The sequence below is a fragment of the Polynucleobacter brandtiae genome, assembly GCF_002797575.1.
GTDB classification, from domain to species: Bacteria; Pseudomonadota; Gammaproteobacteria; order Burkholderiales; family Burkholderiaceae; genus Polynucleobacter; species Polynucleobacter brandtiae.
In genome coordinates, this window is record NZ_PGTX01000006.1 from 1 (window position 1) to 107,121 (window position 107,121).

Sequence of the window (107,121 nt, forward strand, 5' to 3'; positions counted from 1 at the left end):
GCTTGTGCCAATGGTCAAAAGCTCAAGTGCTTAACCTTGATCGATGAGTTCACCAAGGAGAGTTTGTATATTGATGTAGCCGGCTCAATTAAAGGTAAGCGAGTGGTGCAGATATTAGAAGAAGTGATTGCAAAGCGGGGTTACCCTAAAGTTCTACGAAGTGACAACGGCCCGGAGTTTATTAGTACTATCTTGTTGGAATGGGCTGTAGCCAAAGGTCTACATAACCTACATATTGAACCAGGCAAGCCTTGGCAAAACGGTACTAACGAGAGCTTTAATGGCAAGTTCCGAGATGAATGTTTAGCTTTGAACTGGTTTTACAGCAGGCAGCATGCCAAGGTGATTATTGAAACTTGGCGTAAGCAAATGACCAAAGGAAATCCCTTTAGGGACAATTTAATCAGACCGCACTCCAGTTTGGATTATCAAACCCCGCTAGAGTTCGTATCTGAATGGCGCAATAACTTAAACCCTGGAGCCCATGTTTCTAAATGAAAATGGTCCGAAGAAACCAGACAGGTCAGAGACTTGTTAACTAGGTAGAAACGGAAAATGGTAGATTTCAATTCAGCATTACAAGCGAGTAGTTACTGCACAATTGCTAGCTTAACTTCAGATTAGGGTTTGGGCGACCTGAATAAATTTAATCCTGGCTGTTTGGTGTCCGGTCGAACCGACACCATTTGATCAGTTCTGCTAAGTCATTTTATAAAATTATAATTAGCCTTTAATATCTAGTTCAGGCCACAGTGACAATAAGAATAAAATTAATTTAAGTAATGATGTTTCTTATAGCATTGCATCTATGCATTTATCGATAAGACTGATATACCGATGGTTTGCCGTTTAATGCAATCAAGAGCACATCGTATGGATCTTTTCTACCCTTATATTCGGGGCTATCCATGCCTGGAGAGCCTACTGGCATTGCTGGAACTGTAAGTCCAATAGCCTTGGGCTTTTCTGACAACAGCCGCTTAATTTCTTTTGCTGGCACATGTCCTTCAATCGCATAGCCGCCAATCAAAGCGGTATGACAAGAACCAAACTGAATGGGCATGCCTAACTTCTTTCTGATTTCATCGTTGCCATCTGTGTGCACTTTAATCACAAAACCATTTACCTCCATGTAATTAGCCCAATCCTGACAACAGCCACAAGTGGGGCTCTTCCACATCTCAACCACTTGCTTTTGGGGTACAGCAAAACTCCACGCAGGCAGTAAAGCTAAACCAAGGCAAAGAACTCTTCGTTGCGTATTTAATACTTGATATTTTTGAATCATGACTTTCTCCAGGCTGAAAGCGTCCCTAGGGGCAGCTTTGTATATTTCTTTAAGATTATTCACTACCTTCGTTAATTAAATTAGTGATGTATAACTTTCCGTTGTTTTTCGTTGCAGTAAATTTAATTTTATCGCCAGGCTTTACACCTTGAGTTATTGATTTATTTTTTGCAATATAGACCATGGTCATGGGCGGCATATCCAGGCTTTTAATCACCTCATGACGAATAGTTATTTGATTCGTTTCTAAATTCACTTTTTTTACCTGACCATTTGTATATTCATTAGTGGCTTGCTGTTGATCATGTGCCATATTTCCGTGACCCATTTCGGCCATTCCGTGAGACTGCATGTTACTTTGCGCAAAAGAAGTACTTGATAAAACAATTAATGCTGTGATTACAACGTGATGCATCCGTTTCATAAAATTTCCCTTTTAAGTTAATGACCAGAATGGCCGGTAGGTTTGATAATTTTTACTTCTACATCTTTTTTTGAACTAGTAATTTTTGCGCTAATTGATTTAGCATTAGGCTCTTGCACCGCCTTTGGTAATGGCCCTGTATATGCTGATGCCACAGTTCCTGCTGGATGCTTATACCAACCTGGATCTTGATAGTCACCTGGCTTTTGATCTTTACGAACCTTTAAAACACTGAACATACCACCCATCTCAACCGATCCAAATGGGCCAGTCCCGGTCATCATGGGAGCTGTATTGTCAGGGATGGGCATTTCCATATCAGTCATATCTGCCATACCTCTTTCGCCCATCACCATATAGTCAGGAATCAGATTGTTAATTTTTTTACTAATACCCGTATGGTCAACACCAATCATGGTCGGAACATCATGCCCCATTGCATTCATGGTGTGATGGCTTTTATGGCAGTGAAATGCCCAATCACCTTCTTCGTTTGCTATAAATTCAATCTGACGCATTTGTCCTACTGCTATATCGGTTGTCACCTCAGGCCAACGTGCAGATTTTGGTACTGCACCACCATCAGTTCCCGTTACATGAAATTCATGACCATGAAGGTGAATAGGGTGATTTGTCATAGTCAGATTGCCCACTCTTATTCTGACCTTATCATCAAGCGCTACATTTAAAGAATCAATTCCAGGGTAAATTCGACTATTCCAGCTCCACAAGTTGAAATCAAGCATGGTCATTATTTTGGGTGTGTAACTACCTGGATCAATGTTGTAAGCGCTCAATAGAAAGCAAAAATCACGATTAACATCATCAATTAAGGGATTTTTGTCTTTGGGATGAGTAATCCACATACCCATCATTCCCATTGCCATTTGAGCCATTTCATCTGCATGCGGGTGATACATAAAGGTTCCTGGACGACGTGCAATAAATTCATACATATACGTTTTGCCAGGCTGAATACCTGTTTGAGTAAGTCCAGTAACCCCATCCATCCCGTTGGGTAATCTTTGTCCATGCCAATGTACTGATGTGTGCTCTGGCAGCTTGTTCGTGACAAATATTCTGACTCGATCCCCTTCAACTACTTCAATCGTGGGCCCTGGAGATTGCCCGTTATAGCCCCATAGGTGAGCTTTGAACCCACTCGTCATCTCTCTCACAATAGGCTCTGCTACTAAATGAAACTCCTTAACACCATCATTCATCCTCCAAGGAAGCGTCCATCCATTGAGAGTGACTACTGGGTTATAAGGGCGGCCAGTACTAGGAGTTAAGGGCGGCATAGTATTTGCATTACTTTGAGTAATCACTTCGGGAAGACCCGATAATGAATATCGCCCTACTGCTGCAACAGCTACAGCACCTCCAGCAATTCCGGCATATTTAAAAAAATCTCTTCGTGAGCTCATATCTTTTTCCTTATTAGTGTCCAGCGGGGCTTGCCATTACTGCACTTGCACCATTACTTAGAACTTGAAGTGATGTAGGCCTACCAATCAATGATGATTGCAAGGCAGCATCTGCTAGCCAAAATTGCTGTTGAGCATCAATCGCTCCAATGACTGTAGAAACTTGATCTCTTGCATCAGCAAGTAATTCAAAAACCCCAATAATCATGCCGTTGTAACGCAGTTGGCTTTCTTCTGCGATTGCTTTGCGAACAGGCACTACCTCATTACGATAATGTTGAGATACATCATATGAGGTTCGATAAGCAGAATATGTCTGCCTCAGATTTGAGCTTGCATTACGAGTCACAGCCTCTAGTCTATTAAAAGCTGCTAAGGTTTGGGCATTCATAGCATCACGGCTCATATTGCCCCAATCAAAAATAGGCAACCGAATTGCAATTTGATAACCTTGTCTAGGTACGCTTTCACCTGTTGATGAATTAAATCTAGTACCCCTATTAATCGCTAACTCAATATCAGTAAAACTAGTGATTAAATTCAGCCCTTGAGCTTTTGCTGCAGCCTCTAAGGTAGCTTGCGCTAGTCGTATATCTAAACGCTCAACACCTGCTTTTTCTGCAACCCATTCAGTACCCAGTGGTGTTTTAGGGAGTGCCGGTAGTCGATTAGGTAGCTTTAGTTCACTTGCTTGAGACTGACTTAATCCAAGAGCCCGAACCAATTCTTCTTGACGCACAACAGCCACTTGCTTTGTATTGGCAAGCTGGGTTGCAGAATCGGCATAAAAAGCTTGCTGTCTTGCTCTTGTGATTTTATTAAAGTTACCAACAGCTTCCATACGCTTTGCAAGCTCTGCAGCTACTTCTGCGCTACTAAACACTTGCTCGGCATACTTTAATGTCTCCTTAGCAGCTACTGCTCTTACCCAAGACTGGCGCACTAAAGTCACCTGATCAATAATTTCAGAAGTTAAACGAATTTGTGCCTGCTCAATACGTTTATCAGCAACATCTTTTCTTTGAGGCAAGGTAATCAGATCTAGTAACCCAAATACAAACCAACGACTAAACTCAACCTCTGGGCTCGCAACCATTCTTTCAAATACAAAGTATGGATTTGACATACGTCCAGCCTGTGCTGCAGATGCAGCCTCAGACCAGTTTTGTGCAATCAGCGCCTGAACAGCTGGGCTATTAATTAATGCTAGCTGAACTGCTTCACTTTGAGTTAAATTTTTGGATAATAAATCTTGTGCCCTTTGATTTAGTACTTGACGCTCTTGTACTGTTTTAGCTAAAACTACTTGTCCTTTGGTAAATTGACTAGACTCGTCGTTAGTTTTTTTTAAGACTTCATCAATGTTAACGCTAGCACATCCTGAAAGTACGCTTAAAAGCAAGACAGCAATAAAGCGATACTTTTTTTCAAATGGAATGATCATCATTTGACCCTTTCAAGACTTTTACTACTGTTTTGTATTGGTTCCTGAGCCTCTAGTTTTGTAGACTCTCTAGCATAGGCTCGCCATCCACCAATATTCTCAACAACAGCATTTGCCTGATTCCAAGGAGTTATCTTTTGCTCAAGATAGCTTTGATAACCATTAAATGCAGAACTATATTGAGGCGGATTAATCGGTAAGGTCTTAGTGGAACTTGCTTGTAAATCATTTTGAGACCATGCAAATGGAATACCCTCTAAAGCAATTGCTAACAAGATTAGGCTGATTCGCCGTACGCCATAAATCGTAATCATTATTTCTCCAAAAAAAGTAATCCCTGCGTCCGATAAGAAAGCTCAAATTAAATAATTGTTAAAAGATTTAGGGAAGCTATAAAAGCAAAAAATGCCTCTACTCAATAGATTTTTAAGCTCGCTAGATAAAGCCATTTTTGAGAACTGTTTAGTCTCGCCACATGCTTTAGCTTGATCGATAGAGCAAACAATGTTGTAGCAATGACCCAAGTATGATTTTTTTCATACAAAACTCCTAATTTTCTTTATGTAAATTCAATAAGTCCAAATTTCGGACGGACTACTAGATTAAATTTAAGAAACGGGTGGTTTTGCGAGTTGCTGTGAAGGGGCTGACTCTTTTAAGAGAGACATTCCGAAAGGAGCGCCGTTGGGGATAATTCCAAGACTATGAGAGTCTGGCTGATGAGGAATTGCAGCGATACATAAATCACATCCAGCATGACTTTTATTCGAATGACTGGACTGGACATTCTCATCTGTGTGGGCTAATTGATAACTGGAAGAGTGGCTTGATACATGACCCAAATCAGTCATAGCCATCTTTTGTTTAGCGCTATTCTCGAGACCGGCAATAGGCATCACAGCCGCATGAATCAGGCTGGAGAGTAAACTAAAGCAGATGAGAAGGCATAAACGACGCATATTTGTATATTAAGCCTAATTCCATAACCATGCATTACATCGGATAAATTAGCTCAAATGCCGTTTTAAACGACATTACTGAATCAGAGTTACTCTGGATTAATACTTAGATGGTTTCAATGGCGTAGGATACCCCCACCCCACCTACAGTCGGGTCAAACCGACACTTCAAGATCACCCCCACTAACGGATCCGGCTTGATCACAGCTTAAGCCAATCAATTTGGCTATACATTTGGTTTGGAGAGTTTGGTCTGCCCAGCACGATTCGAACGTGCGACCTACGCCTTAGAAGAAATCAGTGCTGCTCAAGTGCCTATGCGAATCAGTAGTTTAGGGGCTTAAATTGAGCAGCGTGTAAAAAACCGTATAACTGAGCCAACAAAGTTAACGTATCCAGTTTTGGGTTCTTCCTAAAAGTGGAATGCCAATATACCCTCTTACTTTCAATATTTTTCCATCATCTGTAGACAATCTCACTTTATAAACCTCCCCATCATCGGGATCCACAATTTCTCCGCCGGACCATTGCCCAGGCTTATCCTTTTTAAGGCCCTTTAAAATGGTCATGCCAATAATTGGCTTGCCCTTGAGATCACCCTTACAGAGTGTGCAATGGGTTTGAAGCATCTCCCCCGGCGTAGTAATCAATTCTGTAACAGTCCCAATCAACTCGCCATTTCTCTCTACAATCAAGATTCGAGAGCTAGGTAGATTTGATTTTTCGTCAATCGTTACCCAAGATCCAAGAGTCATGTCTTGGGCCAGAACATTTGACGAAAGAATTAGGGCACTAAAAGCGCTTATGGCAAGGGCTTTACTGATATGCTGGTTCATCTATTTTTCCTGTGTTGTTCGCAACATCATACCTTTACAGAAAATCACATTCATGACACTCAAAAAGCTGAGACTTGCAACGCGAAAAAGACTGGCTCAGTTGCCTCTTATTTTTTTACTACTTGTTTTTCCCATGCTCTCAAATGCAATGACGCTCGAGGGCTTGGATGAATCTACCACCCTTCCTAATCGCATTGTGGGTGATATTGGTGGCGCCGTCTACTCAACTAACTTAAATATTGGTAGTTACGGGCCGCAAACAGCCGTCTTACCCTATGGGTTTTTTGACTACAAACGGCTTGCTGTCAGAATTGATCAAATCGCCTTTAAAACAATTAAGTTAGGTGCTGGGCATTTGGAAATTGTTGGAAAAGTAGATCCCGATACCTACAAGGTCAAATCTGTTATCAATGGACAAACTATTAATAAAGGCTACCAAGCGCCGATAGGACTAGGAACTTTTCAAGAGACTGATATGGGTATTTTTATGCTGAACCTTTATCATGATTTTGGAAAATCGAGAGGTAACCTCTTAGAGTTCAATTACTTTGGTGAGGTTGAGTTGATTGATCAAATCAAAATCTATCCTCAGCTGGGTATTGAGCAACAATCATCTAGCTACGCTAACTACTACTATGGAATCACTAGCGAGGAAGCCCTGCAAACCGGATACCAAGCCTTTAATGCTAAAACCTCAACAAACCCTTTAGCTGGTTTTTTATTGGAAATACCAGTAGTAGATGATTGGTACCTCAATTTGTATGGCAAGCGCAAGTGGCTAGGAAATGGCGTTGGCAATAGCCCTGTATTAACGAAATCGTTTCAAGATACGGTTTTTGTTGGGCTTGCTTATCGGTTCAAGTAGTTAGCATTAATCAGATAGCCGCGCTCGAATCATTAATTGCTTGGCTTCGTCAGAATATATTTGACTACTTTTTTTCTGTTGAAAAATTTGATCAATAAATTCTACCGTCTCGTTAACTACAATCTCACGCTCATTATCCAAAGTGATGATGTGATAAGAATTTCCCAACCAAATGATCCTGACAGTATCTGAAGCTACTTCTTGTTTTATTAACTCAATCGTTTGTGGACTAACAACGTCATCGTCAATAGAACCAATGAGCAATAACTTAGACTTAATTTCACGTAGGATACTCTTTGTAAAATCTATTAATCTTAGTCCTTGATAAAGATGTTTTGCAGTCAATACAGAAGCCCCTACTTCTGATATTTCTTGCTCTGCTACTTGCCTTGCTACTCTTCGTCGCACCTCAAGATTGCGAAGACCGAAGGGCTCTGATTCTTTATAGTTCCAGCCTTTAATTCCTAGTGTAAATATCAGATGAAGTAGAGGGTAATACCAGGGGATCGTCCAGCCGTCATAAGCTAAAACTGGGGCGAGCGCAACTACTCCAGCACACTTTTGATTTTCACCCTGATACGCCAAGGCTAGCGTAGCGCCCATACTTAAACCAATCAGAGCGATACTTTGATGGTCTTGGGCAAGCAGTTCCACAGCCCCATCCAATTGGATTAACCACTCTTCATAATCGCTGATTCCAGTACCCGCAATGTATCCCTCAATCTTGGGATAGTAGATAGAATGTCCGAGCTCTACTAACTTTCGTGGAATAGAACCCAATTCAAGAGGAGTGCCTTGTAGGCCCGGCAATAAGATGACTGCGCAACCGCTTTTGCCATGAATATACTGATTGCTCAAGAGTTGATTTGCATCTGACATTTATGCTCCTATAATTCAAAATACTAACATTTATCGAGATGCATCAATGCTAATTAAAAATTCACGCGCCTGGTGTAATAGTTCACCCAAAGTGTATTTAGTTGCGTTACTTGGTGTACTGGCAGCTTTTTATATTCGATATAGTCTTCAACTACTTTTGCAGGGCTCATTTCCCATTTTATTTTTTTTGTTCAACACAACAATTATTTGCTACTACTTTGGCTTTCGACCGGCCGTTCTTACTATGGCCATATCAATTCCATTAGCTTTTTATTTTTTTATCCCTCCGTTCAACTCTTTCGATATTGAAGATCCAGTAGACCTGCTTTCGATTCTGATCTATATATCCTTATTTGTCCTTGTCATCTATTTGATTGAAAAGTTACAACGCGAACGCTATAGGGCGCTATTAATAGCTAAGGTATGTGAATCACGCATGGATATCATGGCTAAGCTAAGTAAGAAAAGTAGGGATAAATAAGACTACATTAGCACTATCAATCTTTAAAAACCTTTACTTACAAACTAAGCCCCCACCTCATCTGTAGTCGGGTAAAACCGACACCCTGTGATCAAGCCCAACTTATATTGAGACCCAATCACAGTTAAACCAATGATTACAAAGCTTATTCAATTCGAAGATCTGACCTTCCCAGCACGATTCGAACGTGCGACCTACGCCTTAGAAGGGCGTAAGTTAATGAGGCGCGCGTATTAAACAAAACTGTTGGGCGTACTTTGAATGAGCAAAATACTATGTATAGCCTCTCCCCAAGTAAAGGGGCCTATTTAGGGGGTGGGGGTACCGTGGGGTCTAGATTCCTAGAAATCAACAGGGGGTACCCCAGTAACACTGTTACATTAACCTTATGGATTTTGATAGCTCAGACAATAGTGATGCCAAATACGCTGGCACGATAAAAACTCAGACCTTTAAGCAGTTCCAGCTAGAGCAGCTCATAAAGGACGGCACAGTGATGCCAGCATCTAAGCTAGCAGAAGCTAAGGATCTTGAACTCAAGCGTATAAGAGAGTTTGAGGAGGCTGCGGTAGATGAAGCGCGGCATCAAAGAACGGCAACGCCAGCACCAGAAGACAAGATAGCTAACCTGCCTCTAACTCGGGAAAGGGATGAGGAATAGGGGCTGTGTGGGGAAATTTGTGGTGAAAAGGCAGAAAAGGACCCGAAGGCCCTTTATCTACTTGACAACTTGGCGGAAGAGGCGGGATTCGAACCCGCGGTAGGCTATAAACCTACGCACGCTTTCCAGGCGTGTGACTTAAACCGCTCATCCACCCTTCCGAAGTCTGCAAGTATACGATTATTGAAGTTTGAGAAAGGGTTTCCTGGATAAATATACTTATAGAGGCTGCTTTAGCTGATCCAAAATGGCAGGGTTCTCCAGTGTGGATGTGTCTTGTGTCACCTCTTCACCCTTAGCAATAACACGCAATAAACGACGCATGATCTTGCCCGAGCGTGTTTTAGGTAGGTTATCGCCAAAACGAATATCTTTCGGCTTTGCAATCGGGCCAATTTCTTTACCAACCCAATTACGTAAATCAAGCGCTAACTTTTTCGCCTCATCACCTGTGGGGCGGCCGCCTTTGAGCACAACAAAAGCGCAAATCGCCTCACCCGTTAATTCATCTGGGCGTCCTACTACTGCAGCCTCAGCAACTAATGGATTGGCGACTAAGCAAGATTCGATTTCCATCGTACCCATGCGGTGTCCAGAAACATTTAAGACATCGTCAATACGGCCTGTGATCGTAAAATAGGCATTGTCTTTGTTTCGAATAGCGCCATCACCCGCAAGATATAAAGTCCCACCCAATTCTTCAGGGAAATAAGACTTCACGAAACGATCAGGGTCATTCCAAATCGTGCGGATCATCGAAGGCCATGGACGTTTTACTACCAAAATACCGCCATGGCCATTTGGCACGTCGTGACCTACTTCATCCACAATCGCTGCCATGATTCCCGGTAAAGGTAAGGTGCATGAACCCGGAACCATTGGTGTTGCGCCCGGCAATGGTGAAATCATATGACCACCAGTTTCGGTTTGCCAGAACGTGTCAGCAATCGGGCAGCGTGAGCCACCCACATTTTCGTAATACCACATCCATGCCTCTGGATTAATTGGCTCTCCTACTGAGCCTAGCAGGCGCAGTGAGGATAAGTCATAGCTCTTAGGGTGCACTGCTACATCATTACTAGAGGCTTTAATCAGCGAGCGAATAGCGGTTGGAGCAGTGTAGAAAATAGTCGCTTTATGTTTTTGAATCATGTCCCAAAAACGGCCTGCATTAGGGAATGTTGGCACACCTTCAAAGACAATCTCTGTAGCGCCTACAGCTAAAGGACCATATGTAATATAGGAGTGACCAGTGACCCAGCCAATATCAGCAGTGCACCAGAACACGTCATCATGCTTAATATCAAAGGTCCATTTCATTGTGAGAATAGCCCACAATAAGTAGCCGCCCGTAGAGTGCTGCACGCCTTTTGGTTTACCGGTAGAGCCGGATGTATACAAAATAAATAGTGGGTGTTCAGCACTAACCCACTCTGGCTCACAGACCGCAGATTCATTAGCGACAACTTCATGCATCCAAGAATCACGCCCTGCTGTCATTGGAATATTGCCGCCCGTGCGCTGATAAACAATGACGTTCTTTACTTTTTCACAATCGCCCAAGGCAATCGCTTCATCCACAATCACTTTAAGTGGCAATGCTTTACCGCCACGCAATTGCTCATCAGCAGTAATAACAGCTACCGCACCAACGTCCACAATACGTTCTTGCAATGATTTTGCAGAGAAGCCACCGAACACTACAGAGTGAATTGCACCAATACGAGCACATGCTTGCATTGCCACAACACCCTCAATGGACATCGACATATAAATGATTACGCGATCGCCCGACTGAATGCCCATTTTGCGAAGTGCGTTTGCCATCTTAGAAACGCGATCCAATAAATCTTGGTAAGTCACATTACTGACGGTGCCATCGTCCGCTTCAAAAATAATGGCTTTTTTATCGCCAAGGCCTTTTTCAACATTGAGGTCTAGGCAGTTGTATGAAGCATTGGTTAGACCATCTTCAAACCATTTGTAAAAAGGTGCTGTAGATTCATCTAAAACCGTTGTGAATGGCTTCTTCCAAAAAATATGTTCATTGGCAAGACGCGCCCAGAAGCCGTCATAATCTGTCTCTGCCTCAGCACATAGCTGGTGATAAGCATCCATCCCAGAGATAGCAGCCCCTTTTATAAAGTCTGCTGGTGGGTGAAATACGCGGTTTTCTTGCAATAATTGCTCCATGCGTTACAGCCCTCAAATAAATAATGAATCGTCTTTTTCCACGAAAATAACGCAGAATTAGGGAAATACGTTCCCAACTACTAATAAGATAAGTGAAAACACGTAGCTTTTGCTCTATGGCAAACCCTTAAAATAAGAAAAACTTTACAAAATAAGCCCATCACTATGACCAATATCAAACAAAACGACCTCATTCAGAGCGTTGCCGATGCATTTCAGTTCATCTCTTATTACCATCCTAAGGATTTCATCTCGGCTTTGGGTAAAGCATATGAGCTAGAACAAGGTGCTGCAGCCAAAGATGCTATTGCTCAAATCCTGACCAATAGTCGCATGTGCGCAGAAGGACATCGCCCCATGTGCCAAGACACCGGTATTGCTGTGGTGTTTCTCAAAATTGGCATGAACGTTCAATGGAGTGACGCCACGATGAGCGTTTCCGACATGGTGAACGAAGGTGTTCGCCGTGCTTATATGAATCCTGAAAATCCACTACGCGCCTCAGTACTGGAAGATCCCGCCGGAAAGCGCCGCAATACCGGTGACAATACCCCCGCCGTGATCCATTATGAGATTGTTCCGGGCGATGATGTCGAGGTCATTTGTGCAGCCAAGGGTGGCGGCTCTGAAAATAAAGCCAAGATGGTCATGCTTAATCCCTCTGACTCCATCGTAGATTGGGTAGTGAAAACTGTACCTACAATGGGTGCGGGCTGGTGTCCTCCTGGCATTCTAGGTATTGGTATTGGGGGCACCCCAGAGAAAGCCATGTTGATGGCTAAAGAATCTTTAATGGGCCCTGTAGATATACAAGAATTAATTACTCGCGGCCCTAAAAATCGCGTTGAAGAGCTCCGCTTAGAAATTTTTGAAAAGGTAAATCAACTGGGCATTGGCGCTCAAGGTTTAGGTGGCCTCACAACGGTGTTAGATGTCAAAATTCTGGACTATCCAACCCATGCCGCCTCATTACCTGTGGCCATGATTCCGAACTGCGCAGCCACCCGTCATATCCATTTTCACCTGCATGGTGATGGGCCTGCCAAGTTAGAGATTCCCTCATTAGCAGACTGGCCAGATGTGACTTGGACGCCGGATACTCAAAAATCAAAGCGAGTGAACTTAGATACCCTTACCGCCACAGAAGTGGCCAGCTGGAAAGCAGGCGAAACATTGCTCTTAAACGGCAAAATCTTAACGGGTCGTGATGCAGCACATAAGCGTATTCAGGACATGCTAGCCAAAGGTGAAGCACTCCCAGTCAGCTTTAAGGATAGAGTGATCTACTACGTTGGCCCAGTTGATCCTGTAGGCAACGAAGCTGTCGGTCCAGCGGGCCCAACGACATCGACTCGCATGGATAAATTTACCGAGATGATGCTCTCTCAGACCGGCCTGATCTCGATGATCGGAAAAGCAGAACGTGGACCGGTTGCTATTGAGGCAATCAAAAAACACCAATCTGCTTACCTGATGGCTGTTGGAGGCGCTGCCTACTTAGTATCCAAGGCAATTCAAACAGCGAAGGTCGTTGGCTTTGCTGATTTAGGCATGGAAGCGATTTATGAATTCGATGTCAAAGATATGCCCGTGACAGTGGCGGTCAGCTCTGCTGGCATCTCAATGCATGATATCGGCCCCAAAGAATGGCAAGCGAAGATCGGCAATATCCCGGTCACAATTATTTAAAGCGCAGTTTATTTTTTGGCACTCATTGGGGTTTTTGATTCTGGCGTAGGCGGCCTATCCATTTTGGATGAGGCCCTACTCAGGTTGCCTGAGCATAGCTATATTTATTTAGCCGACTCGCTCTATGCGCCTTATGGAGAAAAAACCAGCGCTTGGATTGCTTCTCGCAGCATGGCACTTTGTCAACACTTAGCTGCACTGGGGTGTGATGTGATTGTTGTTGCCTGTAATACCGCAACGGCACAAGCGATTGCCGATATTCGCTCTAAACTCACGGATACTCCCATCATCGGGGTGGAGCCTGGCATTAAACCGGCAGCGATGCAGTCTTTCAATGGAATCGTAGGGGTCCTAGCTACCGAAGCAACCCTTAATAGTGATAAGTTCAATGCACTGCTGGCAACATTGCCCGAGCACTGCCGCTTTATTAAACAATCCGGGGCTGGCTTAGTCCCCTTAATAGAGGCTGGACAGGCCGATAGCGTAGAAACCATTGCACTGCTGGCTGAGCACCTCAAACCCATTCAGTCGGCGGGTGCCGACACACTGGTTCTGGGGTGCACTCACTACCCTTTTTTAAAAAGGGTGATTCGTCAATTACTCGGGGACACAATCACTTTAGTTGACACTAGTGAAGCGGTAGTCAAGCAACTCAAAAGGCAGATAGATTTACTATTACCCCCTTCACTGCAGCTGATGAATGATGGTAGTACCCAGCATGGCACTGTTGACTTCATTAGCAGTAAAGATGAGGCTGTCCTGCTATCGATGGCAAAAGATTTAATGGCCACGGATTTGACGGTGCATGTGGTCTCCACTGAACATTTGGGCGAGCTTGCATGAGTCCTTTTTTCCAAAAAATAGACGCCTTCCTGCCGTTTAATAAAACAGATCGCATCATTATTGGTTTGGTAATTCTGCTACATGCGTTGTTATTTGCTGATCTCATTCGGCTACCCTCCCATGATCATCGCGATGATCAGAATGACACTAGAGTGATGGCCAATCTCGTTAGCCCAGAAGCCGCTCAACCACCCCAACCTACGCCACCCCAAGCTGCGCCGCCTCCACCCAAGCCAAAGCAAGAGCAAAAGAAAAAAGTGGTGGATGAAAAGTCCACGCAAGCACAAACACCGCCACAACCTCAGGAACAGAAGGCTAACCCAACAACCCCGCAAACATCCAAAAGCGAGTCCCCAACACCCAATGCAGCGGTTGCCCCTGCTACTAATGCAGGATCTAGTGGTACGCCTATTCAGACTGACATTGGTAAACTAGTTGTGGCATATCAGCCAGATGCCGATGCTTACTACCCCTCATTTTCTAAGCGCTCAGGTGAACAAGGGGAGGTCGTAGTCAGGTTGATTATTGATGAGGGAGGTAATGTTGAAGATGTTGCCCTATTGCGTTCTAGTTCATTCCCGCGCCTAGATCGTGCGGCAACTGAAATTGGTCGACGTTATCGTTTTAAGCCATTTATAGTCAATGGTGCAGCTGCCAGAATTTCTACTAACCTGTTAATTAAATTTAATTTAAAGAATTAATCATTATGAATACACCATTTGGCTTAGCAAATCTTTGGCTCGAAGGCGATGCCATTACTCGCTTTGTAGCGATCGCACTACTGACCAGCTCTATTGTTACCTGGGTAATCTTGTTGTCACGCTTTTGGGCTGTACGCAGCCTACAGAAATTGAAACCTGAGCTAGAGCAATTTTGGCGCGCCACATCGTATGAACAAGGTCTTGAGGCATTGACTAACCATGCAGCCAATCCTTACTATCAAATAGCCAAAGCAGCTAGCGCCGCCTCTGCGCACCACCAAAGTCAAGCAAGCAATCATCGCGAGCTGTTGCAGACATTGAACTACTCTGAATGGATGGCACGAAGCCTTAAAAATAGTATTGATGGCGTTACCGCAGGATTCCAAAAGGGATTGACCTTTTTAGGCTCTACCGGAGCAACCGCACCATTTGTCGGCCTATTCGGTACGGTTTGGGGCATCTATCACGCATTAATTGCGATTAGCAGCTCTGGTAGCGCTCAAATTGATCAAGTAGCTGGGCCGATTGGTGAGGCCCTCATCATGACTGCTCTGGGCTTAGCGGTGGCGATTCCTGCAGTGCTGGGATTCAATGCGCTCAATCGTGCCAATAAATTACTGGGCGCTGAACTTAATCGCTTTGGAAATGATTTGCTAGCCTATTTTGTGACTGGCGCCCGCATGAAGTCTGGAGAATAACGATGTCATTCAATTTGCAGAATGATCAGAGCGAAGATAGTCTAATAGCTGAAATCAACATGACCCCGATGGTGGATGTCATGTTGGTGCTGCTGATCATCTTTATGATTACCTTGCCAGTCATCCAGCAGGCAGTCAAAGTGGAGTTACCAAAAGCCAACAGCGTGCGTAATGAAGTAAAGCCGGAGTCTGTTCAATTGACGATTAACGCTCAAGGACAAATCTTTTGGAATAGCGCTCCAATTGATTTAAAAACATTTGATGGGTATGCAGAAAAAGCAGCGCAAAAAGAACCGCAACCAGAAATTAATTTGCGCGCAGATAAGTCGGTCAAATACGAGTATGTTGCACAAGTACTAGCCGCCTCACGACGTGCGGGGCTTACCAAGCTGGGATTTGTAACTGAACCGAATTAAGTATGCTGCTGCCACCCCATTAGGGGGCAGATCGTTTCATCACAGCACATTGCTCTTGATAGGTCTGAGTACCATTACCCAAAGTGGCCGATAAGATTCCCCCTTGAATCGTTTCCGTTTTGATTAGACGCCCCGTCAAAAGATGAACATTAATGAATGTGCTTACCAAACCAGGGCCGTATTGCACTCCGTCATAACGCTCAGGTAAAAAGTCAGCCTGTATAGAAATTAAGGCGGCGTCCTTACTCATCACTACTGACCTCACGACTTGACCCCCCATCTCATCAGTACGGTCTAAGTCGCGGCCATCCACAAACACTTTAGCCTTCTGATTTTTAGTGGCAGGATCTATTCTGAATTCATAAGTTTCGGTGTACTGCTGCTCAGCCCGCACACAAGTAAAAACTAGGGGCTCGACTGCTTGTGCAAGTGACGACTTCACAAAAAGGGAAGTCGCTAAGAGGAGAATCGATAAATAGGATCTGATCATCATTCATGGCTATTTTTAAGATAATTAACGAGAGCCTACTAAGGCTCGAGACTGCAATCGAAAATGATGACCTAATTATAGTTTGGCAATAAAAATAATCATGGGTATTACCAAATCAAATTGGAGGGGTGCCAATGCGGCTGTGAATTCTTGGTACTATAAAATAAACCTTGTTGGTATTTTCTAGTTTCACAACGACTCAACTCTTGCTTGAAAGTTTAAATTATGCAGCGCATTATGCTTCGTGCCAAATTACATCGCGTTACTGTCACCGAGGCAGATTTAGAGTACGAAGGCTCATGTGGTATTGATGAGGATCTGATGCAAGCCGCTGACATGAAAGAATTCGAGAAAATTGAACTTTATAATATTAATAATGGTGAGCGCTTTTCAACTTACATCATTAAGGCTAAGCGCGGCTCCGGAATTATTTCACTCAATGGCGCAGCCGCTCGCAAAGCACACGTTGGTGATTTGCTCATCATCTGCACTTATGGCCCGATGAGTGAAGCTGATGCACTTACCCACATTCCAAAGGTAGTTCTAATCGACCCCAACAATCGCATTAAAGAAATCAAGAAAATCGGTATATAAACTCAAAGCTGCTAGAAAAGGCCTAAAGAAGAGCTTGAGGAGATTGATCGCTGAAAGCTAAAAGATCTGCCGATTAATAAACTGCTTCGTGATCCCCGACGTGAATGAGAGCGACTTCACTTTTCGTAATAATCATTTCAATTGTGATTCGGTATTTTAGGTTGATGGAGATCCCTTGCGAGCCATCCAACCTACCAATCAATACATCAAGGCGTAATGATGGGTGATTGGGGTTGAGCTTTGATAATTCCAATGTTTTAGCGTACTGAAAGTAAGTAATCTATGAAGTTATCTGGTTTTTTCCGCCGGTTTAGAAACCCGATGGTGTATTTGGTGCCCGAGGCCGGAATCGAACCGGCACGCCCCTTTCGGAAAGCGACAGATTTTAAATCTGTTGTGTCTACCGATTTCACCACTCGGGCTCGTGCGAGCAATGAAGTCGCACTCAATAAAACAAGACAATAGAAATTTTAGCACGAGGGGCACTCTGCAACCAAGAACCTGATCGAAGCCCTGCTTTTGCGGCACTTAGAGCAAACCCATTACACTGTCCTGATGAAATTTCTGCGCTCCGCTTTAGGCTTTAAACCCCTCATTCAAGGGTGTGCCTGGACTGTATCTGCATGCCTCGTAGTCATAGTCATCGTCGGGGTGGCTTATCTTGTTTCAGCCAAAACAAGCCTCTCTGGCGCACGCACAATCAACAGTTTGGGCGACGGGGTAGTCATTACCTTTGACGCCAGCGATATCCCGCATATTCAAGCGAAAACCTCTGCAGATGCACTTTTTGCACTGGGGTATCTCCATGCTAGCGAACGATCTTGGCAGATGGAAATCAATCGTCGATTAGCCAGTGGTCGCCTTTCTGAAATTCTAGGCAAAGAAACTGTTTCCATCGACCGCTTTATTCGCACACTGGGAATAAAGCACGCTGCTGAGAAACAATTTGATCGTTATCCGATCGCTGCAAAGCGATTACTGCAATCATATGCAGATGGCGTCAACACCGGCAACGCTCACTTAGGCTGGGCCCTACCGCTAGAGTATTTTTTAACTGGTAGTAAGCCCGGTCACTGGTCCCCAAGCGATAGTGTGGCCTGGATGCTCATGATGGCACTGGATCTGGGTGGCAATTGGGATAAAGAATTGCAACGACTGGAGTTATCTCAATTTTTAACGACCAAGCAAGTATGGGAAGTTCTACCGCCATACACGCCTGGCAACCCCGTAAGTAACGTGGATTTTGCCAAGATGTATCGTGACAACAAGGTATTTAATCAAAATCCACAAGTTAGAAATCAAAAATCGAATTCGCTGCCATCCACAGAGCTCTCCATCAACCGAGTGCCTGGTGGGCAAGAGGGTATTGGCTCTAACAATTGGGCACTGAATGGCAGGCTCACTGTATCCGGTAAGCCCTTGCTTGCAAATGACCCTCACCTTGGCCTATCCGCTCCTGCAATCTGGTATGTCGCGCATTTAGAGGCTCCCGGCCTGAATGTTATCGGCGCTACCCTGCCAGGTATTCCGGCTGTTGTCTTAGGTAGAACAGATAAATTTGCCTGGAGCTTTACTAATACCGGTCCCGATGTACAAGACCTCTATATCGAACAACTCGATCCAAAAAATCCAGGGGTCTATCGTGGGCCAGAGGGTTTGCTGGCCTTTAAGGTCCGTCAAGAAATCATTGACATCAAAGGTGCCGAACCCTTACGTTTTGTTGTTAAAGAAACGAGTCATGGTCCGATTATTTCTGAGTCGTATGAGCGAGCGAAACGGGTAATAGACACCGATCGCTTTGCCTTAGCCTTACGCTGGACTGCGCTCGATGTTGAAAACCAATCCGTTGTCGGCTTACTAGAAATGAATCAGGCAGCCGATCTAACCACCTTTAAGCAAGCGCTACGCAAAAACTATGCCCCGATGCAAAACGTTGTGATGGCCGATCTTGATGGCAATATTAGTTATCAAGCGGCAGGCGTTACCCCTAAGCGAACATTACATCAAGGACTTTACGGAGTGGCTCCTGCCCTGGGCTGGGAAAAGCAATACGATTGGACTGCTTACGTACCCTTTGATCAACTACCCAGCAGTAATAACCCAGACTCAGGCTGGATTGCCACGGCCAACCAACAGGTTCTGGCTAGTAACGATTCAAATCCCTTAACGGGTGACTGGGAACACCCTACTCGCTACGACAGAATTGTTGACCTTATTAAAGACAAATCAGTTCATGATTTAGATTCGATGAAAGCAATGCAGGCCGATACGCTTTCTTTAGGAGCTACACCCTTGCTTGATTTATTTAAATCGTCTCAATCAAAATATCTTTTAGGGCAACAGGCTTTACAGCTCAGTAAAGACTTTAATGGCGACATGCGAGTCGACAGTGCCAGCGCACTGATTTTTAATGCTTGGGCAGATCAACTCACGCGTAAATTATTTTCTCGATTAGGCTACCTCTTTACAGAGACATATGGCACTCGAAGCTATAGAGCCCCACTAATGATCCAGCTACAAAACCCCAATAGCCCATGGTGCGACGACCCAACAACAGCCTCGGTTGAGTCTTGTGCTGAAGCTTCTAATACGGCATTTGACCTAGCAGTAGAGCAACTCAGTAAGCAGTTTGGTAGCGACCCCCAAAAGTGGGCATGGGGCAATGCGCATATTGCCGTATCAGAACATCGTCCGTTTAGTAAAGTTCCACTCCTGGGCAGCCTGTTTAATCTTAGCCAATCATTCCCCGGTGATAGCTTCACCGTTAATGTGGGTCGGCTAGAGCTACTTAAGAGTCAAAACGCCTTTGAAACTAAACAAGCTCCCAGTCTGCGGACCTTGTACGATCTATCCGATTTAGAAAAATCCCTGTTTATCTATCAAACGGGTCAATCAGGTTGGGTGCAAAACAAGCTATATCGAAATATGAGCACGCTGTGGGCTAAAAATGAGTATCTTCCACTACAAATGAAGCCCGAAAAAGTGGGCCGTCAGCTAGAGCTCAATACCAAGTAAACTAGACTTCATTAAGCTTAGTATTAACCATTCTTTATTTTGCTTTGGCTCTTATTTTATAAAAACTGATCATGAAAAAAATATACGCACTCTTTCTATTTAGCTCCCTTTGCCTTTTACCAATCGCCAACAGTATGGCGGCCTGGAAAGAGTTAGGAGCAAATGAGTTGATGGTAGTCTACGTGGACCTAGATACGATCAACGATCAAGGTGAGAAAGCCCAGATTATGTCAATGCTTGATTTTAAGAAGCCCGGCATGAATCCAAAAACAAAACAAGCTGTCAGCTCAATCATTGGCCTCAATGAATATAATTGCCCCGCTATCAGTTATCGCCCTATCGAATTTAAAGAGTTTTCTGGGAATAAAGGTTCGGGCAAAGTGGTCTCGGATAATAAAACCCCCAATAGTGAATTTGAGCCAGTAGTCAGTGAATCTTGGACGGCCGGAGTGTTCAACGTTGTTTGTCAACGCAAATAGGCTTTTATTCATCAACGCGCGGTTGATCGCCCCTCTGGGCTCTATTGCAGGCTATGTTGTGGGCTGTGTTGCGGCTGTTAACCTCACAGGGTGTGCAGCACCCCTACTGGCCTTTAGTAGTGCCGGGAGTGCGGCAGCTAGCTCCGCAGGAACTGCTGCAGTAACGGTCGCTGTAGCCAACCCTAGTACTGCAGCGAGCGTGATATCTACCGCCACTACGGGTAAATCACCCTTGGAGCATGCGGCTTCGGTCGCTACTAAGCAAGATTGTAATTTTTTAAATGCTTTAGGGCCAAAACCCATCTGTAGCGATATCCGCACTCCTGCCGTGAACGATAAGAGCGAGCTCTACCAAGGGCCCGCAGATTTAATCAGACCCTAGGCAGGCAGACTAAAATTAATCCTTTAGCATTACTAGCTTCAGCATTACTAACTTTACTCATAAATCATGTCCACAGAAAACTACTATCTCACACTAACTTGCCCCAATCAGCCCGGCATTGTTGCTGCAGTGTCTACCTATATTTTTGAATTAGGTGGCGATATCGAAGAGGCGCAACAATTTGACGATAAGGCCTCTAAGCAATTTTTTATGCGAGTGAGCTTTAGTTGTGATGCCGATGCCACAACGCTCAAGACAGGATTTTTGGCAATTGCTCAGCGCTTTAGCCTTACTTGGGATCTTCGCGCTGTAAAAGAACTCAAACGTGTCTTGATCATGGCATCCAAGCTAGATCATTGCTTAGTAGACTTACTCTATCGTTGGCGCATTGGCGAATTACCCATGATTATTTGTGGCATTGTTTCCAACCACCCTCGCGAAGTGTATGCCAGCATTGATTTTGCTGATATTCCGTTTTATCACTTACCGGTTACGCCCGAGACAAAAGCGGCTCAAGAAACGAAATTATTGGATATTGTTCGCGACTCCAAAGTAGATATGGTGATCTTGGCACGCTATATGCAAATTCTGTCCGACCATCTCTCCACCCAATTATCGGGACGCTGTATTAACGTTCACCACTCTTTTTTGCCCAGCTTTAAGGGGGCTAAACCCTATCATCAAGCGCATGCTCGCGGCATCAAGTTAATTGGAGCAACAGCACACTTTGTTACGAGCGATTTGGATGAGGGTCCAATCATTGAGCAAGACGTAACACGAGTAACGCATGGTGATAGCCCAGAGGATTTAGTACGTAAGGGGCGTGATTTGGAGCGCACGGTGTTATCCCGCGCCCTGCGTTACTACTTGCATGATCGTGTTCTGATTAACGGCGCTACTTCGGTGGTCTTTTCAGACTAGAGTGTGCTTAGGGTCTGACCCCAGGAGTCTCTAGGGTCATGCCTCTTGCACGCCACATCAGGTATAGCTCTAATTGCGCCATTTCGGTAGAGCCATACTCAAACTGCTTGGCTCTTACGCCGCTCATACAGTTGCGTAAGCGTCTTTGCAAAGATCCCATGGTTTGCCATTCAATTCTGTAGATAGGATAAGCAGTGGGATGTCCTTGCGGAATCAGACTACCGCCTAACTTTAAGCCTGCACGATCTTGATGGCATTGGGCGCAGGACAAGTTCAATTGACCCATTCTTTCATTAAAGAAGGCTTTGCCCTGAAGCAAATCTGGCTTATTTTGCACGTTCTCTTTAACAGCAATCGGCATACCTTTAGACTGGCTTGCAACAAAGGTAGTTAACGCCAATAAATCTTTACTCTCGTAAGCTAAGGTAGCACTCTCCTGTTTATCTGCTCGGCAGCGATTAATCTGCCCCTCTAGTGTCTGAAGCTTACCTTGAATAATTTTCGGGTATTGCGTGGCTACGCCCTTCATACTGAGCCCAGATTCGCCATGACAGGAAGCGCAGGCAACGTCTTTTTTACCGGCCTTGTGCTTCCACAAGCTATGGCCATCGATCACCCAAAACAAGGCAGGATTTAAATTGGAATCATCTTGCATCGCCTGGTTTTCAGGCGTCATGAGCTGATAACTTGATTGCCTGGTTTCTTTGGTTGGCTCTTTAGTTAGCTCAACTGCAACAGCATTCACAGGGGAAGCGATTGACAACCCAAGCGAACAAGCTAAAAACCAATACCTGAAAACGCGTATTTTCACAATACCGTAATTTGTGCTTGATTCGTTGCTTCGTAGCCGTTATCTCCAACCCACTTAAACTCCAGCTTGCCAGAAGCTACCGCCACCGTAGTAAAAATTATCAGGGGATTTGCACCAATGCCTTGGTAAAAGTCAGCCCTGAAGACTTCCTCACCGTTATATTGGCAAGTAAATAATCGGATGATATCGCGAGGAATTAGCTTACCTTCCTCAGTGTATCGAAAGCCTGTTTCCATATCATGCTGAGCGATGGCACGGATTTCAATGATGGCATTTTTCTTTGCCTGACTGGGCATCGTAATGACTGTTCGAGATGTCTTACTCATATCATCTCCGTACAAGCAGATAGGGTCACCAAAGTATCAGCGTGGCCACGCCAAAAACTTCCATCACTCATTTGCGCAATCGCCCAAACCCGTTGCGAATCCGCTAGTCTGACTCGGGTAGTAAGCTCAGCGCGCCCAGATCGTGGCGTGAAAAAAGCACTAAAAATATTGGGCAGCGGATTACCTTCGGCAATCACATGCACTGCTTTGACATAATTATTGGGCGTCATAGGGCTCTCAATATTGACCTTTAACACGACCAAATTCCCATTCTCGACCAATGGCGGAATGACTAACTTTACACGTCCATCCTGAACCCGATTACCGCCTACAATTTCCGCGATTGCCTGCATTGCCTGCGGCGTATCTGCAAGAGCCAGGGATGAGCTGAAATAGCTTGAGATGCCCAACGTGCCCAACGTACCCAGTGCCGACAAAAACCATCGACGCCCTCCATTCGGTGAGGGGAGATTATGCAGATAACGAGTCATTGAATTTTCCAGCCTCCCATTAGTATTGGTTTTATTGTGCACCAGGTTTTGCGTTCATGCCCACTAAAAAAGCGACTACATCTTCGATCTCTTGGGCACTTAAGATCGGCTGATTGACAAACTTTGGTGCAACGCGATTCAAATCCTCGGTGCGGTAATAGGCTGGCATGATTGTCCCTGGGCTAAACCTGGAGGAATCAACAATCCGAGCACGCAATTGCGCAGCACTATATTTCCCCACACTCACACCTAATTCTGGTGCTAGGTTTCCCTGAAAACGCTCTTCCGGAAAAGGGCCGTTGTGGCACAAGAGGCACAAACCCGTTTGGCGACTGACCACGATTGCTCGCCCTCTGCTTGCATCACCCGGTGAGGAAGTCAGGGGACTCACAATGGAATCCCCCTCCCAAGTTTGAGACTGAACTGCATCAGGCAACAAACAAATGAATAGCCCTAGCGTTACCCCTGCTAGCACTCCCCTCATCCCGCCTGACCCTTGCACCAATCTTTTTAGATTAAACCAGCTTCATGCCACTATTTTTCAAGGGCACATCTCGCAAACGTTTACCGGTAGCACGATAAATCGCATTCAATACTGCAGGTGCTGCAACTGCAATCGTTGGCTCACCTACGCCGCCCCACTCCTTACCGCCACCTTGAATAATGATGGTTTCTACTGTTGGCATTTGATACAGACGAATCGAATTAAAGGTATCAAAGTTTTTCTGAACAACAGCACCTTTATCAATCGTAATTTCTTCCTCAAAAAGCGCCGACAAACCAAAGACAAATGAGCCAGATACTTGGCGCTCTACCTGAGCAGGATTGACTACATAACCTGGATCAGTAGCAGCCACGATACGATGAATCTTCACCTCATTACCATTCGTAACGGATAGCTCACAAGCGGCCGCTACATAACTGCCGAAGGAGCGCATCTGTGCAAGACCACGAAAAACACCAGGCTTAGCCGGCTTCGTCCAACCAATACCATCGGCAACAGCATTAAGAACTGCTACAGCACGTGGGTAGTTTTCCATATGTTTACGACGGAACTCAACAGCGTCCATACCGGTCGCTTCTGCCATCTCATCCATAAATGTTTCTAAGAAGATCGCATTTTGGTTCACATTGACACCCCGCCAGAATCCTGGAGGGACATGCGTATTGCGCATGGCGTGGTCAATCATTAAATTTGGGAAGCTATAGGTAATGCCATGCTCGCCCTTTTCATCTAAACCCTGAAAGGCAACTGGGTCTTTACCTTTGTTCGCCGCCACTACTGCAGGACGTACTGCTGCCAAGATCGATTGACCTGATAAACGCATATTGAGGCCAGTAATATTTTTCTGATCATCAATCGATGCTGTCATTTTGCACATCCCTACCGGGTGATAGCGCCCTTGCGTCATATCCTCTTCGCGCGTCCAGATCAACTTAATGGGGGTACCTGGCATCTGCTTAGCAATATTGACCGCTTGCGTTGTATAGTCCTGAAAAGCGCCTCGGCGACCAAAACCACCGCCCAGGTTCACCTTGTACACATTGCATTTTTCAGCTGGTAAGCCAGAGGCAGCGATGACTGCGGCTAAGGAAGCCTCAGCATCTTGAGTCGGCACCCATGCTTCGCAACCCTCTGCAGTCCACTTCGCAGTAGCCGTTTGTGGCTCAAGCGTAGCGTGGTTTAAGAAAGGATAAAAATAGGTCGCTTCAATCGTTTTGGATGCCTTGGCAAGCGCTTCTTTTGCATTTCCATTTGAGTTACCCACAAAAGCATCGTTCGCAGTAAGCCCTTCTACCATCGCCTTTTTGATAGAGGCGCTAGAGACATCGCCATTGGCCCCGTTATCCCAGTTAACCTTAACCGCATCTAAGCCCATTTTGGCCTGCCAGAAAGTATCAGCAATAACAGCTACTGCTGAGTCACCGACTTGAACAACCTTCTTGACACCCTTCATGCTGCTAGCTTTAGCGGCATCATAGCTTTTCACTTTACCCCCAAAGACAGGAGATTCATGAATCGTCGCTACCAACATTCCCGGTAACTTCAAGTCAATGGCATAAATTTGCTTGCCGGTCACCTTATCCGATGTGCCATCAATTCGATTCACTGACTTGCCAATCAAAGTCCATTCTTTTGGATCTTTTAAGGCAATCTCTTTTGGTACTTCTAATTGAGATGCGGCAACGGACACCTTACCAAACGTAGTTTTACGACCCGATGGTGTATGGGTAATCACACTATCTTTTGCAACACACTCAGAAGCTGGAACACCCCACTGATTAGCGGCAGCTTGGATCAGCATCATACGAGCTGCTGCACCACCCTTACGCACATATTGCTCAGAAGTACGAATACCGCGACTACCACCGGTTGAGTAACTACCCCAAGCCTGCTTACGCTTGAGACTCTCGCCTGGCGATGGATAGTCGTAACCGACTTTTTTCCAATCGCACTGTAATTCCTCTGCGACCATTTGAGCTAAACCGGTAATCGTTCCTTGACCCATCTCTGAACGTACGATCCGAACAGTGACATCATCATTGGGCTGTACTACTACCCAAACACCGATCTCTGGCGTAGTTAACGGCGTCATCGCACTCGTGCCAGATCCTTCGGCCGCATTGGCAGCAGACATCAGTGATAAGTCAAAGCCGATTGCTAAGCCAGCACCAAGGGCGCTAGCACCAACCACGAAATGACGGCGAGATAAATCGAGGGCATCGGGTGCCGCTGTGAATGTAGTTTTGGATGAAGTTGTATTTTTAGTCATGATCGCTCCTTATGCCTTGCTCACAGCATGAATTGCATCACGCACTTGTTGAAAGGTTCCGCAACGGCAGATGTTAGTAACAGCTGCATCAATTTGCGCGTCTGTTGGCTTGGGGGTGGTACGCAATAGAGCAGTTGTTGCCATCACCATGCCAGACTGGCAATAACCACACTGAGGAACTTGATTGTCAACCCAGGCTTTTTGCACTTTAGAGAGTTGGCCATTCTTTTCTAAGCTCTCAATCGTTTCGATCTTTTTACCTTCAGCAACACTCACTGGAATAGAGCAACTGCGAATCGCTGCGCCATCAAAAAGGACTGTACAGGCACCACATTGGCCAACACCGCAGCCATACTTTGTGCCCGTTAAACCAACTTGTTCACGGATCACCCAGAGCAAGGGCGTGCTGGGATCCACATCAACTTTATATTTTTTACCATTAATATTTAAATCCGCCATCTGTGCTCTCCTCGGTCTTTTGATCTGGACGCCCTATCCAATGAATAAAGCGCTTACTTTTAATATGGTTATATTACCCAAAAAAGTTTACATTGCTATGCAGCAATCAGGGCTGGGCGTTAATATCGAGGCATGATCTCCGGCCTAGTACAAATCCTCCTTTTCCAAAGCTTGGGTGAACTCCTCTCCAAGTTTGTACTCCCCACCTTGCCAGGCCCGGTTATTGGCTTAGTTCTACTGATTATTTGGCTGGTGTTACGCAAAGGGGTTAACGCAGAGTTAGCGATGGTGGCAGATGGTTTTAGCCAATACTTTGGATTATTGTTTGTCCCAGCGGCAGTAGGTGTCGTGTTATTTTTGCCGCAACTTAAGGCCAATGCCTTAGCCATTGTGAGTGCCTTAGTGGGTAGCGTCATTTTGACCATCGCTACCAGCGCTGTCACAGTACGCTTTTTGAGCTCCAAAAGTGAGGGGGCGGACTGATGAGCGAAAAACATTCCATCGTGGAGATTTGGGTTTACTTGTCGGGCAGCCCCTTATTTGCGCTCTTTATTACTTTGGCAGCGTATCAATTAGGACTATGGATCTATAAAAGAACAAAGCAAAATCCGTTGGCTAATCCAGTAGCCATCGCCATCATTCTTGTAGCTAGCTTAATTCAGTTTGTAGAGATGCCCTACTCAACTTACTTTGAAGGGGCTCAATTTATTCACTTTTTATTGGGATCAGCGACCGTCTCGTTGGCGATCCCAATTTACAGAGGATTAAGTAGCCTGAAAAATCGCTCATTACCTTTACTGGCCTCACTAGTCGCCGGTGGATTAGTCTCTATTTTTAGCGCCATTAGCATCGCCACCATGCTGGGCGCTGACGCTAGCATTACCGGGGCAATGTACCCCAAATCCGTTACTGCTCCCATTGCCATGGGTATCGCCGAAAGAATTGGGGTTTCTCCAACCTTAACCGCGATCTTTGCGGTCACTACAGGCATTCTGGGTGCGATCTTAGCGCCCTTTATTCTGAATGCTTTGGGAATGAAGGCTTGGTGGCAACGCGGCTTTGCGATTGGCATTGGGGCACATGGCATTGGCACCTCTCGCGCTTTTAGTATTCACCCAGAGGCGGGTGGCTATGCTAGCCTCGCGATGGGTATGAATGGCATCATTAGTGCGGTTGCGATTCCGATCATTTATCACTTATTCAATTAAAGGCTGATGCTCCTGGAATCTTTTTTATCCTTAATTTGGTGAACCTCGTCATTTTTCCGCCCCAAAAATGTGCATTGACGCCCTAAACCATTCCCATGTAAGGGGTGGGGGAGATAATTAGAGGTTAAGCTTATTAAAAATGACCTTTCACCTTCTGGAACCTCTAGACCCACTGGACCTTAAATGACTATGCGTACTAACTTCGCCACACTGCTTCTTAAATTGCTCATGCTACTGGGGCTCTCTCATACTGCATTAGCCGCAGATTCTGATTGGCCTAAAAAACCGATTGTGGCAATACTGACATTTCCTGCGGGCGGCTCTACTGATGTATTTGCCAGAAGTATTGGGGCACCCTTAGGTGAAGCGCTCGGCCAAGCGATCGTCATTGAAAATAAACCTGGCGCTGGCGGCATGATTGCAATGCAAGCAGCAGCAAAAGCCAGCCCCGATGGCTACACGCTGTTGTTTAGCGCATTGACAAATCAAAGCATCTCTCAAGCTCTATTCAAAAATCCGCCTGCCGATCTTCGCAAGGATTTTGTACCTGTCGCATTAGTTGGCTCCATTCCTCACCTGATTGTTGTTAATCCATCGGTGCCTGCAAAAAATATTACCGAGCTCACAGCTTTTATTAAATCTAAAAAGGGAGACTTTAATTTCGCCTCTCAGGGCAATGGCAGCCTTTCCCATCTAGAGTCTGTTCTGTTCATGCAGCGCATCGGCGCAACGGGTACGCATATTCCTTACAAAGGCAGCAGCTTTGCCTTGCCCGATCTGATTGCAGGCAATACCTTGATGATGTTTGATAGTGTGACTGCATCTCTGCCGCATATTCAGAGTGGTAAGTTACGCCCGATCGCCATTGCCGCGCCCGATCGCTCGCCATTGATGCCGAATGTACCTACGATGGGCCAAGATGGAATGAAAAGCTTTGATGTAGAGAATCTCTATGCAGTATTTGCGCCCAAAGGCACACCGCCCGCGGTTATCGCCAGACTGGAAAGAGAAATTCGGAAAATTTTGACGAATCCTGATTTCAAATCCAAATTGGCGAGTCAAGGCATTCATCCGCAATTTGCAAATGCAAATCGCCTAGCCGAAATTACCGTAACGGAACATGATAAGTGGGAGAAAATTGTGAAGGCTGCCAACATTAAAGTTGATTGAAACAGCTGACCACCAGCATGCCTAAACTACCACTAGCAATGTCTTCAGATCGGATACACACTTTATGTTAATTTCTCCCCCATTTGGTGGTGCTCGCGCGCCCGTTCTTGCTAAAAATGCGGTTGCTAGCTCACAACCTTTGGCGACTCAAGCGGGCATTGAAGCACTGCAACAGGGTGGCAATGCCGTTGATGCTGCCTTAGCAACCGCCATTACCTTAACCGTGGTTGAACCCACGATGAATGGTTTGGGTGGCGATGGCTTCGCATTAATTTGGGATGGCCACAAACTCCATGGCCTTAATGCCTCAGGGCGTGCACCGGCAGCCTGGACACCGGAATTCTTTGCTGGCAAAACCGCCATGGATCTCATTGGCTGGAATACGGTAACGGTGCCTGGCATGGTTGCCGGCTGGATCGCACTCTCTCGTCAATTTGGTAAGTTGCCTTTTGCACAACTTTTTAAGCGGGCAATCGATTACGCAGAGAATGGTTTTCCAGTATCGCCAGTAATAGCGCGGCAATGGCGTGAAGCAATCCCCACTCTCAAGATGCAACCAGGCTTTACTGAATCTTTTTTAATCGCTGGCAAGTCCCCGGCTGCCGGACACATCTGGCGCTTCCCCGCTCAAGCAAACACTTTACGAAAAATTGCCGAGTCCGAAGGAGAATCTTTTTATCGCGGAGAATTAGCGCAAAGTATGGTCGACTTTGCCCAAAGTACGGGCGGCTGTTTTACGATGGCTGACTTTGCCGCTAATAAACCAGAGTGGGTAGAACCTTTAGCTTTTGACTACGGCGATTACACGCTTCATGAAATCCCACCCAATGGCTCAGGCATCGCCGCCCAAATAGCGCTCGGTATTTTGCAGGCTGCCAATGCTCAGCAGTATCCAGCTAACTCTGCTCAGCGCATTCACTTGCAGGTGGAAGCAATGCGAATGGCTTTTGCAGATGCCTACGCCCACGTATCCGATGCCAGTTCAATGAGGGTGCCTAGCAGCGCCTTACTGAATCAATCCTACTTGGCTGGCCGTGCTGCTTTAATCGATCATCAGCATGCAGGTACTTACAGTGCAGGTGATCCTCATGCCGGCGGCACCGTTTACCTATGCGCCGCTGATGAATCAGGCATGATGATTTCCTATATCCAGTCCAACTTTAAGGGCTTTGGCTCGGGTGTTGTCGCTCCTGGCGGTATTGCTTTTCATAACCGCGGCATGAGCTTTAGCCTGGTGGATGGTCATCCCAATCAAGTAGCACCCGGCAAGCGCCCTTTTCATACGATCCTTCCGGCATTTTTAACTAAGGGCAAGGAGCAAGATCTCCAACCTACGATGGCATTTGGTGTCATGGGGGGCAATATGCAACCCCAAGGACATATTCAATTTGTCATGCGCTTTATCGATGAACATCTCAATCCCCAAGCTTGTTCAGATGCACCACGCTGGAGAATTGATGATCTAGGTCATCTCACTGTAGAGGCATCAATGCCAACAGCTATTGTTGAAGGACTCAAGGTATTGGGGCATGAGGTCACTGTGATGCCTGCCGATAGCCTAGACTTTGGTAGTGCCCAAGCCATTGCTTTGCTGGGTGAAGAAACCAAAGATGCCTACATTGCCGGTAGCGATCATCGTAGGGATGGATTGGCAGCGGGGTTTTAGAGTGCCTTATTGGTGCCCAAAGATTGTTTGCAAAATAGTCAAACTTGCATAAAGAGTTTTGGGAGGAAGTTTCCCTAGCTTTTTCACTAACCTAGACTTATCAATTGTTCGAATCTGATCAAACAGAACTAGCCCTTTTTCTCCCGCATGCGTAAATGAAATTCGGAAATCAGCTTCCTTAGCCCTAGTGGTCATAGGTGCTACCAAGATAGTTCTTAAATTATTGTTCAGTTCAGGCGGAGAAATAACTAAGCAGGGTCTTGTCTTTTTGATCTCACTACCCTGCGTAGGGTCTAATTTGATTAGCCAAATATCCCCTTGATAAATGATGCTCTTTACCAAATCCAATCCTTGTCTTCATCATTATTAAAGTCACCCAATACCAGCTGGTCATCTCCGACTTCCGTGATTGCTTTTGCCTGTTCTGCCCAACCCTCACGAGAGCTCTTCTTTGGTTTACTTAAAATAAGTGTGCCATCCTCAACAACTAGATCGACTTCCTCATTAAAGCCCACTTGCTCAAGAATAACCTTAGGAATAACCACTCCACGAGAGTTCCCTATTTGTCGGATTTGAAGATGTAGCTGCTTTTTCATGGTATTAACAATGTTATAACGATACAAAAGTTCTGTCAAGCAATCTTTGCTTATCGACTACCTAAACAATACTGTCACCAAATTGTTTCACCATCTCGGGGGTGACAATCCTCCCATCGACACGAATTGGTAACAACAATATTCCATTGCGAGTAACATTTTTTTGAGAAAGAGATGCCAAATCTTGACTCACTAGACCAGATGCAGCGCTCTCCATGCTCTGCTGCTTTTTTAGTGAGCTCTTTTTTGCTTTAACAAGCATGTTTTCATCGATCTTCAATGTCGTCCTCATTGCATTCTAAGAAAAAGTATTGCGCCCAATCAATACGTACTAGCTCGGCAAACAGTTCAGATAAAACCGCTTCACTTCTTGATCACAGCTAACATCTTTAGCTTGGATGGGTCTCTCAAGGGTGATGCCTTCGATAGAAGTGCAACGACTCAAGGCAACATAAACCTGTCCCGATGCAAATGCCCCAGAGGAGAGATCGACCTTGATTCTATCAAGGGTTTTTCCTTGGCTTTTATGAATCGTTACCGCCCACGCCAGCATTAAGGGGATTTGCACAAAGGTACCCACAATATTGGGAGAGATCCTGCCAGACATCATGTCATGGTCATAGCGATAAGATTCCCATTGGTGGCCTTTGACTTCTACGGTATTGGCATATGGGCCGTTTTGTACCACCACTTTGACGGTATTGGGGAGTAACTCTCGAACGATCCCAATCGTGCCGTTGACCCATTTCTTGGGAAAGTTGGGGTCCGTTGCAGTGAACATTACCTTAGCCCCCACTTTCAAATTGAGGCGATTAGGGGACGGTAGATTGCGCTCATCCACACTAAATTTACCAGTGATACTGCCAGCATAGATCTTGGGCTCGGTTGTTAGTGCACGTAACCCGGCACCATTAATTTGATCTGCCCGTGCATTCGTTGTTGTCAGTGTGATGGTTTGCTCATCGATCGCCGCAGCATTGGTAAAGCATTGGTGATTGAGGGTATCTAAGGCCTCTTCAATATTCTCATTAATCCGAATTTGATTTAAGAGTCCCGCGAAATGGACATCTTTCTGACGGAAGATTTTCGAGAGCTCCACCATCGTGACATCTTGACGATGCAATACCATAGCGCAAAAGAAATAAGGCCCCTCATAACCTCGCTCTGCCAGCACCTGCATATCGGCATTCGATACCACTGGGGGCAACTGAAACAAGTCTCCCACAAACATCACTTGTATACCGCCAAAAGGCTGATTTTTATGTGGGCCATTCGCTCGCAGAAATAAATCCATCGCATCGACTACATCGGTTCTTACCATGGAGATCTCATCAATGATGAGTAGGCGAATATCTTTATAAAGCCGCTTATCTTTGAGTGGCTTGATATCTTCCTCAGGAAAGATCAAGCGCGGCGGCAGTCGAAAGAAAGAATGAATCGTGACACCCTTCACTTGCAGTGCTGCCACTCCCGTGGGGGCAACTACGACTACGTTACCGGAGATATGCTCACGCAGATAGCCAATTAAGGTCGTTTTACCAGTACCGGCTTTTCCGCTGACGAAGATGAAGGGGTCATGACGTTCGATGGCATCAATTACGGCCTGGTATTCAGGGGTGATTTCGATTTCAGAAGATTCAATAGCGGAGTTTGTCATCCCCCCATTGTCACACGCCATCCCCATGCAAGTTATCGTATAAATGAGCCCGATCAATACTGACTTTTTTAGAGCGAGGTTAGGATTCTGGTTTTAAATCCTCTGGTTTTTGGGGGTTACAGAGGGAGGTCAACTACATAGAAATTCTACTTTTAAATCCACCAAGGTTGACCTAGGGGGGTTACCCAAGGGTTAATTAATAATATTTAGATTTACAAGGGCTGCGCCACTTCATACGCGCGCGAGCATTTCTGCATAAGCTTTAGAAAGCCCCTCCTCTAGACCGGTTTGAGCCTGCCAGCCTAGATTATTGAGTCTAGAGCTATCCATCCATTTTCGAGGCGACCCATCGGGCTTAATTGGATCAAAGCTGATTTTGCCTTGATACCCCGTTGCTTTTGCGACCGCAGTGGCTAGCTCGGTAATAGTGACATCACTGCCAAAGCCCACATTAATATGGCTTTGCATCGGCTCAGTCTGCTGGTCGTAAATTACCTTCTCTAAGTCCATCACAAAAATAGAGGCTGCAGCCATATCGTCCACATACAAAAACTCTCTTTTGGGGGTGCCTGTCCCCCAAATCACCACTTCTGCTGCCTTACTTTCCTTCGCTTCATGAAAGCGCCTAATCAGCGCCGGAATGACATGGCTATTTTCTGGGTGGTAATTATCTCCAGGGCCATACAGGTTGGTGGGCATCACTGAGCGATAGTCAACGCCATGGCTTTGACCATACTGGCGGTTATAACTCTCACACATCTTGATACCGGCAATCTTGGCAATGGCATAGGGCTCATTGGTGGACTCTAACTTACCTGTTAAAAGCGCATCTTCGCTCATCGGCTGGGGGGCTAATTTTGGATAGATGCAACTAGACCCTAAAAAGAGGAGTCTTTTAACGCCGTTCACAAAAGCTTGATGAATGACATTGTTTTGCACCATCAAGTTCTCGTAAATGAAGTGGGCTGGGTAGGTGTTGTTCGCATGAATACCCCCCACTTTGGCTGCCGCTAAATAGACTTGCTCAGGTTTTTCAGTTTCAAAGAATGTTTTGACTGCTGCTTGATTGGTTAAATCAAGTTCTGCATGCGTTTTAGTAACAATATTGCTAAAACCCTTGGCTTGCAGGTTGCGCACAATGGCCGAGCCCACCATACCGCGATGGCCTGCGACGTAGATTTTTGCCTGAAGATCTGAAGGAGATGGCATGATACTTGCTTACCTTTCCGTACCCATAGCCACGCTATAGCCATGCTTTTGCAAGATAGCATGTTGCTTGGCTTTTTCTAAATCATTAGCCACCATCTCCACGATCATTTGATCGAGGGTAATTTCAGGAACCCAACCGAGTTTTACCTTCGCCTTGGTAGGATCGCCCAAGAGGGTTTCGACTTCAGTAGGACGGTAGTAACGTGGATCAATCTGCACAATCACATCCCCAACTTTCAAGGCTGGCGCAGCATCGCCTTCAATGGCTGCTACGATGGCTTTTTCATTTTCAGCAGATCCTTCAAAACGAAGGGTGATGCCCAGTTGCTTCGCACTACGGGTAATAAATTCGCGTACCGTGAACTGCACACCGGTGGCAATCACAAAGTCCTCAGGCTGGTCTTGTTGCAGCATAAGCCATTGCATCCGCACGTAGTCTTTAGCATGACCCCAATCGCGCAGCGCATCGATATTACCCATGAAAAGGCACTGTTCAATTCCTTGCGCAATATTGGCTAGGCCTCGGGTCACCTTACGCGTTACGAAAGTTTCGCCACGGCGCTTAGACTCATGATTAAAAAGAATGCCGTTACACGCATAGATGCCATAGGCTTCGCGGTAGTTCACGGTAATCCAGTAGGCGTACATCTTGGCAACAGCATACGGGCTTCTTGGGTAGAAAGGCGTCGTTTCTTTTTGCGGAATTTCTTGTACTAGGCCATAGAGCTCAGAAGTCGACGCTTGATAAAAACGGGTCTTCTTTTCTAAACCTAAAATACGGATGGCTTCCAACATACGAAGTGGGCCCATGGCGTCGACATCAGCCGTGTACTCAGGAGACTCAAACGAGACAGCTACATGAGACTGGGCGCCTAAGTTGTAAATCTCATCAGGCTGACACTCTTGAATAATGCGCACGAGATTGCTCGTATCGGTTAAATCACCATAGTGCAAGATCAGATCAGGATGATTGACATGGGGATCTTGGTAGAGGTGATCAATGCGATCAGTATTAAAAGAGGAAGCGCGGCGTTTAATACCGTGCACCTTATAGCCTTTTTCTAATAAAAACTCAGCTAAGTAAGAACCATCTTGGCCGGTAATACCTGTAATCAGGGCAACTTTTTTTGTTGTATTCATAGGATGTCAGTGGATGTATTGGAGTGTATTGGGGTGTGTTGAACTGTGAGTTTAGTTTTGGTGTTGACGTTATTTCTAGAGTCTAGCTACGGCCATAGGTATCTTCAAAACGCACAATATCGTCTTCACCCAAATAACTGCCCGATTGCACTTCAATGATTTCTAGGGGAACTACTCCGGGGTTTGCCAGGCGATGGGTTTGACCTTGGGGAATGTAGGTTGACTGGTTCTCAGTGAGTATCAGCACTTGATCGCCATTGGTAATTTGGGCAGTGCCTCTGACCACAATCCAGTGCTCTGCTCTATGGTGATGCATCTGTAAAGACAGACTAGCTCCCGGTTTTACCTGAATGCGTTTCACTTTAAATCGCTCACCCTCATCCACACTGTCATACCAACCCCAGGGGCGAGCGACTTTACGATGAAGATTCTTTTCTTCGCGCTGCTGGGCTTCTAGTTGATTGACGATGTGTTTGACATCTTGGCTTGTGGCTCGATTAGCTACCAAGACGGCATCGGCCGTTTCAATAATGACCAGATTGTCGACTCCGACTGCAGTGACTAAACGGGTACTGGCATGCACTAGAGAATTGTTAGTATTGGTCAGCAAGGTATCGCCAGAAGTGACATTGCCCTGACCATCTCGCTGGCCTACCTGCCACACTGCATCCCAAGCACCTAAGTCATTCCAGCCGGCATCCAGTTCGATCATCTGAATCGGAAATTTTGAACCGGGGCACTTTTCTATCACCGCATAGTCAATCGACTCACTGGGAATAGATTCAAATAAGGCTTTATCTGGGCGCACAAAAGAAGTGCTCCCCGATGTATCAGTAGTTTTGGCATCCCAGGCCGCTTGGGTAGCTGTTGCAATGTCGGAACGAAACTCGGTAAGGGCCGCTAACCAAACACTGGCCTTGAGTACAAACATACCACTGTTCCACAGGTAGTTGCCATCCTCTAAATAAGCCTGTGCGGTCTTTGCATCAGGTTTTTCTACAAATTTCTCTACTCGATATTCACCTTGCGAGCCTGGAACTCCTGATCGCTTGATATAGCCATAGCCTGTCTCTGGGCTACTTGGAGTAATGCCTAAAATAGCAATGGCGCCAGTACTCGCTACCGCAATAGCCTGTTGCAAGGCACTTGTAAAAGCGGGTGCATTTTGAATGGTTTGATCGGCCGGGGTGATTACTAAGATGGGGTCTGCATCGACTGTTTTAGAACTGGTAGCATCAGAACTGAGAGCATCTTGTGCATACAAAGCAGCCAAGGTCAAAGCGGGGGCGGTATTACGGCCGACTGGCTCGAGCAAGAGACTAGCGGTAATGCTGCTCAGTTCTCGTAATTGATCGAGTGCTAAAAAGCGATGCTCTTCATTGGTCACTACCAAAGTAGAGCCTAAATGAATGGCTTTATCTTGACCATTTTGACTATCTCGATGCAAGGTATTGATACGTTCAACAGCTTGCTGAAAAAGACTAGTCGTGCCAGAAAGGACTAAAAATTGCTTAGGGAACCCTGCTCTTGAAAGAGGCCATAAACGGGTGCCCGATCCGCCGCAAAGAATGACTGGAATAACAGTGATCATAAGCTCTTCTAAAGTACTGTGAATATCGTTATAAATGTCAATAAATGTGCCCTAATCATACGGGATTTGTAGATCACACTGCCCAGCATTTCTCATCGAGAAAGACTAAATTAGCTCTAGTGCTTTTAGAATACCCTCTGATATCGATCTAAAGTCGAATATTCCATAAAAGGATGACTAGTCAAAAGACATCCCCCAAGATAATGCTATTTGAAGTGCGTTAGTACTAAATTAGCTTCTGCGTGAACATCATGGTGTCCGACTGCAGGAAGTCCAGATCAACCGATGATTTGAGGTCTTAATGGACTTTAGGACTGTCTGCAACACAACGAAATCCAATATAGACCACAGCAATATCACCTGACTTTGACTCGGTATCGGATTCTTGCTGTCTATCTGGACCGTACCACCAAGAAGCGCCTCTAGTCATGTATCCGCCATTGTGCTCTGTTGAAGTCCACTCCCAAACATTGCCACCCATGTCATACAAACCATTGACGCCTGGTTTAGTAGTGCCTGCCAAAACATGTCCGGTGCCGCGATTTAATGCGCCCGTAGGAGCAAGTCCTTTGTAATCACCACAACCACTTAAACAATGGGACACCAGCGGTGAACTGCCGCCTGGATAGGGGTAACGCTGCCCCTTGATAAATCCAGTAGGCGGATGATTTCTTTGCTCTAAAAATGCCGCATTTGTCCATTCAGCATCAGTAGGTAAGCGCTTGTTATAAAAGTGACAAATCGATTCTGCTTCTTTCCTATTGAGATGTACTGCAGGCTCCTGATCCATTGCGGTAATGCCATAAGGCGCACGCCAAGACCAGCCTGCTTTTTTAACAAAGCCACCCTCATAACTTAAGCCACCGCCATTTTTTTCCGCTTGACTAACAAATCCCGTAGCGTTAGCAACCGTTTTAGTATCCGCAACCGTCATCTCCGTTTGATCCCAAATGACATCACCAACTTTAATGGTGGGAATGGTGGAAGCGATAGAGGCGGTAGAAGCAGGCGCACTATTTGTCGCAGCAGCGATGGCTGAAGAGGCCGCTACGGCTGCTGGACGCAGCATAAAGTAGAGCGCGATAACTGAGAGCAACACACCAAAAACAACAGATAAAATATCAACTTTTTTCATGCTGATTGCTTTTTAAGTAAAGGCGCTAAGAGAGCGCTAGAAAACATAAGGGAGCTTATGTAGGTATTTTGTGGATATACGGTGGGGCGAACGACGGGGCTCGAACCCGCGACAACCAGAATCACAATCTGGGACTCTACCAACTGAGCTACGTCCGCCACAGTAGAGTCGATATTATAGCTTTGAGGCCAAAACTCTGTCAAAAAATGCCCATGCAATCTATTTAAGTCGGTCCCAACTCAAAAGCCGCCCAATCCCCGAGGGTCAAACTTGCATCTAGGAAGAAATCTCCAATAGCTGCCCTGCTCTGCACTTTAGCCAAAGCATGATGATCTGAGAGACGCTGGCGCCAATATCGAGAGCCCGCACGACCATGCGCCAAGCCCAAAATATGGCGTGTAAATGCACCAATGTAGAATGGCTTTTCTTTAGCACGGCACTCATCAAACCAGGCCTGAACTTGCCCTACCAAGCCGACCTGAATACGATGCCATTCCGTTTCACTAAATAAATATCCCGCAGCCTCACCATTGCTGGCCAATAAATCATCCCAGCCCAATAGCATTGCAGGGAAATGATAAGCTGCCCTACCCACCATAAAGCCATCGAAGTGGTCCCAATGGCCGGCAATCTGCTCATTTGTTTCCAAACCGCCATTGAGCAGAACCTGAATATGCGGAAACTGCTTTTGTGCGTCGAGTCGTAATTGAGCGGCAACTTCATAACGTAGTGGTGGCTTCGTCCGATTCTCTTTTGGCGATAAGCCCTTAAGTACTGCATTGCGCGCATGAATGGTTACCTGACTCGCTCCTGCATCAGCAACTGCCAAGATGAAGTTCAGTGCAAATTGATAATCGACTTCAGAATTTTCGGCATCCATACTATCTAAGCCAAGACGGTGCTTTACCGAAATAGGAATATCAACTGCGCTTTTCATCGCTCTTACACAGTCCGCCACCAACGCTGGCTCTGCCATCAAACAAGCGCCAAAGGCGCCTCGTTGTACTCGCTCTGATGGGCAGCCACAGTTAAGATCAACTTCGTTGTAACCCCACTGCTGCGCTAGTACTGCTGCTTGAGCCAACTCACTGGGATCGCTACCGCCTAACTGCAAAACCACTGGGTGTTGATCATGAGAATAATCTAAGTGCCGCGGCACATCACCATGAATCAATGCGCCCGTAGTCACCATCTCTGTGTAGAGAGTCGCGTCTTTCGTCAGCGTGCGATGAAATGAGCGGCAGTGACGATCTGTCCACTCCATCATCGGGGCGACGGCTAATCTTTTAGACTTTGTTTTTTCTATATGGTCGATTTTGCTATCTTTATTTTGTAAGCATCAGCAGTAAATAAGTAAAAATTCATTGTTATTTTTTTTCTGCTTCATCTCTTCATTATTTTATTCGTTATTTTATTTGTCTTTTTTTAAATTCTTACAAACTGATGAAAACCACCGCCAGAGCATTACTTAAAGTAAGGCCTAGTAAGTTATTTCCGCAAGTTAGAGACCCTTAAAGACCCAACTGGCTAGTGAGCCCAGACGAACTAATTGCAAACTTACTTCATCTGGTTTTCTATAGATTAGAACAACATCAGGCTTGATATGACAATCTCGATGATCCTTCCAATCACCTGAGAGTGGGTGATCAAAGTATTTCTGGGGTAGCTTCTTATCTGCCATTAGCAACTTGAAGACAGCATTGAGATCTTCAGCCAAGGTTTTCTTGTGAATACCTTTAGCTTCTCTTTTATAGTCGCATTTAAACTGCCCTGTATATTCAATCGTCCGCATTCAAATCAGCCATTAAGTCATTAATAGAAGCGAAGGATTTAAGTTTTCCTTTTCTCGCTTCTTTCATGGCTGCAATGGTTTCTTCGTTTGGGATGAGTGGTTCAAAAGGTAAAGCCTTCTCTTTAGCTACTTTGGTCATCAAAATCCGAAAGGCATCAGACGGAGTAAGGCCCATAGCCGCCAATACAGCAGTGGCCTCCTCTTTAATGCCCCCATTAATTCTGGCCCGTACTACGGCATTTGCAGTCATGATTTTACCCTTTTATATCTTGTGAGCTACATTGTAGCTCAATTCTCACCCGACCAACCCTTTAGAATCGGGTAGGTTCCGAACACATGCTTTACGTCCAAAAAGCTACTGAAAAAACCGCTTTTGTTATTGGCTAGTATTTAGTGAATCAAAAATCCTGAACTAAATGCAACCTTGATGATGACCAATCGACTATCAATGACTTCATGTACCAAGCGAAAGCCAGTTGCCCTTAGCTTAATCTTATAAAAACCCCCAAGTTCACTATAAAGCCTTGCCGATTCCACATGCGGCATCAGCAAGCGTCGCTCTAGCTGTTTTTTAAATTACTCTTTAATTGACCCATTTAGCTTATCCCACTCTTTTGCAGCTAATGCATAGAACTCAAGCTTATAGGTCTTCAACGTTCACCGAATGGTTTTTCCGCCACGCCGTTTTTGAATTACCTTCAAGAGCGCCAGATCGTCTACTGCATCCAATAGCTTTTCATAGGCTTTGACTGATAGCAAGTAAGCTTCAGGCTTATTGTGATTCAGCACCGCTACAGCATTACCTCCCGCAATTCTGCAATACAAATCGAGAAGATTTAATGTCAGCTTGAGATTGTCCAAGGGTTGATCACTTCCAGCCCTATAAATTCAAAATCTCGGGTGTTACGAGTGACCAGTTTTAATCCATGATGGATTGCAGTTGCTGCCAGCAAACTATCAATCGCTGGAGTAGGGCGCCCCACCTGCGCCATTAAACGCCCCCACCGATCGGCGACGTTAAGATCTACAGTCAATACGCGCCCAATGAAAAAAGCTGGTAAATCAACCCCAAGCCAATCGAGCAGCGCAAATTTTCGCTCACTATCTGGCAGCAGATCAATTCCCTTGCGAATTTCACCCAAGGTGAGCGCGCTCACGAATAGCGTCGTAGCTGGCCTTTGAGAAAACCACTTGGCAACCCCTGCGTTGGGCTCTTTGCGGCGCAACTCGGATAGGACGTTAGTGTCAATCAGATAGGTCATAGTTCAATGGCGCGGGTCAGACTATCGTCTCGCTCAATCAATAGTGCTTCATCGCCATACAGAGGCGATGACTGCATAAACTCTACGAGTGATTTATTAGCCCCAGTCAAACGATCGTAATCGGAGCGAGAAAGAAGAACCGCCACTGATCGGCCATGATTTGTTATTTCTTGCGGCCCCTCAAGTTCTGCATCGCGTAATACGGTAGAAAGCTGTGCTTTTGCCTCTTGTATTTGCCAAATATGCATATTTAATCCCTATTATGACTATTCTAGTCAGATTATAGCAGAATGGAATTTTGATATCCGTACCGGAGTCTCAAGTTGAACTGCGGGCAATCGTTAACCAAAGCTAACAATATATATTCCTATTTCGTAGTAGTTCCTTTTATGTAAGCCTTTGACTTTATTTAAACACTGCCAGCAATAAACCATCATTAGCATCCCGCACATGATGTATCACCATCACCTAATTTCATATAGGAACACTACCGCTTTAAAATAGGCACTCCTTCGCTCAATGCCTCAGCAGAATTTCCATGTTTGAACTTTCCACCCTTCACCTATCTACCTTTGATATTAGCCTCCTGATGGCATGCGCCTTAATAGCGGGTTTAGTCGATTCCATTATGGGTGGTGGCGGCATGATTCAAGTTCCCGCCCTATTTGCATTACTGCCAGGCTTTCCACCGCCAACATTACTTTCGGTAAATAAGTTTGCCTCCGTGATTGGAACTATGGGATCTGCGATTCAGTATACGCGAGCGAATAAAAGCCCTTGGGGACTCGTGATCATTTCGTGCATCATCGCGTTTATAGCCTCGGTAAGTGGAGCCTATTTAGTGACGCAAATACCCACACAGTGGCTTCGTGGCACCCTCCCTTTTTTACTCATTGCCTTGTTATTTTTTAGCATTAAATCGAATGCCGGTTTAGTTCATGCCCCTAAGTACTCGCCTCATAGACAAAAAGCGATTGCCTCGACTGGCGCCGGAGTCATTGGTTTTTATGATGGATTCTTGGGGCCTGGTGCGGGTGCTTTCTATAAGCTACTGTATACAAGAGTATTGGGCTTTGATTTTTTACGCTCAGCAGCACCTGCTAAATTTCTGAACATTGCCTCGAATCTAGGGGCGCTCTGTGTTTTTATTTACTTAGGTTACTTTGATTTAAGATTGGCCCTTCTTATGGCAATAGCGAATTTAATTGGCGGGCAAATCGGTAGCAAAATTGCCATCAAACACGGCAATGCATTTATTCGTAAAGCTTTCTTTATTTTGGTAACTGTTTTAATTATCAAAACATTCTATGATGCTTTCCTTAAATAATGGAACATTGTTAAGCCCCCAAAAAGAGTTATTTTTTACCTAATTTTCCAAAGGCATTCGCCATTGCATTATTGATGGGAGGAGTACTTCTTTTATCTTCCTGAGGCCTTCTAGATTCAATACCTCTTGATACGCTCGATCTATTTGGCGCTCCTTGCTTGACCCGCTCCTCGGCAGAGGTCTTTGGCGCCTCATCAGAAAGTCGCATCGTTAGCGCAATCCGCTTACGCTTTTCATCTATCTCTAGTACTTTAACTTTCACAACCTGCCCTGCCTTCACAACGGTATGGGGATCTTTAACGAAGGTGTTTGCTAACGCTGAAATATGGACTAAGCCATCCTGATGAACACCGATATCAATAAAGGCGCCAAACGCAGCAACGTTAGTGACAACACCCTCTAAGATCATATCTACTTTGAGGTCACTGATTTTTTCAACACCGTCTTTAAATGTAGCAGTCGTGAACTCAGGCCTTGGATCTCGTCCTGGCTTTTCTAGTTCCTTAATAATGTCGGTAACCGTAGGAACCCCAAATTTTTCATCGGCATATTTTGCTGGATTAAGGCTGTTGAGTATTCCAGCGTCACCAATTAATTCCTTGACTCCTTTTTTAATATCTTTCAGGATCTTCTCCACCAAAGGGTAGGACTCTGGATGAACGGCTGAAGCATCTAAAGGATCGGCGCCATTCATAATCCGTAGAAAACCAGCTGCCTGCTCGAAAGTCTTGTCACCTAAGCGCGGTACGCTACGTAAATCTGCTCTAGATCCAAATGCGCCATGCAAATCACGATAAGCTACGATCCCCTCAGCAACACTGCTGCTCAGGCCAGAAACCCTGGCTAACAATGGGGCAGAAGCAGTATTGACGTCGACGCCCACTGCATTCACGCAATCTTCTACGACTGCCACCAAAGACTTTGCGAGCTGCGTTTGCATGACGTCATGCTGGTATTGACCTACCCCGATAGACTTAGGATCGATTTTCACTAACTCTGCGAGTGGATCTTGCAAGCGACGGGCAATCGATACTGCGCCGCGAAGTGATACGTCCATGCCTGGCAGTTCTTTTGACGCATACTCTGATGCAGAATATACAGATGCTCCTGCCTCTGAGACCACAATCTTGATCAAATTTAATTCCGGTCTTGCTTTCATTAAATCTTGGGCTAATTTATCGGTCTCTCGAGAGGCCGTCCCATTTCCAATAGAAATCAATGTCGCCTGGTGCTTTTGTGCCAATTTCGCCAGGGTATGAAGCGAGCCATCCCAGTCATTTTTCGGTTGATGTGGATAAATGACCTCGGTATCAACTACTTTACCGGTTGCATCTACTACGGCAACCTTCACCCCGGTACGCATACCAGGATCTAATCCAATGGTCACTTTAGGACCAGCAGGAGCCGCTAAGAGTAGCGCTTTAAGATTACGGGCAAAGACATTAATCGCTTCAGCATCAGAACGCTCACGCAAAGCACTCATTAGCTCAGACTCGAGGTGCATAGCGCATTTAATTCGCCAAGTCCACCGAACTGTTTCAGATAACCACTGATCTGCCGGGCGGCCTTCATTTTTAATCTTAAATTGATTGGCGATACGTGACTCACAGGGATTATGTGGTGCATCCCATTTAGGCTTTTCCGCTTCCGTATCCAATCGTAAATTCACCATCAGCATTTGCTCGCGGCGACCTCTAAACAGGGCTAAGGCGCGATGGGATAGAATCGCTTTAATCGGCTCGGAGTAATCAAAGTAGTCAAAAAACTTCTCACCTTCTTGTTCTTTACCTGCTATTACTTTGGACTCCACAACACCATGATCTTGTAAATAGATTCTCAGTGACTGGACTAAACCAGCATCTTCTGCAAAACGCTCCATCAGAATCTGACGAGCACCCTCTAGGGCGGCCTTTGCATCGGCTACCCCCGGATTTTCTCCTTGATCGGATGTGAAAGCCTCCCGTAAATACCGAACTGCTTCTACCTCTGGGGCTAGTAACGGGTTCGCCAGTAAATCATTCGCTAAGGGCTCTAAACCTGCCTCCAAGGCAATCTGTGCCTTTGTCCTACGCTTGATCTTATAAGGAAGATACAAGTCCTCTAGGCGGGTCTTATCTTCAGCCAACATGATGGCCTTTAATAACTCTGGCGTCATCTTGCCCTGCTCGTCAATGGAGGACACAATCGCCTTGCGACGATCTTCCAGCTCTCGTAAATAACTGAGGCGCTCCTCTAGTAAACGTAATTGCGTATCATCTAAGCCGCCAGTCGCCTCTTTGCGATAACGCGCAATAAACGGTACGGTAGCACCCTCATCCATTAAGGCAATTGCTGCAGCCACTTGGGCAGGTTTAGCGGATAACTCTTGGGCAAGGCGTTGCTCAATGGATGGCAGCATATTTTTAAATTAGATAGGTTTAGTAAATTGAGAACAAAAGGTGTTTAGCTTCATACCTAGATAAAAGCCACCCGTAGGTGGCCTCTATCAACACATCAAACGCAAATAATAATTAGCGGGATGCTTTCTTACGATCATGCTCTTTCAGGTAACGCTTACGTACGCGGACACTCTTCGGAGTGACCTCAACTAATTCATCATCACTAATAAATTCGACAGCGTACTCAAGCGTTAAATCAATTGGCGTTACCAAACGCACTGCTTCATCAGTACCGGATGAACGTACGTTAGTTAATTGCTTACCTTTAATTGGGTTAACCACTAAGTCGTTATCGCGACTATGTATACCAATCACCATACCTTCATATACAGGGTCACCATGCTTAACAAACATACGGCCACGATCTTGTAACTTCCAAATCGCATAAGCAACAGCCTCGCCATCATCTTGACTGATTAATACACCGTTATGACGCTCGCCAAAAATACCGTCTTTAGCAGGCGCATAGCAATCAAAAGTATGACTGAGTAAGCCATTACCACGAGTCATTGTTAAAAAGTCGCCCTGGAAGCCGATCAAACCCCGTGCTGGAATGCGATACTCAAGACGGGTGCGGCCTTTGCCATCACTGACCATATCGAGTAACTCACCCTTACGCTTGCCCAACTCTTCCATCACGCTACCTTGAGTAGCATCTTCTAAATCAACTGTAAGGTTCTCGTATGGCTCCATCTTGACGCCATTTTCTTCATGGAACACGACGCGCGGACGGGATACAGCCATCTCGTAACCCTCACGACGCATCGTCTCAACTAAGATCGTTAAATGCAACTCGCCACGTCCCGACACTTCAAACACGGTGTCATCATCTGTTTGACGAACACGTAAAGCCATATTGGCCTTCAGTTCACGATCTAAGCGCTCACGAATTTGACGGCTCGTTACAAACTTACCTTCACGACCTGCCAATGGGCTGGTGTTCACCATGAAATTCATAGTCAAGGTAGGCTCATCAATCTTGAGCATTGGCAATGCATCTGGTTTGTCTGGTGCACAAACGGTTGTACCAATAGCCAAATCTTCAATGCCGTTGATCAGAGCGATATCACCGGCAAAAGCCTCTTCAACAATCTCGCGCTCTAAACCTTTGAAGGTCAGTACTTGATTGATACGGCCTTTAAAAGGAACGCCATCAGGGCCATTCATGCAAACTACTTCCATGCCGGCTTTAACCTTGCCGCGGTTAATACGTCCAACACCAATTTTTCCAACATAACTGTTGTAATCAATCGAAGAGATCTGGAACTGCAAAGGACCATCTACATCGTCATCACGTACTGGAACATACTTCAGTACAGCGTCAAATAATGGACGCATATCACCAGAGCGCACATCATCGGTCATGCCTGCATAACCATTTAGACCCGATGCAAAAACAACTGGGAAGTCTAGCTGCTCTTCTGTAGCACCTAACTTATCAAACAACTCAAAGGTTGCATTGATCACGTAATCAATTCTTGCGCCTGGGCGGTCTACTTTGTTGATCACAACAATAGGCTTCAAACCAAGTGCAAGGGCTTTCTTGGTAACGAAACGGGTTTGTGGCATTGGGCCTTCAACCGCGTCTACCAACAATAAAACACCGTCAACCATAGAGAGCACACGCTCTACTTCACCACCGAAGTCGGCGTGGCCTGGTGTGTCAACGATATTAATATGAGTGCCGTCATATTCAACAGCGCAGTTCTTGGACAAAATAGTAATCCCACGCTCTTTTTCTAGATCGTTTGAATCCATGACACGTTCAGTCATTTTTTCATTGGAGCGGAATGTACCAGATTGGCGTAGGAGCTGGTCAACCAAGGTCGTTTTACCGTGGTCAACGTGGGCAATGATAGCGATGTTACGAAGTGCGCGTTTAGTCATGTGAAGCTTCTAAAAGTTAAAAGTAAGGTTAATAAAAGTACAAGTAAATAAATCTGAATCTATATTAAGAGGTCTGTGAGATAAGCCGCTTCGGATGTAAAACCCCTGAACGCCAATCGGCTGTACCAATAAAGTTGTGAGGGGCAGCAGTAGCACGATAAATCCGTACCAAAGCTTCAATTGATGGAATGCTCAAGGGGACCCGTTGGCCCAATCCAAGGCGTTTCGCTTGTTGCTCATCTATTGTCAGATGTGGCAGAGTCTGAAGCAAGGCATCAACTGGCAATATATAGCTTGAACTCTCTTGTAGCCCCTGCTGAATATTCTCAATTGTAAAAGACTGCTCTAAATTTAAGTGGCCTACTTCAGTGCGGCGTAAACCCACTAAGTGAGCCCCGCAACCCAAAGTCTTACCAAGATCTTCGGCCAACACCCGAATATAGGTTCCCTTGCTGCAACTCACTTCTAAAGTCGCTTCTGGCCATTGAATCTTAGTCCAGCGAATCGCATGAATCGTGATCTCCCGAGCAGCACGCTCTAACTCAACTCCTGCGCGGGCATATTCATATAAAGGTTTACCATCGCGCTTTAGAGCGGAGTACATAGGAGGAACCTGGCTTATAGGGCCGGTGAATCCTGGTAGCAGCGCATCTAAAGCAAGTCTCAATGCTGCCTCATCAGCAAATATCGGCAGCGGGAACTCTTGGGTAACGAGACCTTCTGCATCGCCAGTATCTGTACATTGGCCAAATTGAACTTGCGCAATATAGGTTTTATCGGCATCCAATAAATCTTGAGAATATTTAGTGGCCTCCCCTAAACAAATCGGGAGTAAGCCAGTAGCCATCGGATCTAGGGTGCCTGTATGACCTGCTTTGTCTGCATTAAGAGCGCGCTTCACAGCAGTCACTGCTCCTTGAGAACTCATACCAGACGGCTTATCAAGCAAAACCACACCATCAATCCGCACCGACTTCACTGTGGTGCGCTCTCGTCTTTGCGGTCACTATCCACAGCTTCATCAATCAAGCGAGACATTTCAATACCATGCTCAATTGAACTGTCAAAGTGAAAATGCAAAGTTGGCACAGTATGAATGTGCAGGCGCTTAAATAATAAGGAGTGTAAATAACCCGCCTTATCTTGCAGCGCCTTTAAGGCAACTGCTGGTTCGGCACCCAATACCGTAAAAAATACTTTTGCATGTGCTAAATCCGGCGTGAGCTCAATACTTTGGATAGTAATTAAACCTAAGCTTGGACTACGCAATTCACGAGGGATCAGCTCGGCCAGGTCTCGCTGAATTTGATCGGCGAGACGCTGGTTACGATGTGGACTAGTTTTATGCATTAATTTAATGATTCCTAAAGTGTTCTTGCCACTTCAGTCACTTCAAATGCCTCAAGTTGATCACCCTCTTTAATGTCGTTGTAGCCTTTTAATGACAGACCACACTCAACACCAGCGCGAACTTCTTTTGCATCATCTTTAAAGCGCTTGAGAGAATCTAACTCGCCCGACCAAACTACTACGTTGTCACGCAAGAGGCGTACATTGGAATTCCGCTTTACAACACCGTCAAGTACCAAGCAACCAGCAATCGCACCCACCTTAGATACCAAGAAGACTTGACGAATCTCAACCATACCGGTGATTTCTTCTTTCTTATCTGGAGTCAACATACCACTTAAGGCAGCCTTCACTTCGTCAACTGCGTCATAAATAATGTTGTGATGGCGAATGTCTATGCCATTATTTTCCGCTAGCTTACGTGCTGCACCATCTGCACGTGCATTAAAGCCAATAATGACAGCTTTTGAAGCAACCGCTAAGTTCACATCAGTTTCAGTAATACCACCGACTCCGGCATGGACGATTTGCACCTTCACTTCAGATGTAGATAATTTTTGTAATGACTGAGATAGTGCTTCTTGTGAACCCTGAACATCTGCCTTAATGATTAATGGCAATAGTTTGGCTTCAATAGCACCCTCTTCCATGTTTTCCATCATAGTTTCGAGTTTGAATGCTTGCTGCTTCGCTAGCTTCACATCACGGAACTTCCCTTGACGGAACAGTGCTACCTCACGGGCTTTACGCTCATTTGGAACTACTTGAACGGATTCGCCCGCTGCAGGAACTTCAGATAAACCTTGAATCTCTACCGGAATAGATGGGCCGGCTTCGTTACACGCTTTACCGTTCTCATCCATCATTGCGCGCACGCGACCGTAAGTCGATCCAGCTAACAACATATCACCACGTTTGAGTGTTCCAGACTGAACCAGAATAGTGGCAACCGGACCGCGACCTTTATCTAAGCGCGCCTCAATAACAAGACCTTGTGCTGGTGCATCCTTAGCTGCTTTGAGCTCAAGAATTTCTGCCTGTAAAAGTACGTTCTCAAGCAAAGCATCAATGCCTTCACCAGTTTTAGCGGAGACCGGGATAAATGGCACGTCGCCACCGTATTCCTCTGGAACAACTTGCTCAGCAACCAACTCTGTTTTGACGCGCTCTGAGTTTGCCTCTGGTTTGTCAATTTTGTTGATTGCCACAACGATAGGAACGCCAGCAGCTTGGGCATGGTGAATCGCTTCTTTGGTTTGCGGCATAACGCCATCATCTGCAGCCACTACCAAGATGACAATATCGGTCGCTTTGGCACCACGAGCACGCATGGCCGTAAACGCTTCATGGCCCGGTGTATCCAAGAAGGTAATCATGCCACGATCAGTCTGGACATGGTATGCGCCGATATGTTGGGTGATACCACCCGCTTCACCAGTAGCTACCTTTGCCGCACGAATCTTATCAAGCAAGGAAGTTTTACCGTGGTCAACGTGGCCCATCACCGTTACTACTGGTGGACGTGGCAACAATTCTGCATCCTGACCGTCGGTACCAAGATCTAAATCTGGATCATCTAACTTAGCAGCATGAGCTACGTGACCCATCTCTTCTACGATGATCATCGCAGTATCTTGATCCAAAATTTGGTTGATGGTAACCATCTGCCCCATACCCATTAGGAGCTTAATCACTTCAGCACTCTTAACAGCCATTGCGTGCGCTAAGTCAGCAACCGTAATAGTCTCAGGAACTTGAACATCGTGAACTACTTTTTCTGTAGGCACTTGGAAGTTGGTATCGACGTTCGCTTCAGCAATTTGACGTTGCTTTCTTCTACCACCGCCGGAGCGCCATCCATTTGCACCACCAGAACTATCGCCACGGGTCTTCAGGCCGACCGACTTCTTCGCGCCCTCTTCTTGCCAAGTGGACGATGTTTCAGCAGACTTAATCGTTTTTCCACCAACCTTAGGTGCGACTTTCTTTTTGTCGTCCGCACCCTCTACTTTTGCAGGCTTGTGTAATGTGCCCTTCTTTGCCTCTTCGGCAGCAATTTCACTTGGTGCCTTAAGGACGCGTGCGGGGGCGCTCATCATGTCACGAATAGCTAGTGCTTCTGCTTCTGCAGCAGCGCGACGTTTTGAAATATCCGCAAGTTGCGCCTTATTAGCATCAGCTAGCTCTTTGGCAGATTTTTCTAGGGCAGCCTTCTTTTCAGAAGCAGCAGTTGCAGCAGCGGTTGCAGCAGCAGTGGCAGCAACATCCGCTTCAATGGATTTGTCTATTTTTTCAACAACAGTACCGGCAACGACAATTGCCGCAGCAGCAGTAGCAGCAGCATCAGCCTCTTTTTGACGGGCATCTACTGCCGCTTTCATTTCAGCCTCTTGACGCGCAAGCAACTCCGCATGACGAGTTGCCTCAGCAGCCCGCTTTTCCAACTCTTGAGTGGAAAGAATGGATTGTGCTAACTCTACAGGAGCCGCAGCCTGAACTGGAGCCTTCTCGGGCACTGGAATTTGGGCAACTGGGTCGCCACTTTTTTCGAGTACGCGCTTCTTGCGAACCTCAACCTGAACAGTGCGTGTTCGACCAGCGGAATCTGCCTGACGAATCTCCGAGTTCTCACGTTTGATCAAGGTGATCTTTTTGCGATTACCTGTATTGGCACTGCCATGCTCTTTTTGCAAATGCTCAAGCAAGGCAGTCTTGTCTTTTTCGGTAATGCTATCGTCTTCAGAGCCCTTTTCAACGCCAGCAGCTTTTAACTGCTCCAAAAGATCTGGTGCGGTACGCTTTAGTTCTTTAGCGAGTACTTTTACTGTTGTTGCCATGTACTACTTCCTCTCATGAAGTAAACCAATGTTCGCGCGCTTTCATGATGAGCGTTTTCGCAGTTTCTTCGTCAATTTGTGTCGCCTCAACTAGCTCATCAACAGCCAGTTCAGCCAAGTCGTCACGGGTATGAACCTGATTGTCAGCAAGCTTAGCAACCAACTCCGTAGTCATTCCCTCTAGGGAGCGTAAATCTTGTGAAACCTCACCAACACGCTCTTCCTGCGCTAACTGCATCGTTAAGAGAGAGTCGCGAGCACGAGTACGTAGCTCATTCACAGTATCTTCATCAAAGGAGTCGATTTCTAACATCTCAGAAAGTGGTACATAAGCAACCTCTTCCAATGTGTTGAACCCTTCTGCAATCAAAATATCAGCAACTTCTTGATCCACGTCCAATTTATCTATAAATAACTGGCGCGCAGAAGAGGCTTCTTTTTCTGTTTTCTCAGCAGACTCTTCTGGGGTCATGATGTTAATCTGCCATCCAGTCAGCTCACTTGCTAAACGAACATTTTGACCACTACGGCCAATCGCAATTGCCAAGTTCTCTTCGTCTACCACTACATCCATGGCATGACGCTCTTCATCCACCACAATCGAGGACACTTGAGCTGGAGCTAAGGCACCAATCACAAACTGTGCTGGATCTTCAGACCACAACACAATATCGACCGCTTCGCCAGCAACTTCATTACGAACAGCTGTAACACGGGTACCACGAACACCTACACAAGTGCCGATAGGATCGATGCGCTTGTCATAAGTGATTACAGCAATTTTTGCGCGAATACCAGGATCACGGGCAGCACCTTTGATCTCTAATAAGCCCTGCTCCATCTCTGGAACTTCATTTTCAAATAATTTAATTAAAAATTCTGGGCAAGTACGGGAGAGCTCAATCTGCGGGCCACGAACTTCGCGATCCACTTTCATGATGTATGCGCGCACACGGTCGCCAGAACGAAGATTCTCTTTAGGAATCATTTGATCACGGCGTAATAATGCTTCTACGCGACCTGATTCAATAATCAAGCCATTCTTATCTGCACGCTTGACCGTGCCGGTCATGACTTTTTCGCCACGCTCAAGGTAGTCATTCAGAATTTGTTCGCGTTCAGCATCACGAATACGCTGCAAGATCACCTGCTTAGCTGCTTGGGCACCAATGCGGCCAAAGGCTAAAGATTCGATTTGCTCTTCGATGTACTCGCCAACTTCCATGTCGGCAAATTGCTCTTGAGCTTCAAAATGAAGAATTTCCTTATCCGGCTCTTGAAGACCAGCCTCGTCCGGCACAACTAACCAACGACGAAAAGATTCGTATTCGCCGGATTCACGGTCAATCACCACACGAATATCCACATCCTCTGTGGTGTAGCGCTTTTTAGTGGCCGATGCCAACGCCATTTCGAGCGCCTCGAACACAATTTCACGATCAACGTTCTTTTCACGCGCTAAGGCGTCTGCCAACATGAGAACTTCTCGACTCATGACTTTCTTCCTTTGAAATCAATAACAGGGACCAGCCGAGTCTTATCGACCTCGGCTAAAGAAAACTCCAATTGAGACTCAGCGCCATCAGCGCCTTCAAACAACAAACCAAATTTGGCATCCGGTGAATCCAATTCACCGCTTAGCAAACCTTGCAACACACCACGAAAATTCTTGCGGCCACCAGCGGCAACCCGCAACTTTAAATCTACCTCTGCACCAGAAAAACGCTCAAAGTCCGCTGCAGATTTGACTGGACGATCCAAACCTGGCGAAGAAATCTCCAAACGCTCAAAAGGAATATTTTCAACTGGCAAGGTATAGCTCAGTTGATGACTCACTTTTTCACAATCCAGTACATTAATCATGCGGTCGTAATCTAGGTTTTCGATCGTTACACGCAGCAGTCCGCCGGCTTCACGCTCAATTTCCACTAGCGCGTAACCCAGGTTTTCTACCTCTGCAGAAATAATCCGCTGATCTTTCAAAAGTACCCTTCAATACAAAACGGCAAAAAAAAATGGGCTTTGAAGCCCATATTCTCGAAATTCAGAACAGGCCGACTTACGTTGATCGCAACATCAGTCGGTAAACACTTAAAACAGCAATAATTCGCTGCAAGACCAAAATTATAGCTGATTTAGAGGAAAACCCATCAAAATCAGAAGCTTTCGCTTGGGTTTCTAGGCTTTCGCGGCCCTTTATTAAAGGGTTTACGCCCCTTTGGTGCTCCGCGTTTAGGGCCATTTCCAGGATTTTGAGGGCTAGCAGTCACAAAAGCCGACTGACCATGATGCACTTTACCGCCTCCGCCCTTGCCACGATTCTGACCTTGACCGCCCTCTGCACCTCGTCCACCCTGGCTACTCTGACCTCCACGACCAGGAGAACCGGGGCGTCCGCCCTGAGTGCGCCCCCTAAACGGGCCACGACCTTCAGTTGGCAAACCACCACCAGGTTTACCGCCTCGGCCTTGATGCGTCATCTCATGATGTCCACTGGCCATTGTCAAAGCATCACGAGAACCCCAGTAAGAAACCGAGGTTTGCATTGGATCTGGCTGGAAATCCCCCACAGGAGCAGATTGACGATCACGGCCTTGAGCATGTGGATTACGCCCTTTATCTGTTGGCTGAGGCATTCTCAAGCCCGCTGATTTCATTAAGTTGTAGATGCCACCAGCCTCTAACTCTTCCCACTTTCCCCGCCTTAAGCGCGGAGGTAATAAAAATATTCCATAGCGAGTACGCAGCAGACGAGACACTGTATGCCCAACCGCTTCAAACATACGACGTACCTCACGGTTACGTCCTTCATTCAAAGCAACGTGATACCAGCGATTTGCACCATCGCCACCACCCATGGATAAGCGCAAGAACTTCGCTTGGCCATCATCCAGAGTAATACCTGTCTTTAATAGGGATGTATTTTCTTGACTTAACTCACCAAGAATTCGGACGGCATATTCGCGCTCAACTCCATAACGAGGATGCATTAAGCGGTTAGCCAATTCACCAGAAGTGGTGAATAACAATAAGCCTTCTGTATTAAAGTCCAAACGGCCGACAGCAATCCAACGGCCTTGCCTTGGTTTGGGCAAACGATCAAATACCGTTGGGCGGCCCTCAGGATCGGACTGACTCACGATTTCACCTGCAGGCTTGTGATACAAAATAACGCGAGGTGGTTTAGTTTGAATCTTGCGATGAACTGGTTTGCCATTAATGCGAACTTGATCAGTAGGTCCGATACGTTGACCGATGTGTGCAGGCAATCCATTCACAGAGACACGTCCTTGAATAATCAAGTCCTCCATGTCGCGACGCGAGCCCATACCAACATCCGCTAGGACCTTATGTAACTTCACAGTATCTTCGTCATCAGCCTCATCATCTAGACCATCCAGGTCAGACCAAACTTCATTGCGTAGACTGAGTGGTAAGTCATCAATGTTTGCAAACTGCAAACTACTCATTTCGTCATCACTCGGAACATCGGCATCATCGTCATGACGTACACGTTGAGCATTGCGCTCAGCACCCGTTTGATGAGAAATTTCATTCTCGTTTACACCATCTTGATTCTGAACTTGCTCAGCTTCTGGTGCATCTAGAGCTGCATCAAACTCACCAGAAACTACCGAAGCAAACAAAGCTTCGCTCTCAGCTGGGTTAGGTGCCAGCTTAGCGGCGGAATGAACTCCACCCTCACGCGTACCTTGAGCATCACCGCCCTCTCTACGAGGCCGATCTTTATTTGGTGGACGTTTTTTATTCGCCGCATGTCTGGCGGAGCCAGAGCTGTTACTGTTGCCGTCTCTGTTGCTGGAACCTTGACGACGTGGTCGACGTGGGCGATCCTCGCGACCCTCAGTCTTCACGCCATCAGCGGCTGGGGTATCAGCAGAGGATTTTTGGTTTGCGGCATTTTCCGATGCTGGCTTGATCGGAGTGGAATCGTTATCGTTATGGCTAGTCATTAATAATTATTTAGTGTGATCTGATTGGTCTTCAGATTCAGGGGTTGGTTCATTGTTTGATTCATTGTTTGATTCATTGTTTGATTCATTGTTTGATTCATTGTTTGATTCATTGTTTTGCTCACTGCTTGATTCATCGAGCACCTCTTCGACCATCTCTACAACCGTGACCTCATCTGCAGTAATGATGACGCTCTCTACAGTGGCTGTGGGATCAAACTGAATGACGGCTTGACCTAAATGCTCTGCTGCTGCCATTGGTGCTGCATCTTCTAGCATTGGCAGGCTTTGTAAGTTGGTCAGACTCAAATCGTCTAAGAATTGTTTAGTGGTTGCATATAAACCTGGACGACCCACTGTTTCTTTGTGGCCAATAACCTCGACCCAGCCCCGATCCTCCAGTTGCTTCATCACATTACTACTGACTGCAACGCCGCGGATCTCTTCAATCTCACCACGGGTGACTGGCTGACGATAGGCAATGATCGCTAAGGTCTCCATCACTGCACGCGAATACTTTGGTGGTTTTTCAGGGGTTAATCGGTCGAGATATTCGCGCATGGACAAGCGACTCTGAAAACGCCAACCAGTAGCAATGTGTACTAGCTCCATCCCTTTATCGCTCCAAGCGTTTTGGAGCTCCAGCAGTGCATCTTCAATCTCATTGGCGGCAGTCTCCTCAACAAATAAGCGAGAAAGATCCACCACGGTCAGTGGCTCTTGCGCGCACAAGAGAGCGGTTTCAACTACGCGTTTGCTGTGATTATCCATAAAATTAGGGCTATCAGGTAGTGACCTGATTAGCGTTAAATAAAGTATTTTAAAAGTGGGTTGGTGGTGTTCTCTGGTGACAGCTTCTAGCTACTACCGGGCAACTCATCTCCCAAATGGGTATTGGAGAGCCGCCTACGCTGAAGCGAACTTTTTTTCATTCACCGTGCTTCATTATAGGGGAGGCTCAATACAATAGCTACATGCAAAAAAATGATGCCCCACAACCGCCTATATCCTCTGAAATCCCAAAAAGACGTCGCTTTCTGGGCTTAAGTCTGGGTTTGGGTGCTTTGGCTAGTGGTTCCACCCTGAGTGGGTGCAGCCTTTTATCAAGCCGCAAGCCGATCGTAGGCCTAGTATTGGGAGCGGGTGCAGCCCGTGGTTTTGCCCATATCGGCGTAATTAAAGCGCTAGAGGCTCAAGGTATTCGGCCGGATATCGTTGTTGGAAGCAGTGCTGGCAGCGTTATCGCTGCATTACTGGCTTCTGGTGCCACAGGTAATACCCTCAATCGGCTAGCCCTCAATCTAGATGAAGCGACCATCGCCGACTGGGATCTGCCTTTTATGGGCAAGTTTGGCGGCTTAATAAAGGGCGACGCACTACAAGCGATGGTGAATCGAGATGTTCAAAATAAGACTATCGAACAAATGCACATACCTTTGGGAATAGTGGCCACCGAACTGCAGTCAGGCAAGGGAATTCTGTTTCGCTCGGGTAATACTGGCTTGGCTGTCAGAGCATCGTGTAGCGTACCCGGGGTATTTCAGCCAGCAGTCATTGGCGGAAAAGAATATGTTGATGGTGGCTTAGTTGCTCCAGTGCCCGTAAGTTACGCCAGAGAAATGGGCGCCACATTCGTCATTGCAGTCAATATTTCTTCGGAGCCGGTACATCAAGACGCTAGTGGTACTTTCGGCATCCTGCAGCAAACCATTTCGATTATGCAAAGAAGCATTAATCAATACGAATTAAAAAGTGCGGATATTGTGATCACGCCGCGCCTCAAGCAGATGAGTGGCAGTGATTTTAAGTCTAGAAATGCAGCAATCTTAGCTGGTGAGGTAGCCGCGCAAGAACAAATGGCCGCCTTAAAAGAAAGACTTAAGAGCTAGCTTGTTTAAAGACTGTGAGACTTGCGCTTGAGCTTATTCACTTCATTAAATAGCTCTTGCCGCTCTGAATCACCTAAATTGTCACTACCATCCAAGCGACGGGCACCATCAAAGCGCTTATCCCAGTAAAGACTACCGAGATCATCCAACCGCACACTGGTGCCTTTAGAAGGTGAATGGATGAATTTATTGTCGCCAACGTAAATACCTACATGTGAAAAAGTTAAGCGCATAGTGTTAAAGAACACCAAGTCGCCAGGCTGTAATTCATCACGGGTAATCGGCTTACCTACACGACTCATTTGAGTTGACTTACGTGGTAATAAAAATCCCAGTTTGTCTTTAAAGACATAAGACACAAAACTACTGCCATCTAGACCGGATTGGGGTAACTCAGCATCCCAGCGGTAGCGCACACCAATAACAACCATGGCACGATTTATCAGCTCCTCAGACTTGCCAGTTACCGAATCCGCTAGGCGATCAGACACCCGGGTGAAGTAAGACTTACCAGCCTGAAACATACTTTCTTTTGGAATCTCAACTAGCTCTTTGGGGGCCTCTGTGACGGGGTCTACCGCCAACACCGGGCTAGCACAAAAGACTAGCGCAGCCGCCAAGGCCAGTGGCACTTGCTTAGCCATTCGATTGAAAGTTACTTTGAAAAAATACATCAGATCAGTTTAACAAAGAAGCCTGGTTTTACCAAGCGCCTGATTTATACTTAAGTCATTGATTACATTAAACTAAATGAAATATAGCGCAATCTATGCACCAAATTAGAGCCAAAAAGTGAAGCTAAATGACCTACTAAACCAGCTCTGCTGCTGCGAATAACTCTTTTGTATAAATCTGGCGAGGATCCGAAATTAAGGTCTCGGTATCCCCAAACTCCACTACCCGGCCCTCTTTAAGCACCATCACTTCATGGGACATCGCCCGGATTACGGCCAAATCATGGCTAATGAGTAGATAGGCCAAGTTGTACTTTTTTTGCAGTTCAGCCAATAGCGCAAGCACCTGCTTTTGAATGGAAACATCTAAAGCAGAGGTGGGTTCGTCCAACACCAAAATCTGGGGTTTGAGAATCAGTGCGCGCGCAATCGCAATTCGCTGTCTTTGGCCACCAGAAAACTCATGAGGATAGCGCTGCAAAGCGGTTCGATCAATTCCCACCTCTCGCAACATATCCAGCACACGAGATTCACGTTCAGTCGGAGATAAACCCGGAAAGTGAATATCTAGCCCCTCCGAAACAATTTGCATCACATTCATCCGCGGAGAAAGAGAGCCAAATGGATCTTGAAAAATCACTTGCAAACTCGATCGCAGCATACGGCGCTCTACGGGCTTTAACTGTTGCCAGTCATCACCCAGCACATTGACTTGACCAGTAATGCGCGCCGCAGAATCTCCTAATAAACCCAATACCGCCATTCCCAAGGTTGTCTTGCCTGAACCGGACTCACCAATCACGCCAATAGTTTGCCCCTGCTTAAGCTCAAAACCTACCTTACGTAACACCAGATTACGCGCCTGCTTTTGAAACCAGGTAGATGATTCAGCGTCCGGATAAGAAACCGATAATTGATCCGCCTTTAATAGCACGGGCGCCAAGGGCATTACTGGCGCAATCTCACGTACTGGCTTGCTGTTGACTAAGGATTTTGTATAGGGGTCGCTAGGGTGTTCGAATATTTGCTTTGTAGATCCAACCTCCATTAGATTGCCTTGATTCAAAACTGCAACCCGCTGAGCAAAATGCTTCACCATATTTAAATCATGCGTAATGAGCAAAATTGCCATACCACCATCACCCTGAGATTCTGCTTGCAACTCTTTAAGCAAATCGAGTATCTGCAAGCGCAGACTCACGTCTAATGCAGTAGTAGGCTCATCTGCAATCAAGAGTCGCGGCTTACATGCCAAGGCCATCGCAATCATTGCGCGTTGGCGCTGCCCGCCCGAAAGCTGATGGGGGTACGAATGGAACCGTTTCTCTGGTTGCACAATTCCTGTCTTCTTGAGTAACTCAATCGCAGCAGACATCGAATCCGCTTTTGAAATCAATGGTTGATATACCTGCACTGCCTCAACAATTTGATTGCCTACTGTAAATAAGGGATTAAGCGCTGTCATCGGCTCCTGAAACACCATGGCAATCTCGCGCCCCCGGATATCCCGAATATCCTGCATGGGCAATCCAACCAAATCAACCGATGCACTCGACTGGTTAGCGTTCCACAAGATCCGGCCGGTGACCTTAGCTCCCTCCGGTTCGAGCCTAAGTGGCGCCAAAGCAGTGAGGGTCTTACCTGAGCCAGATTCACCCACTAAGGCAACCCGCTCACCTACGCCAATTTCTAAATTCAAATGGCTTACTGCAAATTTTTCACGCCGCCCTGCTCCGAATGAAATACAAACATCTTCATAACGCAGTAGCGGAGAAATCAACGCGGAACTCATGAGCGACCTCCATTCATCACGCCTGCCTTACGAGTGTCAAATGCATCACGTAAAGCCTCGCCCATAAAAGTTAATAACAACAACGTGGTCACCAAAACGACAAAGGTTGATAGTGAGATCCACCAGGCATCTAAATTACCCTTACCTTGAGAAAGCAATTCTCCTAGGCTAGGTGTGCCAGGTGGAACACCTAATCCTAAAAAATCCAAACTGGTAAGTGACAAAATAGCTGCACTCATTCGAAACGGTAAAAAGGTAATCACCGGGGTCAAGCTATTGGGCAATATATGGCGACGCATAATTTGAAAGTTATTTAAACCAAGAGCACGCGCAGCGCGCACATACTCCAGAGCCCGGTTGCGAAAGAACTCTGCTCGCACATAGTCAGACAATCCCATCCAGCCAAAAGCTGCCAGCAAAATGATGAGCAAAGAAATGCTGGGGTTAAAAATAGAGGCAAAAATAATGAGGAGATAGAGCTCTGGCATTGCCGACCAGATTTCAATGAATCGCTGCGAGATCAAATCAAACTTACCGCCAAAAAAACCCATCAAAGCACCCGTCACTATGCCCACACTAACTCCCACGATGGTGAGCGCCAGGCCAAATAAAATCGACAAACGAAAGCCGTAAATCAGTCGTGATAAGACATCGCGCCCTCGATCATCCGTGCCAAGCCAATTTTCAAGGGAGGGTGGCGCAGGATTGGGTGCCGTGGAAAAGTAATTCAGCGTCTCATAGCTATAAGTAATCGGAGGATAAATTGCCCAGTTACGATTGCTGGTGATATTTCGACGTATGTCTGGATCCAAGAAGTCTGTAGGGGTCGCGAAATCGCCGCCAAAAACAATTTCTGCCTGGTTTTTAATAATGGGGAAGTAAAAATGTCCCTCGTAGCGTACGATCAGCGGCTTGTCATTGGCAATGAATTCCGCACAAAAAGAAGCGCCGCAAAGCACCACAAAAATCCAAAGACTAATATATCCTCGGCGACTGTTTTTAAAGCGCTGCCAACGACTCATGAACCGCCTCCAGCGCCAAACTGAATTCGAGGGTCAATATAGACGTAGCACAAATCAGAAATTAGCTTTGTAAATAAACCAATTAAGGTAAATAAGTACAAAGTACCAAACACCACAGGATAGTCGCGACGCATTACCGATTCATAAGAGAGTAGACCAAGTCCATCAAGTGAAAACAGCGTTTCGATCAGCAGTGAGCCAGTAAAAAAGGCACCAATAAAAGCTGCTGGGAATCCTGTCACCAATGGCAAGAGTGCGTTACGAAATACATGCTTCCAAAGTACCTGTTTTTCAGTCAAGCCTTTTGCTCTAGCGGTAAGCACATACTGCTTACGAATTTCCTCTAAAAAAGAATTTTTGGTCAGCATCGTGACCACTGCAAAGCTACCCAAAGCAGACGCTGTAATAGGTAGAACTAAGTGCCATAGGTAATCCATCACTTTGCCCATCATGCTGAGCTCACTCCAGTTGTCTGAAGTTAAACCTCGAAGCGGAAAAAGCTGCAAAAAACTACCTCCACCAAACAACACTAGCAGCAATACACCCAATACAAACCCCGGTATGGCATAGCCTACCAAGATCATCGTACTGGTAACAGCATCAAAGCGAGAGCCGTCCCTGACTGCTTTGGCAATGCCCAATGGAATAGAGATTAAGTAGGTTAGAAAAAAAGTCCATAAGCCAATGCTGATCGAAACGGGTAGTTTAGAAACCACCAAACTCCAGACGCTCTCGTGCTGGTAGTAACTCTGCCCCAAATCAAATCGGGCAAATCGGCCCAACATCATCAAATAGCGCTCTAGTGGCGGTTTATCAAAGCCATACAGTGCCTTCACTTCCTCTAGGCGCTGGGCATCAACCCCTTGCCTGCCGCGATACGTCGCTCCTGCACCAGATGATTCTGAGCCACCTACTGCGGCATTGCCTTTGCCCTTTAACTCTAAAACCATTTGCTCAACGGGGCCACCAGGAACAAATTGGACAACTGCAAAGGTCAGCGTTAAAACCCCTAGTAAGGTAGGAATCATCAAAAGCAACCGTTTAAAAATATAAGCGCGCATTTGACTTTGCATTATTTAGACTCCACTTTCCACCAGTTTTGCATGATCCATGGCTCTGCTGAGTAGTACAAGGGGGGCTCAGGAAATTGCATCTCCTTGCGATACGCCACCCGATGGGTTGGGTTGTACCACTGTGGAATTACATAGTAGCTATTCCATAAAACCCGATCTAAGGCCCGAGTGGCAGCCCGTAACTCATCCCGATTCTGCGCTTTAGTTACGGCATCAATTAAGGCGTCGACAACGGGTGACTGAATACCCACTACATTATCAGAGCCTTTTTCTTTGGCAGCCTGACTACCAAAGCGATCCCATAATTCGTTTCCTGGATTTTGAGAGTCCGGGAAACGTACTGTTGTCATATCGAACTCATATTCATTCATGCGCTTTTGATGTAACGCAAAATCACTAGTACGTACATCCACCCCAATACCGAGCTTTTCAAGATTGCGGATGTAAGAAGAAATCACCCTTAAGAAAAAGCCGCCATCTTCAACGATCTCAAACCGAAAGGGTTCGCCTTGCTCATTGCGTAAGGCACCATCACGGTACTGCCAGCCTGCATGCATTAACAGCTCTCGGGCTTTGCGCAAATTCTGTCGCAAGCTGGAGGGTGATGCCGTGGAGGGTGCTGCAGGCATTAGGCCAAATACGGCATCCGGTACCCATTGAGGATATTTTGTCTTTAGCGGTTTGAGGAGCTTGAGCTCTGCTTCTGTTGGTTTACTAGGGCCATCAAAATTAGCACTCAGATCGCTATTAGTAAAATAACTATTGATGCGACCGTATTGATCATAAAAGATTTGACGATTGAGCCATTGAAAATCGAGGGCATAACCCAGAGCCTCTCGGACTCTCGGATCTTTAAAAAGAGGACGTCGGACATTCATAGCAAAGCCCTGCATACCAGCACCATTATGGTTTTGGAAGGCTTTCTTGAGTAAGAGTCCCTCCCCAAACTTGGAGCCAACATAACCTTTGGCCCAGATCTTGGCGCGATATTCCACAATGGCATCAAACTCCCCCGCCTTAAAGGCCTCGAGGCGAACCGCATCATCACCATACAGCTTGTACAACACACGATCAAAGTTATAAAACCCCACACGAACATTTAAGGGTTTGCTAAGATCATTCGCCCAGTAATGTGGATTGCGTTTGTACACAATCGATTTACCGGCCTTGAATGATTCGATTAAATACGTTCCGCTTCCCAGAGGCGCTTCAAAAGCCAGCTTATCAAATGCAATCACTGAGCCGTTGGGTCGCCTACCCCAGTTACGAGAAAAGATGGGGAGCGTACCCACCATGATGGGTAGTTCAGTGTTGTTGTTCTTAAAATCAAAACGCACCGTCCGCTCAGACAGGACAACTGCCTGCTTCACATCTGCAAAGGTAGTTTTATAGCGGGGATGAGCCAACCCGCTCATCAACACATCAAAACTATGCTTAACATCAGCGGCCAAGACGGCACTACCATCTGAAAATTTTGCCTCCGGACGAATACGAAAAGTGACAGATAAGCGGTCTGGCGCAATCGCAATATCTTCCGCTAATAATCCATAAATACTAGAGACTTCATCTGCACTCCCCTCAGCCAGGGATTCAAACATCAGCTCAATACCCGGCGCAGTTACCCCGCGAAGCGTGAAAGGGTTAAATTTATCAAAACTTGTTCGTTGGCCTGGATTAGGTAGGGTGAGTGTCCCGCCCTTAGGCGCATTAGGATTGACGTAATCAAAATGCGCAAACCCATCGGCATACTTCGGCTTACCGTACTGCGCGATCCCTTGAGCGGCATTTGCTGTAATCGAGACAGCGCCAGTGCCCACCAGTATCAATAGCAGCATTGGCAGGAGGCGTCGAGAGTTTTGAGCCAATTGGCGAATAGGGTTTGTTAAGTGCATATATGCAACAATTGTAGATAGCAAATCATATTAGAGGCAAAGGACACACTATGGGCTTTCTCGCAGGCAAAAAAATTCTGATTACTGGACTGCTTTCCAGTCGCTCGATCGCCTATGGCATCGCCAAGGCATGCCATCGGGAAGGGGCTGAGTTGGCCTTTACCTACGTCGGTGAGCGTTTTAAAGATCGAATAGTCGATTTTGCGAAAGAATTCAATACTGAACTCATTTTTGACTGCGATGTCGGCAGCGATGAGCAAATTAATGCTTTATTTACGGATTTAGCAAAATCTTGGCCCCAGTTTGACGGTTTTGTCCATGCGATTGGCTTTGCACCCCGCGAGGCAATTGCCGGAGACTTTTTAGAAGGCCTATCTCGTGAAGGCTTCAAGATTGCACATGATATTTCTGCATATAGCTTTCCTGCGATGGCTAAAGCGGCGTTACCAATGTTGCGCGATAAATCTTCCTTATTGACACTGACCTATTTGGGGAGTTTGCGTAATGTCCCTAACTACAACACGATGGGTCTTGCCAAAGCCTCGCTTGAAGCATCGGTACGCTATCTTGCCGGCTCTGTTGGCCCTAGAGGTATTCGTGCCAACGGCATTTCTGCCGGCCCAATTAAAACCTTAGCTGCCTCGGGTATTAAAGGGTTTGGCAAGATTTTGGAAGCTGTTGCAGCGACTGCACCACTGCGTCGTAATGTCACTATTGATGATGTTGGCAATACTGCGGCATTCTTAATGTCTGACTTAGCCAATGGTATTACTGCAGAAATTATTTATGTAGATAACGGCTTTAGCCAAGTCGTTGGTGGAATGGATGAGGTTTGAGTCTAAATGCCATACCACTGCGCGAAGCCCTTAAATTTTGGACTAAGCTCGGTTTTATAAGTTTTGGCGGTCCTGCGGGACAAATCGCTACCCTGCATCAAGAGTTGGTTGAGAAGCGTCGCTGGATTTCTGAGCGGCGCTTCTTGCATGCTTTGAACTACTGCATGCTTCTGCCAGGGCCTGAGGCGCAGCAGCTGGTGACTTACATTGGCTGGCTTATGCATCGGTCTTGGGGTGGAATATTAGCGGGCACTCTTTTCATACTGCCCTCACTCTTTATTTTGATTGCACTTTCTTGGGTCTACTTAAGTTTTGGGCAAGTCCCCTGGATTGCAGCTATTTTCTTTGGTATCAAACCAGCAGTCACAGCGATTGTTATCCATGCTGCCTATCGCATTGGTAAGCGATCCCTACACAACTCAGTATTGCAGGGCATTGCGACCACCTCCTTTTTAATTATTTTTATACTCAATTTATCTTTTCCGGTCATCGTAATCTGCGCAGCATTACTAGGCGCATGGGGTGGTAAGCGCTACCCAAAATATTTTCAAATTACCAATGCACCCCATCAAGAACAAGAGCGACATTGTGGTGAAGCCCTCATTGATGATCACACCCCCACGCCCGCGCATGCCCAGTTCTCACTGAAGAAAACAGTGAGGCATAGCCTGATCGTATTGGTGTTGTGGTCTGTTCCCTTGTTAGGCCTGATCTTGATATTTGGTTGGAAAACCCTCTACCCCCAAATTGCCTGGTTCTTTACAAAGGCTGCTTTTCTGACTTTTGGCGGCGCTTACGCGGTGCTGCCCTACGTCTATCAAGGCGCAGTAGACCAGTTTCAATGGCTCAGTGCAGGGCAAATGATGGACGGTCTTGCCTTAGGAGAGACGACGCCTGGACCGCTCATCATGGTGGTTGCTTTTGTTGGCTATCTCGCCGGACATATACAACACCTCATTGCTCATAGTGATCCTTTCTGGTTTGGGGTTCTGGGTGCTTGCGTGGCAACGTGGTTTACTTTTTTACCCTCTTTCTTTTTAGTACTGGTAGGCGGCCCCCTCATTGAGAGCACTCATGGAAAGCTCAGCTTTACCGCGCCCCTGACAGCAATTTCTGCGGCCGTCGTGGGCGTTATTGCTAATCTTGGCTTGTTCTTTGCTTATCACGTCTTTTTTCCACTTGGTATCGGTGGTCCCCTTTCTTGGATTTCAGTCTTCATCAGCCTGTTTGCTGGACTTGCCCTCTTTAAGCTCAATAAAGGAATTTTCCCCGTTTTGACAGGCTCAGCAATGGTGGGCTTACTCAGTTATTTGATGAATAATTTATTAGCCTAAGTCGACAGGGTGCGTAACTGAAATTGGCATAATATGGGTTATGCGAATTGAACCCCAAACTATCTCCCACCTTCAAGAATGGCTCGGTAACACCGAGACATTGCAAGACACGGTCACCGCCGCTCCTGTTCGAGCCCTATCGGCAACCCTTGACCGACCTGATCCACTTCCAACGACCGGCAGTTTTCTGCCGGAGTTATGGCATTGGCTTTATTTTTTGCCACATGCTCTTCAATCGGATATTGGCCCTGATGGTCATCCCAAGCGCGGTGGGTTTCTTCCGCCGGTGCCTCTACCACGTCGAATGTGGGCGGGTAGTCGCGTTCAGTGGCTAGCACCCCTCGCCATTGGTGACACGATAGAGCGTACCTCTCAGATCCTATCCGTCACACATAAGGCTGGGCGAACCGGTGATCTCATCTTTGTGTTGGTAGAGCATCGCATCTCGAATCAACAAGGTTTAGCCATGATTGAAGAGCACGATATTGTGTATCGAGATGCAGCTAGCCCAGAGGATAAGCCCGTCGCCCCCATCCCTGCACCTATCGATGCGCTATGGTCCAAGACTATTACTGCGGATGATGTTTTATTGTTTCGCTACTCTGCACTCACCTTTAATGCACATCGTATTCATTACGACCGTAAATATGTAACTGAGGTGGAGGGTTATCCCGGCTTAATTGTCCACGGCCCACTGATCGCCACCCTATTGGTTGATCTTGTTCGCCAAAGTATTCCTGGTTGTACATTAAGCCAATTTGAGTTTAGGGCAATTCGTCCTACCTTCGATATCCATATTTTTAAAGTCAGCGCTAAACCCGATCTTGAAAAAGATCCTACTGGAAAAACGATTGCTATTTGGGCGCAGGATCATGAAGGCTGGCTCACTATGCAAGCAACTGCTGTACTCTCCTAATCAATGCCTCACTTCACTTACGCTTGGGCCTCAATTGCGCCTCTATTGAATCTGCATAAAGCCTTCATCAGAAAATAAAAACCCATGTCTTCATCCCACCCATCTAAAGTGTTAGCCTCCTTTGCCTCACAACTTACGCTAGGTGATATTCCAAAGCATGTGCTGGATCGGGCCGAAGATTTATTGGTCGATTGGTTTGGCTCTGCGATCGCCGGCAAAGGCTCTCGACCAGTAGAAACGATTACGCAGTTCGCACAAACAATGGGGGGCTTTAACGGCAGTAATCGAGGTAGCGCTGAAATTCTCATTACACGCTCGAGCTCTAGCCCTTTCTTGGCAGCGATGGCCAATGCTGCAGCCTCTCATGTAGCAGAGCAGGATGATGTCCACAATGGCTCCGTCTTTCATCCGGCAACGGTGGTGTTTCCTGCTGCGCTAGCAACTGCACAAACGATTGGTGCTTCTGGCGAAGACCTCTTAGTGGCGTCTATTGCGGGCTATGAAGTAGGTATTCGTGTGGGAGAATTTTTAGGCCGCTCTCACTACAAAACCTTTCATACAACCGGTACTGCTGGCACCTTAGCAGCCGCCGCTGCGGTAGGTCATTTACTAAAACTCAACCCCGAGCAAATGCTTCATGCATTTGGGTCAGCCGGCACGCAATCTGCTGGTCTTTGGGAGTTTCTTCGCGATGCCGCAGATTCTAAACAACTACACACTGCTCATGCATCAGCCACCGGCCTGATGTCGGCCTACTTAGCGCAATCTGGTTTTACGGGTGCGCAGCGGATTTTAGAAGGCAAGCAAGGTTTAGCCGCTGGAATGTCTAGTGATACAGATCCTAGTAAATTAGCAGATCAACTTGGTAGTCGCTGGACGCTCGCGGAAACAAGCTTTAAATATCATGCCTCGTGCCGTCATACGCATCCTGCCGCAGATGCTTTATTAAAGGTCATATTGGAGCATCAACTCAAACCGACTGATATTGCTAAAGTAGAAACACTCGTTCATCAAGGTGCAATCGATGTTCTAGGGCCCGTCACTAATCCTGCCACCATTCATCAATCAAAGTTCTCAATGGGCACGGTGTTGGCACTGATTGCTCACTATCATTTTGCCGGTCTACAAGAATTTGATCAGCACTTTCAGGATCAAGCTATTAGTGATTTTCGCGATCGAGTGACGATGGTTCTAGATCCCGAGGTCGATGCTGCTTACCCACAACGCTGGATTGGTAAAGTCAAAGTGTATTTGCACAAGGGAGGCGTTCTAGAGGCCCGAGTAGATGAGCCCAAGGGCGACCCAGGGAACACCTTAAGTCGTGCTGAAATCACTGACAAAGCAATGCGCCTCGCGGCTTTCAGCAAAGGTGCTACCCCAGCAGAAATGAAGCTAGCCATTGAACGATTATGGAATATTCGCTCTCAAGCAAAGGTGGGGTTCTTACTTCCACCACAATAAAACTTTTTAGGAGCTTTAATATGAATCCGCTTCACACGCCTATTGGCTTTAGTAGCAGCTTCTTATTTGTACCGGGCACGCGCCCTGATCGCTTTATTAAAGCCTTGGATAGTAGCGCTGAAGTAGTCATCATTGATTTAGAGGATGCGGTTGCGCAGGAAGATAAAGAAACCGCGCGCGCCGCTATTCGTGCGTCCTGGTCTACATTTACTGCAGAGCAAAAGAATCGCCTTGTAATACGTTGCAATGCTCCAGGAAGTGCGTTTTATGCTGCTGATCTCATTCTGGCTGAGAGTCTTGATGTCGCCTGCATACTCATTCCAAAATGCGAGTCGCTAGACCAGGTTAATGGTGCTGCACAGATTTTGCCTAATACCGCCATCATCCCCATGATTGAAACCGCACTTGGCCTGCACCACCTGAACGAAATAGCCAACTCAGAACAGGTTCTACGGTTGGCCTTGGGTAATTTAGATTTACAGGCAGACCTAGGCATGGTTTGTGATGCTCAAGAAACTGAACTGCAAACGGCTCGCTTTCAGCTTGTTTTAGCCTCACGGTTGGCGCAAATTTCCCCTCCGATTGATGGGGTTACTCCCTCAACTGACGATATTGATCGCATCACCGATGATGCAGAGCGGGCAAAAAGAATGGGGTTTGGCGGCAAGCTTTGCATTCACCCAAAACAAGTACCCCTAGTGGTGTCAGCCTTTATACCAACAGCATCAGAGCTGGCCTGGGCCCAGCGGGTTGTGGCAGCAGATAAGGCATCAAAAGGGGGTGCAGTCCAGCTTGACGGTAGGATGATCGACCGCCCCGTAGTCCTTTTAGCCCAAAGAACATTAGCCACCGCGCGTAAACCCTAGGGCCTTGTCCATGTAAAGGTGGCAAAATCGAACCACAAAGAAATTTACGGAGACTTTGATGAAACTACAAAAAACTTTATTCGCTGGAATTGCTGCAGTACTCAGCACCGGCGCCCTGATTGGCAGCAACGTGGCATCAGCACAAAAAGACTGGCCTACTAAAGCAATTCAAATGGTTGTTCCATTTGCTGCAGGTGGACCCACTGACACCATTGCACGCCTTATCGCAGTGCCGATGGGTCAAGCACTAGGCCAAACCGTTATTGTTGAAAACGTTCCCGGTGCCGGCGGCACGATTGCCTCTACCAAAGTAGCGCGCGCAGCACCAGACGGATACACCATCTATATTCACCACATGGGTATGGCAACAGCCAATGCCTTGTATGACAAATTGCCATACGATCCCATGACCAGCTTTGAATACATCGGCCAAGTTGCTGATGTACCAATGGTATTGCTAGGTAAGAAAGATTTGCCAGCAAACAACTTTAAAGAGTTAGAGGCCTACATTAAAGCCAATGGCTCTAAAGTCACCATGGCCAATGCTGGACCTGGCGCCGTATCTCAGCTTTGCGGTCTACTCTTTCAAAGCCGTATGGGCGTTAGATTAACCAACATTCCTTACAAAGGTACCGGCCCTGCTTTGACAGATCTCTTAGGCGGTCAAGTTGATCTTTTATGTGACCAAACTACCCAAACCATTCCTTACATTAAAGATGGTCGTGTGAAAGCATTTGGTACGACTACGATGAAGCGTTTGCCAGCAATTCCAAACGTACCAACATTAAACGAACAGGGCTTAAAAGGCTTTGAAGTCAAGGTATGGCATGGTGTTTACGCACCTAAGGGAGTTCCACAACCGATTCTTGATAAGATTAATGCTGCGTTGAAAAAGGCGCTCAACACACCGGATGTCAAAAAACGTCTGGAAGATGCCAATATTGATATCGTTCCGATGGAGAAAGTATCTGCCAAAGGACTCAAGAATCACCTTGAAAGCGAAATCAACGTCTGGGGTCCAGTCATTCGTAAAGCCAATATTCCAGATTAATTTTGGAATAGTCTTCAACAAAAAAGCCAGCGATCTGCTGGCTTTTTTGTTACCCCCTACTCACCTCATGAACTTAGTCAGCTTAACCAGCCCTAAATAAGTAACCCGATTGTGCTTTTTCTTGGCGCCTTTTGTAAATACTTTGAATAATAGAGGTGATGGCCCACACCACTAAAAATGGGTCCATTAAATAATCCCATAAGTTCGCAGATTCATGCCACTGTGCAGACCAAGCAATGACGGCTAAAGACAGAATCCATACGCCCTTTGTCCACCCGGCAAGGCTGCAGCAAATTGCAAAAATAATCACTGAGCCCAGAAAAGCAATGGAGCCATACCCCCATGCATATGGATCAAACATTCCAAAGCCTAGGGCTAGGGGGTAAAACATCAACGCAATCAGAATGACTGAAAACTTCAATCCGATGGGTATCTTTTGAGCTGATGGCAATACACTCGTCCACAATAAAAGCATCGTAACAATACTTAATTCACCGGTGACGCCTCGAACGTAAGCAACCAAGGGAAGCTCAAGTGACATACCTAGGGGCCAAAATAATACATTCCCTAAAATCAATACCATGATCAGGCGCACAACAAAAGGGATGTCAATTGAAAATACTTTTTGACACAAGTAAATCAACACCACTGCACAGGTAATAGCCATCTCGACCAGTGCAATCGATTGTAAATATTGGCTCGTAATCATTATTTAATCTCTTTCACATGATCGTGCGCTTGCTTAAACCACGCAGCAGGAAAATAAATATGTCGAATCCTTTTTCTGTTCCAGGTGTAAGCTAAATGGGCGTCCTTACCATCAGCGGTAATTAAATATGGATAAGAATACTCACGACGTTGATCGTTGGCCAAAGATTCATCGTCTTCCAGAACCTCAATAAGCTCCCACTCAGTTGAGCCCTGTTTACTCATTAGCATGACCAAGCGATAACGGCCTACTTCGACATCATTGAGAACCATAAGGCGAGTGCCATCACCTAAGGTCAAAGATGCTAGCGCTGAATTCGGATTTGCGATGACTAAGTCTTGAGCAACCCGCCAAGACTGGCCAGCATCTTTGGTATCGCTCACCGGTATTTGCTTTACTTGTGGACTTGCTCTTGTCTGACGAAACAAAGCAATTGCCTTCTGCGCATCATCTACAAATACCACCGGCTGAATAGCACCGCGACCAGAGCTCATACGACGCTTGTCAATCACCCGATTTACATCCAAACGTAAGAACTCACCAAACCGCCCAATCCATTCATGATATGCAGGTAATCCAAGACGGCCATCAGTAAACTGCAAGGGTGGTGACTTCACTAATGTGCTCAGATTAATTAATGGGGAAGTAATCAAGCGAGCCGGTTGGCTCCAGGTTAAACCCTCATCATCCGAGATGACGGTCGAGATTGAGCTACCAGCCCAACCGCCGATGGAGACTGTTACAACGAATAGCTGTATGCGACCGTCGGACATCCTCGCAGGTAGGGGATTTCCTAACTTAGCAATGTAGCGGGACAACCCTTTTTCAGCGCTGACTCGATCCATGACCACCGTAGGGGCACTCCATCTAGCAGACTGTGTGTCATAGACGGCAGTGTTGATCACAACATCGGCAGCGCCCTCTCGACTGCCTGCAAACCAAAATGCACGAACTGCACCATCCTTTAACGCAATCAGTGATGCAGCATGCACTGAAGGTGCACTAGAGTCTGGCAACCAATTCAGTATCAGGTTTGCCAAGGGGGTAGTCGCTTTAACAGAGGCTCTACTACTAGTTAATCCACTTTTATAAACTTGGGTTAATTCTGGCTCTCTTTCCTGCTCCGCAAGATCGATTGACCTCTGTGGAATTGAAAATGGCGCCCATGCAGGACGACTATCAATGTGTAAATACCCTGAAACGGCGGCAAGCAGTAAAACACAAAAAGCAACAATACGATTCATCGGCATGCATCCTTACTCGCCGTGGAGCTGACTGGGGGAGACTGAGCTAGTGCAGAATTAGAAATCAAATACTCGTTAACAAATAAATGCTCGCCAATTCGACCCATCAACATTTCCTGAATCTGAGCATCAGAATGTCGAGCCCGCATCTCCATGCGCTTACCCACAATCTTGCAAGAGTCGCAAATGACAGGCTCAACGCCAATTGGGGAGTGAACGGCGACTAAAGGATAGGCGCTCATGAGCAGCGACAGATCGCTAGCGTCTTTAGCTGGGTAACCATGTAATTGAGCACCGGGCAGTAAGAGTCGATACTCCTCATCTTTAGCCCGATAGTCACAAGGCACCCAAAGATCTTGCGCAACTACCGCCCTAATAGTGGTTTGATCAAAACGGCCCAAAGTGCCCTCTAATGGCGATAGACTGCTGGTTAGTGCGCAATAGCAAAGAAAGCAGGCTGCCAGTGCATTTATTTTGCAGCGAGCAGCGCTGATCAAACCCCACGTTACCAATAGCAATGAAGATGCCATCAATATCCAATGCCAGTAGGTGTAGTCCCATATTCCGGGTTGACCTAAGAATTGAGAAAGCTGTAAGCTACCACCCACCCAAGCCAGTGCAGATAGCAAAATGAATTGCAACAGCAACGCTATCCGAAAGCCCCATAAAGGCAAGCGTTCCCAATGCAAGGCAATCAAGACAGCCATAGCGGGCATCACTGGCAACAGGTACCGCCCAGAACGCTGGCTTGGCAGGCTAAAGACAATCAGAAAAGCGACAGCAAATAATAAAAGTAGGCTTTCCTCAACTGAAAGAAAGCGTCGTTGACGCCAACACTGATGTAAGGTGGATACCAATACAAAAAAGAATAATCCAGCATTAGCCAGACTCGTGAGTATCAGCATCCCAATACTGTCACCGCCACGTACAAGATCTAAAAAATAATGAGTACTTCGCGCCTCAAACTTTGCTGCGTTTTCACCGAGAATAAATTCTTTCCAAATAGCTTCCGGAAATGGATCTAATGCAAACCACAGAGCAAAAACACCTAAAGCTAAAGTAGCGGTTAAAAGGATTTTGTATAGATCCTGCACCAGTACCCTAGAGAGGCGCCACTCCCGCCAGCGCCAGTAGAACAAACCTAACGCGAACGTTGCTGGAACGATATAGGCAAAAGATTTAGCAAGTAAAGCCATACCCAAGGAGAGCCCTGCCAGCAATGGGAATAGTGCTTTTGAATCAAATGCCGCTCGCCCCCAGTACAACAGCGCTAAAAATGGCAAGTTCAACCAAAATACTTCTGGTGGATCTGTCAAAAAAGGTCGCCCATACCGATAGGTGGCAAAGAAAGAGAGCCAAACAAAAGCAGCTAGCAAACCTGTTTTTTTATTGCCGCTAAAGCGAGCCACCGCTAAAAATAAGAAAAAAGCGGTTAAGCCTGTATAGAGCACGCTGGGCCATCGCAACGCAATCAAAGACCAATCACTACCCCAATGTGTACTAGCAATACCCTCCCAAAATACTAGGGGAGGCTTAGTATTTTTAATGCCATCCATATCGGACTGCAGCGGCAGCCATGCGCCAGCATCAGCTGTCATGCGAACGATATGCATATAAGGATATTCATCCCCATTTTTTGGGGCAAAACGACTGTCTAAGCCGTACAAATAAGTAAATATGCCTAAAATCAGGATAAATATGGCGTTACGGTAAGTAATAGGACTTCGCATGTAGATAGTTTATAGGGCTTAAGAAAAACCCCTTAAAGTGCTACTAACTAAGCCCCTGAATAGCAGTAATTAATCTAAGCTTATTCACAATCAATCTAAGTAAAACTACTAATATCGGCAGCATCCGACTAAGATTGGGCTGGTCAATTAAAACCTTTAAAACAGGGCCAAGTTCAATGGAGATTCTTTCTATGCGCATCAAGTATTTAAAACCCATATTAGTAACTGGCGTCTTTATTGGCTTAAGTCAATGGAGTCTGCCTGGCATGACTCAAAACGCGGATCAGCTCTACAAACGCGGATTGGCAGCAACCTGTGCCAATTGTCATGGCACCGATGGCAAAGGCGTTGTTGATGGTGGTATGCCACTCATCAACAACCTCACAAGTGAGCAAATGCTGACTAAATTGAATGCCTACAAATCCGGCGCTCTAGAGGGGACCATCATGCCTCAATTAGCTAAGGGTTATACGGACGAACAGCTCATCACCATTGCCAATTATCTTGGCAAGAAACCATAAGGAGGCAGTATGGATCGTCGACATTTTATAGGTCAAAGTGCAGCTGCACTTGGTCTACTCGCTGGCTTTTCTAGTCAAGCTAGAGCCAACCTTCCCAAAGCAGAGATTCTAGTCATTGGTGGTGGTTATGGTGGCGCAACTGCTGCCAAGTACCTTCGCCTGCTATCTAACAATACTGCTCGCGTTACCTTGATTGAACCCAATACTGCGTTTGTGTCATGCCCCATGTCTAACCTAGTGGTGGGCGGCTCAAAAACAATGGCCGATATCACTTCCCCGTATGACGGCCTGAGTAAGCGACACGGAATTAAGATTATCCAGGATAGTGTCACCAATATCGATGCGGACAAAAAAACCGTCAAGCTGACTTCTGGTAAAACTTTACGATACGACAAGGTGGTAGTGTCACCCGGCGTATCGCTAATGATGAATAGTATTGAAGGGCTTGCACAGGCGAATAAAGATGGTGTTACATTGCAGGCCTGGAAAGCAGGTCCCGAAACGGCTGCACTGCATAATCAAATTGCAGCGATGCGTGACGGCGGAACTTTTGTAATTAGCATTCCTGAGGCACCATACCGCTGCCCTCCTGGGCCATATGAACGTGCTTGCCAAGTAGCTAATTACCTCAAGCAGCACAAAGCAAAATCCAAAGTTCTTATTCTGGATGCCAATCAAGATGTGACATCCAAAGGTGCATTATTTAAAAAAGTGTGGGCAGAGCAATACCCCGGAATCATTGAGTACTTACCAAAACACAATGTAGTTGGCGTAGATGCCAAGACTAGAACTGTGAAACTGGAAGTTCAAGATGACATCAAAGGGGACGTATTGAACTTATTGCCTGCAATGAGTGCCGGTGATATTGCGGTTAAAACAGGACTTGCAAACTCGAATGGCCGCTGGGTGAATGTGAACTTCCTCAATTTTGAATCTACTGCCCGTAAAGATATTCACGTATTAGGTGATTCCATTCAGGTTGCTCCTGCAATGCCGAAGTCAGGCCATATGGCTAACCAACATGCGAAGGTAGCAGCTGCCGCAATTATTGCCGAGCTCAGTGCTTGGGAAATCAACCCTGCACCAGTATTGACAAATACTTGCTACAGCTTTGTGAATGAGCGCGATGTGGTTCACGTCGCAAGTGTTCATCAATACAACGCTGCGGAGAAAACCTTTAAACCAGTGCCGGGCTCTGGAGGACTTTCGCCAGCACCGTCTGTTTTAGAGGGTATCTATGCATGGGGCTGGGCTCGTAATATTTGGGCAGACAGCTTAGCGTAGTCTGAATCGGCGAATGTTCAATAAGAGGCTAGGCCTCTTATTGAACGCTTAAGATGATTTAACGATCGTTAGAATCCGATTGCGTCTGTACCTGCTAATGAGAAAGAAAGTAATGGCGACAACAGGAGCAGCAATAGCAGCAACGATTTCAGGATGAATATCCCAGCCAGCCTCCTTACCACCCTTGGCCATATAGGCCAGCAGGCTGACTGCGTAATAGGTCAGAACTAAAACAGATAAACTCTCTACAGTCTGCTGTAAGCGCAACTGTAATCGGGCTCGCTGGTCCATGCTCGCTAATAATTTCTGAGTTTGCTCTTCATTGACGAATTCAATTCGGGTTCTTAAGGTTTGAGTTGTTCTAGAGATGCGATCAGACAATTCCTTGAGTCTACGTTGCGTCCAAATACAAGTCCCCATCGCTGGTTGAAAACGCCTATCCATAAATTCAGAGAGTGATTGCACGCCCGGAAATGGCGATTCAGCAAGTTCCAGTAAATTTTTATTGAGTAATTGGCTATAAGCCTCTGCAGCCGTAAAGCGTAAGCCATAGCCTGAGATCCACTGTTCTGCCCTTGAGGCAAGCCCAGAAAGTTCACCTAAAAACTTTCCATCTTTTTCAGTCTGAATACCCGGCTCTGTTTGCAGTTTGGCAATATGCTGAGATAGTTCGGATAACTCAGACTCAGCGCTTCTCAATGGAAGAGAAAGACTTTTGGCAACTGGAAAGGCTAGCATCGCTGCCATTCGGTAAGTTTCTGCCTCTGCAAGCGCTCTAGCTACTCGTCCTGCCTGCCGAGATCCCAACAAATTATGTGGAATGAAATAAGAAATATAGCCATCGACATCCAAACGTAAATCTGTCCACAATTGGGCCTGCTTACCCGCCAAAATATAAGCACCTAAAACAGTATTACCATTAAAAATAGTTGAGACTTCTAAGGCATCCTCAAATAAAGGTCGTTGCTCAAAGACGAGATCTAATGCAGAAATTCTCTCTCCACCCGCCTCTACGATTTTAGGGCAGCCTAATGTTTCAAAAAGAGCATCAAGCTCTTGCTCAAGCTCAAGACGTGACTCCAGCAATGGTTTGATGATCTTGACTGGATTGTGAACAATCGCTGCAATAGTTGCGAACTCGCCATGGAGCTCCCATTTGATGAGCACCCTCTCAGGTTCTTGAGCCAAACTTAACATCTTGAAAGAATGATCCTGCTCAAGGTCACTCGAAATCCCTAGAGCGGCACTCAACTTCTGAATCCATTGAATTTGTGTCTGACGAGAGCTCGCATCAAGCAAAAAAGATTGGGACAGAACCCGCTCGTTAGGCCACAGTGCAATCGGGGGACGCGCATGCACCTCTTCGTGCAATTGCTTTCTCAAAGGATGGTCATATGATTTCATAGGTTGGCAGTCTTGGGCACGGGATATCGTAAAGGGAAAATAGGTAGCAGACTTAATTTAAGCACTGATATTTTGGTCTCGGAGTTGATAGGGATGCACACCTCGATTGAGGCAATTGCGTACATAGTCAATGCTCGTTCGTAAGGCGTAGTAATCACCTGACACTCCCTTCGGGATGTTTAATTTCAAGGCCTCATACTCCAAAAGATCTAGCTTTTGAAGATAAATTTCTTGGGATACCGGCCCAGCACTATCAGTCAACTCCTGCTCGTATCCTTTGAGCATCACATAGAGCTTATTAATTTTGGAGCGAATTCGCTTATCGCGATAGCCAGGCAAAGTCAGTAATACAGGATAGGCGATAGCTAGAAATGGCAATAAAACAAATGCGAGGCGATTAATGAGTTCAGCCACCCAAAAAGGAAGGTAGGCCATTAGTAATGGAGACCCATTTTTTTCGAAGTGCAGTGCTACTGCACTTTCTGGAAAGATCGGATTATCAAACGAAGGAAATTTATCGCGCTTGGCAAAAAAAGTAGATTTGCCATTAATCTCTCGCGCCGCCTCTAAAAAAAGAAACTGAATCGCTGGATGCATTCTGTTATCAATCAATAAATTAGTAGTCGTTGACATCAGCCTCATATCGTAATCAGGGAAGTTACGCACTAGACTAAATGCACCAGTTGGAACGTGTAATATTTGGAGATAGGGTAATAAACGAGCGTAGGCTTCAGCCCGTGGGAAGGAAACCAAGCGAATACTAGGATCTTCTAGTAAAGCCTGAACGCTTGGTCCCTCATAAGCATCCACAATAAATGCGCCATCAATTTGGCCCTCTTTTAGCGCCGATACGGATTGAGTCAAAGATAAATGAACGAATTTTGGACCCTCGCCCAGACCGTTGACCCCAAGAATCTTACTGGCCTGAACATATGTGCCACTTCCAATGGCTCCCATGGAAATTTTGGCATTATAAAATTGTTTAAATTCTGCTTTGTACGCCTGAAAGTCATGTCCCTTCAGTTCGGGTCCACGGTAGAAAAACCAAATCGGCTCATAGTCAATTGCACCCAAAGATTCGATGCCACTTACCCCTTGGGGGATATCGACCCCAGCCTGCACAAAAGCGGCCTGAATAGGATCTTGACGATTAGCTAAGCGCGTCATATCCTCTTGCGCGCCCTCAGTCTGAACTAGCTCTAGGATGATCCCTTTTTTTGCAAAGAAATCAGCATATTTTTTTCCCAGTTCATGATAAGAGCTCCCAGGAGCACCTGTTGCCATCATGACATGCCTTGGCGGTGGGGGATCCGCATACCACCATACCCCTAGCAAAATAATCAAAAGAGCCACTAGTAGCGGCCAAGCCTCCAACAGGAACTGAGTAAAGTCACTCCACTTCTCTTGAGCAGTCTCATAGAGGCCAAGAAAGGTTTCTTGAAGATCTTGTTTAATGCTCGCCATAAAAGCCTGCTCGTCTATAGGTCATAAGACATGATAATAGGCTTATCCCTTTTTTGAAATGAGTACTATCGATGCTTACCCTCCGAAAATCTCAAGACCGTGGTTATGCCGACCACGGATGGCTTAAAAGCTTCCATTCCTTCTCCTTTGCTGGCTATCATGACCCGAAATTTATGGGCTGGGGGAACCTCAGAGTCATCAATGAAGATCGCGTAGCTGCAGGTATGGGCTTTGGCAAGCATAGCCATCAAAACATGGAAATTATTAGCTATGTTCTTTCCGGAAAACTTGCACATGAAGACAGCATAGGGAATATAGAGACCATACCTCCTGGGGATATTCAGCGCATGAGCGCAGGAAGTGGCGTGAGCCATAGTGAATTTAATCATGCTCAGGATCAAACCACCCATTTTTTACAAATTTGGATTGAACCCAAGGTATTAGAGATTGAGCCTGGCTATGAACAGAAATCTATTCCCGTTGCAAGTAAAGACGGCGCCTTATGCTTAGTTGCATCGCCAGATGGACTTCATGAGGCTGTCAAAATACATGCAGATGCCAAAATATATTTGGGTTTATTCAATGGAGCTCAATCTGCACAACTTAATCTGCTTGCACAACGCAAAGCCTATGTCCACCTTATCAGAGGCGCCCTAAGTGTGAATCATATTTCCCTAGAGGCTGGAGATGCGCTTCTCATAGAAAATGAGAGTCAGCTAGACCTTTGCAACGGCGTTGATGCCGAAATACTTGTTTTTGATTTGAGTCAGTAACTTATCTCAAAAAAAGGGGGTGCACTGATGCGCACTCCCTTCGCAATACTGAATAAAATTGGATCAGTCTAGTCTAATTTAATCTTCGCCTTTTCAATCACTACTTTCCATCTAGCAATATCAGAGATGTATAAATCAGTAAATTGAAGCGTGTTCATAGGAGCGATTTGAACACCCGCTTTAATAAAGCGATCTTTCATTTCAGGTGTTTCCAGAATTTTAAGAACGGTGCTGCTTAATGCGCTAATGATTGCGGGTGGAGTTCCCGCCGGGACGAACATGCCCTGCCACAATGCCATTTCATAGCCCTTGATGCCTGCCTCTTGCATAGTAACGAGTTCAGGAGCACCGCTAAAGCGATTTTTACCCGTAACAGCTAGTGCTTTTGCCTTGTCCCCTTTGTATAGCGGTAAACCAACGGGCATGCCGGCAAAATAAAAATCAATCTGACCGCCTACCAAATCGGTAGCGGCAGGTGATCCACCCTTGTAGGGAATATGAATTGCTTGGGTTCCTGTGGTGGCTAAAAATAACTCTCCAGCCATATGATCTGAATTACCGATACCCGAAGATCCAAAACTCAGCTTCCCCGGATCCGCTTTGAGCATCGCCAATAAGTCTGCCACCGTCTTCGCTTTTGAATTATTACCCACAATTAATATGTGTGGAGTAGCGGCAACCCCCACAACGGGGAGTAAATCCTTCTGACCATTAAATGGTAGCTTAGGATTTGCTGCTACATTAATTGCCAGGCCATTTTGAGCAAAGAGAATGGTGTAGCCATCAGGAGGACTTTTGGCTTCAGCGTCTGCTGCTATCGTCCCTGCGGCACCCCCTCTGTTTTCAACAATCACCGGCTGCTTCAGAGCTAGACTCAAATCATTGGCAATCATTCTTCCAACAATGTCAGTTGAGCTTCCTGGTGCATAACCAATTAACATCTTGATTGGCTTATCTGGGTAGGCAGCGACTGCTGACCCTATGATGAGCGGCAATGCAAATGTACTAAATATTATTTTTTTTATTGAATGATTAATCATTTTGTCTCCTCCGGTAAATTTTATAAATCTAAAGTTGCAATGCCGCACTCCTTAGCGCAAGCATTTAATGCCTCTAACAGTTGATTCGAGATCGGAATGCCAGTCAGCATCCTCTCTGTCATCGTCTTCGCAGCACCCTCACCTGGAACGCGAATTTGATTTACTCCTGGAAGTTTAGAGGAATTCTTCAAATCCTCTACTAGGGTAACCACTCTCTGAATAAATTGCTCTTGATCACCGAAAGCCGTGGGATCAACCGCAATGATGGTTTGACCGGTATTGGTAATCAAGTCGTGATGTGCATTAAAGTCAACAGTATCTTTGCCTACCGCTGCATTATTTAAAGTGCCAGCCAATAAACCAATCATTACTGCTAAGCCATAGCCCTTATAGCCGCCAATCGGAAGTAGCGAGCCCTCCCCAGATTTCTGAGGATCAGTTAGAGCCTGGCCCTTACGATCGATCATCCAGCCCTCCGGAATGGATTCTCCCTTTTGCGCAGCAAGCTTCACTTTTCCATAAGCTGCAACAGTCGTTGCTATATCTAGCAGCACCATTGGGCTATTGCCCGAGGGAACAGCAATTGCTATAGGATTAGTGGATAGTAGTAAATCAATACCGCCCCAAGGAGCCATGTGATTAGCATTGCCTACTGCCATGTAAATGCCGATGTAACCCTGCTCTGCTAATTTTCTAACGTAGACAGAAGCAGCCCCAGAATGATTTCCGTAATGACTACCAACCCAGCAAACGCTATGCTTTTTAACTTTCTCAAGAGCAATTTCTACGGCCTTATTCATTACAAGATGGCCCAAGGCATTGTCGCCATTAACTAATGCAGTGGCGCCCTGATCTCGTTCAATATGAATATTTGGTTGAAGATTAATACCCCCCGCACGAATTCTCTTAATATAAGCCGGCAAGCGAAACAAGCCATGCCCATCTGCACCCGCTAAGTCAGACTGCACCATAAGCTTCGCAACTACTCTGGCATCAGCCCTGGGAACATTAACTGCCTGAAAAGCATCAGCAATGAAATTTTCGGAATCAGATATAGATAAGTATTGCATCAAAGTTAACCTTTTAAATTAAGCACTAGAACTGCTTTTAAATTCCATGCTGTAAACATATTTATTTTCTGGGTGATAGGTAAATGTAACTTCAAACAATTTATCTTGAGCATCAAAGTATCGTCTTGTAATAACCAAACAAGAGGCATGAGGCTTCAAATCTAAGCGCTTTGCGATTAAAGGAGAGGCGCTAACAGCAGACACATCTACTTCTGCTCGGTCGATACGGGTGCCATACTTTTTTTCGATCTGCTCAAAAACCATCACTTGTGTATGCTCTGGATCAGATGTCAAAGAGGCAAATTGCGGGAGAATATAAATATCAGTCCAGGCAATCGTCTGCTCTGTATCGTGCTGCTTTCGAATACCACCAATGTGATACCAGGATGAACCAACTGAGCTACCAATCAATTCACTCATAGGCTTATCTAGCTCAATAAATTCCTCTACCAGATTCACCCGATAGGTATTTCTGGGATAACTCAAAATATCAATTGGAGAATTAAAGCTTTGGATAAAGCGTCTCTGCTTTTGCCTTGAAATCACCTGAGTGGCGGCCCCCTGCCTTCTCAAGACGAGGCCATCTACCTCGAGCGTTTGAAGAGCATGTCTTAGAGTATGGCGGCTAGTGTTAAAGCTCTCACAGAGCGATGCCTCAGAGGGCAAATTTGTTCCGACGGACCAATCACCATCATAAATTCGCTGGCCAAGTGTATTGGCCAGCGTCTTATATAAAGGCAACTTCTCCATCAATTAGGAGAGGCCAAACATTTTTTTACCAGCTACCGGTAAACGCGCCTTCAGAATATCACCAGACAATGATTCAGTGATGTATAGATCTCTTCCGTCGGCACCACCAAAACACATATTAGCCAAGTGGTGGTGATGTGGATTGTCAGAATAAATCAAATGGGTTGGCAGCATATTGTTATCGAATCTCCAAATACCAATACCCAAATGACACACTAAAAGGCCGTTCTCAGAATCCATCTCAATACCATCAGGACCTGCGACGCCGCCCGTTAATTGAATAGCCACACCAGTTTTGGAAACTGAACCATCGGCCATTAATGGCATTCTCCAGATTTGCTGAGATCTAGTAGCAGCTACGAAGACATGCTTTTCTTGAGTATTTAAAGTGATGCCGTTAGGACTTGGAACATTGATAGCCAAACGATCTAATTGACCATTTTCACGCAATCTAAATACACGACCCGTTGGGTCAGAAATTCCAGTCTGACCCTGGTCTGTAAAGTACAAGTCTCCATTAGAGGCGAAGTGCAGATCATTCAATCCTTTAAAGTTTTCGCTGTACATAGAGCCTAAGACTGTCTCAATTTTTCCAGTCTTAGGATCCAGAGCAATCAAGCCCATCTTGTAGTCACAAATAAAGGCACGACCATCCTTGTGAAACTTCAAACCATTGGGCCATCCGTCATATTGCGTCACCAGCTCCCAATCCCCTTTAGGGGTAATTCTAAAAATACGCCCAAAGGGAATATCTACAAACCAAAGGTTTCCTTCGCGATCAAAGGAGGGGCCCTCTAAGAAGCACTCTACCTCTGCATTCTGACGGTTCGGATCTGACCACCCGGTGCGGGACTTCTTGCGAAATTTTGCCGGCATCGTCATAAAGACTTCCGCTTTAATTTTCTCAACAGGCTGAAAGGGATTGTGCATGGTCATAATTTTTGCTTTCTACTAAAGTTGTACGGATAAGTTAAATCAAATGATTCACAATTAAAACATAAATAGTGATAATCTGACGTAAATAATGTCTAAGAAATTATTCTTCTTTTTAAACTTAACCGCATAAGCTGGAAATACCATGAACTATGTCGCTGTAATTGGAAGTGGAATCATGGCTGCAGGCATTGCAGCAGGATTTATTTCTCAGAACATTCCTGTTGTGATCCTAGGAAGAACAAAAGAAAAAGCAGATGCTTGCCTAGATAAGTCTTTGACTCTGGCAATGAAGATTGGCATGACTGGGGCTAACGTCAAAATGGATACCACCCAAGTGAAGGCTGCACAGAGGAGTGAGGTACTTGAAGACTGGCTAAATTGGGATGGATGTGAGTGGGTTATTGAAACCGTTTCAGAAAACCTTGAGCTTAAACAATCCATTTTTCAATACCTTGATGAAAGAGTGCCGGCAAATATTCCTATTGGTAGTAATAGTTCAGGCTTTCCAATTACCAAAATTGCAGCTCAATTAAAGACTGCAAATCGAATGATGGGTGCGCACTACTTTATGCCAGCGGAAGTTGTCCCCTTAGTTGAGATTGTCATGGGTGAGAAGACGGATGCCAAATTCGCAGAAGAAGCTTGCCAGCTTTATAAAAAGATTGGCAAGAAGCCAGTACTAGTTAAAAAAGATATTCCGGGGTTTTTAGCCAACCGTATTCAGCATGCCTTGATGCGTGAAGCTTTATCGCTTGTGCAGCAAGGAATTGCGAGTCCTGAAGATATTGATGATGCAGTACGTTATAGCTTTGGCTTCCGATACGCTGCCGTAGGCCCTATGACTCAAAAGGAAATTTCTGGTTGGGATGGCATGGCTAACGCAGCCAAGGAAATCTATCCTTCCCTCTCCAACATTACTACGCTCCCACCTAAAGTAGTTCAGCTAATGAACGAAGGTAAGACGGGAATGAAAGCAGGCGAAGGATTTAGAACATGGTCAAAGCAAGAGATTGAGTCAGTTTCTGACTTGTACTCTAGGCGTCTTAAGGCAGCTTTCGATGTTCTCAACATTGAATAGCTGCATAACCCTTAGCAATGACTTCTTTCACTCGATCCAGATTAGGCGTAATACCAACACCACTTGATGCTAGCTGGGCAACATCTAGATGCCCATGCCTCGCTTTCAGAGGCTCATCGCATATGTCAAACCGTAAATATTGATTCGACATGCTAAAGCCCCAATCCACCGCACCCAATGCAAAGCCCAAGGAGGCAGTTGCTGCCGCTGATAGGGAAGTCTCGGCGACTTTGCAGGCCAGATTCAATTTAAAATTACCTGCATGTAGAAAATTAGCGCATGATAAAGCTTGTATAACGCCACCCGTCTTAGTGAGCTTTAAACTTGCCCCACCAAATACATCAGCATCGATAAACCGTTTAATTTCTGAAATACCATGGATCGACTCGTCCAAACAAATTGGAATAGGGGATTTATTCTTAAGAAGCGCAAAATCACCAACAGAAAGTTCTGTAGAGACTAATTGCTCTGCAAAAGTAAGTTTACTGGCCTCCTCTGATTCGCAAAATCGAATGGCATCGACTAGACTTAATGCACAGTTGGCATCGACAGAAATCACATCACCAGCCAATGCATCGCTTAATACTTTGACCCTATGTAGATCCTCATCCAAAGATAATGAGCCAATCTTTATTTTCCAGTGCCTAAAGCCAAGCTCACTAAATACCTTAGCATCATTTAACTCCTTATCTAGCGAGCCTCCAAGCATCCTCAGCAATGGGATTGGGGTCGGTAGCTCGGCTTTTGTAGCATTGTTTGCACTTCGTAGAAATTGCCAAAGCGGTACAGAAAGTGTTTGCGTATATAGGTCCAGTAAAGCCATTTCCAAGCATGATTTGGCAGAGGCATTTGCGTATAAAACTCGATTAAACAGGCCCGTAAAATCCTTTGGCTCCTTCCAGTCAAGCTCCATGCAGCCCTGTATTAAATATTCAATACTCCCTACTAGACTATCCAAAGTCTCGCCTGTCATCAAGGGTGCAACGGATGCTTCGCCCCAGCCTTTTCTTCCATGCTCGTCCGTGATGCAACAAAGTACAGTCTTCGCATCAACAATATTCTCTCGAGACATTTTTATGGGCTCGATGAGTGGTATCGATAAGGGATAAATTTCGGCGCTTGTAATTTTCATTTTTTGCTTTATTGGACTTAACCTAGTAATTCATATTTTAATAATTTAGGAGAACGATACATGAGAAGATTCATCTTGACACTATCAGTTTTGGGAGCATTACTGCCGTCAGCATCCGGTGCGCAGAGCTATCCAACTCAGCCAATTAAGTTAATTGTTCCTTTTGCAGCTGGGGGTCCGTCTGATGTGTTAGCTCGCAGCTTCACACCAAAGCTGGGTGAAAGTCTTGGTCAACCCATTATTCTTGAGAATAAACCAGGTGCCGGAGGTAATTTAGCTGCTGAATATGTAGCTAATGCAAAACCAGATGGCCATACACTTTTCTTAATGATGGTTGGTACGCAGGCAATAAACGAGACTCTGTATAAGAAATTAAATTACAACCTAGTTAAAGATTTTTCCCCTGTCTCACTTATTGCCTCATCTTCATTAATGCTGGTAGCTAATCCATCTGTTCCAGTAAAAACTGTTGCAGAACTCATCGCTTATGACAAAGCCAACCCTGGGAAGATCAGCTTTGGGTCGTCTGGCGCTGGAACGCCATTGCACCTCGCGGGAGAGTTGTTCAATACGCAGGCAGGAACTAGTATTTTGCATGTCCCATATAAGGGCGCTGCGCCAGCACTAACCGATGTTTTAGGTGGGCAAATTCAAACTGCTATTGTTGGGACACCAGCTGCCCTACCTTATGTGAAATCTGGGAAGCTTACAGCCCTGGGGGTTACCAGTCTGAAACGTTCTGCTACAGAGCCTGAAATTCCTGCCATATCTGAAACCCTGCCTAAGTTTGAGGTGGAGTTGGTGTACGCGATTGTCGCTCCTGCAAACACTCCTAAAGCAATTATTGATAAACTCAATGCTCAGCTTATTAGCACCTTAAATAGTCCTGAAGTTAAGAATCAATTAAATTCAAAAGGCTTTGAAGTAATAACAAGCACCCCAAATCACCTAGGGGACTACATCAAATCTGAAGTTGCTAAATGGCGTCCTATAGTTAAAAAATCTGGCGTTACTGCTGACTAAAAAACAAATAAATTGAAAGAAAATAATGATTGAAACTGCTGGAAAAAAATTAGCTGGGCCGATTATTCGCCTGCATCCTAATGACAACATCGTGGTTGCGCGAGTAGACGTTGCTATTGGTGAAGTCGTTTCTGGTGAGGGGTTTACGAGTCGAAGCCAAGTACCAGCAGGATATAAGATCGCCACAAAAAAAATTGCTAAGGGTGATCCGATTCTGAAATATAACGTCACCGTAGGGTTTGCCAACACGGATATCGAACCTGGTTCAATGGTACATAGCCATAACACCGAGTTCCGAGAATTTGATCGTGACTACGCTTATGCCAGTGAATATAAGCCCACCACACTTTTACCTGAATCTGAACGGGCTACCTTTCAAGGTTACGTCAGAAGCAATGGCAAAGTAGGAACTCGTAATTTCATTGGCATCTTATCTACGGTCAATTGCTCTGCCACTGTAGTCAATAAAATTGCTGCTTGGTTTACCCCTGAAAAATTAAAAGACTTTCCGAATATTGATGGTGTTGTTGCCTTTAGTCACGATATTGGCTGCGGTATGGAGATGAGTGGCGAGCCAATGCAGTTACTACGCAGAACCATGGCAGGCTATGCCCAGCACCCTAACTTAGCGGCAGCACTGATTATTGGTCTGGGATGCGAACGAAATCAGCTCAAAGGATTAATGGAGCAAGAGGCGCTACAAGAAAACTCTACCTTGCATACCTTCATCATGCAAGAAACGGGCGGAACGCGTAAGACGATTGAAGCAGGCATCGAAGCGGTTAAAGCATTGCTACCTGAAGCAAACAAAGCAAAGCGAGAAACAGTCTCGGCTAGTCACCTTACGGTTGGTTTGCAATGCGGTGGATCGGATGGCTTCTCATCGATTACTGCAAACCCAGCACTGGGTGCTGCCGTCGATATTCTTGCACGTCACGGAGGTACCGGCATTCTCTCCGAGACGCCCGAGATTTACGGTGTAGAACATACCCTTACCCGCCGTGCGGCTAGTAAGGAGATCGGTGAAAAGCTGATTAAACGGATTCGCTGGTGGAAAGACGAATACTCGGTTGGGCGTGATGTCCAGATCAATGGTCAAGTTTCTCCAGGAAACCAAATAGGTGGCCTGGCCAATATTTTTGAAAAGTCTTTGGGTTCCTCTATGAAGGGTGGTACCGGCCCGCTGATGGAGGTATATCGATATGCTGAGCCTGTGACAACTAAAGGCTTTGTATTTATGGACACGCCTGGCTTTGACCCCGTCTCTGCCACTGGTCAAATTGCGGGTGGGGCAACCCTAGTAGCTTTCACGACTGGGCGGGGATCCATGTTCGGCTCTAAACCAGCACCCTGCATCAAGTTAGCGACTAATACCCCCATGTTCCAGCGCCTTACCGAGGATATGGACATCAATTGTGGGGAAATTTTAGATGGTACGGTTTCCGTTCAGGAAATGGGGCAGCGAATTTTTGAGCTCTTCTTAGAAACGGCATCTGGCAAATCCTCCAAGAGCGAGCTACTAGGTTTAGGGGATTATGAATTTGTTCCCTGGCAAATTGGGGTGATGAGTTAAGCCCCTTCTTGATGATTGAGTAGTGACAGGCGGGCTAAGTGCCCGCTTTTTCTTGATACTAAAAGCGCTAAAGGACTGAAAAAAGGCTCTGAGAACGGTAGAATTAAAGTAACTGATTCAATAGGACTCATGAAGCATATGAAATTTAGAGATTATTACGAAACGCTCGGCGTTGCTCGCGGTGCAACTGAAGCAGAGATAAAAGCTGCATACCGAAAGCTAGCGCGCAAATATCATCCGGACGTCAATAAAGAGTCTGGTGCTGAAGAGCAATTTAAAGAGCTTGGTGAAGCCTACGCTGTCTTAAAGGACACGGAAAAACGTGCAGCCTACGATCGAGTGGGCGCTGACTGGAAAAATGGTCAGAATTTCACACCCCCACCCAATTGGAATGAAGGTTTTGAATATTCTGACAATAATTTTAGCGGCGGCCATGCCGGATTTGGTGGCGGCTATGAGGGAGATCAAAGTGAGTTCTTTGAATCCCTTTTCGGCCGTGGTGGGCATCGTCAAGGTGGCCGCAGTAGTCATCCTCGCCAGGGCATGGACTTTAAGGGGCAAGATCATCACGCCAAAATCCTCATTGATCTAGCCGATACCTACAATGGCGCAAAGCGCACGATCACCCTTCACATGCCTGTGCAAGATGCTAGCGGCCACGTACTAACCCAAGAACGAAAATTGGATGTCAGTATTCCCAAAGGAATGAAAGCGGGACAGAATCTTCGCCTGTCTGGTCAAGGCGCTCCTGGGGTGGGTTCAGGTCCTGCTGGTGATCTCTATTTGGAAATTGATTTTCATCCCAATACGATCTTTCGGGTTGATGGTAAAGATATTTACCTAGATCTACCACTCGCACCTTGGGAATCTGCCTTGGGTACTACAGTCAATATTCCAACTCCTGCGGGCTCTATCTTAGAGTTGACGATTCCTGCGGGCACAGCAGCGGGTCGCAAGATGCGACTTAAAGGCAAAGGTATTCCTAGTAAGGAAGCCGGTGATTTATATGTAGTACCAACAATTGTTTTACCTCGTGCAGATACTGACTCACAAAAAGAAGCTTATCAAGCTTTTGAAAAAGCATTTGATTTCAAACCAAGAAACCATTTAGAGGGATGGGCAATATGACGCAAACTACAGTTACTTGGATTGAAGGCGCTATCGTAGAAGATGAGCTGCACTTGAGCATTGTGGAACTCTCTCAGGCGGTACGAACCCCCGAGGATTTAATTATGTCTTGGGTTACCGAGGGTGTCCTGAGCCCAAGCGGTACAAGCGCACAAGACTGGCGTTTCAGCGGTGACTCTCTTCAAAGAGCCAAGACTGCCGCTCATTTAAGTCATGATCTAGAGCTCAATACGCCTGGAGTTGCTTTGGCCTTAGACCTTCTTGATGAAATCAATCGCCTACGCAATCAACTTCATGCCCAAGCCCCCGTACAAGTTAAAAGTATCACTGATGAGCGTTGATTTACTAAGCCATACTCAAAAGAAAGTAGATGATGTCAGTCTATTTTCAGCTACGGCACTAGGCATTGGCGGCATGATGGGTGCAGGTTTATATTCATTACTTGGCTTAGCAAGTTCACATGCCGGTTCTCATGTCCCATTAGCTTTTTTGATTGGAGCAATCGCAGCCTCTTTCTCCATCTACTCTTATGCAAAGCTAGGCGCGGCATTTCCTAGCAGTGGGGGCGCAGCCACTTTCACAGTTATGGGATTTGGGCCTGGCATTATTTCGGGCGGAATAAACACCTTCCAATATATTGCCTACCTGATTGCTGCCGCACTTTACGCTGCAGGATTTGTCGAGTACACCAACACATTATTTGGTGGAGACCTCTCTCCCCTGCTGCTCAAATGCATTACTGCTGCCATTATTTTGATTTGTACCTTCATCAACCTACTAGGCCCTAGCTTGGTTGGCAAAGCCGAGGCCGCTGCCATCGCCCTAGTCGTGATTAGCCTCTTAGTTTTTTCAGCAATGGGGTTTCATCAAGCAAATTTTAATAATTTTCAAATGGGTAGTGGCTCTATCAGTGGGATCGCGGTGGCTGCCGGAATTTTGTATATCAATTTTCAAGGTTTCGGCGTAGTTACCAACTCCTCTTCAGCCATGAAGTCCCCGCAAAAAGAACTTCCTTTAGCCATGTTCTCCGCACTGATCCTAGTCACTGTGGCCTATCTAGCAGTCAGTAGTGCAGTTGTGTTGTTAATGCCTCTGGGCGCGATAGAACTTCATAGTGGGCATGTTTTGGCTGATGCCGCGCAAATCGTTGCGGGCAAAGCCGGCCTGATGATCATCAGCATATCAGCCCTACTAGCCTGCGCTGCAGCCGTGAATGCTACTATTTTCGCAGCCTCAAATATCGCGGCTGATGTCGCTCAAAAGAAAATGATTTCTAGTGCGCTTGGAAGTAGTGTTCTCAAAACTAAGTTTCGCGCCCTCACCATTTCATCGGTCGGCGTCATATTTTTAGCCCTGATTTTTCCTTTAAGTGAAGTGGGGCAAATGGCTAGCCTAGCCTTTTTATTGGTTTATGCAGTGATTACCTACGGCCATATCCGCATCTATCAACAGACCGGTGCAAACCCTAAAATTCTTTGGTGCGCCATTTTGATTAATATGATCTTGTTCACGGCACTCACCATCAGCACAGCGCAAACATCGCCTTCAAGTGTCATTGCCCTACTGATTGCCCTAGTCGCCTCTTTTGGCCTTGAAGCTTTCTCTAGATTTAAATCAAGCCATCACGCAGCGACTTAAGATTCTGAACGACTCAGCAGAAATTCCCAACGCTGCAGTTTAATATCTAAGTCAGCCGTTATCTGCGATAGGCGTGCTTGCATGCTAGCAGCCAGTTCAGGCTCATTCTTGTAGAGATCGGGGCTACTCATAGCGATTCCGATTTCAGCCTGTTCCGTTTCTAAAACTTCAATCTGCAAAGGCAAAGCCTCGAGCTCTTGGCGCTCTTTACCATTGAGTTTAAGAACATCGCTCTTTGCCGCCACTGGCTTGGATTCTGACTTAGGCTCTAGCTTAGCTGTAGACTTAGCTGTAGACTTAGCGTCACTCTTTTCTGGAGACTTCATACTGCCATTAGCGGTACGAATCTTATCTGATCGTGCCTTTTGGATTTTCCAATCCTCGTAGCCACCCTCATATTCACGCCAGAAACCGTCACCTTCGTTAGCAATAATGCTGGTTACTACGTTATCCAAGAAATAACGATCATGACTAACTAGGAATACTGTACCTTTATATTCTTGGAGCAACTGCTCTAACAAATCTAAAGTATCAATATCTAAGTCATTGGTTGGCTCATCCAATACCAAGACATTTGCTGGCCTTGCAAACAAGCGGGCTAACAATAAACGGTTTCGCTCACCACCCGATAAGGTGCTTACCGGTGAGTTGGTCCGCTCAGGTGAAAACAAGAAGTCACTTAAGTAACTCTTGACGTGCTTCTTATTGCCATTAATTTCAATCCACTCACTACCAGGGCTAATGTAATCCTCTAAGGAGGCATTGAGATCAAGACCTTCTCGCATTTGATCAAAATAAGCCACTTCGATCCGAGTTCCCATGGTAGCCGTGCCTGAGTCAGGTGCAATCGTACCTAAGATCAACTTCAGCAGCGTAGTCTTACCCGCGCCATTTGGACCCAACAACCCAACCTTATCACCCCGTAAAATCGTAGCGGTGAAATCCTGAACAATCGGACGGCCATAAGATTTGGAGACGTTCTGCAAGTCCGCCACAATTTTGCCACTGCGGTCTCCAGCAGAAACGGCCAGCTTAACCTGACCCATCGCATCACGCCTTTGTGCGCGACTGTCCCGAAGACCCTCTAAACGAGCAATACGGGCAACGCTTCGGGTACGCCTGGCTTCAACACCCTTGCGTATCCAAACTTCTTCTTGTGCCAATAATTTATCGGCGCGCGCATTTGCCAGGGATTCTGAATTTAGCTCTTGATCCTTTAAAACTTCGTAGGCAGAAAAATTACCTGGGTAGCTACGTAAAATGCCGCGATCTAGCTCCACAATTTGGGTGCACACATTATCTAAAAAGGCACGGTCATGCGTTACCAACAGCACAGAGCCTTGATATTCTTTTAATAACTCTTCTAACCAGGCAATCGAATCCAAATCCAAATGGTTGGTAGGTTCGTCCAAGATGAGGACGTCTGGCATTTCTACCAAAGCTCTTGCAAGCGCAACCCGCTTCTTCGTTCCACCGGACAAGGTATTAATTTTGAGCTCAGCCTCTAGATGCAAGCGATCTAAAGTTTCATAAACGCGCTGCTCCCAATTCCAACCACTTAAGGCTTCGAGTTGAGACTGCACTTCATCCATACGATGCTGAGAAACATCATCCCAATCACCCACGCTCAGCGCCTCGTATTCCTCCCTGAGCGCTTTGGCCAAAGCCACGCCCTGGGAAACGGCTTCGAAGATACTCTCTTCAGCCTCGAATATGGGCTCCTGAGGCACATAAGAAATGCGGAGACCTTGCTGAAACTGCAAGAGTCCGTCATCTAATTTTTCTATACCAGCCAAAATCTTCAATAAAGAGGATTTTCCTGTGCCATTACGGCCAATTAAGCCGACACGCTCCCCAGATTCCAGGGAAAAAGCCGTGTTTGCGAGGAGGTCAACGTGGCCAAAAGCCAGTTTTGCATCAGTGAGTACGATTAAAGCCATGGCGACATTATCGTCTCTTCGGTCAAAGCGGTCCTATTTTCGATAAAGCAGGGAATTGGGCGGTAGAATTTATTTCAGCACCACCATTAATAAAGAGCGTAATGACCTGTAAATTGAGCCCCTTCGCGCCCCGCCTGATCCTATTTGCAGGCCATGCAGGTACAGGCAAATCAACGCTGGCAAAAAAGGCTTTGCCCCTCATTATTGAAAAAACAGGTGAAGACTTCTTTTTCTTGGATAAAGATACCGTGTATGGAGCCTTTAGCGCCCATGTAATGGCGCTCACCACCAATGATCCCCATGATCGTGACAGCCCCTACTACCTAAAGAACCTGCGTGATTGGGAATACTCTGGCCTGATTGCCATTGCCCAAGAAAATCTGCAACTGGGCGTAAACGTGATCCTGGTGGGCCCTTTTTCTAGTGAGATTCAATCTGGAAGGATGTTTAAACCAGAAGCTCTAGGTATTCCACTGGAAACACAGATCAAGGTTGCCTGGATTGATTTAAATCAGGATGAAGCAAAGCATCGCATGGAAAAACGTGCAGACCCGCGGGACCAGTGGAAGCTTAACCATTGGGAGCAATATAGCCAACGCAGAATTGATCCACCCCAGCATGCACTGATACAGCGTTTTGACAATCTCCATTTCGATCCATCAAACTTCGAAGATCTCATCGATTATCTAGTTAGCTAAATAATCCAACGCAACTGCTTCGGCTACCTTAATGCCATCTACGCCAGCAGACAAAATCCCTCCTGCATAACCGGCGCCCTCTCCCGCGGGATAGAGTCCTTTTATATTGAGGCTTTGACAGTTAGCGCCGCGAGTAATCCGCAGCGGAGAAGATGTTCTTGTCTCCACTCCAGTGAGTACTGCGTCTTTTAGAGAAAAGCCTTTTATTTGCTTTTCAAATGCAGGGATTGCTTCTCGAATAGCCTCAATCGCATAGAGCGGCAAACTATCGACAAGGTCTGTCAAATGAACGCCGGGCTTGTAGGAAGGAATCACACTGCCAAATTCAGTAGAAGGTCTGCCTGCTAAAAAATCCCCTACCAATTGCCCTGGGGCCTCATAAGTAGAACCACCCATTTCATATGCCTTAGACTCCAGCATTCTTTGAAACTCAATACCAGCAAGAGGGCCGCCAGGGTAATCCTCAGGCGTGATACCAACAACAATACCGGCATTTGCATTGCGCTCATTACGAGAGTACTGGCTCATGCCGTTTGTTACAACGCGATTAGGCTCTGATGCAGCGGCTACCACCGTACCGCCAGGGCACATACAAAAACTATAGACAGATCGCCCATTCTTAGCGTGATAAACCAATTTGTAATCTGCGGCGCCAATCAACGCATTGCCTGCATGAGGCCCTAGGCGAGCCTTGTCGATTAATGACTGGGGGTGCTCAATACGAAAGCCTACCGAGAAAGGCTTAGCTTCCATGTAGACCCCGGCATCATGCAGCGCATGGAAGGTGTCGCGTGCACTATGGCCTAAAGCAATAATCACATGATTGGCCTTTAGATCCGGATGCCCCTCTATCCTTACACCTTGTATCTGCTCATTTTCAATATCAAAGCCAGTTACTTTTTGTGAAAATCGCACCTCTCCACCCAGCTCGATAATTTCTTTGCGCATTTTTTCGACCACACCAACCAGGCGAAAGGTACCGATGTGAGGCTTTGCTACATAGCGAATCTCTTCTGGTGCACCTGCTCTAATAAATTCATGGATGACTTTACGGCCATAAAACTTCGAGTCTTTAATTTGACTATACAGTTTGCCATCCGAAAAGGTGCCTGCTCCACCCTCACCAAACTGTACATTAGACTCAGGATTTAAAACGTTTTTACGCCATAAGCCCCAGGTATCCTGAGTGCGCTCTCGAACAGCCTTGCCGCGCTCCAAAATGATAGGCTTTAGTCCCATTTGAGCCAAAATCAAGGCCGCAAAAATTCCGCAAGGACCAAAGCCGATCACTACAGGTCTTTGAAAATGATCTGACGCCACTTGAGTATTCACTTGGGCCGCATTGGCTACAAAGTGATAACTAGTATCCGGGGAAGGTCTTACGTGAATATCGTTTGAGAATTGCTTAAGGATCAGCTCCTCATTCTTGACCGAGAGATCGACTGTGTAGATGAAAGCCAAAGCAACATTCTTTCTGGCATCGTAACTTCGCTTAAAGACCTCTGCGCGCACCAAGTCCTGCGGCGATAGATTTAAACGCTTCAGAATCGCCTCTTCCAGTGCTTCTGGGGCATGACTAATAGGCAGACGAAGTTCGGTAATACGGATCATGGATTTCTACGATACACACTAAATAAGGGCAATATGTCAAATAATACTGGGATAGTCGGTTATTGGCATTTTAGAGGCGATAATGCGCCATGGCTCTACGCGCAACTATCCACAAAGCCGACCTTCACGTCGCAGATTCTGATCGCCACTATTACGGCAGTCACTCTTTAACAATTGCCAAGCACCCTTCGGAAACCGAAGAGCGCATGATGATCCGCATCATCGCATTTGCACTTCAAGCCCAAGAAGATTTAGTCTTTACTAAAGGTTTAAGTGATGCGGATGAGCCCGATATCTGGGTAAAAGACTTAACTGATGCGATCAAGCTCTGGATTGAAGTTGGGCAACCTGATGAGCGCCGTATTTTGAAGGCATGCGGTCGATCCGATCAGGTCATCGTCTATTGCTATGGTGGTCATACTAGCAAGATTTGGTGGGATGGCATTGCCAATAAACTCACCCGCGCTCGTAACCTGCGAATTATCTCTATTCCAGCAGAGCAAGCGAAGGAACTTAGCAAGCTAGTTGAACGCAGCATGGTGCTCCATGTCAACATCCAAGATGAAGAGGTTTATGTCTCATCGGATATGGGGCAAGTAACCATCACCCCAGAAATCTGGCGTAATCAGACATAAGCTCAAAACAGAATGCAGTCTCTTGTTTTAGATACCAATGTCCTGCTCGATATTTTTGTCTTTGAAGATACGAGAGCTGCTAATTTAAAGCAGGCGCTTCTGAGTTTCAGCATACGCGCAATAGCAAGCCAAAAAACACTGGAAGAATTTGCTGACGTCATTTCCCGTCCGCTCTTCAAGCTGACAGGCTCACAGCAACAGAGCTTCATGAATCAATGGCAGTCGATTGCCGAACAGCAAGACGATACCTTCCTGGCAATAGCGCCTTGGCATTGCGAAGATCCAGATGATCAGATTTTTTTAAATCTAGCGCATCAATTTAGACCATCTATTTTGATCAGCAAAGATAAGGCACTTCTTAAGCTTGCTAGTCATGCCCTAAAAGATGGCATCATCATTACGTCGGACTATAACGCTTTCATAAGCTAGATTAATAATGCAGCCCTTTGCAGCCCCTGGGCGGCTTTTGCAGCAATTTCAAAAGATTGCAACCGCGCTTGATGATCATAGATTTGGCCCGTCATCACAATCTCATCAGCTCCGGTCAGATCAAGCCAATGCTGCATCCGACCCCTGACTGTCGCTAAAGACCCTACCGCAGAGCACTGTAGAGCACTGGCAGCAGTCGCCTTTTCATGAGGATCACAAAATACATCTAAATTTTCAATAGGTGGCGGTAATTGGCCACGCGTGTTGCGACGCATTCGAATCACATGCTGCTGCAAGGTAGTAAATTGATAAACAGCCTCTTCATCCGTCTGGGCTGCCACTACATTCATTAGAAAAGCACAATAAGGCTTTGCCAATTGCGCAGACGGCTTAAATTGATTGCGATAGATTGTCATCGCTTCGAGTAATTGCTCGGGCGCAAAGTGAGATGCAAAGGCATACGGTAATCCAAAGTGAGCCGCTAATTGAGCGCCATACAAACTAGAGCCCAAAATCCAAATAGGCACTTCGGTACCCGCACCCGGGATCGCTTTGACAGCCTGCCCCTCCTGCGCCGGACCAAAATAGTGCTGTAATTCCATCACGTTCTGCGGAAAACGGTCATCACTCCCCTGTAGATCTCGGCGTAAAGCCCTTGCTGTCATCTGATCGGTACCGGGAGCGCGCCCAAGACCTAATTCAATTCTGCCTGGATATAGGCAGGCTAAGGTTCCAAATTGCTCAGCAATCACTAAAGGCGCATGATTAGGCAACATAACGCCGCCAGATCCTACCCGAATGCGAGTAGTGCCCGAGGCAATATATCCAATGAGGACCGCAGGTGCCGAACTCGCATTTCCGGTCATATTGTGATGCTCAGCAACCCAATAGCGCTTGTAACCCCAATGCTCAGCATGCTGGGCAAGTTCAAGAGAGTTGCGCAGCGCATCACTAGCAGAAAACCCCTGGGGAATCGGCGATATATCTAGAATAGAGTACGGAACTAAATTTTCCATAGATCAATCATACCGACAAACCATCTTAAGAAAGCATGTATTGAGCACGAATAAACCCAAAATGGCTGATGCTGATAGCGGCCTCTTTAAGCCTGGAAGCAAGCTAAAACACCGAAAAACGGGTGGATTTTATAAGGTACTTTTATTGGCAAACGTAGAGGCGAGCTTAGCGCCCGCATACGTTTATGAGTCAATGCAATCACATGATTTTTGGATTCGACCTCAAGCTGAAATGGAAGATGGTCGCTTTGAGCTTATCCCAGCAGCTGAAAAGGAGTGAGTCATGATTGAAGAGCGCATCACCAATTTAGAAATTAAATTGAGCTTTACCGAAGACTTGATCGAGAAACTGAATCAAATTGTGTATAAACAACAGCAGCAAATTGAGTTTCTATATCGGGAGCTGAAGTCCATTAAAGAGCAATCGAGCGCTGGAGATGGGGCTGGTGGAGGCTCGCTGATGGATGATATTCCTCCGCACTATTAAGCTCCCGCTAATATCGACACTAAATTGAACACAGATCACACAAAAGGAAAAATATAATGATTAACTTAACGCCTTTTTTACTCCAATGGGGCTTAACGTCACTGTCTCTTTGGGTAGCAAGCTATATATTTAGTGGCCTACGCTTTGCGGATGGCGGATCCCTATTAATTGCCGCTTTATTGCTAGGGTTTGCCAACGCAGTAGTAAAACCACTGCTAATTCTACTAACCCTCCCCCTCACGGTACTCACCATGGGCCTCTTCTTACTAGTAGTCAATGCTCTAGTGTTGATGCTGGTATCGGCAGTTGTTAGTGGCTTTACGGTTTCCAGCTTTTGGACTGCGCTCTTTGCGAGCATCTTTATTTCTTTGTTTAGCCTTTTTATCAGCGGATTGGTAACTTAAGAGCCCCTAAAAAATCACTCAGCCCCAGGGTAAATATCTGCCCAGGGGCGAAGTGCATCACTGCAGGGGCTGCCTTTTTTTCCAATGGATAAGGCATTTTCCGCCAGAATGCTAGCGCCCCCAGTCAAAAATCCAAGTCCAACTGAAATGGCGCTGTTGATAACGCCAGTCTGATTAATCATCGGTTTGGGGTTCTGTAAGGTGCCACCTATCTTAACCAATCCCCCTAAATCAATTCCCGTAGTGAGTCCTGATTTTTCGTAAGGCTCAACCATCAGATTGACTGCTTCAGTCTTAAGATTAATCGTGCCGCCCAAGAGCACATTTAAACGATCCGTCTCCATCCCAACAGTATTAGCAATATTAAGTTGCCCCTGAGAAATGGGTATATAGGCCACGGCACACTCAATCGTATTTTGATTTGATTTTTTGTGTAAAGGATTGATAGCCCCTAAAAGCGTAACGACAAAATCGCCCCCGCTATTAAGAAAAAGGGAATCTGTTTTTGCTTGATCAATACGGATTTGAATTTTTCCACTGGCATTTGATGCCATTTGATGTGCACTCATTCCGGTAGACTGTAAATTAAACGCCAGCCTCATCTTACCGCCACTCACCTTAGAGCTTGGATCTAGTCGAGCCATTAAGCTTTCAAGCGTAAAGTTAGTCGTCACTCCTTTGGCAGTCACTACCGGTGAGGCTGTATCAAGCCTCGAAAGTTGAAGCACCAGATTAGCCTGGCCCTGCCCCAGCACAAAAGTAAGCTGTGGAACAGCGATCTGCGATCCATCCACCTGAATGGTGGCATTGAGATTCTCAATGGGTTGACGGCCTGGTAAGCCCAATTTAATAATGCCTATTGAAATCTTTCCCTTAGCTTGAGGCAAAAGGTCCAATGGTAATTTGGCATCACTAAAAAAATAGGTAGCTGGAGAATGCTGCACTGACTCCGCTGAGGCTGCCTTTAAGTTCTGGGCACTCAATCTGGTAGGCTGTTGCGCGGGGGGTTTTCCTATGGCATTACTGGATGGCCAATCCACTGCTGCAGAATTGACTGCCAAATTGATCAGAGGTAATGTCTTTGGATTTTTGGCTACATTGCCCTGAATAAGAATCGATTTACCATTAACCCCCACATTAAGATCTAGGGCAAACTGAATTGGCGAAACATTCCAATGCTGCATTAACTCTGAAACTGAATCTGTTTTACCTCGCACCTCCAGTGCCAGCTCTTTGTACTTCATATCAATCGCAACCAAGGTCTTAGACCCGTCTTTAGTCAGCGATAAGCGCTGGACTTGGTATATCGAACTTAAGCCAGTTGGATCTAGGTAATGCACATTCGCATTAGCAATCATGATATTAGCTACACTCGTCAGACTATTTTCGCTTGCGGGCGCCTCATCTTGCCTATCACTTGCCAAATTAGTGGCAAAAGGGCTTTGACTACCCATCACCCAGTTAGCCTGACCTGATCGATTTTTCTGTAAAAAGAGGTCTAGGCCCTTGAGCTCGATGCTGTCAATGTCAACACGTTTACTCAGCAAAGGCAGTAGTTTGATATTAAGTGAAATCTGATCCAGCGTTAGAAAATCACTCTGCGATCCCCAAGCAGTGTTACTTAAGGTCAACTGTTCTGCAGAGACAGCAATACCAGGAAAGAATTGCAATTTGATGGGTCCTGAAATTCGAAGATCTCGCCCAGTTGCCGTTTTGACTGAGGATGTCAGTAAAACCGCTAGCTGGGTTGGATTGACCAACGATGAGGCGTACCAAATCCCCATGACTACGAGGAGGACTAAAAGGCCAAGAATACTGAAGATGATGTTGGCTTTGATACGCATATCACTTCATTCTAGCTCCTAGTGAAATAGTGAAGTAACTAAAGGCGCGTTTCAGCACCTCCTCTTAAAACCATCAGAAATATACCCATGTAAAAATCAGTAAAAACAGTCGGCAATTGAAGTAATATCTGGTGGTGTACTGTACACATTAACTACCAAAAGAAGGGTAATAGACCATGGCTACAAAGAAGTCACCAGCAAAAAAGAAAGTAGCTACTAAGGTGGTAAAAAAAGCCCCTGCAAAGAAAGCCGTTAAAAAAGTAGTAGCGAAAAAATCGCCTGCTAAAAAGGCCGTCAAAAAGGTAGTGAAAAAATCAGCAGCTCAGAAAGTTGTTGCCAAGAAAGCAATCGCTAAAAAACCAGTGGCTAAGACGGCCATTAAAAAGGTTGCGGCAAAAAAGCCTGCAGTCAAAAAGCCCGCAGCTAAGAAAGTAGCAAAAAAATCAGCTAAAACTACTAAGCCTAAACAGCTCAAGGTTGATCAATACGGACTTGAGGAAGATGATGAGTTTTATGGCTTGTATTTTGCAAAGTCAACCAAAAAAGGTTTGGTAGAGGTGAAGCCGTGCACATTTTCACTAATGTATTGGTGGAAAGGATTGCTGGGTTATCCCGACATGATTGAGATCTCAAAAGATAGTAATACTGCCATGTTGCAGTTTGAGTCTACTTTTGGTGGGGGTGACTCTGGTGAAACCGAGTTAACTGAAAAAGATGTATTTGATGTAGATCACATCATTGAAGTAGACGAGGAAGAGCAATTAATTTCTCTTTACTCATACATCCCCATCCCTGTTCCTGAAAACCTCATTGGTGCATTGGGCCTCTCTATCCTCAATATCAATCCGGAGACGCGATATGGCAATCTAGAAATCTGCTCAACGGATAATGAGGATGGTAAGAATGAACATTTCTTACGCTACCGTGCCGCTAGCTACTTACGTGGCGTGAAATTAGGTAAGGTTGAGGCAATTGAAAGCATGATCACAAATGGATCAGAATTCTTTGGTTTAGCTTTGGATGCAATGTGTGTCAATAAATCTATCAAAAAGTGGTTGCTGAGCTAATAATGAGCCTCTCTTTTGAAATAGATTAGTAGGCATTGCAGTTATAAATGTAAGTCATAGGAAAGCGATCGTTCACTGTTTTTCGTGTTTCTACGATAGTGGCGCCACGCTTTCCTAGTTTTTTGCACTCCTCAACCGCCGCTGCCTGTGCCTCGGTATCCTTCGCAGATTTGGGGGCATGCACTCCAATCGTACCGTCAGACTGGCGATAGACGCCAAATTCACTTTGCGGAGTTGAGCAGGCCATCAAAGCAACTCCAAAAAATAGAACCCAAATCTTTCTGAAAATATTCATGTGTGATGCCTTGTGAGTGTCCGCGAAATTGCAATACTGATTTTAGTCAACCTTATTTATAAGCTACTCGATCAAGCAATCTTTGCGCCGCAATTTGGTTCTTACCAATGGAGGCTACAGAAATATTCTCTGCCTTAAATGTTCCTAACATTTTGAGACCCTCATTATCAATCTTGACCGACTTCACTACCGGCCATTCATTATTGCCGTTAGCAAAATATTCTTGCGCAGAGTCACTGGCCAGATACTCTAAAAACTGAGTTGCTGCTGAGGCATGCGGGGCATTTTTGGCGACACCACCACCCGCAATATTGATATGGGCACCAGTTGTTTGCTGATTGGGCCAAATAAACCCAATCTTAGAAACAATGGCTTGGTCCTCAGGCTTAGTAGATCGCAATAGCCTGACTAAATAATATGAGTTTGTTAGCGCCACGCCGCACTCTCCTGATGCCACAGCTTTAATTTGATCAGTATCGCCACCTCTTGGGGGACGCGCCATATTGGCAACCATTCCTTTGGCCCACTCTTGCGTAGCAGCCTCACCACGACGCTCAATCATGGCGCCAATGAGGGAAAGCATATAGGGATGAGCACCAGAGCGCGTACATACCTTACCTTTATTAATAGGCTCGGCCAGCTTTTCATAGGTATCCACATCTTGAGGATTTACTTTCGTCTTGTTGTAGACCACTAAACGGGCTCGAGTTGAAAATCCAAACCAAGTTGTTCCCTCTGGATCAGGCTTGGCGCGTAAATTAGCAGGAATACGGCTTTCTAAATATTTCGACTGAATCGGCTTAAAAAACCCATCAATTTGTGCGCGCCATAGTCTGGCAGCATCCACCATCAAAATGACATCAGCCGGGCTATTAGCGCCTTCACTTTTCAGTCTTTCTGCTAATGCATTGTCATCGGCCTCAATCCGGTTAATTTTGATACCGGTCTTTTTGGTGAAATCGCCATACAGGGCTTCATCGGTTTGATAGTGTCGTGCCGAGTAAAGATTGAGCTCCTGGTCAGTCTGTTTGTTTGTCTGCGCAGCAGCATTTGTTGTAAGGCCAGCAATAGTCAGAAGCAGACAGAGGCTCAAATGTTTAAGAATATTTTGCATTTTTTATTGCCGTATTAGTAATTAGTGTGGGATACATTCCAATGTAGCACAAATACGAATGATTATCAATTAAGATAAATTCAGAGGTAAATCTTAAGTTGGGCTACGAGAAGTCATTCAGGATTTTGAGATCACTCTCGATAACAATAAAACGGGAAAAAGTCCAACTAAGACAATCGTTAAGGATGGCAAAGCCAATTCTGCAAGCCGCTCATCAGCCGCCAATTGATAGGTAGCTACAGCTAAAGTATCAAAGTTAAAGGGGCGTAAAAGCAAGGTTGCGGGCAACTCCTTCATGACATCTACAAATACAAATAGACCAGCAGTAATGAGGCTGCGTTTAAGTAAGGGTACATGCACTTTTCTCAGTATTTGAATCTTAGACAACCCTAACAGCGCGGCAGAACCATCCATCGATGGTGTGATGCGAGAGAGCCCTGTCTCTACGCTTTGCAAACTGGAAGAGAGGAAGCGCACAACATAGGCATATACCAATACCGATATGCTGCTGGAAATCCACCAAGCCAATTGAAAGGTCTCAAGAAAAGAAAGTACGCCAATTGCTAGAACTGCTCCCGGTAATGCGTAACCAAATCCAAGCAAACGATTTACCCAGGCCAAGCGAGGGCTAAGCCGCACTGCATAAGCAAAAAATAGTGCCAACACCACCGAAAGTAAAGCTGTTCCAGCGGCTACAAATAAGGAATTTCCTAGCCAACTGAAATACCGTATATCGATACTGAGACCCTGCTTATAAAGTAGCTGAAGTAGTGCCATAGCGGGCATTAAGAAGCCGAAAAGGAGGGTGAGGCCACAAAATATCACGGCAAAGAAACGACCACCTCCACTTAATATTTTAGGAGTCAACCTACTTTCGAATGAAGACGCATAGCGCAATTTAGAACGACTATGTTGCTCAAAGAAAAAGATCAGTAAAACAAAACTCAACAGCCCTAAGGCAAGCTGAATAGCAGCTAAGCGATCACCAAACGAGAGCCAAGCCTTGAAGATGCCGGTGGCAAAAGTTTGTACGCCAAAATAAGAGACGGCGCCAAAATCTGCTAACACCTCCATCAAAACCAAAGCCATACCTGCAAAAATTGCCGGCCTTGCCATTGGTAATACCAGCTTAGTCAACGCCTGAAGATGGCTATATCCCAAAGTTTCAGAAACTTCAATCAGTCTTCCACTACGCTCTAAGAAGGCAGTACGGGTGATCAGGTAAACATATGGGAATAAGCAAAATGAAAAAGCCCAAATAGCTCCACCCAAAGAACGAGGGTCGGGAAAAAACCAAAGTGACTCAGCTCCAAGCATTGTGCGCAGTGTGCTTTGTATAGGGCCAGAAAACTGCAGGAGATCCACAAAGAGATAAGCCATGACATACGTAGGAACAGCCAGCGGCAAAATGAGCGCCCACTCAAAGATCTTCTTTCCTGGAAACTCATAACTTGCAATGATCCAAGCATTTCCAACGCCCAAGATAAAGACACCTAAGCCTACCCCGATGATCAGAATCAGAGTAGAAATGACATACCCCCCGAGCACAAAATTCCATAAATGGCTGATCGTATCTATTGCCAACAAGGCAGAACCGTCAATATTCGGAAATAGAAAAGGCATTGCCAAGCCAAACAGGGGCAAAAATAGCAACAAGGCAAGCAGTGCAGCAATTCGGTTCATTAAATCCGTAATCCGTTTAGACTCTAGCTCTGTATTAAACCATTAGCGCCAATGAGAAAATGATCGACACCAACCCCAATCAAGCACTCCTATCCATTCAGGGGCTAGAAATTGACTACCGCAGTCGAGAGGGGCATGGTCACGTCAGCGCTGTAAATGGTCTTGATTTAGAACTCCGTCAAGGTGAAATTGGCTGCCTTCTAGGCTCCTCTGGGTGCGGCAAGTCTACAGTGCTCAGAGCGATCTGTGGTTTTGAGCCCGTAAAAGCGGGGAACATCCTCCTACGCAATACGGTTGTCAGCTCCCCATCTACCCACCTAGCACCCAACCAAAGACGAATTGGTATGGTCTTTCAAGACTTTGCGCTTTTTCCGCATCTCACCGTCTTGGAAAATATTATTTTTGGCCTACACCATCTCCCCAATGAAAAAAGGGCGCCTGTAGCCAGAGAGTGGCTTAAGCGAGTATTTCTATCAAACAAAGAAAAGGCCTATCCACACGAACTGAGTGGCGGCCAACAGCAGCGTGTAGCACTCGCTAGAGCAATGGCTCCTGAGCCTGATTTAATTCTGCTGGACGAACCCTTCTCCAGTTTAGATGTCGACCTAAGAGAACGTCTCGCTACAGAAATGCGTGAAATTCTTAAAAGCAATGCAATCACCGCCCTTTTAGTGACTCATGATCAATTCGAGGCATTTGCTATCGCAGATAAAGTGGGGGTCATGGCCGATGGCAAAGTTTTGCAATGGGATGCTCCGTATGAGCTTTATCACAAACCAGTAAATCGCTATATTGCAGACTTTATTGGTCGCGGCGTCTTTGTAAAAGGCATTGTTCAACCAGGGAGAAAAGTTCACATTGAACTTGGTGAGCTGGCGCTAGAGGAGGACCAGATCTATGAAGTAGGTCAGGAGATAGATATCCTATTGCGCGCCGATGATATTGTTCACGATGACCACAGTCCAATGCAGGCAGAGGTTGTCAGAAAAACATTTCGGGGTGCTGATTTTTTATACACCCTAAAGTTACGCTCAGATGTAGAGATTTTTGCTTTTGTTCCCAGTCATCACGACCATGCGATTGGTGAAAAAATTGGCATTCACTTAGTTGCAGACCACGTAGTGACCTTTAGTGACTAATCACCCTTTTGACTTGAATGAAATGACGATGTTCAAAGTCAAATAAAAAAACCACCTAGTGAACAGATCCACAGAGGTGGTTTTTATTTAAGTCCTTACTGAAGGCTGAAATTAGCTGCCGATCCGATGATGATCGAGATAGCACTTGGTGTAGGCTGCTCGAGCCTCAATCCAAGCATCAAGTAAATGGTTTAAAAAATGGTTTGAATTTTGCTTCTTGATTTTCATTTTCACATTCCTTTAGTGGGTAGAGCCAAAGTACTGGCTAGTTAAACGCTCTACCTCTGCATGTGACTGGGGGTGATGATTAGCAATAAAAACTTCCAAGCTACTGCGGTCATTCCATCCAGAAAATACATTGGTAAATATATTTTTAAGTTGGGTCATGTTTTCCTCCTTTTAAGGGTTAACCCCTAAATTTTACACCCTTTTATGCTGCTTTGCACAAAATTCGGAGAAAAACATGATCGACCTAGCAATTAATCTCCTGAAAGAACCTCGTCGACCACATCAATAAATTGAGTGCCGTATCGCTCCAATTTGGCCTGACCTACCCCGCTAATATGACTAAAGTCCTGCAGATTTCTTGGGGCCGATTTCATAATCTCCTGCAAGGTACTGTCATGAAAAATGACATATGGGGGAACACCTTGCTCGCGCGCTAACTCGGTTCTTTTTGCTTTAAGTGCCAACCAAAGTGTTTCCTCAGCAGGATTAATAAATGAACGCGTCGCTGCCTTACCGCTTCCTGACTTAGCTGCCTTCGTTTTTACCTTAGCAGGGTCTTTACGCAACCAGATTGCTTGCTCACCGCGCAATACTGGCAAAGCCATCGCATTAACGAGTTTTAAGCCTCCATAAGAAGCGATATCGGCATCAAGATAACCACCTGCCACCAATTGACGATAAACACTGCTCCACTGAGCCTGATTCAGTTCTTGGCCAATACCAAAGGTGCTGACGTTTTGATGAAAATATTGCTCAATGCGAGGCGTAGATTTGCCAAGCAACACATCTATTAGATGGGTTACCCCAAACTGCTGCCCAGTTCGATAAACACAAGATAGCGCTTTTTGAACCTCTTGCGTTGCATTCCACGTCGCAACGGGCTCTAAACAGTTGTCACAGTGATTGCATTGCCCAGGATGCGCCTCACCAAAATAGCGCAAGATCCCTTGGTGTCGGCAAGTAATGGACTCACAGTAACCCAATAGAGCGTTGAGTTTTTGACGCTCAACGCGTTTTCGGTCCTCCGAGGCCTCACCAGCATCCACCATTTGCCGCAGATTCACAACATCCCCTAAACCATAGGCCATCCAAGCATTTGCCGGCAAGCCATCGCGACCAGCACGCCCTGTTTCCTGATAGTAGCCCTCCATACTTTTGGGCAAATCAAGATGAGCTACAAAACGGACATTCGGTTTATCAATCCCCATGCCAAAAGCTACCGTAGCAACCATGATGACGCCCTCTTCACGCAAAAAACGTTTTTGGTTTGCGTTACGTATTTCGATACTCAAGCCCGCGTGATATGGCATCGCATCCCAACCGCGATCCACAAACCACTGCGCGGTATCTTCTACACTGCGACGAGATAAACAATAAATAATGCCGCAATCATCTGGATGCTCTGCCTCTAAAAATTGCTCTAGTTGCTGTTTAGCGCTATTTTTTTGCAGTACTCTATACCGAATATTGGGCCGATCAAAACTAGAAACAAATTGCTTTGCGGACTCCAGAGATAAGCGCTCTACAATTTCTGCCCTTGTAGGTGCATCCGCAGTCGCTGTTAACGCGATCCTAGGTACATTCGGAAAGCGTTCATGCAAGATCGTTAATTGTCGATACTCCGGACGAAAATCATGACCCCACTGAGAGACGCAATGCGCCTCATCAATCGCAAACAAGGCAATGCCAGAACCAGCATTTAACTTATCCAGCGTAAATAAAAAGCTGTTGCTTAACAGCCGCTCTGGTGCGACATAGATTAAATCTAAGTCTCCAGCTAACAAGCGGCTGGTAACCCGTTGGGATTCTTGCGCATCTAAGCTGGAGTTTAAGAACGCAGCCTTTACCCCTAACTGAGTGAGGGCATCAACCTGGTTTTGCATGAGGGCAATTAAAGGAGAAACAATGACCCCAACCCCGGCACGTGTGATTGAGGGAATTTGATAGCACAAGGATTTACCGGCGCCCGTTGGCATCAGTACCAAGGCATCGCCGCCATCAACCAAGTGTTGAACGATCGATTCTTGGGTGCCCCGAAACTGATCGAACCCAAACACATGGCGAAGGATTTGATGGATTTGATTCATGAATGACTTGTCCATCTTTGGCTGAGGTATTACGTATTAACTTGGCGGTGGACACAGTCTCCATCCATATTGTCTCAGCATCCTACCCTGCTTACAGGGAAATTTACAGGGTACTGATGATTAAAACCCCATCAAGAATCATGAAAAAGCCTATTAAATGAGCTAACAAATCAAAAATTGCTCTAAATAAGCCTTACATAACAGGGAAAAACAGGGAAAAATATAGGCTTCGATATAACTAAACGACTGTCAAAATGCTACTGACCTGTCCTGGGATTTTCAGACCAAACTAATTTAGAGATAATGACTCCTCCTTGACTAAAAGGAGTAGTACATGAAGAGAGCCCGATTTACGG

The 107,121-nt window shown here is 45.9% G+C and carries 106 protein-coding genes and 3 tRNA genes; 43 read left to right on the plus strand and 66 right to left on the minus strand.

Going from position 1 to position 107,121, the window contains the following annotated elements; translation table 11 throughout:
• Positions 1-498, plus strand: a 498-nt coding sequence (locus B0G85_RS09290; RefSeq protein ID WP_157799293.1) for an integrase core domain-containing protein, incomplete at its 5' end; no start/stop codon positions are given.
• A gap of 316 nt (positions 499-814) precedes the next feature.
• Here the strand turns inward: B0G85_RS09290 and B0G85_RS09295 are convergent.
• The 7 genes from B0G85_RS09295 to B0G85_RS09325 form a co-directional block, all read right to left on the minus strand.
• Positions 815-1,288, minus strand: coding sequence for a DUF411 domain-containing protein (locus B0G85_RS09295; protein WP_100380190.1), 474 nt, complete (start codon positions 1,286-1,288; stop codon positions 815-817).
• Positions 1,289-1,343: 55 nt separating this feature from the next.
• A complete protein-coding gene (locus B0G85_RS09300) occupies positions 1,344-1,712 on the minus strand; it encodes a copper-binding protein (RefSeq protein ID WP_100380191.1) in 369 nt (122 codons plus the stop codon).
• Between the two features lie 17 nt (positions 1,713-1,729).
• The gene (locus B0G85_RS09305) at positions 1,730-3,139 is read right to left on the minus strand and encodes a multicopper oxidase family protein (RefSeq protein WP_100380192.1); all 1,410 of its coding nucleotides are present in this window, start codon (positions 3,137-3,139) and stop codon (positions 1,730-1,732) included.
• Positions 3,140-3,152: 13 nt separating this feature from the next.
• Positions 3,153-4,586, minus strand: coding sequence for a TolC family protein (locus B0G85_RS09310; protein WP_100380193.1), 1,434 nt, complete (start codon positions 4,584-4,586; stop codon positions 3,153-3,155).
• Positions 4,583-4,897, minus strand: a complete 315-nt coding sequence (locus B0G85_RS09315; protein WP_100380194.1) for a hypothetical protein — start codon at positions 4,895-4,897, stop codon at positions 4,583-4,585. The genes B0G85_RS09310 and B0G85_RS09315 overlap by 4 nt, the downstream gene beginning before the upstream one ends.
• A gap of 294 nt (positions 4,898-5,191) precedes the next feature.
• Complete coding sequence (locus tag B0G85_RS09320) at positions 5,192-5,542, minus strand: hypothetical protein (protein WP_100380195.1); 351 nt, start codon at positions 5,540-5,542, stop codon at positions 5,192-5,194.
• A 386-nt stretch (positions 5,543-5,928) separates the two neighbouring features.
• A complete protein-coding gene (locus B0G85_RS09325; protein ID WP_100380283.1) occupies positions 5,929-6,378 on the minus strand; it encodes a DUF2147 domain-containing protein in 450 nt (149 codons plus the stop codon).
• Between the two features lie 133 nt (positions 6,379-6,511).
• Here B0G85_RS09325 and B0G85_RS09330 point away from each other — a divergent pair, with 133 nt between their 5' ends.
• Complete coding sequence (locus B0G85_RS09330; RefSeq protein ID WP_198508797.1) at positions 6,512-7,243, plus strand: MipA/OmpV family protein; 732 nt, start codon at positions 6,512-6,514, stop codon at positions 7,241-7,243.
• Between the two features lie 6 nt (positions 7,244-7,249).
• On the opposite strand, the gene B0G85_RS09335 is transcribed toward B0G85_RS09330, so the two are convergent.
• The gene (locus B0G85_RS09335) at positions 7,250-8,122 is read right to left on the minus strand and encodes an alpha/beta hydrolase (protein WP_100380197.1); all 873 of its coding nucleotides are present in this window, start codon (positions 8,120-8,122) and stop codon (positions 7,250-7,252) included.
• Between the two features lie 46 nt (positions 8,123-8,168).
• Between B0G85_RS09335 and B0G85_RS09340 the strand changes: the two genes are divergently transcribed.
• Positions 8,169-8,603 carry a DUF4118 domain-containing protein gene (locus B0G85_RS09340; protein WP_100380198.1) on the plus strand — a complete coding sequence of 145 codons (435 nt, stop codon included), beginning with the start codon at positions 8,169-8,171 and terminating at the stop codon, positions 8,601-8,603.
• 388 nt (positions 8,604-8,991) lie between these two features.
• A complete protein-coding gene (locus B0G85_RS09345) occupies positions 8,992-9,264 on the plus strand; it encodes a hypothetical protein (RefSeq protein ID WP_100380199.1) in 273 nt (90 codons plus the stop codon).
• A 70-nt stretch (positions 9,265-9,334) separates the two neighbouring features.
• Here B0G85_RS09345 and B0G85_RS09350 read toward each other — a convergent pair.
• Both B0G85_RS09350 and acs read right to left on the minus strand, forming a co-directional pair.
• Positions 9,335-9,425 (minus strand) — tRNA-Ser (locus tag B0G85_RS09350).
• Positions 9,426-9,483: 58 nt separating this feature from the next.
• Positions 9,484-11,457, minus strand: a complete 1,974-nt coding sequence (gene acs / locus B0G85_RS09355) for an acetate--CoA ligase (RefSeq protein WP_100380200.1) — start codon at positions 11,455-11,457, stop codon at positions 9,484-9,486.
• A gap of 165 nt (positions 11,458-11,622) precedes the next feature.
• Here acs and B0G85_RS09360 point away from each other — a divergent pair, with 165 nt between their 5' ends.
• From B0G85_RS09360 to B0G85_RS09380, 5 genes are read left to right on the plus strand one after another with little or no spacing between them, the layout of a single operon-like run.
• Complete coding sequence (locus B0G85_RS09360; protein ID WP_100380201.1) at positions 11,623-13,146, plus strand: fumarate hydratase; 1,524 nt, start codon at positions 11,623-11,625, stop codon at positions 13,144-13,146.
• Positions 13,147-13,161: 15 nt separating this feature from the next.
• Positions 13,162-13,989, plus strand: a complete 828-nt coding sequence (gene murI / locus B0G85_RS09365) for a glutamate racemase (RefSeq protein ID WP_100380202.1) — start codon at positions 13,162-13,164, stop codon at positions 13,987-13,989.
• Positions 13,986-14,690 carry an energy transducer TonB gene (locus tag B0G85_RS09370; protein WP_100380203.1) on the plus strand — a complete coding sequence of 235 codons (705 nt, stop codon included), beginning with the start codon at positions 13,986-13,988 and terminating at the stop codon, positions 14,688-14,690. The genes murI and B0G85_RS09370 overlap by 4 nt, the downstream gene beginning before the upstream one ends.
• Before the next feature lie 5 nt (positions 14,691-14,695).
• Complete coding sequence (locus B0G85_RS09375) at positions 14,696-15,388, plus strand: MotA/TolQ/ExbB proton channel family protein (RefSeq protein WP_100380204.1); 693 nt, start codon at positions 14,696-14,698, stop codon at positions 15,386-15,388.
• A 2-nt stretch (positions 15,389-15,390) separates the two neighbouring features.
• Positions 15,391-15,804, plus strand: a complete 414-nt coding sequence (locus B0G85_RS09380; RefSeq protein ID WP_100380205.1) for an ExbD/TolR family protein — start codon at positions 15,391-15,393, stop codon at positions 15,802-15,804.
• 19 nt (positions 15,805-15,823) lie between these two features.
• Here B0G85_RS09380 and B0G85_RS09385 read toward each other — a convergent pair whose 3' ends face one another.
• Positions 15,824-16,297, minus strand: coding sequence for a hypothetical protein (locus B0G85_RS09385; RefSeq protein WP_232726016.1), 474 nt, complete (start codon positions 16,295-16,297; stop codon positions 15,824-15,826).
• A 222-nt stretch (positions 16,298-16,519) separates the two neighbouring features.
• On the opposite strand from B0G85_RS09385, the gene panD reads away from it, so the two are divergent.
• A complete protein-coding gene (panD, locus tag B0G85_RS09390; protein ID WP_100380206.1) occupies positions 16,520-16,888 on the plus strand; it encodes an aspartate 1-decarboxylase in 369 nt (122 codons plus the stop codon).
• A 331-nt stretch (positions 16,889-17,219) separates the two neighbouring features.
• Here the strand turns inward: panD and B0G85_RS09400 are convergent.
• Positions 17,220-17,310 (minus strand) — tRNA-Leu (locus tag B0G85_RS09400).
• Positions 17,311-17,443: 133 nt separating this feature from the next.
• On the opposite strand from B0G85_RS09400, the gene B0G85_RS09405 reads away from it, so the two are divergent.
• From B0G85_RS09405 to purU, 4 genes are all read left to right on the plus strand, one after another.
• Positions 17,444-19,903 carry a penicillin acylase family protein gene (locus B0G85_RS09405; protein ID WP_100380207.1) on the plus strand — a complete coding sequence of 820 codons (2,460 nt, stop codon included), beginning with the start codon at positions 17,444-17,446 and terminating at the stop codon, positions 19,901-19,903.
• 71 nt (positions 19,904-19,974) lie between these two features.
• Positions 19,975-20,382, plus strand: a complete 408-nt coding sequence (locus B0G85_RS09410) for a surface-adhesin E family protein (protein WP_100380208.1) — start codon at positions 19,975-19,977, stop codon at positions 20,380-20,382.
• 22 nt (positions 20,383-20,404) lie between these two features.
• On the plus strand, positions 20,405-20,764 hold the full coding sequence (locus tag B0G85_RS10285; RefSeq protein WP_157799315.1) for a hypothetical protein: 360 nt from the start codon (positions 20,405-20,407) through the stop codon (positions 20,762-20,764).
• A 66-nt stretch (positions 20,765-20,830) separates the two neighbouring features.
• Positions 20,831-21,685, plus strand: coding sequence for a formyltetrahydrofolate deformylase (gene purU, locus B0G85_RS09420; protein ID WP_100380210.1), 855 nt, complete (start codon positions 20,831-20,833; stop codon positions 21,683-21,685).
• 7 nt (positions 21,686-21,692) lie between these two features.
• Here the strand turns inward: purU and soxA are convergent, their stop codons facing one another.
• The 6 genes from soxA to B0G85_RS09450 are packed head-to-tail and all read right to left on the minus strand — an operon-like array spanning position 21,693 to position 26,546.
• Positions 21,693-22,448 (minus strand): sulfur oxidation c-type cytochrome SoxA, encoded by a 756-nt coding sequence (gene soxA, locus B0G85_RS09425; protein ID WP_232726017.1) that lies wholly within the window; start codon positions 22,446-22,448, stop codon positions 21,693-21,695.
• Positions 22,449-22,492: 44 nt separating this feature from the next.
• On the minus strand, positions 22,493-22,822 hold the full coding sequence (locus B0G85_RS09430; protein WP_100380211.1) for a thiosulfate oxidation carrier complex protein SoxZ: 330 nt from the start codon (positions 22,820-22,822) through the stop codon (positions 22,493-22,495).
• On the minus strand, positions 22,819-23,313 hold the full coding sequence (locus B0G85_RS09435) for a SoxY-related AACIE arm protein (RefSeq protein ID WP_100380212.1): 495 nt from the start codon (positions 23,311-23,313) through the stop codon (positions 22,819-22,821). Before B0G85_RS09435 ends, B0G85_RS09430 begins: the two co-directional genes overlap by 4 nt.
• Positions 23,314-23,344: 31 nt before the next feature.
• Entirely contained in the window at positions 23,345-23,797 is a 453-nt protein-coding gene (soxX, locus tag B0G85_RS09440) for a sulfur oxidation c-type cytochrome SoxX (RefSeq protein ID WP_100380213.1), read from the minus strand.
• 31 nt (positions 23,798-23,828) lie between these two features.
• The gene (locus B0G85_RS09445) at positions 23,829-26,087 is read right to left on the minus strand and encodes a xanthine dehydrogenase family protein molybdopterin-binding subunit (RefSeq protein WP_100380214.1); all 2,259 of its coding nucleotides are present in this window, start codon (positions 26,085-26,087) and stop codon (positions 23,829-23,831) included.
• 9 nt (positions 26,088-26,096) lie between these two features.
• Entirely contained in the window at positions 26,097-26,546 is a 450-nt protein-coding gene (locus B0G85_RS09450) for a (2Fe-2S)-binding protein (RefSeq protein WP_100380215.1), read from the minus strand.
• A 132-nt stretch (positions 26,547-26,678) separates the two neighbouring features.
• On the opposite strand from B0G85_RS09450, the gene B0G85_RS09455 reads away from it, so the two are divergent.
• The 4 genes from B0G85_RS09455 to B0G85_RS09470 all read left to right on the plus strand — a co-directional run bounded on the left by B0G85_RS09455 (position 26,679) and on the right by B0G85_RS09470 (position 30,590).
• Positions 26,679-27,029 carry a CidA/LrgA family protein gene (locus B0G85_RS09455; RefSeq protein ID WP_100380216.1) on the plus strand — a complete coding sequence of 117 codons (351 nt, stop codon included), beginning with the start codon at positions 26,679-26,681 and terminating at the stop codon, positions 27,027-27,029.
• Complete coding sequence (locus B0G85_RS09460; protein WP_100380217.1) at positions 27,029-27,754, plus strand: LrgB family protein; 726 nt, start codon at positions 27,029-27,031, stop codon at positions 27,752-27,754. The genes B0G85_RS09455 and B0G85_RS09460 overlap by 1 nt, the downstream gene beginning before the upstream one ends.
• A gap of 183 nt (positions 27,755-27,937) precedes the next feature.
• A complete protein-coding gene (locus B0G85_RS09465; protein WP_100380218.1) occupies positions 27,938-28,924 on the plus strand; it encodes a Bug family tripartite tricarboxylate transporter substrate binding protein in 987 nt (328 codons plus the stop codon).
• Between the two features lie 64 nt (positions 28,925-28,988).
• The gene (locus tag B0G85_RS09470; protein WP_100380219.1) at positions 28,989-30,590 is read left to right on the plus strand and encodes a gamma-glutamyltransferase family protein; all 1,602 of its coding nucleotides are present in this window, start codon (positions 28,989-28,991) and stop codon (positions 30,588-30,590) included.
• 6 nt (positions 30,591-30,596) lie between these two features.
• Here B0G85_RS09470 and B0G85_RS09475 read toward each other — a convergent pair whose 3' ends face one another.
• From B0G85_RS09475 to B0G85_RS09550, 15 genes are all read right to left on the minus strand, one after another.
• The gene (locus B0G85_RS09475; RefSeq protein ID WP_100380286.1) at positions 30,597-30,920 is read right to left on the minus strand and encodes a type II toxin-antitoxin system PemK/MazF family toxin; all 324 of its coding nucleotides are present in this window, start codon (positions 30,918-30,920) and stop codon (positions 30,597-30,599) included.
• A gap of 5 nt (positions 30,921-30,925) precedes the next feature.
• A complete protein-coding gene (locus B0G85_RS09480; RefSeq protein ID WP_198508798.1) occupies positions 30,926-31,186 on the minus strand; it encodes an AbrB/MazE/SpoVT family DNA-binding domain-containing protein in 261 nt (86 codons plus the stop codon).
• Between the two features lie 61 nt (positions 31,187-31,247).
• Entirely contained in the window at positions 31,248-31,478 is a 231-nt protein-coding gene (locus B0G85_RS09485) for a CopG family transcriptional regulator (RefSeq protein ID WP_100380220.1), read from the minus strand.
• A 39-nt stretch (positions 31,479-31,517) separates the two neighbouring features.
• On the minus strand, positions 31,518-32,843 hold the full coding sequence (locus B0G85_RS09490; protein WP_100380221.1) for an ATP-dependent DNA helicase: 1,326 nt from the start codon (positions 32,841-32,843) through the stop codon (positions 31,518-31,520).
• Positions 32,844-33,074: 231 nt separating this feature from the next.
• Positions 33,075-34,052 carry a GDP-L-fucose synthase gene (gene fcl / locus B0G85_RS09495; protein ID WP_100380222.1) on the minus strand — a complete coding sequence of 326 codons (978 nt, stop codon included), beginning with the start codon at positions 34,050-34,052 and terminating at the stop codon, positions 33,075-33,077.
• A gap of 9 nt (positions 34,053-34,061) precedes the next feature.
• Positions 34,062-35,192: a GDP-mannose 4,6-dehydratase gene (gmd, locus tag B0G85_RS09500; RefSeq protein ID WP_100380223.1), complete on the minus strand. Its 1,131-nt coding sequence runs from the start codon at positions 35,190-35,192 to the stop codon at positions 34,062-34,064.
• Positions 35,193-35,274: 82 nt separating this feature from the next.
• The gene (locus B0G85_RS09505; RefSeq protein WP_100380224.1) at positions 35,275-36,783 is read right to left on the minus strand and encodes a mannose-1-phosphate guanylyltransferase/mannose-6-phosphate isomerase; all 1,509 of its coding nucleotides are present in this window, start codon (positions 36,781-36,783) and stop codon (positions 35,275-35,277) included.
• Between the two features lie 298 nt (positions 36,784-37,081).
• Positions 37,082-37,918 carry a formylglycine-generating enzyme family protein gene (locus tag B0G85_RS09510; protein WP_100380225.1) on the minus strand — a complete coding sequence of 279 codons (837 nt, stop codon included), beginning with the start codon at positions 37,916-37,918 and terminating at the stop codon, positions 37,082-37,084.
• Positions 37,919-38,000: 82 nt separating this feature from the next.
• A tRNA-His gene (locus B0G85_RS09515) sits at positions 38,001-38,076 on the minus strand.
• Positions 38,077-38,141: 65 nt separating this feature from the next.
• The gene (gene dusA, locus B0G85_RS09520) at positions 38,142-39,224 is read right to left on the minus strand and encodes a tRNA dihydrouridine(20/20a) synthase DusA (protein ID WP_255408146.1); all 1,083 of its coding nucleotides are present in this window, start codon (positions 39,222-39,224) and stop codon (positions 38,142-38,144) included.
• A 195-nt stretch (positions 39,225-39,419) separates the two neighbouring features.
• The gene (locus B0G85_RS09525) at positions 39,420-39,710 is read right to left on the minus strand and encodes a type II toxin-antitoxin system YafQ family toxin (protein WP_100380227.1); all 291 of its coding nucleotides are present in this window, start codon (positions 39,708-39,710) and stop codon (positions 39,420-39,422) included.
• The gene (locus tag B0G85_RS09530; RefSeq protein WP_100380228.1) at positions 39,697-39,960 is read right to left on the minus strand and encodes a type II toxin-antitoxin system RelB/DinJ family antitoxin; all 264 of its coding nucleotides are present in this window, start codon (positions 39,958-39,960) and stop codon (positions 39,697-39,699) included. Before B0G85_RS09530 ends, B0G85_RS09525 begins: the two co-directional genes overlap by 14 nt.
• 407 nt (positions 39,961-40,367) lie before the next feature.
• A complete protein-coding gene (locus B0G85_RS09540) occupies positions 40,368-40,571 on the minus strand; it encodes a type II toxin-antitoxin system Phd/YefM family antitoxin (protein WP_198508799.1) in 204 nt (67 codons plus the stop codon).
• Positions 40,553-40,972 (minus strand): type II toxin-antitoxin system VapC family toxin, encoded by a 420-nt coding sequence (locus B0G85_RS09545; protein WP_100380230.1) that lies wholly within the window; start codon positions 40,970-40,972, stop codon positions 40,553-40,555. Before B0G85_RS09545 ends, B0G85_RS09540 begins: the two co-directional genes overlap by 19 nt.
• Positions 40,969-41,220, minus strand: a complete 252-nt coding sequence (locus B0G85_RS09550; protein WP_100380231.1) for a type II toxin-antitoxin system Phd/YefM family antitoxin — start codon at positions 41,218-41,220, stop codon at positions 40,969-40,971. Before B0G85_RS09550 ends, B0G85_RS09545 begins: the two co-directional genes overlap by 4 nt.
• 290 nt (positions 41,221-41,510) lie before the next feature.
• Between B0G85_RS09550 and B0G85_RS09555 the strand changes: the two genes are divergently transcribed.
• Complete coding sequence (locus tag B0G85_RS09555; RefSeq protein ID WP_100380232.1) at positions 41,511-42,299, plus strand: sulfite exporter TauE/SafE family protein; 789 nt, start codon at positions 41,511-41,513, stop codon at positions 42,297-42,299.
• Positions 42,300-42,327: 28 nt separating this feature from the next.
• Here B0G85_RS09555 and B0G85_RS09560 read toward each other — a convergent pair whose 3' ends face one another.
• The 9 genes from B0G85_RS09560 to scpB form a co-directional block, all read right to left on the minus strand.
• Complete coding sequence (locus B0G85_RS09560) at positions 42,328-44,697, minus strand: Tex family protein (RefSeq protein ID WP_100380233.1); 2,370 nt, start codon at positions 44,695-44,697, stop codon at positions 42,328-42,330.
• Positions 44,698-44,809: 112 nt separating this feature from the next.
• The gene (gene typA, locus B0G85_RS09565) at positions 44,810-46,624 is read right to left on the minus strand and encodes a translational GTPase TypA (protein ID WP_100380234.1); all 1,815 of its coding nucleotides are present in this window, start codon (positions 46,622-46,624) and stop codon (positions 44,810-44,812) included.
• A gap of 64 nt (positions 46,625-46,688) precedes the next feature.
• On the minus strand, positions 46,689-47,603 hold the full coding sequence (truB, locus tag B0G85_RS09570; RefSeq protein WP_100380235.1) for a tRNA pseudouridine(55) synthase TruB: 915 nt from the start codon (positions 47,601-47,603) through the stop codon (positions 46,689-46,691).
• A complete protein-coding gene (gene rbfA / locus B0G85_RS09575; protein WP_100380236.1) occupies positions 47,600-47,974 on the minus strand; it encodes a 30S ribosome-binding factor RbfA in 375 nt (124 codons plus the stop codon). Before rbfA ends, truB begins: the two co-directional genes overlap by 4 nt.
• A 14-nt stretch (positions 47,975-47,988) precedes the next feature.
• The gene (infB, locus tag B0G85_RS09580) at positions 47,989-50,811 is read right to left on the minus strand and encodes a translation initiation factor IF-2 (protein WP_100380237.1); all 2,823 of its coding nucleotides are present in this window, start codon (positions 50,809-50,811) and stop codon (positions 47,989-47,991) included.
• Between the two features lie 13 nt (positions 50,812-50,824).
• The gene (nusA, locus tag B0G85_RS09585) at positions 50,825-52,306 is read right to left on the minus strand and encodes a transcription termination factor NusA (protein ID WP_100380238.1); all 1,482 of its coding nucleotides are present in this window, start codon (positions 52,304-52,306) and stop codon (positions 50,825-50,827) included.
• A complete protein-coding gene (gene rimP, locus B0G85_RS09590) occupies positions 52,303-52,794 on the minus strand; it encodes a ribosome maturation factor RimP (RefSeq protein WP_100380239.1) in 492 nt (163 codons plus the stop codon). The genes nusA and rimP overlap by 4 nt, the downstream gene beginning before the upstream one ends.
• A gap of 173 nt (positions 52,795-52,967) precedes the next feature.
• Entirely contained in the window at positions 52,968-54,785 is a 1,818-nt protein-coding gene (locus tag B0G85_RS09595; RefSeq protein WP_100380240.1) for a pseudouridine synthase, read from the minus strand.
• 6 nt (positions 54,786-54,791) lie between these two features.
• Positions 54,792-55,556 carry an SMC-Scp complex subunit ScpB gene (gene scpB / locus B0G85_RS09600; RefSeq protein WP_100380241.1) on the minus strand — a complete coding sequence of 255 codons (765 nt, stop codon included), beginning with the start codon at positions 55,554-55,556 and terminating at the stop codon, positions 54,792-54,794.
• Between the two features lie 203 nt (positions 55,557-55,759).
• On the opposite strand from scpB, the gene B0G85_RS09605 reads away from it, so the two are divergent.
• Positions 55,760-56,674, plus strand: a complete 915-nt coding sequence (locus tag B0G85_RS09605; protein ID WP_100380242.1) for a patatin-like phospholipase family protein — start codon at positions 55,760-55,762, stop codon at positions 56,672-56,674.
• Between the two features lie 5 nt (positions 56,675-56,679).
• Here the strand turns inward: B0G85_RS09605 and B0G85_RS09610 are convergent, their stop codons facing one another.
• From B0G85_RS09610 to B0G85_RS09630, 5 genes are all read right to left on the minus strand, one after another.
• Positions 56,680-57,318 carry a C40 family peptidase gene (locus B0G85_RS09610; RefSeq protein ID WP_232726018.1) on the minus strand — a complete coding sequence of 213 codons (639 nt, stop codon included), beginning with the start codon at positions 57,316-57,318 and terminating at the stop codon, positions 56,680-56,682.
• Positions 57,319-57,484: 166 nt separating this feature from the next.
• Positions 57,485-59,140: an ABC transporter ATP-binding protein gene (locus tag B0G85_RS09615; RefSeq protein WP_100380243.1), complete on the minus strand. Its 1,656-nt coding sequence runs from the start codon at positions 59,138-59,140 to the stop codon at positions 57,485-57,487.
• A complete protein-coding gene (locus B0G85_RS09620) occupies positions 59,137-60,162 on the minus strand; it encodes an ABC transporter permease (RefSeq protein WP_100380244.1) in 1,026 nt (341 codons plus the stop codon). Before B0G85_RS09620 ends, B0G85_RS09615 begins: the two co-directional genes overlap by 4 nt.
• The gene (locus tag B0G85_RS09625; protein WP_198508804.1) at positions 60,159-61,223 is read right to left on the minus strand and encodes a microcin C ABC transporter permease YejB; all 1,065 of its coding nucleotides are present in this window, start codon (positions 61,221-61,223) and stop codon (positions 60,159-60,161) included. The genes B0G85_RS09620 and B0G85_RS09625 overlap by 4 nt, the downstream gene beginning before the upstream one ends.
• Before the next feature lie 11 nt (positions 61,224-61,234).
• Positions 61,235-63,127 (minus strand): extracellular solute-binding protein, encoded by a 1,893-nt coding sequence (locus tag B0G85_RS09630; RefSeq protein ID WP_232726019.1) that lies wholly within the window; start codon positions 63,125-63,127, stop codon positions 61,235-61,237.
• 50 nt (positions 63,128-63,177) lie between these two features.
• Here B0G85_RS09630 and fabI point away from each other — a divergent pair, with 50 nt between their 5' ends.
• The 6 genes from fabI (at position 63,178) to B0G85_RS09660 (ending at position 69,591) form a co-directional block, all read left to right on the plus strand.
• Positions 63,178-63,963, plus strand: a complete 786-nt coding sequence (gene fabI / locus B0G85_RS09635) for an enoyl-ACP reductase FabI (protein ID WP_100380246.1) — start codon at positions 63,178-63,180, stop codon at positions 63,961-63,963.
• A complete protein-coding gene (gene chrA / locus B0G85_RS09640; protein WP_100380247.1) occupies positions 63,960-65,297 on the plus strand; it encodes a chromate efflux transporter in 1,338 nt (445 codons plus the stop codon). Before fabI ends, chrA begins: the two co-directional genes overlap by 4 nt.
• Positions 65,298-65,337: 40 nt before the next feature.
• On the plus strand, positions 65,338-66,213 hold the full coding sequence (locus B0G85_RS09645; protein WP_198508800.1) for an HTD2 family dehydratase: 876 nt from the start codon (positions 65,338-65,340) through the stop codon (positions 66,211-66,213).
• Positions 66,214-66,297: 84 nt separating this feature from the next.
• Positions 66,298-67,674, plus strand: a complete 1,377-nt coding sequence (locus tag B0G85_RS09650) for an MmgE/PrpD family protein (protein WP_100380249.1) — start codon at positions 66,298-66,300, stop codon at positions 67,672-67,674.
• Between the two features lie 20 nt (positions 67,675-67,694).
• Positions 67,695-68,540 (plus strand): HpcH/HpaI aldolase/citrate lyase family protein, encoded by an 846-nt coding sequence (locus B0G85_RS09655; RefSeq protein ID WP_100380250.1) that lies wholly within the window; start codon positions 67,695-67,697, stop codon positions 68,538-68,540.
• A 58-nt stretch (positions 68,541-68,598) separates the two neighbouring features.
• Positions 68,599-69,591 carry a Bug family tripartite tricarboxylate transporter substrate binding protein gene (locus B0G85_RS09660; protein ID WP_100380251.1) on the plus strand — a complete coding sequence of 331 codons (993 nt, stop codon included), beginning with the start codon at positions 68,599-68,601 and terminating at the stop codon, positions 69,589-69,591.
• Between the two features lie 82 nt (positions 69,592-69,673).
• On the opposite strand, the gene B0G85_RS09665 is transcribed toward B0G85_RS09660, so the two are convergent.
• Genes B0G85_RS09665 through B0G85_RS09675 form a run of 3 tightly spaced genes read right to left on the minus strand, consistent with a single transcriptional unit; the run spans position 69,674 to position 73,274 of the window.
• Positions 69,674-70,300 carry a hypothetical protein gene (locus B0G85_RS09665; RefSeq protein ID WP_198508801.1) on the minus strand — a complete coding sequence of 209 codons (627 nt, stop codon included), beginning with the start codon at positions 70,298-70,300 and terminating at the stop codon, positions 69,674-69,676.
• Positions 70,300-71,544 (minus strand): sialidase family protein, encoded by a 1,245-nt coding sequence (locus B0G85_RS09670; protein ID WP_100380252.1) that lies wholly within the window; start codon positions 71,542-71,544, stop codon positions 70,300-70,302. The genes B0G85_RS09665 and B0G85_RS09670 overlap by 1 nt, the downstream gene beginning before the upstream one ends.
• Complete coding sequence (locus tag B0G85_RS09675) at positions 71,541-73,274, minus strand: ArnT family glycosyltransferase (RefSeq protein ID WP_100380253.1); 1,734 nt, start codon at positions 73,272-73,274, stop codon at positions 71,541-71,543. Before B0G85_RS09675 ends, B0G85_RS09670 begins: the two co-directional genes overlap by 4 nt.
• A 176-nt stretch (positions 73,275-73,450) precedes the next feature.
• Here B0G85_RS09675 and B0G85_RS09680 point away from each other — a divergent pair, with 176 nt between their 5' ends.
• Complete coding sequence (locus B0G85_RS09680) at positions 73,451-73,795, plus strand: c-type cytochrome (protein WP_232726020.1); 345 nt, start codon at positions 73,451-73,453, stop codon at positions 73,793-73,795.
• 9 nt (positions 73,796-73,804) lie between these two features.
• On the plus strand, positions 73,805-75,079 hold the full coding sequence (locus B0G85_RS09685; protein ID WP_100380254.1) for an NAD(P)/FAD-dependent oxidoreductase: 1,275 nt from the start codon (positions 73,805-73,807) through the stop codon (positions 75,077-75,079).
• 48 nt (positions 75,080-75,127) lie between these two features.
• Here the strand turns inward: B0G85_RS09685 and B0G85_RS09690 are convergent, their stop codons facing one another.
• Entirely contained in the window at positions 75,128-76,483 is a 1,356-nt protein-coding gene (locus tag B0G85_RS09690; protein WP_100380255.1) for a DUF3422 domain-containing protein, read from the minus strand.
• A 57-nt stretch (positions 76,484-76,540) separates the two neighbouring features.
• Positions 76,541-77,947, minus strand: coding sequence for a TAXI family TRAP transporter solute-binding subunit (locus tag B0G85_RS09695; RefSeq protein ID WP_100380256.1), 1,407 nt, complete (start codon positions 77,945-77,947; stop codon positions 76,541-76,543).
• 71 nt (positions 77,948-78,018) lie between these two features.
• Between B0G85_RS09695 and B0G85_RS09700 the strand changes: the two genes are divergently transcribed.
• A complete protein-coding gene (locus B0G85_RS09700; RefSeq protein ID WP_100380257.1) occupies positions 78,019-78,720 on the plus strand; it encodes a pirin family protein in 702 nt (233 codons plus the stop codon).
• Positions 78,721-78,788: 68 nt separating this feature from the next.
• Here the strand turns inward: B0G85_RS09700 and B0G85_RS09705 are convergent, their stop codons facing one another.
• Genes B0G85_RS09705 through B0G85_RS09720 form a run of 4 tightly spaced genes read right to left on the minus strand, consistent with a single transcriptional unit; the run spans position 78,789 to position 82,510 of the window.
• Positions 78,789-79,760, minus strand: coding sequence for a Bug family tripartite tricarboxylate transporter substrate binding protein (locus B0G85_RS09705; protein WP_100380258.1), 972 nt, complete (start codon positions 79,758-79,760; stop codon positions 78,789-78,791).
• Positions 79,761-79,780: 20 nt separating this feature from the next.
• A complete protein-coding gene (locus B0G85_RS09710; RefSeq protein ID WP_100380259.1) occupies positions 79,781-80,830 on the minus strand; it encodes an Ldh family oxidoreductase in 1,050 nt (349 codons plus the stop codon).
• An 18-nt stretch (positions 80,831-80,848) separates the two neighbouring features.
• Positions 80,849-81,580, minus strand: coding sequence for a GntR family transcriptional regulator (locus tag B0G85_RS09715; protein WP_100380260.1), 732 nt, complete (start codon positions 81,578-81,580; stop codon positions 80,849-80,851).
• A gap of 3 nt (positions 81,581-81,583) precedes the next feature.
• The gene (locus tag B0G85_RS09720) at positions 81,584-82,510 is read right to left on the minus strand and encodes an SMP-30/gluconolactonase/LRE family protein (protein WP_198508807.1); all 927 of its coding nucleotides are present in this window, start codon (positions 82,508-82,510) and stop codon (positions 81,584-81,586) included.
• A 148-nt stretch (positions 82,511-82,658) separates the two neighbouring features.
• On the opposite strand from B0G85_RS09720, the gene B0G85_RS09725 reads away from it, so the two are divergent.
• Complete coding sequence (locus B0G85_RS09725; protein ID WP_100380262.1) at positions 82,659-83,594, plus strand: 3-hydroxyacyl-CoA dehydrogenase family protein; 936 nt, start codon at positions 82,659-82,661, stop codon at positions 83,592-83,594.
• On the opposite strand, the gene B0G85_RS09730 is transcribed toward B0G85_RS09725, so the two are convergent.
• Positions 83,581-84,726: a mandelate racemase/muconate lactonizing enzyme family protein gene (locus B0G85_RS09730; RefSeq protein WP_100380263.1), complete on the minus strand. Its 1,146-nt coding sequence runs from the start codon at positions 84,724-84,726 to the stop codon at positions 83,581-83,583. The genes B0G85_RS09725 and B0G85_RS09730 overlap by 14 nt on opposite strands.
• Before the next feature lie 75 nt (positions 84,727-84,801).
• Between B0G85_RS09730 and B0G85_RS09735 the strand changes: the two genes are divergently transcribed.
• The 5 genes from B0G85_RS09735 (at position 84,802) to B0G85_RS09755 (ending at position 90,088) form a co-directional block, all read left to right on the plus strand.
• The gene (locus B0G85_RS09735) at positions 84,802-85,749 is read left to right on the plus strand and encodes a Bug family tripartite tricarboxylate transporter substrate binding protein (RefSeq protein WP_232726021.1); all 948 of its coding nucleotides are present in this window, start codon (positions 84,802-84,804) and stop codon (positions 85,747-85,749) included.
• A gap of 25 nt (positions 85,750-85,774) precedes the next feature.
• Positions 85,775-87,322, plus strand: coding sequence for a UxaA family hydrolase (locus tag B0G85_RS09740; RefSeq protein ID WP_100380265.1), 1,548 nt, complete (start codon positions 85,775-85,777; stop codon positions 87,320-87,322).
• 138 nt (positions 87,323-87,460) lie between these two features.
• A complete protein-coding gene (locus B0G85_RS09745; protein WP_100380291.1) occupies positions 87,461-88,450 on the plus strand; it encodes a DnaJ C-terminal domain-containing protein in 990 nt (329 codons plus the stop codon).
• A complete protein-coding gene (locus B0G85_RS09750; protein ID WP_100380292.1) occupies positions 88,447-88,791 on the plus strand; it encodes a chaperone modulator CbpM in 345 nt (114 codons plus the stop codon). The genes B0G85_RS09745 and B0G85_RS09750 overlap by 4 nt, the downstream gene beginning before the upstream one ends.
• Positions 88,781-90,088: an APC family permease gene (locus B0G85_RS09755; protein ID WP_157799316.1), complete on the plus strand. Its 1,308-nt coding sequence runs from the start codon at positions 88,781-88,783 to the stop codon at positions 90,086-90,088. Before B0G85_RS09750 ends, B0G85_RS09755 begins: the two co-directional genes overlap by 11 nt.
• On the opposite strand, the gene B0G85_RS09760 is transcribed toward B0G85_RS09755, so the two are convergent.
• The gene (locus tag B0G85_RS09760; RefSeq protein WP_100380267.1) at positions 90,085-92,028 is read right to left on the minus strand and encodes an ATP-binding cassette domain-containing protein; all 1,944 of its coding nucleotides are present in this window, start codon (positions 92,026-92,028) and stop codon (positions 90,085-90,087) included. The genes B0G85_RS09755 and B0G85_RS09760 overlap by 4 nt on opposite strands.
• A gap of 101 nt (positions 92,029-92,129) precedes the next feature.
• On the opposite strand from B0G85_RS09760, the gene B0G85_RS09765 reads away from it, so the two are divergent.
• Positions 92,130-92,726: a P-loop nucleotide/nucleoside kinase family protein gene (locus B0G85_RS09765; protein WP_100380268.1), complete on the plus strand. Its 597-nt coding sequence runs from the start codon at positions 92,130-92,132 to the stop codon at positions 92,724-92,726.
• On the opposite strand, the gene B0G85_RS09770 is transcribed toward B0G85_RS09765, so the two are convergent.
• Positions 92,715-94,337 carry an NAD(P)/FAD-dependent oxidoreductase gene (locus B0G85_RS09770; RefSeq protein WP_100380269.1) on the minus strand — a complete coding sequence of 541 codons (1,623 nt, stop codon included), beginning with the start codon at positions 94,335-94,337 and terminating at the stop codon, positions 92,715-92,717. The genes B0G85_RS09765 and B0G85_RS09770 overlap by 12 nt on opposite strands.
• 89 nt (positions 94,338-94,426) lie before the next feature.
• Here B0G85_RS09770 and B0G85_RS09775 point away from each other — a divergent pair, with 89 nt between their 5' ends.
• Complete coding sequence (locus B0G85_RS09775) at positions 94,427-94,972, plus strand: YaeQ family protein (RefSeq protein ID WP_100380270.1); 546 nt, start codon at positions 94,427-94,429, stop codon at positions 94,970-94,972.
• Positions 94,973-94,984: 12 nt separating this feature from the next.
• The gene (locus B0G85_RS09780; RefSeq protein ID WP_100380271.1) at positions 94,985-95,401 is read left to right on the plus strand and encodes a putative toxin-antitoxin system toxin component, PIN family; all 417 of its coding nucleotides are present in this window, start codon (positions 94,985-94,987) and stop codon (positions 95,399-95,401) included.
• On the opposite strand, the gene B0G85_RS09785 is transcribed toward B0G85_RS09780, so the two are convergent.
• Positions 95,398-96,417 carry an LLM class flavin-dependent oxidoreductase gene (locus tag B0G85_RS09785; RefSeq protein ID WP_100380272.1) on the minus strand — a complete coding sequence of 340 codons (1,020 nt, stop codon included), beginning with the start codon at positions 96,415-96,417 and terminating at the stop codon, positions 95,398-95,400. The genes B0G85_RS09780 and B0G85_RS09785 overlap by 4 nt on opposite strands.
• 40 nt (positions 96,418-96,457) lie before the next feature.
• Between B0G85_RS09785 and B0G85_RS09790 the strand changes: the two genes are divergently transcribed.
• The 3 genes from B0G85_RS09790 to B0G85_RS09800 are packed head-to-tail and all read left to right on the plus strand — an operon-like array spanning position 96,458 to position 97,308.
• A complete protein-coding gene (locus B0G85_RS09790; protein WP_232726022.1) occupies positions 96,458-96,697 on the plus strand; it encodes a hypothetical protein in 240 nt (79 codons plus the stop codon).
• Positions 96,698-96,700: 3 nt separating this feature from the next.
• Complete coding sequence (locus tag B0G85_RS09795) at positions 96,701-96,904, plus strand: SlyX family protein (protein WP_100380274.1); 204 nt, start codon at positions 96,701-96,703, stop codon at positions 96,902-96,904.
• Positions 96,905-96,957: 53 nt separating this feature from the next.
• On the plus strand, positions 96,958-97,308 hold the full coding sequence (locus B0G85_RS09800; protein ID WP_100380275.1) for a phage holin family protein: 351 nt from the start codon (positions 96,958-96,960) through the stop codon (positions 97,306-97,308).
• Between the two features lie 14 nt (positions 97,309-97,322).
• Here B0G85_RS09800 and B0G85_RS09805 read toward each other — a convergent pair whose 3' ends face one another.
• On the minus strand, positions 97,323-99,152 hold the full coding sequence (locus tag B0G85_RS09805) for an AsmA family protein (RefSeq protein WP_100380276.1): 1,830 nt from the start codon (positions 99,150-99,152) through the stop codon (positions 97,323-97,325).
• A 176-nt stretch (positions 99,153-99,328) separates the two neighbouring features.
• Here B0G85_RS09805 and B0G85_RS09810 point away from each other — a divergent pair, with 176 nt between their 5' ends.
• Positions 99,329-100,219, plus strand: coding sequence for a hypothetical protein (locus tag B0G85_RS09810; RefSeq protein WP_100380277.1), 891 nt, complete (start codon positions 99,329-99,331; stop codon positions 100,217-100,219).
• A 25-nt stretch (positions 100,220-100,244) separates the two neighbouring features.
• On the opposite strand, the gene B0G85_RS09815 is transcribed toward B0G85_RS09810, so the two are convergent.
• From B0G85_RS09815 to B0G85_RS09825, 3 genes are all read right to left on the minus strand, one after another.
• The gene (locus B0G85_RS09815; RefSeq protein WP_100380278.1) at positions 100,245-100,514 is read right to left on the minus strand and encodes a hypothetical protein; all 270 of its coding nucleotides are present in this window, start codon (positions 100,512-100,514) and stop codon (positions 100,245-100,247) included.
• Between the two features lie 52 nt (positions 100,515-100,566).
• The gene (locus B0G85_RS09820) at positions 100,567-101,628 is read right to left on the minus strand and encodes an extracellular solute-binding protein (protein ID WP_100380279.1); all 1,062 of its coding nucleotides are present in this window, start codon (positions 101,626-101,628) and stop codon (positions 100,567-100,569) included.
• 117 nt (positions 101,629-101,745) lie between these two features.
• Positions 101,746-103,311 carry an ABC transporter permease gene (locus B0G85_RS09825; RefSeq protein ID WP_100380280.1) on the minus strand — a complete coding sequence of 522 codons (1,566 nt, stop codon included), beginning with the start codon at positions 103,309-103,311 and terminating at the stop codon, positions 101,746-101,748.
• Positions 103,312-103,370: 59 nt separating this feature from the next.
• On the opposite strand from B0G85_RS09825, the gene B0G85_RS09830 reads away from it, so the two are divergent.
• Entirely contained in the window at positions 103,371-104,450 is a 1,080-nt protein-coding gene (locus B0G85_RS09830) for an ABC transporter ATP-binding protein (RefSeq protein WP_100380281.1), read from the plus strand.
• A 240-nt stretch (positions 104,451-104,690) separates the two neighbouring features.
• Here B0G85_RS09830 and B0G85_RS10290 read toward each other — a convergent pair whose 3' ends face one another.
• Together B0G85_RS10290 and recQ are read right to left on the minus strand one after the other, a co-directional pair.
• Complete coding sequence (locus B0G85_RS10290; RefSeq protein WP_157799317.1) at positions 104,691-104,837, minus strand: hypothetical protein; 147 nt, start codon at positions 104,835-104,837, stop codon at positions 104,691-104,693.
• Between the two features lie 92 nt (positions 104,838-104,929).
• On the minus strand, positions 104,930-106,765 hold the full coding sequence (recQ, locus tag B0G85_RS09835) for a DNA helicase RecQ (protein ID WP_100380282.1): 1,836 nt from the start codon (positions 106,763-106,765) through the stop codon (positions 104,930-104,932).
• Positions 106,766-107,121: the final 356 nt, after the last annotated feature.

Excerpts from the sequence above, each read along its gene's own strand:
- B0G85_RS09295 (WP_100380190.1), bottom strand. The coding sequence starts at position 1,288 with ATGATTCAAAAATATCAAGTATTAAATACGCAACGAAGAGTTCTTTGC.
- B0G85_RS09300 (WP_100380191.1), bottom strand. The coding sequence starts at position 1,712 with ATGAAACGGATGCATCACGTTGTAATCACAGCATTAATTGTTTTATCA.
- B0G85_RS09305 (WP_100380192.1), bottom strand. The coding sequence starts at position 3,139 with ATGAGCTCACGAAGAGATTTTTTTAAATATGCCGGAATTGCTGGAGGT.
- B0G85_RS09310 (WP_100380193.1), bottom strand. The coding sequence starts at position 4,586 with ATGATGATCATTCCATTTGAAAAAAAGTATCGCTTTATTGCTGTCTTG.
- B0G85_RS09315 (WP_100380194.1), bottom strand. The coding sequence starts at position 4,897 with ATGATTACGATTTATGGCGTACGGCGAATCAGCCTAATCTTGTTAGCA.
- B0G85_RS09320 (WP_100380195.1), bottom strand. The coding sequence starts at position 5,542 with ATGCGTCGTTTATGCCTTCTCATCTGCTTTAGTTTACTCTCCAGCCTG.
- B0G85_RS09325 (WP_100380283.1), bottom strand. The coding sequence starts at position 6,378 with ATGAACCAGCATATCAGTAAAGCCCTTGCCATAAGCGCTTTTAGTGCC.
- B0G85_RS09330 (WP_198508797.1), top strand. The coding sequence starts at position 6,512 with ATGCTCTCAAATGCAATGACGCTCGAGGGCTTGGATGAATCTACCACC.
- B0G85_RS09335 (WP_100380197.1), bottom strand. The coding sequence starts at position 8,122 with ATGTCAGATGCAAATCAACTCTTGAGCAATCAGTATATTCATGGCAAA.
- B0G85_RS09340 (WP_100380198.1), top strand. The coding sequence starts at position 8,169 with ATGCTAATTAAAAATTCACGCGCCTGGTGTAATAGTTCACCCAAAGTG.
- B0G85_RS09345 (WP_100380199.1), top strand. The coding sequence starts at position 8,992 with ATGGATTTTGATAGCTCAGACAATAGTGATGCCAAATACGCTGGCACG.
- acs (WP_100380200.1), bottom strand. The coding sequence starts at position 11,457 with ATGGAGCAATTATTGCAAGAAAACCGCGTATTTCACCCACCAGCAGAC.
- B0G85_RS09360 (WP_100380201.1), top strand. The coding sequence starts at position 11,623 with ATGACCAATATCAAACAAAACGACCTCATTCAGAGCGTTGCCGATGCA.
- B0G85_RS09370 (WP_100380203.1), top strand. The coding sequence starts at position 13,986 with ATGAGTCCTTTTTTCCAAAAAATAGACGCCTTCCTGCCGTTTAATAAA.
- B0G85_RS09375 (WP_100380204.1), top strand. The coding sequence starts at position 14,696 with ATGAATACACCATTTGGCTTAGCAAATCTTTGGCTCGAAGGCGATGCC.
- B0G85_RS09380 (WP_100380205.1), top strand. The coding sequence starts at position 15,391 with ATGTCATTCAATTTGCAGAATGATCAGAGCGAAGATAGTCTAATAGCT.
- B0G85_RS09385 (WP_232726016.1), bottom strand. The coding sequence starts at position 16,297 with ATGATGATCAGATCCTATTTATCGATTCTCCTCTTAGCGACTTCCCTT.
- panD (WP_100380206.1), top strand. The coding sequence starts at position 16,520 with ATGCAGCGCATTATGCTTCGTGCCAAATTACATCGCGTTACTGTCACC.
- B0G85_RS09405 (WP_100380207.1), top strand. The coding sequence starts at position 17,444 with ATGAAATTTCTGCGCTCCGCTTTAGGCTTTAAACCCCTCATTCAAGGG.
- B0G85_RS09410 (WP_100380208.1), top strand. The coding sequence starts at position 19,975 with ATGAAAAAAATATACGCACTCTTTCTATTTAGCTCCCTTTGCCTTTTA.
- purU (WP_100380210.1), top strand. The coding sequence starts at position 20,831 with ATGTCCACAGAAAACTACTATCTCACACTAACTTGCCCCAATCAGCCC.
- B0G85_RS09430 (WP_100380211.1), bottom strand. The coding sequence starts at position 22,822 with ATGAGTAAGACATCTCGAACAGTCATTACGATGCCCAGTCAGGCAAAG.
- B0G85_RS09435 (WP_100380212.1), bottom strand. The coding sequence starts at position 23,313 with ATGACTCGTTATCTGCATAATCTCCCCTCACCGAATGGAGGGCGTCGA.
- soxX (WP_100380213.1), bottom strand. The coding sequence starts at position 23,797 with ATGAGGGGAGTGCTAGCAGGGGTAACGCTAGGGCTATTCATTTGTTTG.
- B0G85_RS09445 (WP_100380214.1), bottom strand. The coding sequence starts at position 26,087 with ATGACTAAAAATACAACTTCATCCAAAACTACATTCACAGCGGCACCC.
- B0G85_RS09450 (WP_100380215.1), bottom strand. The coding sequence starts at position 26,546 with ATGGCGGATTTAAATATTAATGGTAAAAAATATAAAGTTGATGTGGAT.
- B0G85_RS09455 (WP_100380216.1), top strand. The coding sequence starts at position 26,679 with ATGATCTCCGGCCTAGTACAAATCCTCCTTTTCCAAAGCTTGGGTGAA.
- B0G85_RS09460 (WP_100380217.1), top strand. The coding sequence starts at position 27,029 with ATGAGCGAAAAACATTCCATCGTGGAGATTTGGGTTTACTTGTCGGGC.
- B0G85_RS09465 (WP_100380218.1), top strand. The coding sequence starts at position 27,938 with ATGACTATGCGTACTAACTTCGCCACACTGCTTCTTAAATTGCTCATG.
- B0G85_RS09470 (WP_100380219.1), top strand. The coding sequence starts at position 28,989 with ATGTTAATTTCTCCCCCATTTGGTGGTGCTCGCGCGCCCGTTCTTGCT.
- B0G85_RS09480 (WP_198508798.1), bottom strand. The coding sequence starts at position 31,186 with ATGAAAAAGCAGCTACATCTTCAAATCCGACAAATAGGGAACTCTCGT.
- B0G85_RS09485 (WP_100380220.1), bottom strand. The coding sequence starts at position 31,478 with ATGAGGACGACATTGAAGATCGATGAAAACATGCTTGTTAAAGCAAAA.
- B0G85_RS09490 (WP_100380221.1), bottom strand. The coding sequence starts at position 32,843 with ATGACAAACTCCGCTATTGAATCTTCTGAAATCGAAATCACCCCTGAA.
- fcl (WP_100380222.1), bottom strand. The coding sequence starts at position 34,052 with ATGCCATCTCCTTCAGATCTTCAGGCAAAAATCTACGTCGCAGGCCAT.
- gmd (WP_100380223.1), bottom strand. The coding sequence starts at position 35,192 with ATGAATACAACAAAAAAAGTTGCCCTGATTACAGGTATTACCGGCCAA.
- B0G85_RS09505 (WP_100380224.1), bottom strand. The coding sequence starts at position 36,783 with ATGATCACTGTTATTCCAGTCATTCTTTGCGGCGGATCGGGCACCCGT.
- B0G85_RS09510 (WP_100380225.1), bottom strand. The coding sequence starts at position 37,918 with ATGAAAAAAGTTGATATTTTATCTGTTGTTTTTGGTGTGTTGCTCTCA.
- B0G85_RS09525 (WP_100380227.1), bottom strand. The coding sequence starts at position 39,710 with ATGCGGACGATTGAATATACAGGGCAGTTTAAATGCGACTATAAAAGA.
- B0G85_RS09530 (WP_100380228.1), bottom strand. The coding sequence starts at position 39,960 with ATGACTGCAAATGCCGTAGTACGGGCCAGAATTAATGGGGGCATTAAA.
- B0G85_RS09545 (WP_100380230.1), bottom strand. The coding sequence starts at position 40,972 with ATGACCTATCTGATTGACACTAACGTCCTATCCGAGTTGCGCCGCAAA.
- B0G85_RS09550 (WP_100380231.1), bottom strand. The coding sequence starts at position 41,220 with ATGCATATTTGGCAAATACAAGAGGCAAAAGCACAGCTTTCTACCGTA.
- B0G85_RS09555 (WP_100380232.1), top strand. The coding sequence starts at position 41,511 with ATGTTTGAACTTTCCACCCTTCACCTATCTACCTTTGATATTAGCCTC.
- B0G85_RS09560 (WP_100380233.1), bottom strand. The coding sequence starts at position 44,697 with ATGCTGCCATCCATTGAGCAACGCCTTGCCCAAGAGTTATCCGCTAAA.
- typA (WP_100380234.1), bottom strand. The coding sequence starts at position 46,624 with ATGACTAAACGCGCACTTCGTAACATCGCTATCATTGCCCACGTTGAC.
- rbfA (WP_100380236.1), bottom strand. The coding sequence starts at position 47,974 with ATGCATAAAACTAGTCCACATCGTAACCAGCGTCTCGCCGATCAAATT.
- infB (WP_100380237.1), bottom strand. The coding sequence starts at position 50,811 with ATGGCAACAACAGTAAAAGTACTCGCTAAAGAACTAAAGCGTACCGCA.
- nusA (WP_100380238.1), bottom strand. The coding sequence starts at position 52,306 with ATGAGTCGAGAAGTTCTCATGTTGGCAGACGCCTTAGCGCGTGAAAAG.
- B0G85_RS09595 (WP_100380240.1), bottom strand. The coding sequence starts at position 54,785 with ATGACTAGCCATAACGATAACGATTCCACTCCGATCAAGCCAGCATCG.
- scpB (WP_100380241.1), bottom strand. The coding sequence starts at position 55,556 with ATGGATAATCACAGCAAACGCGTAGTTGAAACCGCTCTCTTGTGCGCG.
- B0G85_RS09605 (WP_100380242.1), top strand. The coding sequence starts at position 55,760 with ATGCAAAAAAATGATGCCCCACAACCGCCTATATCCTCTGAAATCCCA.
- B0G85_RS09610 (WP_232726018.1), bottom strand. The coding sequence starts at position 57,318 with ATGGCTAAGCAAGTGCCACTGGCCTTGGCGGCTGCGCTAGTCTTTTGT.
- B0G85_RS09615 (WP_100380243.1), bottom strand. The coding sequence starts at position 59,140 with ATGAGTTCCGCGTTGATTTCTCCGCTACTGCGTTATGAAGATGTTTGT.
- B0G85_RS09620 (WP_100380244.1), bottom strand. The coding sequence starts at position 60,162 with ATGAGTCGTTGGCAGCGCTTTAAAAACAGTCGCCGAGGATATATTAGT.
- B0G85_RS09625 (WP_198508804.1), bottom strand. The coding sequence starts at position 61,223 with ATGCGCGCTTATATTTTTAAACGGTTGCTTTTGATGATTCCTACCTTA.
- B0G85_RS09630 (WP_232726019.1), bottom strand. The coding sequence starts at position 63,127 with ATGCACTTAACAAACCCTATTCGCCAATTGGCTCAAAACTCTCGACGC.
- fabI (WP_100380246.1), top strand. The coding sequence starts at position 63,178 with ATGGGCTTTCTCGCAGGCAAAAAAATTCTGATTACTGGACTGCTTTCC.
- B0G85_RS09645 (WP_198508800.1), top strand. The coding sequence starts at position 65,338 with ATGCGAATTGAACCCCAAACTATCTCCCACCTTCAAGAATGGCTCGGT.
- B0G85_RS09650 (WP_100380249.1), top strand. The coding sequence starts at position 66,298 with ATGTCTTCATCCCACCCATCTAAAGTGTTAGCCTCCTTTGCCTCACAA.
- B0G85_RS09655 (WP_100380250.1), top strand. The coding sequence starts at position 67,695 with ATGAATCCGCTTCACACGCCTATTGGCTTTAGTAGCAGCTTCTTATTT.
- B0G85_RS09660 (WP_100380251.1), top strand. The coding sequence starts at position 68,599 with ATGAAACTACAAAAAACTTTATTCGCTGGAATTGCTGCAGTACTCAGC.
- B0G85_RS09665 (WP_198508801.1), bottom strand. The coding sequence starts at position 70,300 with ATGATTACGAGCCAATATTTACAATCGATTGCACTGGTCGAGATGGCT.
- B0G85_RS09670 (WP_100380252.1), bottom strand. The coding sequence starts at position 71,544 with ATGAATCGTATTGTTGCTTTTTGTGTTTTACTGCTTGCCGCCGTTTCA.
- B0G85_RS09675 (WP_100380253.1), bottom strand. The coding sequence starts at position 73,274 with ATGCGAAGTCCTATTACTTACCGTAACGCCATATTTATCCTGATTTTA.
- B0G85_RS09680 (WP_232726020.1), top strand. The coding sequence starts at position 73,451 with ATGGAGATTCTTTCTATGCGCATCAAGTATTTAAAACCCATATTAGTA.
- B0G85_RS09685 (WP_100380254.1), top strand. The coding sequence starts at position 73,805 with ATGGATCGTCGACATTTTATAGGTCAAAGTGCAGCTGCACTTGGTCTA.
- B0G85_RS09690 (WP_100380255.1), bottom strand. The coding sequence starts at position 76,483 with ATGAAATCATATGACCATCCTTTGAGAAAGCAATTGCACGAAGAGGTG.
- B0G85_RS09695 (WP_100380256.1), bottom strand. The coding sequence starts at position 77,947 with ATGGCGAGCATTAAACAAGATCTTCAAGAAACCTTTCTTGGCCTCTAT.
- B0G85_RS09700 (WP_100380257.1), top strand. The coding sequence starts at position 78,019 with ATGCTTACCCTCCGAAAATCTCAAGACCGTGGTTATGCCGACCACGGA.
- B0G85_RS09705 (WP_100380258.1), bottom strand. The coding sequence starts at position 79,760 with ATGATTAATCATTCAATAAAAAAAATAATATTTAGTACATTTGCATTG.
- B0G85_RS09710 (WP_100380259.1), bottom strand. The coding sequence starts at position 80,830 with ATGCAATACTTATCTATATCTGATTCCGAAAATTTCATTGCTGATGCT.
- B0G85_RS09715 (WP_100380260.1), bottom strand. The coding sequence starts at position 81,580 with ATGGAGAAGTTGCCTTTATATAAGACGCTGGCCAATACACTTGGCCAG.
- B0G85_RS09720 (WP_198508807.1), bottom strand. The coding sequence starts at position 82,510 with ATGCACAATCCCTTTCAGCCTGTTGAGAAAATTAAAGCGGAAGTCTTT.
- B0G85_RS09725 (WP_100380262.1), top strand. The coding sequence starts at position 82,659 with ATGAACTATGTCGCTGTAATTGGAAGTGGAATCATGGCTGCAGGCATT.
- B0G85_RS09730 (WP_100380263.1), bottom strand. The coding sequence starts at position 84,726 with ATGAAAATTACAAGCGCCGAAATTTATCCCTTATCGATACCACTCATC.
- B0G85_RS09740 (WP_100380265.1), top strand. The coding sequence starts at position 85,775 with ATGATTGAAACTGCTGGAAAAAAATTAGCTGGGCCGATTATTCGCCTG.
- B0G85_RS09745 (WP_100380291.1), top strand. The coding sequence starts at position 87,461 with ATGAAATTTAGAGATTATTACGAAACGCTCGGCGTTGCTCGCGGTGCA.
- B0G85_RS09750 (WP_100380292.1), top strand. The coding sequence starts at position 88,447 with ATGACGCAAACTACAGTTACTTGGATTGAAGGCGCTATCGTAGAAGAT.
- B0G85_RS09755 (WP_157799316.1), top strand. The coding sequence starts at position 88,781 with ATGAGCGTTGATTTACTAAGCCATACTCAAAAGAAAGTAGATGATGTC.
- B0G85_RS09760 (WP_100380267.1), bottom strand. The coding sequence starts at position 92,028 with ATGGCTTTAATCGTACTCACTGATGCAAAACTGGCTTTTGGCCACGTT.
- B0G85_RS09765 (WP_100380268.1), top strand. The coding sequence starts at position 92,130 with ATGACCTGTAAATTGAGCCCCTTCGCGCCCCGCCTGATCCTATTTGCA.
- B0G85_RS09770 (WP_100380269.1), bottom strand. The coding sequence starts at position 94,337 with ATGATCCGTATTACCGAACTTCGTCTGCCTATTAGTCATGCCCCAGAA.
- B0G85_RS09775 (WP_100380270.1), top strand. The coding sequence starts at position 94,427 with ATGGCTCTACGCGCAACTATCCACAAAGCCGACCTTCACGTCGCAGAT.
- B0G85_RS09780 (WP_100380271.1), top strand. The coding sequence starts at position 94,985 with ATGCAGTCTCTTGTTTTAGATACCAATGTCCTGCTCGATATTTTTGTC.
- B0G85_RS09785 (WP_100380272.1), bottom strand. The coding sequence starts at position 96,417 with ATGGAAAATTTAGTTCCGTACTCTATTCTAGATATATCGCCGATTCCC.
- B0G85_RS09795 (WP_100380274.1), top strand. The coding sequence starts at position 96,701 with ATGATTGAAGAGCGCATCACCAATTTAGAAATTAAATTGAGCTTTACC.
- B0G85_RS09805 (WP_100380276.1), bottom strand. The coding sequence starts at position 99,152 with ATGCGTATCAAAGCCAACATCATCTTCAGTATTCTTGGCCTTTTAGTC.
- B0G85_RS09810 (WP_100380277.1), top strand. The coding sequence starts at position 99,329 with ATGGCTACAAAGAAGTCACCAGCAAAAAAGAAAGTAGCTACTAAGGTG.
- B0G85_RS09815 (WP_100380278.1), bottom strand. The coding sequence starts at position 100,514 with ATGAATATTTTCAGAAAGATTTGGGTTCTATTTTTTGGAGTTGCTTTG.
- B0G85_RS09820 (WP_100380279.1), bottom strand. The coding sequence starts at position 101,628 with ATGCAAAATATTCTTAAACATTTGAGCCTCTGTCTGCTTCTGACTATT.
- B0G85_RS09825 (WP_100380280.1), bottom strand. The coding sequence starts at position 103,311 with ATGAACCGAATTGCTGCACTGCTTGCCTTGTTGCTATTTTTGCCCCTG.
- B0G85_RS09830 (WP_100380281.1), top strand. The coding sequence starts at position 103,371 with ATGATCGACACCAACCCCAATCAAGCACTCCTATCCATTCAGGGGCTA.
- B0G85_RS10290 (WP_157799317.1), bottom strand. The coding sequence starts at position 104,837 with ATGACCCAACTTAAAAATATATTTACCAATGTATTTTCTGGATGGAAT.
- recQ (WP_100380282.1), bottom strand. The coding sequence starts at position 106,765 with ATGAATCAAATCCATCAAATCCTTCGCCATGTGTTTGGGTTCGATCAG.